This window comes from Nocardia nepalensis, from assembly GCF_048910785.1.
In the GTDB taxonomy this organism is placed as follows: Bacteria; Actinomycetota; Actinomycetes; order Mycobacteriales; family Mycobacteriaceae; genus Nocardia; species Nocardia nepalensis.
On record NZ_JBKBET010000028.1, the window covers coordinates 637,949 to 750,471 of the forward strand.

The window sequence follows — 112,523 nt, forward strand, 5'->3', positions numbered from 1 at the left end:
TCCGGCAACAGCAACGCATGTGTTGCCAGTAGCCGAATCACCTGCGGATACCAACGGCCACAAGGCGATCGAGCCCGCGGCCCAACCCGCTCAGGTTTCCGAACTCGCGATACTCCGCCTGATCGGCATCAAGGGCCGGGTGCAACCGAAGGCCGTCGCCGAGAGCTTCGATGTCCCCGAGGGCGAAGCATCCTCGCGCACTGACGATTTCGTGACGCGCGGGTTATGTGCCAGCACACCGGTCGGCATTCGCCTCACCCCGCAGGGTCGAGAGCAGTTGACCCAACTTCTGGAACACGAGCGCGCCGGTGTGGACCAGAATGTCATAGCGGCGGCCTACGATGAATTCTGCGAGTTCAATGCCGAGCTGAAGGAAGTCATCACGGCCTGGCAGATGAAGGATGCGAGTACGGTGAACGATCATTCCGACAACGCTTATGACGCAGCCGTTTTGGCGCGACTCACCACGCTGCACCATAACGTCGCACCCCTGGTCGAACGCATCGGCGCCATCGCGCCCCGGCTCGCGCCCTACACCGATCGCCTGTCTCGCGCCGCCGAGCGCATGAACGGTGGCGACCACAGCTGGGTGGCCCGGCCGATCATGGACAGTTATCACACGGTGTGGTTCGAATTGCACGAAGACCTCATCGGTCTGTGCGGACTGAGCCGCGCCGACGAGGCCGCCGCGGGCCGAGCCCACTAGCGCCATGTTCACCGATAACGACCAGCGGCGATGGGTGGAATTCGCCGAAATCGACAATGTCCGCGACCTCGGTGGGCTTCCGGTAATCGGCGGCGGCACAACCCGATTCGGCGTCGTCTACCGGTCCAGCACACCACAGCATCTCAGCGAGGACGACCTCGGGATACTCGTCGGCCCGATCGGCCTACGCACCCTGATCGACCTGCGCAATCCCGATGAGGTGCTGCGCGAGGGCTACGGCAGGCTGACCGGCAATGCGGCTGTGCGCATGGTCAATCTCCCGGTGCGCAAGTCGACCACCGTCGCCGCGACCCCGGCCGAACTCGTTCCGGATGGCACACAATACGACCTCGTCGCGCTCTACCGCGAACTCCTTTCCGGCAGTGGCGAATCCATCGTTGCCGCGGCTCGCATCATCGCCGACTCCGAACGCCATTCGGTCGTCTTCCATTGCGCCGCGGGCAAAGATCGCACCGGCGTCCTGGCGGCCATGGTGCTGGACGCGGTCGGCGTTCCCGCCGAGGCGATCGCCGCCGACTACGCGCTCACGGGTGAACGCCTGGAACGCATCCGCGAACGCCTGGACGCGCTGCCGTCCTATCACGGACTGCCACCGGTCCGCACCGGCATACTCGGGGTCGATCCCGACGTGATCATGCGATTCCTCGACGAATTGCACACCACGCAGGGCGGAGCGAGCGAATGGTTACGCACGCACGGCCTATCCGATGCGGAACTCGCCCAGCTCCGCACGGTTCTCGTGGATGCTGCCTAGTCCCGGCAGTGGAGACTGTTCACCCGGAATCGCCGCCAGCGGCCGGCTAGGGTCACCCTGATACCCGGCACATCCCAATGTCGCGGACCCCGCCTCGACGGAGCCTGCGCCCGGCATCATGAGCAGTATGGCAACGCGCGAAGTGGTGAAGGCGGGCGCGTTCACGAGAGTGTACGACCCCAGCGACGGTGAACCACACCCGTGGTACATCAACGACCACACCGTTGTTCGCGACGAATCGGGCCGCTGGCACCTGTTCGGCATCACCCACCCGGAACCGGCCGACCCGTTCCACGAAACCGAATTCGCGCACGCGACCGCGCCCGGGCTGCGCGGACCGTGGACCAAGCAGGCGAGCGCCCTGACCGTCGACCGCGACTACGGTGAGACGCATCTGTGGGCGCCGCACGTCATCGGCGTGGACGGCCGGTACTACATGTTCTACGCGGGCGGCGGCCCCGATCGGACCGGCGCCGCGATGAATCTGGCCACCTCGATGGACCTGTACCACTGGACCCGGAGCCGGGCCGGGCCCCTGTTCCGCGACGGCTACGACGCCAGGGATCCGATGGTGTTGCGTATCGGCGAGAAGTGGGTCATGTACTACTGCGCCACCAGCGCACCGCGCGGCGGTCACCATGTGGTCGCCTATCGCACCAGCGGCGATCTGCTGCACTGGGGCGATCGGCATATCGCCTATACGGACCCGAGCATCGGCACCGAGGCGGGCAATACCGAATCGCCGTTCGTGGTGCATCACGGCGGCTGGTGGTACCTGTTCATCGGCCCGCGTCCGAATTATGTCGGCACCGACGTGTTCCGCAGCGAAAACCCTTTCCGGTTCCGCATCGGCGACAAGGTCGGCCATATCGCCGCCCACGCCGCCGAACTCGTACAAGACGGTGACCATTGGTGGATCACCAGCGCGGGCTGGGCCCAGGGCGGCGTGCACTTGGCGCCGCTCACCTTCCCGACCCCGCGCAACATCACCGCGGCCGTCCCCCGCTGACCGCCCGCACCATATCGGCGACCAGCACCCTGGTCTGCTCGAAGGACGCACCGGACACCGCGGGTGCGCCCACCACCGAGCGCATGACCCCCAAACCCAGCAGCAGCGCACCGATCACTTCGGCGCGCAAGGCGGCATCGTCACCGTCGAGACGCGCGGTCATCTCCCGCAAATAGCCATCGCAGAGTTGGGCGCGTAACTGCCCGCGCACGGCCGCATGGCCCGAGGAGCGCAACATCGCCAGCACCGGATGTTCGCCGCCGAACGCGGGCCAGTCCTCGAAGACGACATCGCGCAGCAGGGCATCGACGATGGACACCACTGGTCGATGCGGATCGGCGGCAACGCCTTTCGGGATCTCGATGTACATGGCCTCGGCGTAGAGCTGCTCCTTGGAACCGAAGTAGCGGAACACCAGCGCCGGATCCACACCGACATCGCCGGCGATATCGCGGACGCCGGTTCGGTCGAATCCGTTGGTGGCGAATCGGATTCGGGCGGCATCCAATAGCGCGGATCTGGTGGCGGCGCGGTCGCGCCGACGGCCCGGCGCTGCGGTCTCGGTCATGGAGTCATCGTAAGTCACCAATTGTTGACTTGTCCGACAACTCCTTCCTAGCCTCGATGTCATCGGCCGATGCCTCAACCGAAAACGACTCGAGGAGAAGCGATTCGATGCGCACCTACGTGATAACCGGCGGGACCGACGGCATGGGCAAGGGTCTGGGTCTGCACTTCCTCGGCCGCGGCGACCGGGTGCTCGCGGTGGCCAGCGGCGCGGCTAAAGGCGCGCGATTCCTGAGCGAGGCCGCCGGACTGGGAGCCGCCGACCGCGCCGCCTTCGTACAGGCCGATCTCAGCACGCTCGCCGGGATGCGCAAGGTCCTCGCGGAGGTCGAGGCCGTCACCGACACCGTCGACGGGGTGGTATTCGGCGCACAGAACTTCCGCTCCGCCCGCCAGGAGACCGCCGACGGTTTCGAATACACCTTCGCCCTCGCTTACCTGAGCAGATATGTCATCGGGCACGGACTCTTCGACGCGCTCGAACGCGCCACCGCACCGGTCATCATGAATATCGGGGGCCCGGGCGGACTTCCCGGCACCATCGAATGGGACGACCTGCAGCTGCGCGACGGCTATCGCGGTATGCGCGCGGCAATGCAATCCTCGCGCTGCATCGACCTGCTCGGGGTGGCATTTCCGCAACGCCACCCGCAGGCACGCACGCGGTATGTGCTCTACAACCCGCTTATGGTGCGCACCGCCATGGCCGATCCGCTGCCCATGGCGCACCGCCTGCTCACCAAGGCGTGGCTGCTGGTCGCCGGGCAGCCGGTGCGCAAGGCCATCGTCCCCATCGCGGAGTTGATCGACCATCCGCCAACCGAACCGCTCGCCGCCTTCCGACGCCGCAGGCGACTCGCCCTGACGGGCACGGACTTCGACCCGGCGCGCGCCCGGCGCCTCGACGCGATCACCGCCGAGTTGGTCGACAGCCGGGTCACCGGTGCATAACGACCGCTGACCCACTCACCCGAAGCCGACCACCAACCAGCCCCTCCGGATGATAATCCCGGAGGGGGGCCTGCGCGTTGGGAGGCGGTCGGGATGGCGCGGATCGGGGTAATGAGCATTTCCGATGGGCGTGACTACGTGCACGCCGGCATCGCGGAGTTCATCGAATCAACGCAGGACCGGCTGGTCGCGGGGTTGCGGGCGGCCGGGCACGAGGTGGTCTGCGGCGCGGCGCCGATCAGTACGAACGCACTGGCCGGATCGGTGGCTCGGGAAGTGGCCGCCGCGAATGTGGATCTCACGGTGTTGCACTACGCGGTCTGGGCCTTCCCGCACTTCACGATGCTTGCCGCGGGCGCCACGCCCGGTCCGCTACTGCTGCTGTCCAATATCGATCCGGTGCAGCCCGGCATGGTCGGCATGCTGGCCGCGGGCGGGGCGCTGGATCAGATCGGCCGCGCGCACGCCCGGTTATGGGGCGATCCGTCCGATGCCGATCTGCTCGAGGCGATCGGCGTCCAGGCCACCGCGGCGGCGGCCGTATCCAGTCTGCGCGGCAGCACTTTCGGACGCTTCGGTGGTCGGCCGATGGGCATGAATACGGCGGTCGCCAATACCGACCAATGGCAGCGGCTGTTCGGCATCGATGTCGAGGAAATCGACCAGTGGGAGATCGTGCGCCGCGCCGAACTGGCCGATGCCGGGGAGGCGAAGGGTGCGCGAGAGTGGTTGGAGCACAATACCGCCGGCGTGCACTACGACGGTGTGAAGCTCACTCCGGACCTGCTCGAACGTCAGATCCGCTCGTATCTGGCCGTGCGCGAGCTGATCGCCGAATGGCGTCTGGACTTCTCCGGCATCAAGGGTCAGCCCGAGCTCCCAGTACTTCGCGACGATGGATATCACCGAGGCGTTCCTCAATGATCCCTACGATTGGAACGGCCCGAAGCAACCGCACGTGTGCGCGACCGAAGCCGATATGGACGGCGCGCTCACCATGCAGCTGCTCAAGCAGATCGCCCACACCCCAGTGCTTTTCGCCGATGTCCGGCACTACCACGCGGACCGCGATATCTGGGATCTGTGCAACTCCGGCCAGCACGCCACCTGGTTCGCCGCGCGCAGCCAGGATCCGAACGAAAACCTCGCCAAAGTGCATCTGTACCCGGAGGTGTTCTTCTTCCCGGCGGGCGGTGCCTCCGTGCACCATCTGGCCGCACCCGGCCGAATGACCCTGGCCCGTCTCACCCGCAAGGACGGCGACTATCGAATGCAATTGATGCTGGGTGATTTCGAAACCTACGACCAGGCGACAAACGACGCACTGATGAAGCAGTCCACCTGGGAGTGGCCACATGCCTTCGCCCGCTTGGACGCGCGTGCCGGGGATTTCCTGTCCCGCTTCGGCGCCAACCATATTCACGCCGTACCCGGCGATCATCGGGCACCGGTCCGAGCCGCCTGCGATCTCCTCGATATCACCGTCGACGAATTCACCCGATGACGAGCTCCACGAACAGGAGGGCCGAGCATGTTCATCGGAATTGACATCGGAACCTCCAGTTCCAAGGGCGTACTGGTCCGGCCGGACGGCACCATCGTCGCCAGATCCGATCGCACGCACGGTGTTTCGACACCACGACCAGGTTGGGTCGAACACGATGCTGAAGGTATTTGGTGGGCGGAGTTCCGAGAGATCGTCCGCGAACTGCTCGACGCGGCCGACGGCGCGCCCCTGGACGCACTCGGCGTATCCGGCATCGGCCCCTGTCTACTACCCGCCGACGCCGCCGGAAACCCCCTGCGCCCGGCCATCCTGTACGGCGTCGACACCAGGGCGACCGCCGAAATCGCCGAATTCAACCGGGAATTCGGTGCGGCGGCCGTGCTGGACCGCGGCGGCTCCCCGTTGACCAGCCAGGCCGTCGGCCCCAAATTGCGCTGGCTGGCCCGGCACGAGCCACAGGTCGCGGCCCGCACCGAAATGCTGCTGATGGCGAGTTCGTTTCTGGTGCACCGACTTACCGGCCGCTACGTGCTCGACCACCAATCGGCCAGCCAATGCGTCCCGATGTACGACCTGCGCCGACGCGATTGGGCGTCGGACTGGGCCGCCGTCGTCGCGCCGGGCCTGCGGTTGCCCGAATTGGCCTGGCCCACCGAGATTGTCGGCCAGGTGAGCCCGGCGGCCGCGTCGGTGACCGGACTGCCCGCCGGTCTCCCGGTCACCACCGGAACCATCGACGCCTGGGCCGAGGCCGCCAGCGTCGGCGTCCGCGCACCCGGCGACGCGATGATCATGTACGGCACCACCATGTTCCTCGTCCAAGTGCTCACCAATCCCCGGGCTCATCCGGGCCTGTGGCTGACCTGCGGAACCTGGCCGGGCACCTACACATCGGCGGCGGGCATGGCGACCTCGGGCGCGGTCACCGATTGGCTGCGCCGACTCGTCGGCGGCGACTTCACCGATCTGGTGACCGAGGCCGCCGAGGTCCCCGCAGGCAGTCGCGGCCTGCTCGCGCTGCCCTATTTCGCCGGCGAGCGCACACCGCTGTTCGATCCGGACGCCAGGGGCATTATCGCTGGTCTGACCCTCGGACACGGTCGCGCGGAGCTGTACCGGGCGGTGCTGGAGGGCATCGCCTACGGCGTGCGGCACAACCTGGAGGCGATGACCGCGGCGGGCGGGCAGGCGCGGCGGCCGGTCGCGGTCGGCGGCGGCACGAAGGGCGGACTCTGGACCCAGATCGTCACCGATGTGACCGGCCTGCCGCAGCAACTCCCGGCCGACACCGTCGGGGCCTGCCTCGGTGACGCCCTGCTCGCGGCGGTGGCCGTCGGTGTCGACACCGCGGGCTGGAATCCCGTCATCGGCGTGGTGGAGCCGGATCCGCAGCGCGGGGCGCTCTACGCCGCGTACTACCGGCGCTACCGCGAGATGTACGAATCCACCGTGCACATCGCGCATTTCCTCGCGGCGGAGCAGCACCGATCCGTTCATCTCCGGTAAGCCCCATGCCTATGCGAGGATGCAAGGTTGCAGACAGGACAGTTATCGCGAGGGATCTCGATGCCGACAATGACCTTGACCCGAAACAATTTCGACGCGACCGTCGCGAATAGTCATATCGTGCTGATCGATTGGGGTGCGCAATGGTGTGAGCCGTCGCGCCGATTCGCCGAGGTCTTCGCGGCCTCCTCGGATCTGCATCCCGAAATCGTCTACGGCATGGTCGATATCGACGCCGAGAAGCAACTGACGGAGATGGCGAAGGTCGAGGCGTATCCGACCCTCATGGCCTTCCGTGAGGGTCTGCTGGTGTATTCGGAGGCCGGGGCGCTGCCCGCCGACTCGATGGAGGAACTGGTGCAGCAGATCCTCTGGCTGGACATGGACCAGTTCCGGCGCGAGTTGGCCCAGCTCTCGGCCAGCGTGTCGGTCGGCGAACCCGAACAACCACAGACCGGCTTCACCTACCAGAAGCGCGCCGGCCACGCCGCGGCGACCGACCGATACGGCTGGCCGGGTCTGTGACCGCCCCGGGGTCGGACCTCTGGCGTCTCGACGCCACACGCACCCGCTCGATCAGTGCGGAGAATCCGACCGGCGCCCCCGGCGCGGGCGGCCGCGCGATCGACGGCACCGGCGCGCATGCGGCGCGGCTACTCGGCCCCGGCTGGAAGATCTCACCGTCGATTCACCTCGCCGCAGGCGAAACCACAACGCTCGCAGACATTTCCGGCCCCGGCGTACTTCGCCACTGCTGGCTCACCACCGACCGCACCGCACTGGGCCTACTCACCCTGCGCATGTACTGGGACGACGAGCCGGAGCCGTCGATCGATCTGCCGCTCGGCGATTTCTTCTGCAACGGCTGGGACGAACTGGCACTCGTGCGATCGGAGATGGTGGTCGTCGCCCCTGCGGGCGGCCTGAACAGCTACTGGCCCATGCCTTTTCGCGCGCACGCCCGGATCACGCTGCACAACGGCAGTGACCGTGGCGTTCCGGTCTACTACCAATTCACCTACAGCGAGGAAGACATACCCGAGGCTGCCGGATATCTGCACGCGCTGCGCCGCGCCAGCACACCACTGGGTGCGCCCGCCGTGCACACCATCCTCGACGCGGTGCCCGGACCCGGCCGGTATGTCGGCACCTACCTGGCCATCCGACCGGGCGCACCGGGCTGGTGGGGTGAGGGCGAGCTGAAGTTCTACCTCGACGGCGACACCACCCACCCGACGCTGTGCGGTACGGGCACCGAGGACTACTTCGGCGGCGCATGGAATTTCGATCTCGACGGCGCGTACCGGACCTATTCGACGCCCTATCTCGGCCTGCACCAGGTGCTGCCGCCCGATGAGATCTACCGGCCGCAGCAGCGATTCGGCATGTACCGCTGGCATATTCGCGATCCGATCTGCTTCCGGCAAGAGTTGCGCGTGACGATGCAGGCGCTCGGCTGGCGTGACGATGGCACGTACCTGCCGCTGGAAGATGCGGATATCGCGACGACGGCGCTGTGGTATCAGGGCCTATCGCGGGTCTAGGTCCTCGTCATCGGGGAGCTCCATGGCGAGTAGTTCGTCGGCGCGGTGCAGGGCATCGTCCATCGCCGATTCGATGCCGTCCATGACCGACAATCCGTCCAGCAGGCCGGACAGCTCGCGTCGGGTGGCTTCCAGTTCCGCGACCGCCGGATCGATGCGATACCAACCGACGCCGTCACGCCACCACGGGTTCTCGTCGATCCACGCCCACATGACATCACGCACCAGCCGGGCGTCGGGGGTGTAGATCTGGAAGGATTCGTCCGCCCCGTCCGCGCGGTGCTCGAGTTCGTAGACGCCGTCGGGGAGCAGGCGCGCCTGGATGTAGGCGTGCTCGCCGCGGCTGACGACGATCGCGGGGCAGTCGGGGTCGGGTGGTTCGTGCAGCAGGTCGTCCAGCAGGGGATCCGTCAGGGCGGGGAGTGTGGTTCCGTCGCCCGTGCGGACCTGCACGTCGGCGTGCCGTTCCGGGTCGTCGTTCACCGCGACAGTCTGCCTCATCCGGAAATCCGGGTTTCGGCGGGGCGAAATGCGACACCGCGACGGTGTTCGGGTGCAAGGTAGTGCTATGCGCGCGGTCGTGATCGAGACGCCAGGAAGGTTCGCTGTCCAGAACGTGCCGGATCCGACGCCCGGTCCCGGCGAGGTCGTGGTGCGGGTGGACGCGGTCGGGATCTGCGGTACCGATGTGCACATCGCCGACGGCGAGTTCCCGCCGACGCCCTATCCGATCGTGCCGGGTCACGAATTCGCCGGTTCGGTGGTGGCGCTGGGACCCGGCGCTGACGGTCGAATCGGCGATACCGTCGCGGTGGATCCGTCGTTGTTCTGCGGCGCGTGTCATTACTGTGCGATCGGGCGCGGAAATCTGTGCGAGCGGTGGGGTGCGATCGGCGATACCGTCGACGGCGCGATGGCCGAATACGTCGCGGTGCCCGCGGCCAATTGCTATCGGCTGCCCGAGGCCGTATCTGCCGCGCACGGTGCGCTCGTCGAGCCGTTGTCGTGTGCGGTGCACGCGTTCGACGTGCTGCCGCGCGCACTGGGCGCGCACTACCTGCTGTACGGCGCGGGCACCATGGGGTTGCTGATGCTGCAGCTCGCGCGGGTCGCCGGGGCCGCGTCGGTTTCGGTGGTCGATATCAATACCGCGCGACTCGAGGTTGCGCGCAAGCTCGGCGCGGATGCCACCGCCACCACCGCCGACGAATTGGACCGTCCGCAGGGCTGGGAAGTGGTCATCGACTGCACGGGTGCGATCGCCGCCATCGAGGACGGGTTCGGCCGGGTGCGCAGGGGCGGAGTGTTCCAGCAGTTCGGGGTCGCGCCGGGCGCCGCGACCGCGTCGATTTCGCCGTTTCGGATCTACAACGACGAGATCACCATCGTGGGTTCGATGGCGGTGCTGCACAGCTTCGGGCGCGCGGTCGAACTCATGGGCAAGGGCGTGATCGATGCGGACACCATGATCACCCACGGCTTCGGTTTGCCCGAATTCGCCGATGCGTTACAGACTTTCCGCGACGGCACCGGCCGCAAGATCCAGATACGGCCGGGTGCTATCTGATGGCCACGGTCGCCGGAGTCGATAGCTCTACCCAATCCTGCAAGGTCGTCCTCTGTGACGCGGATACCGGCGAGATCCTGGAGGAAGCGCGCGCCCCGCATCCGGAGGGCACCGAGGTTCCCGCCGAATCCTGGTGGCAGGCAATGTGTTCTGCTGGTCACGGATTACTCGATCGGGCCGATGCGGTGGCGGTGGCGGGTCAGCAACACGGGCTGGTGGCGCTGGGTGCCGACGGACGCCCGGTGCGGGATGCGTTGCTGTGGAACGATATCCGCTCCGCGGATGCGGCAGCGGAGTTGATCGCCGAACTCGGCGGCCCACAGGTGTGGGCCGATGCTGTCGGCAGTGTGCCACTGGCCGCCTTCACCGTCGCCAAGCTGCGCTGGCTGGCCGATCACGAGCCCGAGCATGCCGATCGGACGCACCGGGTGCTGCTGCCACACGACTACTTGACATGGCGGCTTCGGGGCGGGCCATCCGATCGCTCCGTCGAACCGACGACCGACCGGGGCGACGCCTCGGGCACCGGCTACTGGTCGCCCGCGACCGGGGCATATCACAAAGATATTCTCGCCCAGGCCTTCCGGGGTCGAACTCCGGAACTCCCCCGCGTCGCCGCACCGGCCGAGGCGGTCGGACGCACGCCAGCGGGCGCATTGGTCGCGGCGGGAACGGGTGACAATGCTGGTGCCGCACTCGGTTTGGGTATCGAAGACGGTGACGTCGTGATGTCACTCGGCACCAGCGGTACCGTCTATACCCGAGCCGCCGCGCCCAGCGCCGATGCCACCGGAGCCATTGCCGGATTCGCCGATGCGACAGGTGCTTTCCTGCCTCTGGTCTGCACGCTCAATGCCGCCCGCGTACTCGACTCCACCGCCGCTCTGCTCGGCGTCGGCCCGACTGCGCTGGAAACGCTTGCGCGCCAAGCACCTCCGGGCGCAGAGGGGGTTGTGTTACTGCCCTACTTATCCGGGGAACGCACCCCGAATCTGCCGCACACCACCGGTAGTCTGCACGGCCTGCGCCCGGAAACGCTGCGCCCCAGCCATATTGCCCGCGCGGCGTTCGAGGGCATGCTCTGCAATATGGCCGACGCCCTCGACCACCTGCGCGCCACCGGGATCCCGATCCAACGCATGCTGCTCATCGGCGGTGCGGCGCGCTCCGCCCTGGTCGCCGAACTCGCGGCGGAGATCATCGGGGTCACGGTTACGGTGCCCGAGCCGAATGAGTACGTCGCGCTCGGTGCCGCCCGGCAGGCGGCCTGGGCCCTCGCCCGCACCGCGCGGCCGCCGAGCTGGTCCGCACGCACCGTCGCCGAGGTTCGCGCACCCGGCGACGGCGGGGTGATCGGCCGGCGGATCCGGGCGCAGTACGAAAGCGCACGAGGGGCCCTCTACGCTCGATGAGTGGGCCGTCCAGCAGCGCCGAAGGAAACGCTGGTGGGCGGGTCTGCGATGTTGTAGTACAAGCAGTACCGCATGCCGTCGAGTGAGGATCGGCGGCACCGCACCCGGGGGGATAGTCATGGAATCCGCGCACCCACCGCGCCGTCGGCTCATCGTCTACGTCGCCGGTCTTTCCGAACCGCCGCACGCGGCCAAGGACCTGTTCAACAAGCTGCGGCACGAGCCGGGATACGGGCCGGACGATGCCATCTATTGGCAGTTTCCGGACCCGGTCACGCGGCTGAGCCGGGGCAGTCTGGCCGCCCGCTGCCGCGATCTCGCCGATCGCATCGACGCCTACTGGACCGGACCACGCCAGACCTCGGAGATCGTCCTCATCGGGCGCAGCATCGGCGGCGTCATGCTCCGCTACGCCTTCCTGCAGGCCCTGCGCGGTCTCGACGGTCCGCAACTGGCCTGGGCCGATGCGGTCACCCGGATCGTGCTGCTGGCCGCGCCGAACCGCGGCGTCGATCTCAACCGCGCGCCCTGGCCGTTCCGAGTTATGGCGAAGCCGCTGATCCCGCTGCTGCGAATGTTCACCGCACTCGAATTGCTCTGCGGCACACCGTTCATCACCAACCTGCGCATCCAATGGCTGCGCGAGATAGCCGATCTCGGCGGGAAGGCGCCGATCGTCGTGCAGTTGCGCGCCAAGAACGACTGGTCGGTGGACCACGAGGACAGCCGCGACCTGGAATCCCTGCCCACGGGCGTGCAGAAGCTGATGCCCAACGCGACGCACTCCGATATCGCGTGCACCGGACGCACGGTCCGCGAGGATTACACCGGGCAGCGCTACGACATTCTGCGCTGGGCCATCACCGAGGACGTCGGCTCCACCGAACCCAGCCCACTGTCCGAGCACGAGGCGTCCATCAAGTCGGTCGTGTTCGCACTGCACGGAATTCGGTCCGGCAATGGTGCCTGGCCGACCCAACTCGAGACCGAACTGCACGAGCTCGAGAAGGATGTGCTCGTGGTGACGCCGTCGTACGGGCGGCTCTCGGCCTACGACTTCGCACTGCCGTTCACCCGGCGTCGCAATCTGCGCTGGTTCGCCGATCAATACAGCTACTACTTGGCGCGGCATCCCGACATTCCGTTCCACTTCGTCGGGCACAGCAACGGCACCTACCTGTTCGGGCAATCGCTGAAGCAGATTCCGGCGCTGGAATTCCACAATGTCTTCCTGGCTGGCAGTGTGCTGCCCCGCGAATTCGACTGGGTGCGGTGCGCCGACAACGGGCAGATCCGCTCGCTGGTCAATGTGTGCGCGAGCGCCGATAAGCCGGTCGCCTGGCTGTGCAGCGCGCTGCGCGGGCTCGGCATGCGCGATGTAGGTGTCGGCGGATTCACCGGATTCGACTCGGTTCCGCCCGGCACGCTGCAGGTGCGCTACATCAAGGGCGGGCACGGCGCGGCCCTGGCGAACAAGCGGCTGCCCGGTGTCGTCGGCTACGTCCGCGACGGCGAGCCGCCTTGCGAAGCCGAGCACACCGGCCCCACCGAGTTCTTCGAGCTGATGTCACGTTCCGCGCCCATCACGACCTGGCTCGCGGGTGGGGCGCTACTCGGCCTGGGCTGGCTCGCCGTCGCCACGCTCGGCCCACTGGTCGGTCTCGGTGTGCTCGGCGGACTGCTCGCGGCGACCTATGCCGCACTGAAGGTCGCTTGATATGCGGAATGTGCGATGCGGTTCGAACTGCGGCAGCAGCGCTTTGGTCGACGTCATGATCACACGAACGGCCTCGACTGTGGCAATGGCGGTTTCGTTGACCCAGCACCTGCCACACAGCGGTGACTAGCAGTTTCGATGCCGCTATTGCGCTGCGGAAGAGGCGGTTTCGTGGACCGAGCGCCACAGATAGCCGTGGTCGGCGATGATCAGTATCGCGGTTACCAAGCGGCGGGTGCGTGTGTCGCCCAGCAGGTTCTCGGCCGTGAAGCGGACGGTGACGACGGTGCCGCTGTGGACGAGTTCGTCGATATCGGTGATCTCGATATCCAGCCCTGGCTGGGTATTGCGCGCCGACCACACCCCAGCCAACAGCGTGTCGCGATCCACGACCTGCCCAACCGTGGTCACCGCGGAGAACTGCTCATCCAATGCGTTCGCGAACCGATCGAACACCTTCGGCGGAGCATCCGAACCCATCCACTCGGCGAGGTCCGAGTGCAGCGCGCCGATCACGTTTGGTAGATGGGGATGTCCAGGCATAACAGCAATCTCGGTCTCAACAGGCCCAGTCGACCCTGCCGAAGATCATATCCAGCACCCCCGAGCCCTGGTCACCTCGGCGTCGACTATCGCGAGCTTCCAATGCGGCGCGCTCGCGCGCCGCATTCCTGGACCGAGCCGCCTCCGACTCCGCCCGAACTCGCGCTTGCTGGACGTCGATCATCGCTGGCGTGGCACTGCTGTTGGGCCCCAAGATCCCCCGCAATCTACTGCGACAGACCGTCCTCACTCCCCGCCGGATTAGCCTGTTCACCAGTGTCAACTCCGGTCCGAACGTGGCTCACGCACACATTCCGTGATCCGCGGCCGCTGCGTTCCGTCCGAGATGCGCTACTGGACAAGTGATCACGTGGAACTAGGGGCGGAGGCTTCTCGGCCGATGCCGCCACCAGTTCCACCTGATCGGCCGACCAACCCGCGGAAGCGAGTCGCGGTGAGCGAGGGGGCGATCCTGCGGGGCGAATCACGAGGTTCCGGTTGAGCGTAGTCGAATGGTGGCCGTCCAGGCGGTATCCGACCGCCGTATGACTACGCTCGGCGAGCGGCTGGAGTGGGCAGGGCGGCCGTCTATTTGGATGGGGTACTAGCCGCCACATGTACAACGGCGAAGCGGTATTTCAGGTCTCTTCGTGCGTTAAGAATCTCGCCAGCGTCCGCCAAGGCCATGGCCTGACACTTTCGTGCAACGGCCGAAGAGACCGACGGCTCCAACCCAGTGCGAGAGGTTGTCCCATGTCGATTCTGCGATTCACCGTCGTCGTGCTGCTCGCGGGAGTGGTGGCCGGGTGCTCGGGTCATGCCGATCGTGCCAGCGAATCCGCAACGAACGACCGCGTCGTCGACGGCGACACGTTGTGCGGGATGGTTTCGCAAGGCGACATGGAGGCCGCCATGGGCCTGAAGATCAAAGCCGTCGAGGCGAGGACCTATGACAAGGTTGCGCCGTTGGCCGCCTGCTCCTATTCGGCCGCATTCGATCTCACTTCCTCCGAATTGCCCGAGCACATCAACACCCGGTGGAACAAGCTTTACAACACGGATGTCGCAAGGGAATTCGATCGGGACTTCCGCGAGGAAGACGGTAGAGCTGTCGATTACCGCCGCGTCGAAAACCTCGGTGAGGCAGCGGCCTTCGGTCACGTCCCCTTCCTCAGCCACGATGTCAAGCTTGTGGTCGTCGGTATGGTGCGCGGCCTGCGCAGCGTCATCGAGATACAGGCACCGGAACGAATGACCACCGAGCAGTTGGCACCGCTCGCCCGAAAGATGCTGGACAGCCATGCGTAGTAGCCAGCGGACAGCGCCGAGTGACGCCTGATCCGATTCAACGGATAGGCACCACAACACCGCCCAACCGTCGAAGTCATCAGCCGAGGTAGTGCGAGACGACTCGGCCGTCGACAAACCTGATCACCCTCGTTCCGGCCGCGGTGGCCGGTCTGCCGAGTTCTCGAAGCAGGGCGATAAGAACGTCCATGGCCGCGTTCCAGTGGGCACCAGGGTCATCAGGGGGAACCCCACGCCTGTGTCGCCATAATGGATCAGGATTCCGAAGGCATTGGTGCCCAAAACTTGCACTATTTGTATGGAAGTCACCGTGTCGGCGTTCACGAAGTGGCCCGATCTGGTCTCGATGTACGTTCTGGCCGAACCGATTCCGTGCTCCACCGATCGATGGTGGCACACTGAGCAGCCGGTAGGGGCACGTCGATCAACGTTGGCAGCGACCGTGGTCAACTGAGATGCTCGAAGAAATATTTCTAATGCATCCGAGATCTCGGTGATCGGATCAGGTTGCGGTTCAGCTTGTTTCGGCGGCGAGGCCGGTGAGACGGGTGAGCGCGGCGAAGCCGTCGTCGGTGCCGGGCCAATGCTTGCGGACCGGTTCGAGCCCGGCGTGACGCACAACGCTGCGCAGCACAGCGGTGACGATAATGGCGTCGTCGGCGTAACCGATGACCGGCACCACGTCGGGGATCAGATCGACAGGTGAGGCGAGATAGACCAGCAGCAACCACAACCGCATCCGCACTCCCCGCGGCAGCGTGCGATCGGCGGCGAGGCGGCGGATCAGCCGCAAGATATCGGGCAGGATCCGCACGGCTTCGCGCAGCAGGCCGCCGCGCGGACGCGCGATCACCAGGGTCGCGACGAGAGCCAGCCATATCACCAGCAGCGCGGCGCCCAAGCCGAGCGCTAGGCCGACCAGCCAGTCGGTCATCGCTGCTCCACCGCCCGCGACCGTCGAATGGGTTCCGCGGCAACCGCATTCGGGGTGTCGTCGGCGAAGGCGGCCTCCTCGAACGCGGCCAAAGCGGCCGCAGCCTCCTCGACCTCGGCGCGAGCCGCCTGGCCGCCCGGCGCGGTGAAGTAGTCGCGGGCTTCGATCTTGGCAAGCCAGGACCGGAACCGAGTCAGGTCGGCCTCGGACTCCTCGACGTCGGCGTAGGTGGCATTCCCGGCCGCTAGTTCCCGGTCGAGTTCGGCCCGCAGTTCGGGCAACCGTTCCAGCAGTTCGGTGTATTCGAGGTCCCGGGCATCGTTGAACTCGCCGATCACCGCCAGCTCCTCCGCCGGATCGGTGAACGCCATCGACAACACCCGCGCCGAACCGCCCTGCTCACGCACCCGCGCGGCCAGCCGCCGCACCTCGCGCTGGACGGGCGGGCGGTCCGGCAGCAGACATACTGACTGCTGCAAATACAACGCCCCGAGCGACTTCAACTTGCGCCAGACCTGAACCCGCAGCGAGTTGGCCGAATTCGCCGTGGCGACGCTGACCAGCAACCAGCCAGCGGCATCGGTTTCATTCGTCACATCACTATGTTACGAGCTTTACATTCAGCTGGTCCAGAAGTTCCGTGCCGCCTTGACCTCCCAATTCACACACCGCCACAACCCAACCGCTCGTGCGGAACTGTGCACCATAGAACGCTTCGCCGACTGCCTTCACCGCTGGTTTCCCGAAACGAGCCCACAGCCATAGTGACCGTCAGGCGTCACCCGAGTCGTCCTCTATCATCGGCTCCGCCCACACGGCCGGAGCGAACTCCCAGCCCCAGGCGGCCGACTCGGATTCGCCCGTCGCCACGCCGATAGCGGTGGCGATCGCGTGCTGTCCAGGTGCTGAATAGAGAACTCGCCTGCGGACCCTCGGCGAAAAGTTGACGCGGTACTTCAACCCCTCGACGTCCACGACTCCACACTCATCGCCGGGCCCGTCCGCTGAACTCGACTCGACCGAGACGAGCCAGCCCTCTTTGCGCGCCTTCCAGATCCACACCTCGAAGGCACGTTGCTTGTTGTCCCCCCTCGATACGGCGGCGATGATCTGGATGGGGTCTGTCCGGTCGTCCACCTCGATCACTTTAGGGTGGAGCCGACCACTGCCCCTGACCGGTCGCCGTCAACGAGCGAGCCCGCGCATCCGCTCGTCGGCACTACCGCCCAAGACGCAGGAAGCCTTGCCCGGCAAGCGATCAGGGCGCAGCGGTTGCCGCGCGGCGCGACGCCGCGGCCGAGTCGCAGGGAACACGGCCGGCGGCCCGGCGAAGGACAACCGCGGGCGCCGATACCCATCTGCTGATAGTCGCTGCCCAATTGCGGTTTGCCCCAGCTCATTACGGGCAGGCGCTGTCCCTGACAACAGTCGGCGACTCGCCCTGGTTCATGCTCCACAAGCCCATCGCCGACGCCCTTGCGGGGACTCCGCGCGTTCCTCGCCCTAGCGGTGACGCGGTAGCGGAATCAAGGTTCTGTACGCGGCTGGCACGTTCGCCGCATTCAGCCGAGGAGAACGTGCTCCGCGGCCAAGAAATACGACGACCGCGGCAGGTCGATGAAGTTCGTCTCGTCCTGTGCGAGCCGGAGGTTGGCCTGCGCTCCTTCGGGTGAGGTCATCGAGTTCTGCAGCACCTCGCGCGACGGGAACCAGACCTCGACGAGCCCGTCATAAGCCTGCCCGACCTGGCCGCGCGACGTAGCGAGCAGAAGACCCAAGTCGACACTGTCCGTGTGGCTTTGGACGTAGCGGTACGCCCCGAGCTGCTGTACGAGCTGCGTGGCGAGTGGCCCATGCTGGTACAGCCAGTAGTGGTAGAAATCCTCGGGCGACAGGTCCGGCCGACGCCGCAGCGCGGCCACCATCTTGACGGCGGCACCCGGCGGCTCCGCAGCCGCCGGCTGAGCCCGCAACGCCGCAATGGCGCCGATCCCCGCAGCAGTCGCGCCGGCCGCGCCGACGAGGAAGCCGCGTCGCGAACTCGCCGCCATCGTGACGGTGTCGGGGTGTTCGGGTTTGTTCATGTCTGTCACTTGGTCCCTCGGGTGTCATTTCCGTATTGGTGACGAAATCATCAGATATGATCAAGAGTGATGTCAAGCACTTCTGATGAATCCATCAATTCCTGTCGCAAGCTCTCGGCCTCGCACTCCATGCGACGGGGGCTCGCGATCTGCGGACCTACACCTTCGTGCCGTTCACGAAATTCGTTCACCCGGGCGTCAACCACGACCATGCCGACCGCCGTTACCACGGCGCGCTCACCATCGGCGCGGGACAGCCGCGAGCACCTGCTCGAGATGCTGGCCGCGCCGACGGTCTCGGCAGCACTCGACGACCCGTCGCGTGTGCGCACGCCTACACGATCGACCGCACGATCATGGTGATACGAAACGGCCGCATCGCCGCGGCCGACCAGCGCTCGCTATGGCGCGCTCGTAACGCCCTGCGGCACTTCGGATTCGGCATCGTGTGCGAGTCGGCGTTCGAGTTCGGCACCTTCGATATCGAGATCGGGGACGTAGCGAGCGAACCAGCGCGGGTGATACCACATGCGATTGCCGACCAGAGCCATGACAGCGGGCACCAAGGTCAACCGGACGATAAAGGCGTCCAGGAGGACACCGACGGCGAGGGTGAAGGCTAGCGGCTTGACGATCGGATTGTCGACGGTGGTGAAGGCGACGAAGACCCCGAACATGATCAGCGCCGCGGCGGTCACCACCCGGGCCGAGTGGGCCACGCCGTTCTGCACCGAGGCGACGGCATCGGCGGTACGGGTGTGCTCCTCCTTGATCCGGGAGACGACGAAGATCTGATAGTCGCTGGACAGACCGAAGATGATGGCCAGCGTGATGATCGGCAGGAAGCTCAGCGTCTGCGCCTTGGTGACATGGAAAAGGCTTGCGCCCCAGCCCCATTGGAATACCGCCACCTGCGTGCCGAGGGATGCGAAGACCGACAGGATGAATCCGACGATCGACGACAGCGGTACCAGGATGGTCCGGAACGCGATGGTCAGCAAGACCATTGCCAGGCCGACGACGACCACGAGGAAGACCGGCAGCGCCTCGGCCAGCCGCTTGGAAGTGTCGATATTGGCGGCGGTGGTGCCACCGACGAGATATGTTGCCCCCGTGCCGTTTTCGATAACGTTGCGATCATCGCGCAGCCGGTTCACCAGATCGTTGGTAGCGCTGTCGGTGGGGCCGGTCTTGGGGATCACCTGAATCAGCACGAGCCCGTTCCCCGAGGCGGCTGGCTGGACGACGGCGACATCGGGTTCCTGCCGTAGCCGACCCATCAGCGTCTGCGCCGCGTCCGCCGCGGTGGCGTGCGACAGGTCGGCCACCACCAGTAGCGGCCCGTTGAATCCGGCTCCGAACGACCGGCTCACCAGATCGTAGGCCTTGCGCGCGGTGCTCGATTCCGATTGCGTTGCGCCGCTGGGCAGTCCGAGATCCATCCGCGCGGCCGGAATGGCCAATACGACGAGCACGGCGATGCCGAGCACCAGTAGCGGGATGCGGAACCGGGTGACGAATCGTCCCCAGGCGTGTCCGCAGGTGCGTTCGGGTTCGTAGGCGGCGATGCGCGCCACCTCCTCGGCCTTGCCCGGATGCAACGGCGGGGAAATGAATTTGGCGACCAGATCACCCGCGAATCCCAGCAGCGCGGGCAGCAGCGTGAGGGCGACGAGCATGGCCACCAGCACCGCGACCGCCGCGGTCAGTCCCATGATCGTGAGGAAGGGAATACCCGCGACCGTCAGTCCGCAGAGCGCAATGATCACTGTCACCGCCGCGAACACCACCGAACTGCCCGCAGTGCCGACCGCCAGTGGAATCGATTCCGCCGCAGTCATTCCCAATACGATCTGGTGCCGATGCCGGGACAGGATGAACAGCGCGTAGTCGATGCCGCAGGACAGACCCAGCATCAACGCCAGTGACGTCGCCGCGGACGGCACATCGACGAAGGCGGCGATACCCAGGATCCCGGTGAGCCCGATACCGACACCGATCAGCGCGGTGACAATCGGCAGGCCCGCGGCGACCACGGCGCCAAAGGTGATCAGCAGTATGACAAACGCCGCGATGATGCCGAGCGTCTCTGGAGTGTGCGGGATTTCGGCTGTGAAACCGGGGTACACCGCACCGGCGAACTCCACCTCGACACCCGCCTCGCGCGCAGGCGCCGCGACGCGATTCACCGCGTCGAGGGTGCTCTGCTCGACCTCCCCGGCCGACACCGAGAACTGCACACTGCCCAGCGCGACTCGCTGATCCGGTGAAACCGCCTGCGCCTGGAACGGATCCACGACCGCCGCGACCTGCGACAGCCCCTTCAAGCCGGACATCACCTGCTCGATATGGCCGTTCACCTGCTGGTCGGTCACCTTGGCCATGCCGGGCGTAGCGAACACGACCTGCATCTGCGCGCCGCTATAGGCGGGCAGCCGGTCCCGTAGCAACGACACAGCATCCTGCGATTCGGTGCCGGGGACGGTGAAGTTGTCGTTGGTCTTCCCGCCGGTGCCGGCGGCGAAAGCGATCGCGCCCGCCAAGAGCACAATCCACGCCACCAGTATCCACCAGCGACGACGTGCTACGAACTGCCCCAGAGCGAACAGGTATCGAGACATGCGGGTCCTCTCACCGAGACACCATCAGCGGATCAACGACATCAGTCGCGCATAACTCCGATACGATAGCACGCAAACTGACGATATCCTCATAACCGCCTCAAGCATCAGCTAACTCGGCGCCACGCCCAGCTCGCGCGTGTCCGACGAATACTCGGCGCGAACCGCGGGAGCGACACACACAGGGCCGATAGGCCCCGGCAGCTCCGCACAGTGCCATCCGGCCGACCCAGGAAATGCCGGGACTCCAGCCCGATATGACGCCGCGTCGAATTCGTTGACCGAAGACACGGGAGAGCTCCCGCACTACACCTCGATCCGAACCGCAGCCGGACTCCGGTCTTGCTCGGAGACAACCCGCACCATATTGTGATGAATCCATCATTTACGATGGATATATCAGTCCGTCGGCAGTTCGGCGGGGTTGGGAAAGGTGGACGGCCGGTGGGCCACTACAAGAGCAATGTGCGCGACCTCGAGTTCAACCTGTTCGAGGTACTGGGCCTGGACGCGATCCTGGCGTCCGGCGAGTACGGCGATCTCGATGGCGAGACCGCGCGGTCGATGCTGGCCGAGGCCGCCCGGCTGGCGGAAGGGCCGGTGGCGGCGACCTACGCTGAAGCCGATCGCACTCCCCCGGTCTTCGACCCGGGCACACATTCCGTGCGGCTGCCCGAGTCGTTCAAACGATCGGTGCGCGCCTGGTACGACGCCGACTGGTGGCGGGTGGGCAAACCGGACTCGATCGGCGGTGTCCCGGCTCCACGAATGCTGACCTGGGCGATCAGCGAATTCCTGCTGGGAGCCCAACCCGCGGCCTGGATGTATCTCACCGGTCCCAGCATGGCAGCGCATGTCCACCGCTCCGGCACCGAACTCCAGCGGAATTGGGCTGCGCTTGCCGTGCAACGCAATTGGGGTGCCAGCATGGTGCTCACCGAACCGGACGCCGGGTCCGACGTCGGCGCGGCGCGCACACGAGCGATTCCGCAACCCGACGGAACCTGGCACATCGAGGGCGTGAAACGGTTCATCACGTCGGCCGAGTCGGATGATCTGTTCGAGAACATCGTGCACCAGGTCCTGGCCCGACCAGTGGACGCCGGTCCGGGGACCAAGGGGCTGAGCCTGTTCCTGGTGCCGAAGTATCACTTCGACCCGGAGACCGGTGTCCCCGGCGAGCGGAACGGGGTGTTTGTCACCAACCTCGAGCACAAGATGGGCCTGAAGGCCTCTGCCACATGCGAACTGACCTTCGGCGGCCACGGCAGACCCGCCGTCGGATACCTGCTCGGCGAGGTGCACGAGGGCATCGCGCAAATGTTCCATGTCATCGAAGAAGCGCGAATGATGGTGGGCACCAAGGCGATTGCCACCTTGTCCAGCGGCTACCTCAATGCCCTCGACTACGCCAAAACGCGAGTCCAGGGCGCGGACCTCACTCGAATGGCCGACAAGGCCGCACCAAAGGTCACCATTACACACCACCCCGACGTTCGCCGCTCACTGATGCTGCAGAAGGCGTACGCGGAGGGCCTGCGTGCGGTCTACCTGTACACCGCCGTCCACCAGGATGCCGGTGCCGCCCAGCAGGTTTCCGGTATCGATGCCGAACTGGCACACCGCGTCAACGACTTGCTGCTGCCGATCGTCAAGGGCGTCGGCTCCGAGCGGGCCTACCAGTACCTGACCGAATCCTTGCAGACCTTCGGCGGCTCCGGCTTCCTGCAGGACTACCCGATCGAGCAGTACATCCGCGACGCCAAGATCGACTCGCTCTACGAGGGCACCACCGCCATCCAGGCGCAGGACTTCTTCTTCCGCAAGATCGCGCGCGACCGCGGCGTCGCCTTGGCCCACCTCGCCGGGAAGATCCGCGAAACAGTTGAGTCCGATGCCGATTCCGGAGGGCTCGAGGAGGAGAAGCTCCTGCTCGGCACCGCTCTCGACGACGTGCAGGACATGGTGGCCAACCTCACCCGGCACCTGCTCGCCGCCCAAGCAGAGCCCACCGAGCTGTACAAGATCGGCCTGGTATCGGTGCGCTTCCTGCTCGCATTCGGCGATCTGATGATCGCATGGCGACTTATCGTTTCCGCTGAAACAGCCCTCACCGCAATCGATTACAGCCCCACTGACCAGGACCGAGCCTTCTACCAGGGCAAGATCACCGCCGCATCCTACTTCGCGAGGACAGTCCTACCGAGACTCGGCACCGACCGGACCCTGATCTCCGATATCGACGCCACCATCATGGAACTCGACGAAGCGGCGTTCTAGCGCGACGCCTCGCACCTGGAATACCCGCGACGATCTGCGATGGATCCATTCGGCGTCAACGGATGACGTGTCGTCACGGGTTGGTAGGCACTGCGTCGTACCGGCACCAGCTGTCACGGCGATCGCGGCGGGGGCTCAGCGTCGGGACCCGAGTCCGTCGAGCACGATGCGCAGGTTTCGGGTCCACTGGTCCGGTGCGGCTTGCAGGCCGATGGTGCGCGGCTGCGTCGCGATTCCCGCGAGCGCGAAAGCGACGTCGCACCATGTGATGTCGTCGCGCATGGCCCCCGCCTGCTGTGCGCGGTCGACGAGGCGGCGCAGACTGTCCCCGAGTTCGGTGATGGTGTCGCCGAGATCGCAGGATCCCGCACCGCCCAAAGCGTCATTGACGCCGCAGCTTTCGGCACGCAGCCGGACGTAGACGGTGGCGAACTCGGTGAACCCCTGCCACGGATCCGGATCGGCGAGGGCGCGGTCGGCGGCAGCCCTGGCCTCGTCGAGGACCTCCTCTAGCACGGCCTCCAGCAGCGTGTCGAGGGAGCGGACGCGGCGGTAGAAGGTCCCCTTGCCGACACCGGCGCGCTGCGCGATCTCTCGAGCTGTGACGGTCACACCGGTGTCGGCGATCGCCGCGCGGGCGGCCGTGATGAGGCGTTCGAGGTTGCGGCGGGCGTCGGCTCGCGGGGTGCCGGACGCCTCGGACAACAGCCGGTCGACAACGCTCATGCAGGGAACCTTAGCAAAGTGGACCCAGACGGTCCGTTTATCTATGCTGCATAACCGGACCCGACGGGTCCGCTTACGAAAGGCGGTGTAGATGTCGGACAGGATTCGCGTAGGCGTCATAGGTGCGAGCCCGGAGCGGGGATGGGCTGCGCGGGCGCATATCCCGGCATTGCAGACATTGCCGGAATTCCAGCTCACCGCCGTGGGAACCACTCGGCGCGAGAGCGCCGAGCAAGCCGCGCGGTTATTCGGGGCCACATATGCGTTCAGCGATGCGCGGCGGTTGGTCGAGCATCCCGAGGTCGATCTGGTGGTGATCACGGTGAAGGTGCCGGCGCACGCGGAGTTGATCAGGATGGCGAACGCGGCGGGCAAGCATGTCTACTCGGAGTGGCCACTGACTCGGACGACCACCGATGCCGAGGAGTTGGTGCGGCTGTCGGTGAATTCGGACCGGCATCACGTTGTCGGGCTGCAGGCGCGGTTCTCGCCTGCCGTCGAGCACGCGCGCAGGCTCCTCGCGGAAGGCTATGTGGGGGAGGTGGTTTCGGCCACGGTGTACTCGGCGCGGGGAAAGGGAGCGGGTGGGCGGATTCCGGAGTGGGCGGCCTACACCCTCGATATCAGCAATGGCGCGGGCCTGTTGGAGGTCGCCGGTGGGCACACGCTCGACCCGCTCGAGTATCTGCTGGGCGATATCGCCGAGCTCTCCGCTGATCTCGCAATTCGCAATCCGCACAACATCATCGCGGAAACGCAGGAGCGCGTTCACGTCACCAGCCCTGATCACCTGCTGCTGAGCGGTGTAGCGGAAGGCGGTGCGGTGATCTCGGCGCATGTGCACGACGCGAAACTCACCGACGGTCGAACGCGCATCGAAATCTCTGGCACCGAAGGCGATCTCGCCGTTGTCTCCGAGGGGCCGTCCGGTCCGGGTGGAATTCAGATGAGCGATCTACGGCTGCTCGGCTCACGTGGTCCAGGGAATACTTGGCAGGACCTCACCGAACCGTGCGCGCAGTTCGCGGTGGACCTGCCCACGGAATCCCGCAATGTCGCTGCGCTCTACTCGCGACTGGCGGCGGATCTGCGTACCGGCGAGCGGACAGTCCCGAGTTTCGAAACCGGCCTGCGCATGCACCGTCTGCTCGACGCCATCCGCAGATCCGCCGAAACCGGAACGCGGGTCCAGACCGGCAGCAACCCGCTTCCCCGTTGACGCTGACGACACGCGCTCATCGGCAGAAGCCGGTGTACGGCGTGCGGGCCAGATGCACTGTCGGACAACCGGTCAGCAGCGTCCAGCCGAACGAATGCCACGCGGACAACGGGATGTTCGCTGGACCCCGCGACAAATTGGGCTGGGCCGGAAACTGTACAGCCGAAACCACATTCGGGCCGTTACTCACGGCCGGATGGCATGGACTGCCCAGAAGGCGTGGCGGCCCTGGACGTGGCGCTCGACACGCAGTTCGGTGAAGTGAGCCGTGCGGCATTGGTCGGCGAAGGACCGTGCCTGGGCGTCGGTCCAACCGTGGCTGGCCAAACCGCTGGCGTCGGCGCGCACGTCTCGCTCGACGGTCATGAACCGACCGCCGGGAACCAGTACGCGCCGAACCTCAGCAAGTCCGGTTGCGACGTCGGGCCAGTGATGGACCGTCGCAACGGCCCACGCTACCGTGGCCGTGCCGTCGGGCACCGGCAGATTCTCCGCGGTTCCCCGCACCCAACGAATCGTCCTCCCGCGAACGAAGATTCGGGCCAGCCGCAACATCGCCGATGACGGATCGACCCCGGTGACCCGAGCGCCGCGGCGCGCGGCCGCCCCGACCGCGCCGCCGGGGCCGCACCCGATGTCGACGACGCGGTCGGCCTCCGTCACCGAGGTCAGCTCGACCACCATGCGGGCGCGCCGGCGACCGGCGACGAGCATGACGAGCCCCATCGCCGACCCGATCGGTCCGGCAAAGCCGCGGTGGTGGGCGTGGTGATTGACTGCTGGAGCGAGTGGCGCGTTCATCGAGCATCCTTCTCGAAAGTGGTGGTCTCGCGGACAGCTTGCCGGTTCAAGTCGACTCGAGGTCAAATGGCGGTATGGACCTGATTCCGATCGGTCAGGCCGCGGCCAAACTGGGCATGACCACCTCAGCGCTGCGTTACTACGACGAGCGCGGTTTGGTGAGTCCCAGCGCACGCAGCGGCGGGAAGCGGATGTACGGCTCGGACCAGCTGCGTCGGTTGGCCTTCATCAAACTCGCTCAGAGCCTGGACCTGCCCCTTGATACCGCCGCCGCCGTTCTCGACGCGCCCGGTCCCGAGTGGCGCGATCTGCTCGACCGACAGATCGCCGAGCTCGACCGAATCATCGCCTTGGCCCGAACCGCCCAAACCTTTCTGGCCCAGGCCCGGGAATGCCCCACCGATCACCCCGCCCGGGAATGCCCCACGATGATCACCGCCCTCGATCAACTAATCGCAGGAACTCCGGTCACGCACCTTACCGGCGAAAACCGTTAGTAACCGCCGCCCCTACCCGAGCGAGTTGTGGTGTGGGACAGCCGATCAACAGCGACCGACCGAGCGCTTCCAGCGGCATGTGCGGCCGACGGCGGCCGGGCGAATGGGCGGGTCAGGACGCGACGGGGAGGTCGAGGCTGGCCAGTAGGTCGATTACGCGGCTGTTGAGGTCGTCGCGGATCGGTCGCACGTCGGCCACCGGCAGCCCGGCCGGGTCGTCCACGATCCAGTCTTCGTACCGGATGCCGGGCACCAACGGGCACACATCGCCGCACCCCATGGTGACGATGATGTCGGCGGCCAGGATGATCTCGTCGGTCCAGGTCTTGGGGAACTCGTGGGAGATGTCGATGCCCACCTCGGCCATGGCCGCGACCGCCGCCGGATTCAGTGCGCCGCTCGGCTCCGCCCCGCCGGACCAGCCCAGCGCCCGCCCCTGCGCGTACTGCTCGAAGAAGCCCAACGCCATCTGCGAGCGCCCGGCATTGAACGTGCAAAGGAACAGCACCACCGGGATCGCGTGCTCGATGCGGCCTTCCACTTTGGCCCGAGCGTGCAGCCGCTGTCGAGCGAAACGCTCGGCCAGCACAGGCAGATACAGGTCCAGCGACGCCCGCGCCCCGATCTCCTGGTAGGAGTCGTGTAGGAAGTGGTGAATCGTGTTGGCATCGAACAAGATCGCGAATTCGCGGTGCAGCCGCCGCTCGGCATGGGCGAGCGCCGTGGCGTGCACGTTATCGAGGAGTCGGTAGGCCGGGGTGATCTCGGCGTATCCGGCCCGGTTCGTCCGCTCGGGCGTATGCACGTTAGTCAGGGTGACACCGTCGTTCCTGCGCGGCAACCGAACTCGGGATGAACCGAATCGAACCCGCAGACCACAACCAGGCATACCACCGAGGACATCACCCGGTACGGCGCATGTCACGAAAACAGTTAGCGCAGCGAATATTTACCGATATCGCAGCGGACGACCCACCCAACTATCCTGCGCCGCAGCGGCTCTCGCCGGCTACAGCGCGGCCCGTGTGGTCAGTGCGGTAGGGGGCCTGCGATGCCGACCGACCGCGCCGCGGCATCGTCGCCACGATCCGTGCGGTCGCGCCGAGATGCATTGGCGGACATGGTTGTTCTTCTATTCTTCGGCGGCGGTCCGCAGGTCGGCCAGCCAGGCTTCCAGACCGGCGCCGAGGAAATGGGTGGAGGTCGGTACATCCGCTTCGACCTGCGCTCCGTACCAGTTCTCCTCGGTGCGCACGAGGACGCCGCCGTCCATCGGAGTGAAGGTCCAGACATGGGTGCCGCCATCGATGCGCATCCCGTCACCGATCGCCGGGCCGCTCCAGCGGATGCACCGGGCGGGTTGCAGCTGCTGGACGGTGGAGGTGATGGTCAGGGTGGTCGCGGGGGTGGTGGCGGTGGCGGGGGCGGGAGTGGTCCACCGGAACTGCGAACCAGCCTGTAGCGGCCCTGAATCCAGGCGCTGCATGCTGGTGACGGGCTGCTGCCAGGACGGCCAGCGTTCCACGTCGGTCTGCAGGTTCCAGACCGTGTCCAGTGGCGCCTTGATCAGAGCCTCGGTCCGGTAGTGAATCGGCGCGGCGGGATCGATGCCCTTGCCGTCGCAGGTCAGCGGTGCCGCGTCCGTGGGTCCGTCGGCGAGGGCCGGCGTGACGGTGGCGCCCAGGATTGCGGCGGTCAGCGCGATCCCGATCACGGCGGCCCGCCCGCGGGTGGTGCCGGTCTCGGCTTGCACCTTCGGTGTGCTGAAGGGGCGATTGTCGTTCATGGTTCTTCTCCTCGTTGACGCGATTAGTTAGCACATCTTCCGTTAGTTAGAACATATAACCCACGCGTCGTAAGACGCAAGAGCAAAAGTGATAACCTCTAACCGGAATCGGCGGCGGTGTACTGCCGGAAGGAGTCGTCCATGACGGAACCCGGTGCGAAGAGCCCGCGGGAACGCTATCGAGCGCAGATGCGGGCGGAGATCAAGCAGTGCGCCTGGGAGCAGATCGCTACCGCGGGTGCGTCCGCACTGTCGCTCAATGCGATCGCCAAACAGGTGGGTGTGAGCGGCCCCGCCCTGTACCGGTATTTCGCCAGCCGTGACGAGTTGATCACCGAACTCATTCGCGACGCCTACCGCAGCCTCGCCGACACCATGCGCGCGGCTCGAGACGCCGGCGCCGACGTGGCGGGTCTGGCCTACGCCCTACGGGAATGGGCCTTGGCCGACCCCCAGCGATACTTCCTCATCTACGGCACACCCATCCCCGGCTACTACGCCCCCGCCGACACCACCGAGATCTCGAACGAAATCATGACGATGCTGATCGAGGCATTCTCCGCGCTGTCCCCGGACAAGCCGACAACCCCGTTCGATGCCCACCTCGAACACCATCGCCGATGGGCCGCAGACCAGTCGCTCCCAGCCACAACCCTCCACCACGCCATATCCTTCTGGACCCGACTCCATGGCGTGCTCTCACTCGAACTCGCCGGCCACTTCACCGGAATGGAGTTCGACCCGGCCCTACTGTTCGCCGACGAGCTGAACACCCTCGGGACTCACTGACCACGACACCTCGATCGTCTTGATCGAACAGGGCGATGACCATCGAGTGCTGCCCCATGCCTCGATACCCTCGCCGGAGCGGCACAGATGCGGCATTCGCTCGGACGATACTCACTCTCGGATCGGTCTTCTTCCTGCTCGCACTCGCGGCCCCGCCGACATCGGTCTACCAGTACTGATGCCGTTTTCCGTCGGTGTCGGCGATGAAGATGACCGCATCGGCGCTGTCCAACTCTGCCGGGTTCAGCGGGAGGTGGCCCGGCACGATCGGTTCGCCCGCCCCGATCGACGGCGGAAGCGCGGCGCGCAGGGCCTGTGTCGGGAACAGGGCGCGGCGGGTCGTCGCCTCGGCCAACATGTGCTGGAGGGTGCCCGGATCGCTGTCGGGGCTGGCGTCGGTTGCCAGGAACACGTAGCGCTTTCCGAGGGTGAGCCCGACGAGCGCACCAGCGCTCCCCCAGCTCACCTCGTCCTCACCGACCGACATGTGGGTGCGTTGCAGGTGGGCGTTGTGTGCGAACACCAGGCTCGGCCCGCGTCGCCGCTCCTGCGCAATGATCGCGAGCAGGTTCTCCGCCATCATCTCGGCGCGCAGGCTGAGCAGGGTCGCGATGCGATCGGGCGCTGGACTGGCCATGGCCGCGTGATAGCGCAGCAGGCCCTGGGCGGTGCGCGCGTGCGCGACGGCGTGGGCGTAGCCGGTCGGGTCGGCGGGACGCAGGCCGGGTGCGGCGCGACGCAGCGTGCTGGCGAGATCGTCCGCGACGATGCGCAGAGCGCGAGCGCGGTCGGAGTCGCCGATGGACGCTGCCGGGTCGAACATGGCGGCCGGATTCGTCCAGTCCGTGTCCTCGCCGAGCAGCGTGTCGAGGTCGCGGACTGATTCGGGCCGCAGCGCCGCGGGCAGGTAGTCGATGACAAAGGACAGTGCGCGTCGGGGGCTCGGCGCGCCGGAGTACTCCACCGGCGCGTCGAAGCCATAGAAGTGAACGCGGTCCCGCGCCGCGCGGCCGGCATTATGCGCGCGGAGCCATTCGACGAGTTCGCGGTTGCCCGGCACGGCGCCGAACCCGTGGCTGAACCCGGTCGTAAGCACCATGTCGATCTCCGCCGTGGCCCCGTCCACGTAGTCGTCGACAATCGACGCGGCAAAGATATCGGTCTCCAGCACGATCGACCGGTACCCCCGTTCGACGAGGTGACCGAGGAATTCGTTGCGCAGCAACGGGAATGCCTCGATCCCGTGTGTCGGCTCGCCGAGGGCGAGCAGCGTCGGCGGCTCGGTGCGCGCGGCGAGCAGCTCGTCGAGGGCACGGCCCAGGCTTGCCGGGTCGTCGAGTTGGCGGCCGATCCCACGCAGTGATGCGGCAGTAGACATGTAACACCCCTTCCGGAAGGCACTACCCTCGACGATATCCTTGAAGAATCGAGTGATACTTCTGCGACTTCCACCTGGATTCGATAGATCAAAGCCTCAAACGGAGGTGCAAGCTGCGACCCATCGACCTCGCCCGCGAACACGGATTGTCCGCCCAGGCGATCCGCAACTACGACGACGCCGGCATCCTCCCGCCGACCGAGCGCAGCGAGACCGGTTACCGGCGCTATACGCCCCTGCACGCGCAGGCCCTGCGTGCCTTCCTCGCGTTGCGCGGCGGCCACGGGCACCAGCAGGGGATGGCGATCATGCGCGCGACGAACCGGGGCGATACCGAGTCCGCCTTCCGGCTCATCGACGCCGCGCACGTCGCGCTACTCGCCGAACGCAACACCCGCACCGAGGTCGCCGCCGCCCTCAGCAGCCTGTCCACTACGGCATCCGCCCCGGTCACCGGTCGACCGCTGACCGTAGGCGAACTCGCGCGCCGACTCGGCGTGCACCCCGCGACGCTGCGCACCTGGGAGAACGAGGGCATCCTGCACCCCGAACGCGACCGGGCAACGGGCTACCGCGAATACGGACCCGACTGCGTGCGCGACGCCGAGATCGCACGACAACTCCGCCGAGGCGGGTACCCGCTGCGCCAGGTCGCGCAGTTCATCGAATCGCTGCGCGAGGCGGGCGGGACGGACGCGTTGCGCGCCTTCCTCGACTCCTGGCAGGACCGGCTGACCATACGCAGCCGCAACCTTCTCGCCGGCGCGGCCCAACTCGACGCCTACCTCACGCTGCTCGATCAGGCGTAGCGAGGCGGATCACCGTGCGGGCTCCGAATCCTTGAATTACTCGTAGCCTGCCGGGCCCGCCGCGTGTCCGGCGGCCGTTCCGGACGTTCCGGCGAGCGCTGAACCGCAGAGGCGTTGCTGCGCAACGGAAATCGCTTTGAGCGCTTGCTACCGCAGTGGTCCTGCGACACCTGGATCGAACCCTCACCGACCACGAGGCCAGTCTGCTGCGCGAACGCATCTACGCCGCCGTCCATCAGCAGCGCCCACCAATGGGCGACAACCAGCTGACACCGCGGCGGCGAGATCGCTCTGATCTCCAGACGCGCGATGATCGGCGGCAGGTCGGGAAAACGCGCGCGGTTCGACGCTCGACCGGTACCGTTGTGCTGGCAGTGCGGCCTTCCGTTCGGGAGGGGTGTTGGCCAGGGTATTCATCAGTCACGCGAGCGCGGATCGCGAGTGGGCCAGTGAGATTCGCGGCTGGCTGGTCGTCGACGGGCACGAGGTCTTCCTCGATCTGCACCCGATCGATGGGTTGATCGTCGGCGAGGAGTGGGAGCGCGCGCTCTACTGGCGGTTGCGCTGGGCCGATGCGGTGGTTTGCGTTATCAGCCCGACCTATCTCCAATCGGTGTGGTGCGCGGCCGAAGTCGGCATCGCGAAGGCCAATGGCAGCAGGTTGCTTCCGGTCCGCGTCGCCGCCGATGTCACCCATCCGCTGCTGAAATCGCTGCAGCAGTCCGATGCCGCGGCGGATCCCGCGGTGGCGAGGGAGAAACTGGCCGCGGCGCTGCGCAGGCTCGATGTGGGCGGCGGCCTCGGCTGGTCCGACGACCGATCACCGTATCCGGGGCTGGATGCCTTCGACACCAAACGCCGCCGAGTGTTCTTCGGTCGCGCACGCGAGGCCGCGGACATCGCCGAGCTGTTGCGCAAACCGGCGACGCGTACCGAGACTGCGATACAGCTGGTTATCGGACCCTCGGGGTGCGGGAAATCCTCGCTGGTGCGCGCGGGCGTAATCCCGCTCATCGCCGAGGAACCGCTGTGGTTGCCACTCGAGCCGATGGTCCCGGGCACCGACCCGGTGGGCGCGCTGGCCCGATCACTCGCGGACGCCTGGCCGCGTGCGGGTCTGCAGCGGCCGCCGACCTCCCTACGAGAACGCTTGTCCGGCAATGGACTTCGAGACATCGCCGACGAGATCCTGATCGCCGAACAGGCGGGCGTCGAGTGCAAACTGCTGTTGGTGATCGACCAGTTCGAGGAGTTGCTGCGGCGCACCGCACCGCGGGAACGCGCCGAATTCGTCGACCTGCTCATCCCCGCTGTGGGCGGACCGATTCAGGTTCTCGCGACGCTGCGACCGGAATTCCTGGATCCGCTGGGAACCGATCCCGCCCTCTCGCGCCTGGCGACTCGGACGCACCCGCTGCGGCCGCTGCGGAAAGAGGCACTGCGCGAGGTCATCGAGGGACCGGCCAGGGTGGCCGGCTTGACCATCGAGGACGGTCTGGTCGACGCACTGCTCGCCGATACCGATAGCGGCGAGGCCCTGCCGCTGCTCGCCTTCACTCTGGAGCAGCTGTCGTATGGACTGCACCGCGGCGACCTGCTCTCTCATCGGCGCTATCGCGAAATCGGCGGTGTCCGAGGCGCATTGGAACGGCAGGCGGAGATCGCACTGACGCAGGCGCGGGCGGCGACCGGGCATTCGAGCGACGACATCATCGCGATGATGCTGCGCTTGGTCACCGTTGACGAACATGGTGTGCCGACACGTGACCGCGTCGCACGCGATGAATTGCCCGAATCGACGCGGAAGGTGTTCGACGCCTTCGTGACCCATCGGCTGCTGACCATCGCCGAGGAGGATGGGCACATCGTCATCTCGGCCGCACATGAGGCGTTCCCACGGAACTGGGCGCGGCTGCGGGATGCCATCGCGAAAAAGAGTGCCGCCCTGCGAGCGCGGCGTGCCGTGGAGGTCGCGGCCGCCGAATGGGAACAGGACAGGAAGAAGCCCAAACGTCTGTGGGAGCGCGATCGGCTCGCGGTGGCGATGAAGGACATCGGCGCCCGCCTGCGCTTGCTACCGCGACCACAACTGCGCCGGTGGCCGCCGCGGCTGCGGAAACTCGGCACGACCCGGGTCGAAATCAGCTCGCGGGCAAGGGAATTCCTCGAACGGAGCTATCGGCGGGACCGCTTTCGGCGCGGACGGGCGACGGCGGTGCTTTCCGCGCTGCTGTGTGCCGCGCTGGTGGCGGCCTTCGTCGCGATCGTGCAACAGCGGAACGCGGTGGCGCGGCAGCACACCGCGGTGGCGCGGCAATTGCTGGCACAGGCAGATCAAGTTCGCGGAGTCGACCCGAGGATGGCGATCCGGCTCGGTCTGGCGGCCGACCGCATCGACCCGAGCAATGAGACGCGGCAGTGGCTGATCAAAATGCTGTCCACGACCTGGTACGCGGGCACCATTGACGGGACTACGAAAAGTGTTCGCCGACTGGTCTTCTCGCCGGATGGGCGAACGATTGCGGTGCAGCATGACGGCGGGATTATCGAGCTGTGGAGATTGTCCGACGCAGGGCGAGCAGAGCGGCTGGGCGAACCGCTGACAGATATCCACGATTACTCGGGTATCGCTTTCACACCCGATGGCAAGACACTGCTCACGGGTGCGGCCCAAGACCTCAACGTCCGTGACGCGCGCTTGGGTCTCTCGGTCTCCGCCGAGCCGAACCACTATTCGGCCAACGTGGACGGCGTGATCCAGTGGGACATCACCAATCCGGCCCGGCCGCGCGCGAAAGCGCATGCAGTCCTGGATATTCGGGAAAACGTTCAGTTCGAGTTCGCACCGGCGACGATGTTGGCAATCAGTCATCAGTCCGAGGAGCCGACCCGGCTATGGGATCTCACCGATCCGGAGCGTCCGGTACCCACCGCGACGATACTGCCGCCTGAGGACGACGTCAGCAATGCCGAATTCTCGCCGGACGGAAGGCTTCTGGTGACCGGTGCCCGCAGTGCCACCACGGTATGGGACGTCTCCGACCGGCATTCGCCACGGCCGATCAGCCGACTGGCAATCGGGCCGGGGCTTGCCCAAGACATCGCATTCTCACCCGATGGCCGCCAGGTGGCGCTCTCGGCCTTTTCGAGAGGTCTCGCGCGCTGGGACATCACCGACCCGACGCAACCGCGCCCCGAACCGAGCGCCGGAACGAACACCAATTCCGGCTGGGCCAAGCTGGCATTCGCACCCTCGGGCAACGACCTTGCCATAGCGCCCGGCTCCAATATCGGTGTCGGACTATACGAATTCCGCAATGAGGCAGACACCGCTCGACTGCGAGCATGGCTGGTCGGCCAGTCCGCGCCGACGACAGCGATCGCATTCTCGGCGAACGGAATTCTCGCGATCGGCGGGCCGGACGGGCGAACGACCCTCTGGACGATCGACGCACACACTCAACCCCAGCCGATGGGAGAGCCGTTCTCGGCCGAAGTCGACCATGTTGCCAATCCGTGCGGCGTCGCGACGAGCGGCGACCTCATCGCGACAGGCGGCAAGAATGGGAAGGTCGACCTCTGGGAGACCGGACGGCTCGACGCACCGGTGCACACCGCATCCTTCGACACCGAGCACTTCGACTACCTCAATGACATTCGAATCGCCTGTATCGCACTGTCACCTGACGGCAAGACCTTGGCGACAGGCAGCCCGGATCGGACCGTATCCCTGTGGGATGTCGGCGATCACCGGCACCCGCGGCGCATCGGTGTTCCGCTGACCGGACTCGCCGGGATCGTGCGCAGCCTCGCGTTCTCACCCGACGGCAATCGGCTCGCCGCCGGCAGTGACCAGAACTCGCTGGTTTGGAGTATCGAGAATCCGGATGCGCCGAAGCGGCTCGGACGCGGCGTCCGCGAGGGACCTATGCAGCAGCTCTCCTTCACCGCTGACGGCCGTCTGCTCGGGATGGGTTGGGAACACAGGGTACTCACCTTCTGGGACATGACCGACTCCGACCGTCCGGTCGCGCTCGGCGGCATACCACTCGAGCGGAGCAAGGAGGTAGCGTATTCGCCGGTAACCGGAGTGCTGGTGGTCATCCAGAACGGCGCCGGGCAGTTCTGGGACGTCTCGGACCCGGCACACGCGAAGCCGGTCGGCAACGCCGTGCGATCGGACCTCCGGGGATTCCGAGCTCAATTCGACTCGACCGGAACGATTCTCGCCACCTTCGGCGACGAGCAGGTCCAGATGTGGATCGTCAGCGACCCGGCTCATCCGACGCAGATCGGTGAGCCCCGAGACGTAGGGGCGCGAGACATCATGGCGGCCACCTTCACCGCCGATTCGAACCAGCTCATCACCGGCCACGAGTACGGCAAGGTGGTTGTCTGGGATCTGCACCGACTGCACGAACTTCGTCGGCACCCCGCCGAAACCGGTTGCGAGACAGTGGGTTCAGGTCTCGACCCGGACAGCTGGCGCCAGTACATCCAAGAACTTCCCTACCGCGACACCTGCGGATGACGGCGGGCCGTCATCTCACGGGTGAAAGGCGAACCACCCGGCCGCTCACGGCATGGTCGGTGTAATAGATGGTGTCGGATGCGTCGACAGTGATACCCGCGAGTTCGCCGAGATCGGTGTACGGCAGCCGAATCGGCGTCGCCGCACCTGGCGCGAGCAGCCACACCGTGGCGGTCGTCTTCGAAGGTCTGCTGCCGTCCTCCGCGGGAGGTTCCCAGGCATTGTCCGCGAGCAACCGATTGCCACGATGGTCGAACGTGATCGCGTCGACGAATTTCAAGTCCGGAATCGGGGTCGACACCGCGGGCGCCGTTCCCGCGCGAAAGGTGAGCAGTGTCGGAATCGGGTCCGACACGTAAGCAACCACATCACCGGTATCGGACACCGCGATCGGTGGCCGGAGATGTTCGACGGTCGCCAGCACCTCGGCGGATTCGGAACCCGCGGGCAACTTCAGGATCCGGGAATTGTCGGGGTCGGTGGCGAATACGGTACCCACGCGATCGACCGCGACACCGGCTGCGACCGATTGTCCGGCGCGCGCGGGATCCTGGTCCCCCAAACCGGTGAACGGTAGGGCGACGGTTGACTTCCGATCCGCCGAGATCTTCAGTATTCGCGCGTTGCCGTAATCGCTGACGTACAACTCATTGCCCGGCCCGACCGCGACAGAATAGGCGGACTTCAGTCCTGGGATGGACAGACGCTGCGGTATGAAACGCCCGGCGGCCAGCCAATGAATGTACTCGGACTCCGCCACGTACACATCGCCGTTCCTACCCACGGCGATGCCCCTCGGCCCGAACACCAGCATCGGCAGGTCGATCTGCGTCTGCCACCCGGTGGCCTGCTCCGCGCGCGGCCTACTCGGCCACCATGTCCAAACGGCGACGACCACCGCAACCATCGCTACGACGCCGACCAGCCACCGAACGGAAAGTCGCGCCTTCATACGCCGATTATCCAGGCCACCACGCACCGCGTAACCCTTTGCGCCAGTTCGCCGCAACGCCGCGCATCGACGCCGCGCACGTGCTAATAGTGTGCTGTGCCGGAAGCGGAGCCGCAGGGTGGATCGGTGGACGAGAACGACCCGGTGTGGGTGCGGTTGAACGAACAGCTGCGCTGGTACAGCACGAAAGGCGCGCTGGCACAGCGCATGTACAAGCGGGTCAAATTCGGGCAGATCGTGGTCGGCGCCACCGTGCCGGTGGTCGCCGCGCTGTCCGCACCCGCCGGGCTGACCGCCTCGATCGCGGCCGTCGTGGTGGTCGCCGAGGGAGCACAGCAACTTTTCCAGTGGCACACGGATTGGCTGCGCTATCGCAGCACCGCCGAGGCCTTGAAGCGAGAGAAGTACCTCTTCCTGGCCAACAGCGGCCCCTACCGAACGTCGGACCGGCGGGCGGTACTGGCCGAACGCGTGGAAGTCGTTCTCGGGAACGAGAATACGGGCTGGCTCTCCGAGCACGAACGCGGCCAAGCACCGCCGCCGGCGGCCGCTGCTGAACGGTGAGTGCGCTCGCGACCGCTGCCCGCCAACTCGGGATCAACAGGTTCTCTTGTACCGGTGGCAAGTTCGGCGTCGACACGGTGCACGGGCGTCTGCAGCGGCGGCTCACACGGGGCCGACCGAGCCCGGCTTCCCGTAAGAAACGATGCTGTCACGGCTGACCTCCGGGGCGCGTGCTCGCCCCCTGGATGGGTATACCATCAGCCAGTTCCCGCGCTGCCGAGGGCCGCGACGGCCGGGAACACTCAGGCGCGCACGCGCCATGCGACAACCACAGATCGGCCGGATAGATGGAACAAGATCCCGACCTCGCCCAAGCGCGGGTCTTCCTGGAATTGCTCGCCGATCACGCCCGAGCACTCCATCGTGAAGCAGAATTCACACACCGCCACAACCCAACCGCCCGTGCGGAACTGGCCGCCGAATTGCGCACCATAGAACGCTTCGCCGACCGCCTCCACCGCCGGTTTCCCGAAACGAGCCCACGGCGATCCAAGTGACAAGGGTTGAAGCAACCCGGTGAACCGGGCTGGACACCGCCGCGCGCCGACGGTGAGTCGCGCACGCCGTTGACATCCCAATCGGCCTTACGCAGCAACCGCCGCAACCCGTCCGGCTCACGTCGCCGGCCTGCTCGGCCAACGTCCGCGCTCCAGATCGCCGTCGAGTCCACAGTGGACTCGACGGCGGTCTACTGTGCGCTCGGGAGGGATTGCGGCAGGCCGAATATGGGGAGGACAGTGTTCTCGAAGCGGGTCATGGCGCTGATTCGGTCGCCGGCGAGAGTGAGGACGAAGAGGCCGGATCCGTGGATGCCGGTGGCGGGGTGTCGGTAGACGCCGAATGCCGGCTGACCGTTGGCTCGCGTCGGCACCAATTCGAATCTCTGTGCCGAGCCGAAAATGAGCGCGAAGAAGCGGGCCACGATGTCTCGGCCCTGGTATTCCAGCGGTATCGGTGGCATCGACATGAAGACGTCGTCGGTCAACAGAGCCACCAAAGCGTCGATGTCGGCAGATTCGTAGGCGCTGACGAACTTCGCCACGATCGCGTCCTCGGCGGGTGAGTTGCTAGCAGGCGGCTGCTCCCGGACAGTAGTCACCGGCAGTCGGTGCTGCATTCCCGCACGCGCGCGTTTGAGGGCGCTTTTGACCGATTCGACGGTCGTGTCCAGCATGTCGGCTACTTCGTTCGCGTGGAATCCGAGGACGTCGCGCAGGATGAGGACGGCGAGCTGGCGAGGCGGCAAGATCTGCAGGGCGGTCACGAAGGCCAGGGAAATGGATTCGGTTTGCTCGTAGCGCGCCTCCGGACCGAGCGGCACACTGATCGCACCGTCCAATAGGGCGTCGGGATAGGGCTCGAGCCAGTGGATTTCGCCGAGTCCAGTGGGTTCCGGTAGTTCGATTCCCGGGATGTCCCACTGCTTTGCGGGACGTCGGCGAGCAGAGCGCAGCGCGTCGAGGCATCGGTTGGTGGCGATGCGGTAGAGCCAGGTGCGAAGTGAGGCGCGCCCGTCGAATCGTTCGAGACCTCGCCAAGCGGCGAGCATCGTGTCCTGGAGAGCGTCCTCGGCATCCTGAAACGATCCGAGCATCCGGTAGCAGTGCACCTGTAGCTCGCGACGGTGTGGCTCGGTCAGCGCTCGGAATGCCTCGCCGTCACCGGCCTGCGCCCTCGACATCAGGTCCGTTCGCGCCAACTCCACTCCCGCCACCTCATTCCTTGTGTGCAGTTCCATCGTGTATGGACGCCAGCCGAGGCGCGAACGGGGCGGTCGCGCAGCGCCTCCTTTTCCGATGCCGCGGCGTCTAGACCTGTGGTAGCCGACGACATTGTCAAAGGAGCACGGAAATGGGAAAGATCGTCATCAGCTCGAATGTCACACTCGATGGAGTGGTCCAGGATCCGGACGGCGCGGAAGGCTTCGAGCTGGGCGGCTGGTTCCACCAGTTCGTGGAGGGCAAGGACCTCGAAGGCTGGGCCGCCAACGAGACGGAGGAAGTGCTGGGTGCCGAGGCGCTGCTGCTGGGCAGGCGCAGCAGTGAGTGGTTCGCGTCGCGGATGCCGGATTTCGGAGTCCGTGTAAGCCGCGAGTGGGCCGACAGAATGAACAGCATCCCCAAGTACGTCGTGTCGTCGACTCTCGAACATCCGCAGTGGAGCAACACCACGGTCCTCAAAGGCGATGCGGTAAAGGAGATTTCGGAGCTGAAGCGGAAAGTGGACGGGGAAATCCTGGTCTACGGCAGCTATCAGCTCATGCGCACACTGATAGAACAGAACCTGGCCGATGAGCTGCGGCTGGTAGTTTTCCCGGTCGTGCTGGGCACCGGCCTGCGTATCTTCGACGAGACCAGCGACAAGAAGCCGCTGCACTTGGTCAACACCCGAAAGATGGGTGACGGCCTGGTGTTCTACACCTACGAATTCGTGCAAGGCTAACGGCTACGAAGTCGCGTTCGTCGGTGTTGAAGTAGCGTCCCCCGTTTCGACGGAATTCGGGCTTGGTGGGTCGTCGGGGTGGATGAGCCTTGCATCCGGTCACGGAGCCTCCGCGAAAGCCTGTTGGCGGACCACGGCGACCACTGCTACTTTTCTGAAGGCCGTGCGAGAGAACGAGGAGGTGGTACCCGTGAACGCAGTATCGATATGGGTGCTCCCCTCAGGGGTCACGGTCGGGCGATAGGTCGTCCGGGAGCGCCGCTCGAGCACTCCTGAAAGGCACGACCATGCAATTCAGTTCCGAACAGCGCCTCGACGACGGCGTCCTCGAACGCGAATTCACCCTCGGCGAGATCCCCGGCATCCTGTGGACGCCCGCATTCGCATCCGCACCGACACCGCTGATCCTGCTCGGCCAAGCCGGCGGCCCCGGCGGACTGCACAAGATGTACCCCCGGCTGGCGGCCCGGGCCCGGCATGCCGCGGCGGAGGGCTTCGCCGCGGCCACTATCGAGCTCCCGGGGAGCGGTGACCGGCCCCGTTCCGCCGCCGTCGAACAGGCCCGCGCCGACCTGCGCCGGGCGCTGGAGGCCGGCGAGCCGGTCGACGACGAGATCGTCGACCGGCTCGTCCTCCCGCTGGTCGAAAAGGCGGTCCCAGAATGGCGGGCCGCCCTGGACGCCCTGCTTTCGCTGCCCGAGATCGACGGCCCTGTCGGGTACTCGGGAGGGGTGATCGCCATCGGCCTCCGGCTGGCGGTGGTCGAACCGCGCATCTCGGCCGCCCTTCTGTTCGCCGGAAGTTTCGTGCCCCGCACCATGTTCGAAGAGGCCCGGCAGGTCACCATTCCGCTGCATGTCTTGCTGCAGTGGGATGACGAAGGAAACGACCGGCAGTCGGCCCTGGACCTGTTCGACGCCTTCGGCTCCAAGGAGAAGACGCTGCACGCCAATATGGGCGGACACACCGGCGTCCCGCAGTTCGAGGGGGACGACGGGAACCGGTTCTTCGCCCGGCACCTGAAGTAAGACCGGGCCGTCAGGCCGCCAGCAGACGGTAGGCGGCATCGGCCAGGATGCCGCTCACCGAGGACAAGTCCCGGCCCTCCTCGGCGGCATTGCCGATTTCCGGGTTGTTGTGACGTCTGCGCCTGGACAGAAGAGCACCTCGGTCGGTGCGAACGCGGGCCAAATCCCTTGGCCGCGAAGGCCGTCTGGTGACCATGATGGCGGGCATGAGCCTGATGTCGTATTGGCCCTTGGCCGGATTGCGGGTGCGGACACCGCGATTGGAGTTGCGGATGCCCGGATTGGCGGATCTGGGTGCGCTTGCCGGGCTGGCCGCTGATGGAGTGCATGATCCGGCGGTGCAGCCGTTCACGGCGGAGTGGACAGACGCGGAGCCGGACGAACGTGCACGGCGGGTGTTGCAGTGGCACTGGCGGTGCTGGGCCGAGTGGCGGACCGACGCGTGGACACTCAACTTCGTCGTGGTCCGAGACGGCGAGGTGGTCGGTACGCAGTCGATCGGTGCGAAGGACTTCGCGGTCTGCTCCGAGGTGAGCACCGGATCCTGGCTGGGCCGGTCCCACCACGGCCAAGGGATGGGAACCGAGATGCGGGCCGCGGTTCTGGAGTTGGCCTTCGCCTGGCTCGGGGCCGATTCAGCGGTATCGGGCGCGTTCGAAGACAACCCTGGGTCGTACGGGGTCTCATGCAAACTCGGGTACGAGCAGGACGGTGTCGAGGTGCACGCGGTACGGGGCAAGCCGGCGGTGCTGCGGCGGTTGCGGTTGACGCGCGCCCGATGGGATGCCCATCGCAGCGTGCCGGTGCAGGTGATCGGGCTGGCCGAATGCCTGCCGCTTTTCGGAGTCCGAACACAACCGTGACGACGCCATGCGGTGTCCGGCGCCTCCGGTGGGCCGGACAATCCGCACGGTTCGAGGTGGCCACCGCGCGTCCCCGAATATCAACGGGCAGAGGTGATCCCAGCTTATCGAGTAAGCGCCGGTTGGCCGCTGAGCGCGCCGTTGGAGCGCCCACGGTGCCACGGCCAGCAGACGAGACCAATTCCGGCTCCGAAAGCATCCCCTACTGCCGACGAGCGGATACATGGCCGGCACGCCGGATACTCTTCGGAGGATCTGTTGTCTGGTCGAAGGGGCTCGAGGTACTGGAATCATTTCGGCCGATGTCATTCTCGATCGAGACCGACCGCTTGTCACTGCGGCTACGAGGGGTCGAGGACGCAGAATGCAACCTTGCGCTGCTGGCGGAGCAAAAAGGCGGAACGACAGCCACTCTGGAAGATATCCGGGAAAGCCTTGTGCGGCAGCGGAGTCGGGCGGTAACCGATGGCATCGGCTTGTTGTCGGTTCGACGCAGAGCCGAAGGAGATCGGATCGGCTACTGCGGCTTGATCATTGGTCGCGGGAGCTTCGAGGAGCCGGAGATCGCCTACGAACTTCTGCCACGGGTGCACGGTCGGGGCTATGCGACCGAGGCGGCACAGGCGGTCCTCGAAGCGGCGTTGGCTACGGGTCGGCGTCGGATCTGGTCGACCGTTCGCGCCTGGAACAAGCCTTCGCTGCGTGTGCTGGAGAAAATTGGATTCGCTTGGGATCACAGCGTCATCGATGACAGAGGTGAGTTGATCTACATGGTTTGCGACGCGCGGTAATGCCGCACACCGGGCGGCAATCCACTCGGTCAGCCGGATCCACTGGCCGCTGTCGTCATTCGTGAACATCACCTCACCACCGATGCCAGGGCCGTCGAGGTTCGAGGCCAACCACGGCACGAGAGCGGCACCACGGAAATCCCGCTGAAAGCGCAACCGCCGGATGGACTCTACTGCTGCGGCAAGCCCCAGCAGGGGTAGTCGCGGCCGGCGTCGACAAGACCGATACTCTGCGGCGTCCGACAGATGACGTGCGGCTTGTGGCGATAATCCACCACCAGATGCAGCGTCGCAGCCTTTTCTCCGGTGAACGTCTGATGGCATTGGGAACAATGGCACACATTGTGCGCGCTCAATGGCCACCAGGAACGACATCCCCGGCATTTCACCGTCTCCGGCGATCTCGTCTTCATGATCACTCACCCACTCGCGCAACCCGGATGCGCTCCGTCATCAACACCTCGGTCGTACCCGCACCGAGCGGCGTCACACCTTCATCCTCGATCGCCGAAAACCATCCTGCCATGGCGCCGTCTCACCCGCTCAATCGCGTCCCGCTGACGCCCTGCCGTGCCCCGCCCAAATGTCATGACCGAATAGTGCCATCGGACAGCGACATTCGCGGCGCACATGGTTGGGCTGTGAGCAGGCTGAGCCGCAGCGAATCTCGTCTGCATGCCGCCGCGTCGTGGCCGATCCCCCGAATAGCGCGGGTATGTCACTACTAGTTAGGGCGCTTCGGGCGGGTTCATCCGTGTCGGTCTCAGCATGCGCCGCTCGCCGGCGTCGTCGGGCAACCGGCCCGCCTCAGCGAAACCGTGACGTCGATACAGCCGGATTGCGGCCCGGTTGTCGGCCTTGACAGACAAGCCGACTTCTCGGCAGTTCGCCCAGTACAGGACCGTGCTGACCGCTGCGTCTCCAACACCGCGACCGCGGGCGGCCGGTGCGACCCACATCGACACGAGTTCGACCGTGTCGGTGTCGGTGATGTAGGCACCGACCATGCCTGCCGGAATCCCACGCCACCACACGATTACATTGAACGGAACGTCGGTGAGCCGTGTGCGCCACCGCACTTCAGTGTCGCCCGGGCCACTCCATTCGGCCAGTGTCGAGCCGAACGCTGCTGGTGCGTCCGCCAATGCTTCCTGGCGGAGCCGACGCCACATCCGCCAGTCATCGGGCCGAAGCACCTGCACCTCTATCACACCGGCCCCCTCGTGCTGCCGTGTCTGCTTGGGCTGCTGCACATTTCGCGAATCAGCCGACAATACCCAGCACACGAACAGTGCGACTACCGAATATTGCGGTGGCATCGATGTCGGAGGTCGAGTAACCGGCTATTACCGCTCGTGCACACCGCCATTCATTCGGTCGGTTGCCACAGCTTTTCGACCGACCGACTGCTGCCGAGGGATTCACGCACGAAAATGGGTCTGTATTTCGATGTGGACACGATATCGAGAACTGTCATATCAGCTCACCGCGCCCAGCACACACTCGAACGGGCCCGAAGATCCAGTGATCACCTTTCATGCTTGGACACCTGTATAGGTTTGCTGACTCGAAAGGAATTGCGATATGAGCGCTCTGGGCACCCCACTCAAGAAGATAGTCGCCACCAGCGCGATCATCGGCGGGACCGGCATGGCATACATTGGCCAAGCTTCCGCCGCTACCGATCAGGAATGGGACAGCCTCGCCGCTTGTGAGTCGGGAGGTAATTGGAGTAGCAACACCGGCAACGGTTTTCAGGGCGGCCTGCAGTTCTCCCCGGGCACATGGGCTGCATATGGCGGTGCCGCATATGGGCAGACTGCCGACAAAGCCACCCGTGAGCAGCAGATCGCCGTCGCCGAGCAGGTACTCGCCGCTCAGGGCTGGGGCCCCTGGGCAGGTTGTTCGGCAGCGCTCGGGCTTTTCCGGTGAGGAAAATGTTGCCGCGATGATGGATCGGGATGGTCCGATCTGTGCTCGCGGAGCGGGGTTTGGTCGCATGGTCGTGGTGCGGAGCACGTTTGCGTCGGCCAGAATCGAGCGATGCTCGGGTGGGTGAGCGCTATTGGCGCGCAGGTACATACGAAGACGACCGCAGTGCGCGCGCGAATGGGCAAGCCCAACAGGACGGCGATCGGCCGCCGCGCGGTCCGGATCGGGTTGTTACCCGCGGTCTTGTCCGCGCTCGGCGGCGGGCTAGTCGTGGCCCTCGTCGCCTACGGATTCCTGAGACTGATCACCCCGACCAGCGATGCCAAGGCCGCGCCGATCGACATCACCCGCGTCTCGCTGACCGTCGTGGCCGGAGTCGGCGGCGTAGTCGCGCTGGTGATCGCCTACCGCCGCCAGCGTGACCTGGAGCACAACCGGTTCGTGGAACGCTTCGGCGCCGCCGCCGCGCAACTCGGCGCGACCGATGTCGCGGTCCGCATCGCCGGGGTCTATGCGATGGCCGGTGTCGCCGACGAATCCGATGGCGTGCGTCGCCAGCAGTGCATCGACGTCCTGTGCGGCTACCTGCGCCTGCCCTATGACCCCGACCACGGCAGCAGCGGCCGCACGAAACTCGTGACGATAAGTCCCCGTGTCGACCGCGGCCGGGATCGCGGCGAAATCCAAGAACACATCGAATATCGACACAATGACCGCGAAGTCCGCCGAACCATTATTCGTGTCATCGCCGATCACCTGAAACGAGAAGCCGAATACAACTGGTCGACAAGCACCTTCGACTTTCGCACCGCCCATCTCGAAAACGCCGATTTCACCCACATCACATTCACCGACGTCAGGTTCGAAGGCGCGACATTCACCGGCACTACCAGGTTCGCGGGCGCGACATTCACCGGCGCCGCCGGATTCGAGCACACGACATTCACCGGTCCCGTCTGGTTCGTCGGCGCGAGGTTCACCGGTCCAGCCTGGTTCGAGGGCGCGAGGTTCACCGGCCCCGCGGGGTTCAGGGACGTGCAGTTCTGCGCTACCACCGGATTCGAGCACACTACGTTCATCGACACGGCCGGATTCGAGCAGACAGCATTCACCGGTACGGCCGGGTTCACAGACGTAACATTCGGCGGCACCGCCAGATTCGACCACGCTACCTTCGCTCGCACCGCCAGATTCGAGCGCACAACTTTCGCTGGCACGACCGGATTCGAGCACACGGCATTCGCTGGCACGGCCGGGTTCGAGCGTGCAACGTTCACCGGAACGGCCGGGTTCGAGCACGCGATTTTCACCGGAACGGCCGGGTTCCGGGAGGTAACTTTCGCTGGCGTCGCCGGGTTCAGGGGTGCGGCGTTCACCAGCACCGCCAGGTTCGCGGGCGCGAGATTTTCCGGCTCCGCGGAGTTCCGGGACGCGAGGTTCTCCGGTCCCGCCGGGTTCCGGGACGCGATATTCACCAATGCCGCCAAGTTCGAGGAAGTGAACTTCTCCGGCCCCGCCGAGTTCGGCGGCGCCAGGTTCGCCGGCCCCACCTGGTTCGAACACGCGACGTTCACCGCCGACACCAACTTCTCGCCAACCGATTTCGGAACGGCAGAAGTCTCTTTCCGATCGCCTCGACAGTGGGGTCCACCCGCGCCGAAGTTCGATTGGGACGACAATCTCCCCGGCAAGCCGACCAACATAGAACCCCAAGACTGGCCACCCACACCCACCGAGGCGGCGCCACAACGGTGAACCGGCAGGATGCCGAGCGTCCAGCCGCGCACGCTCGGCCACCAGTCCGCAGATCTGTGGCGGTGTCTGCCGGGGCACCTCGTTGGTCTGCGGGCATGGTCGGAGCCGAGTCGGCGCTGCGCCGTCTGCCGCGTGAAATGGGAAAGCTGTTGCAACCGTGTTAGTTTCACGGCTCCGAACCGAGGTGGTACGGGTCGAGCCGGGCGGCGCCGCCGAAAGTGCTTCGCGCAACAGGATGGTTCGGCCTACGCAGATCCAGCGGCCTGTTTTGCGGCTCTCTCCAGTTCGGCTCGATGGTGCTGCCACCAGTTCGGGTCCCGGGTGGGCATGTTGTCGTTGTCGGCGAGCAGACCGGTTGTGCCGTCGATGAGTTCGCGGATGATGTCCGCGTGTCCGACGTGCCGGTTGGTTTCGGCGGCCACGTGCACCAGGATTCGGTGCAAATTGACGGTCCGCTGATCCTCCGACCACCATGGCACCGAGCCTTCAGCGGTGAGGTCGAGGCTGTCGATCGTGGCGTCGGCATGTGCCCAGGCCCGGCGGTAGAACTCGATGATGTCCGCACGCGATTCTTCGGCGGTGGCCCACATGTCGGCCGTGGGATCGGCCACGAAATCCTGTTCGGTGATGGGTTCGTCGTATGGGCGGGCGAAGGTGTCGCCGAAGTAGCCGAACTCGACGATACCGAGGTGTTTGACCAGGCCGAGCAGATTTGTGCCAGTGGGGGTCATGGGCCGACGCACGTCGTACTCGGACAGGCCGTCGAGTTTCCACAACATGGCTTCACGAGCGAAGCGTAGGTAGCGGTGCAGGTCCGCCTTGGGACCAGAGTCAGTCATGTCGAGCACTGTGCCAGGGGCGCCCGACATCCCCGACCGATTTTCGGACTCAGCCATCCGCTGCCCGTCCCGCCCCCCGACCCGGGTTCCATCGGTACCGAGAAGGTCAGGGGTTCGATTCCCCTCAGCTCCACCGGCTGATGAAGCCGCAGGTCATCGACCTGCGGCTTCCCTATTGTGTGGCATTGCGCGAACACATTGCGGTGGTTCAGCGTCACTTGTTCAGAGCCATCCAGGGTCTTCAAGGCCCGACACTCCGGGCAGCGAGGATAAATGCACGCTCATGCTGATGAGCGCTCGAGTACCGGTACAACGTGTCGACAAGCGTGCCAGCGTCGAACACCGTGTGTGGCCTCGTGGGCCTCCCTGATGCCGCTGGACGCTGCCAGATCGAACCGGTCAGCGCATGGGCGTGGTCGTTTCGCCGGTCTCGCAGTTTCTTGACGTCGGCTTCGATCTCGTTCCGCACGTCGGGTGGCGGATCAATCTGGTCGAGCAGCTACGAGATCTTGATGTGAAGTCCGCCGTGACTTGACGAACCAGGGTTGGCGAGGGTCGTGGCCTTCCATGCCCACCCGGCCGACGCCACGCACGGGACCGACGAACATAGGTGGCGTTTGGTTCAGCGTGTGGTGGCGGTCAGCACTCTACGTCCACATCAGTGGCATTCGCGGCGAAGGATACGTGCACGTGGTCGTAGTGATTTGCGGTTGGGCTCCCATTGTCTTCCATGTACGACCAGCCGTTGCCGTCGTTGTATCGCTGCTGCCAGATCACGTAGGTCACACCAAAACGCTGCTGATTGGCTAGCACGAATTCGGCGATCGCATCGCCGCGTGCGGAATCAGATGTCATCAAATCGACTGCCAGGCCGGCGCCGTGATCGTCGTTGCCACGGCCCAGAGCACCGCCGATGTCGGTGATCCCGAACATCTTTCCGAGCAAGTGGCCCACCTGCGCCACATGCGGTCGGGTGCCGGCGAGTTCGGTCGAACACAGGACGCGTAGGTGTTTGATGTATTCCTCCGCTGACGGCGGTAGTTGCTCGGCCGCAGCTGCTGGTGCCGGCCGTGCCGTCGACGGCGCGGCGGCAGGGGCTGCTTGGACCGCGGCATGCTGCGCGGTCGGGCTCGCCACCCACAGCACCACTGCGACAATGGCGGCGATGCCACACACAGCCACAACCACAGCTAGCGGAGTGCGCTTGCGGCCTACCGGACGTTTGCGGTGTTGACCAGGCATAATGTCGACTACTGGCTATCGTTGGGGACGCATCACCGATACATTACGAAATGATCTCGGAAATGTCACGCAGGCGTGATGCGTTTCGCAGTGTCCTTGATTGGGGGAGGTTATGTGGCGCAATCGAATTCCTGGGATGGAACGTTCGATGTCGCTCCAGCCGAGGTCACCGATGCTGGTCGTTATGTGCAGCTGACAGCTGAGGAGCTGGTGAACGGGCTCCGCTCCATCGACGCTGATGTCAGCAAGTTGCTGGAGAACTGGACCGGCACCTCCGCCATCACCGCCAACGAGGCGTTCACCAAGTGGGTGACCGGCGCCCAAGAGGTCGCCGAGGGCATCGAGACCATGCGCACCGCAGCCACGGCCGCGCGGGACCGCTACCAGGCCGCGATAACCACGAACCTGCAGATGCTCGGGCGCAGTTCGGGCAGTCAGTCGTGACGGTCCTCGACGTCTCGGCGCAAACCTATTACGACGCCGGCGACATCTGCGCCAAAGCCGCATCAGGATATTTAGAGGCGTTCAAGGCCGCGATGAGGTCTTTCGGCGACACCACCAACATGGCCGGCAGTGTCGGCGACGGAAAGACGTGAGCCGAGTCCTATATCGGGTCGTGGTCGGCAAGGGCGGTTTTTAGTTCGCGGAGGTCTTCATCGATTAAGTTCGCGTCCGCGGAGGTGACTTGTTCGAACAGCGCGGTCGCACGTTCGAGTTCACCCGGAGTGGCGGTAACGGTGCCGTTGGTGGCGAGGTTGTTCCAGACATCGCCGGAGTGTGACAGCTTGGTCGTGTCGCCATCAGGAATAGGAATGCCGACTTTCACGGCCAGGTCGAGGCCGTCGTCGACGAGTCCGCGGCCAGGTCCGGACGGCCCGCTGGTCTTGGCCGGGGGCATCACCGACGGCGCGTCCCTGCGCGCCGCACTGACCCTCGGCGTCGACCTCGCCTACCTGGGCACCCGATTCCTGGCAACCGCCGAAAGCCTGGCCGCTCCCGAGCACAAGCAGATGATCACCGCCACGACCCTCGACGACATCGTGCAAACCGCCGCCCTCACCGGTCTGCCCGCCAACATGCTCACCCCCTCCTTCCACAACCTCGGCCTCGATCCGGCCGTCCTGCACGACCCCGCTGCCGACCTGACCGAGATGTTCGCCCAGGTAGGAACGGTCAGCCCGTGGCGGAACCTCTACAGCGCCGGACACTCCGTCTCCGGCATCCACGACATCCCCACCGTGGCCCAACTCGTCGAACGACTGCACAAGGACTTCCACGACACGACCGAAATTCGTTGACGGTCAGCGATTGCCGAAGTCGAATGCGCGAATCTCGGCGATAGCACGCACTCGAGCCCACCGAAGCCAGCGCAACCTTCGTAGCACGGATCACCACGGGGACCGCCGATAAATCCGCCGGGCTACTGGCAAATCGGCGGATATTCGCAGCTCACGGCGGGTTCGCGTTGCTGTCTTTCAGCCCGGCGTCAAAGGCGGCAACGAACGATACCGCTTTAACTGTGGCGGCGTGAGATAAGCTGCTGTACAGCACTTTTCGGGCTGCTGAACAACCGATATGCGACATTATTGTGCGTTCCGCCGCTCAGGATGCCTCCGAGCCGGGCGGTTACAGGGCGAGCATGGCGGCAGCGACCTGGTTGGTCGCGGCGTGGCGCAGAGCGGTACCCATGTCGTCGAGGACGAGCAGTCGCGCCCCAGGGATTTCGGCGGCGAGGACCTCGCCGTTGCCGACCGGGAAGAACGGGTCGGCACGACCGTGCACCACGAGCGTGGGCACGTCGAGCTCACCGAGCCGGCCCCGCCAGCGCGGGGCGCAATCGATCCGGGAAAACACCATCCCGAGCTGGTTCGCCTGGTGCACCGCGGGATCGCTCGACGGCGTCCGGTCCCAGATCCGGGCCGCTGTCGCCCGCGCCTCCGCCGGATTGTTGCCCAGCGGCTCGGCCCCCGAGGCGGCGAACGCCGCGACAGCATCCCGGTCGGTCCAGTCCGGCCGTGGGCGGGAGAACAGTGCGCCCATGACCGCGAGGTCGTGGTCCGGCAGGTCCTCGTCGACCGGGCCCGGTGCCACCGGCCGAGTGCCGACGAGGGTCAGTGCGGAGAACACGTCCGGGTGGTCCAGCGCGGCAACCTGAGCGACCATCCCACCGACCCCGACTCCACCGAGATGCGCGGTCCCGGCACCGAGCACCTCGACCAGCGCGGCCGCGTCGGCGACGAGATCCCGCAGGCCGTAGGCCGGATTCTCCGGGTCCAGGGTCGTCGACGCGCCGGAGTCGCGCAGGTCGTAGCGGACCACGCGCCGCCCGCCCGACACGAGCCGCTCGCACAGCGCGTCGGGCCAGGACAACATCGTTGGGCCGCCGACCAGCAGGACCAGCGGGTCGTCCTCGCGGCCGAAGCTCTCGATGCCGAGATCCACACCGTTCGCCCGCACCGAGGTCATGCCCAATCGAAACGCTCTCGTCATGCCTGGACTCCTGTCTGTCGGTATACCCAGAGGTATCGACGACAGATTCACCCGAAAGTCATCGGTGCAGCCGAGATCGTGTCCACACTCCCGCAATCGCCCCGAACTCGGCAGTTGCTGACGTTGCGCGGTCCTTGTCGAGAAGCGTGTGGGAAGCCCGCGTGCGTCCGACAACTTGCATTCACCGACTTTTGGACGAATACCGCTTGTGGCGACACACGGAAGCCTCAACCTGCCGCCGCCACCGCCCTCCACGCCTTTCTGGCACGTGAGCGGGCCCGCGGAGTGGCGTATTCGATTCGCCGACGCGCCTCGGAGGCACTGATCCGCAGCAGATCACTCAATAGCTCCGCTGTGTCCCGGTAGCCGGTGTCGGCGGCGAGACCACGGCGCTCGGCTTCGGCGACGGCCGCGACCATGGCCGCACCCAACCGACGCTGGCGGCGTTCGGTTTCGACGAGGGTACGCAGCAAGTCGACATCGGCCAGTTCCGACCATCCTCGTGCCGGAGCGACCGGTGCCAATGCAGTCGAATGTGTGCTCACCCGAACTAGCCTACCTCATTCTCGAACATTTGTTCGATAATCGGCTTGGCTGGGCATGCCATGTTCGGGCACCACCCGACGCACGACCTGCGACAGCAGCCGTACTACGCCCGCCGTCGTCCTTGCGCATCCCTCGTGGCTATCCCGCGCTCGCGGAACTTGTTCGAAACGGTCACCGCATCGACACCTTGGTGCCGGCCAACCGGGCAAGAGACCCTGCCAGAAAGTTTGACGCGCTAGAGTTCGATCACATCGAATTTATATTCGATGCAGGGAACAAGGGGTAATCAGTGTGCGGCCGGGATTATTTAATCCATTTAATTTCCGCTGACGCCATCAATTGCATTCAGGGCCTCTACTACTTCGCCTTCGTAAAATCCTGTTCGATAGCGTGTTTCAAGCTCTCCCAGAGCTTCGAAAGCGGCTCTCAACAGCTTCGGATACACGGCCGCGATCGACTTGGGTAAGTATCTCACGATATCGCTCGGCGATTCGGGTTCTTCCTCGGCGACAGAGGAGCGGCCCGGCAACGTCGGATCGTTGATTTCCTCATCAAGGATAACGAGCTCGACCCGGGTAGGAGCTGTGATCTGAGATGGCACCGATCGGGCGAGTTGCTTCAGAAAATCGCCGTTCTTCGGATTCCATCCCAACTCGACCATCGGTTCTCGGGGCACATTAGCCAGCTCGAATGTTAGCTGCCGAATAACCCGGAAATTTTCTGCGCTGACGAGATGCTCTCGATAACGTCCGAGGTCCGGTGCTGACATCTTGTCCGGGTCCTTCCTGTTAATCCAAGTCATTGTCACAGAGCGCCTTCGCGTGCGAACGCGCGAGCGACAGCAGACTCGGCCGAACCGGCTGCTTCGTTGATGACCGCGTTCTTGTTTCGAACAATATGGCTGCACCATAGGGATAACCGGGTCGCTTCCGCTTGGACGATCTCGGGTTCTCCGTCGGGCGCCTTGGGCGATGGCTGCGGCCGATCAGGTTCTGCGTGAGATGAACATGATGTATTCGCAGGGAGCGTTCGTTCGGTTGGCGAAGCCGTGGTCTGCGTCGGCCTGGAAGAACAGGGAGTCGCCGGTGTTGAGAGTTTCGGTGATCCCGCCGATCGCGACGGTGAGGGTGCCTTCGAGGACCACGAGTTGTTTCTCGGTGCCCGGCGGATACGCGGGCAGCAGCCCGGTAGAGACCTGCGCGGGGAGGTAGTGGACGACCATCTCGGCTCCTCCCGCGCCCGGGGCCGCTGACACCATGTGCCGTTCGAAGCCGGTCTCCGGGTCACGGAAAATGGGGCGATCGTTCTTGCGCATGACAACGGCCACGCCAGACGCGGCAGCTCCTGCCCCACCGATCAGGTCCGAGAGTGACGCGTCGAGCGCGTGGGCGATCCTGGACGCGACGCCGATCGTCGGGCTCTTCTCACCGCGTTCGACCTTGGACAGCATCGCCCGGCTGACCGACGACTGTGTGGACAGCTGCTCCAGCGTCAGGCCCGCCTCCTCGCGGCGTCGCCGCACGTTACCGCCGAACGCGCCGGCCAGGTCGTCACCGTGCTGTGGTTCGGCCGTGTTTCCGTCTTGCTCGACCACCGTGCTCCTCGATCGATGGGTATCTTGCCGCCCACAGTGTATGTTTCTCCTAAAGAAGATAGAGTCTTCTATCGGAGACACGCGATATGCGCTCAACACGACGGAGGTTCCATGCGTTTGATCTCGAGTGGCCAGCACCATGCCACGTTCGAATTCGGTGACTTGCAGGTGATCTCGTTGCGAGACGGGTACATCGACATGCCGCCGACACGGCTGCGCGACGAGGATGGGCGCACGCTCGATGAGCTGCCAGCCGCCGTGCCGCTGGCCGGCGACAACTTGCGGCTGTCGGTCAACGCCTTCTTCGTCACCGACGGCACGCGGTCGGTTCTCATCGACACCGGCGCGTCCAATGTCTGGCACGACCCCACCATGGGATTGATCTACGACGCGCTCGACGAAGCGGGAATCGACCGCGCGCAGGTCACCGATGTGGCCATCACCCACAGGCACGAAGACCACGTGAGCGGCCTGATCGCGCCGGACGGTTCAGAGGCGTTCACCGAACTCGAGCGCGTGTGGATCGGCGCGGGCGACACCTCGGTGTTCGCGGGGCGGCTCGAGCCGATCCGCGACCGGGTCGTACCCGTGTCGGAGAAGGTCGCGATCAACGACTGGACCACCGCGATCCCGACACCGGGCCACACACCCGGTCACACCGTCTACGACATCAGGAGCGGCACCGGCCACCTTCTCGTCTGGGGCGACACCGTTCACGTTCCCACGCTCCAATTCGATCAGCCGAAGGTGTCCTGGGAGCTCGACGGCAACCAGTCCCAGGCCCGCGCCGCGCGAGCGGTCCTCCTCGAACAACTGGCCCAACCAGACCACTTCGTAGCCGGAGCCCACCTCGACTCACCCGGCATCGCCCGCGTAACCCCCTCCGGCGATGGTTATGCGCTGGAATACCTCGCACCACCGATCGGCTGATCGAGCCCGTCGGCTCCGGGCCGCGCTCGCAATGGCGGCAATTCGCACCGCCGCTTGACGGTCGATAGTTGCCTGCAGTAGCCACCGGTACCGATGAGTTTCGGTGTGGAGATTCGTCTCAGGTCATGGGGCGGGCTGTAGATCGGACGGTTTGGAGGAGGCTCTATGACGGATACCGAGGTGCGTAAGGCGATCGAGGCGGAGCGGGGTGAGTTGGCGGATCTGCTCGCGGGGCTGGATGGCGGGCAGTGGGATGCGCCGACGTTGTGCGCGGGGTGGCGGGTGCGGGAGGTCGTCGCGCATATGACCATGCCGTTTCGGCTTTCCACGCCGCGGTTCGCGCTCGAAATGCTCAGGGCGGGTGGGAATTTCAACAAGATGGCCGACAAGAGAGCGCGGGCCGACGCGGCCGTGCTGTCGGCCGAGGAATTGGTGGCCGCGGTGCGGGACAACGTGAATCATCCGTGGAAGCCGCCGGGGGGCGGATTCGCGGGTGCGCTCAGTCATGACGTCATTCACGGTATGGACATCACCGTGGCCTTGGGGCTGGACCGGGTGGTTCCGGCCGATCGGATGCGTCTGGTGCTCGGCGCACTCTCGCCGAGGAGCGTCAATTTCTTCGGCGTCGATCTGGACGGGATCGAGTTGCGGGCCGACGATCTCGATTTCACTTACGGCTCGGGATCGGTGCTCGCCGGCTCGGCGCAGGATCTGCTGCTGGTGTTGTGCGGGCGGAGGCTGCGCGCGGGCAGGCTGCGCGGCGACGCGGCCGAGCGATTTACCGAGGCCGGGTAGTTCGCAATGTGCCGGTGTCACCGTCGAGGCGACACCGGCACGTGACGGATCGGGCTCAGTGCTTGGTCAGCATCTTCGCTTTCAACGCATCGAGGGTCGCACCGTCGATGCCGAGCCCATCACTGAGGAACCGGTCGAACGAGCCGTAAGAGGTCTGAACCTGATCGAAGGCCGCATCCAGGAAGTCGCTCTGCACACCGAGAATCGGCTCCCACAGTGCGCGATCGGTCACCAGCCCCTGGGCGACCAGCGCATCCATCAGCGCCTTGTTCCCGGCCGCCAGGTTGTCGTTGGAATCCAGGAAGTCGTTGTAGATCTGCCCCTTCGGCACATCCAGCGCACTCATCAGGATCGCGGTCATCCAGCCGGTGCGGTCCTTGCCCGCCGTGCAGTGGTACAGCACCGCACCCTGCGCGGCCGCGATATCCTTGAACGCCTGCGCGAATTGGGCGCGTGCGGTCGGATTCGAGACGAACCAGGCGTAGTAGTCGCGCATGATCTGCGCGGCCTTGCCGTCGCCGAGCGCTTCCTGTTGCGCGGCCGGTCCGGCCTGGATCAGACGCGCCACCATGAGGTAGAAGTCGTTGGCGGGATCGTAGACCGGCTGCTCGGTGCGGCGAATGGATGCCGGGAGTTTATCCGGGTCGCGACCGGTTTCGGTGGGGCTGCGGAAGTCGATGACCTGAGTGATGTTGAGCGACACCAGCTTCTGCTGTTCGCTCGCGTCGAGTTTGGCCAGCGCGTCGGATCGGTAGACGACGCCGCTCGCGAGCTTGCTGCCGCCCTTGGCCGGATAACCGCCGATATCACGGGCATTCGGCGCATGCGCCAGCCCCATCGGCCGATCGGCCTGGCCCGGCGATTGCAGCACGGGCGCGGCCGGACCCGATAGCGCCGGGCCCGCCGATGCCGGACCCGCCAGCGTCGGGAGAACGCCGACGAGCACCACGGCGGCAGCCGCGAGAGTGCCGCGGAAAGCGCGCGAATTCTTCACGAGGGGTATTCCTTTCATCATGGGCCGCAAGTGGTCCGCGGCCCAAGCTCGAGTGCCGCTCAGTCGGCCAGCAGCGTGACCGTTCCCGCCGAACCGTCCACGCGCACGCGCTGTCCATCGGACAGGCTGGTGGTGGCGGTCTTGGTGTCGACGACACACGGAATGCCGAACTCGCGCGCGACGATCGCGGCATGCGATGCGGAGCCGCCGATATCGGTGATCACGGCGGCGGCATAGGCGAACATCGCGGTGTGCCCGGTATCGGTTACCGAGGCGACCAGAATGTCGCCGGGCTCGATATCGTCGTCCAGCGACAGCACCAGCTTCACGCGGCCCTCCACCACACCGGCGGATACGCCGATTCCGGTCAGGCTCTCGTCGGCGGCCAAGGCGGGGCCATCGGCGACCGGCTCCCATTGTCCGGCAATGACATCGGGCATCCGAATTCCTTGCAGCCGAAGGCGTTCGGCCCGCCTGCGGGCCACTTTGCCGGCCGCATCCGCCGGCAGGCAGAAGATTTCGTCCAGCGTCAGATAGCAGGCGTCATCGACTTCACGCAGCCGACCCGCGCTGATGAGCCGATCCGCCCGCTCGCGCACGGCAAGTCGCAAGCAGTGGGTGATCCGGACGACCCCGTCGCGCGCACGCTCGCGCGCCACGGTTGCTCCGGCGGCCATCCGGGCCGTACGACTCGGCGACGGATCCACGGGTTCCCGCTTGGGCGCGGGCATTTGCGCGGCGCGGGCGGCGGCACTCACCAAAAGTGCGGGCCGGTCCCCGAAGGTCGGATTGACCAGCTCGCATTCGCCGGGACCGCGGTGCCCGATCTTCGCCAGCTCCGCATCGAGCGCCGCCGCGAAGGCGGGCGACTTCGCGCGTGCCGCGGCGATGTCTCCGGCACGCGCCAACTCGGCGAGATCTGCGTCGGCACGGCACAATTCGGCCAGACGTTCGACCGCGAGCATGGGTTTGGCCGATTCCAAACGGTTCAGATCGATGGGGACCTCGCCCGCGCCCTTACCGCGCGCGTGGATAGCGGTGGCGGCGCCGGTCATCATCACGCCGATCGCCGCGGCCTGCCAAGCCTGGTGCAGGCGATCGCGCCAGAGCAGGGCGCGCACATGCAACTGTTCGTCGGTGAGTGAACGAATCTCGCTGGCGCTCAACGCTTCCGCGTGCGACGCGGCATTGATCAGCTCGGCCGTCTCACTGAAGCGGCGGGCGGTGGCGATGACGCGCGATGTCGCGCGCCCCGTCGCCAGGGTGCTGGCCAATCCGGTCGGCATCGGCGGCTTACCGTGCGGCTGCAGGGCGATCTCGGCCGGAATATTGCCGTACGCGTCGCGGCGGATGCTCTCCTCGTCCCAGCCCGGCATATTCTCGGCGGCCAGCACACCGATCGAGGCATTGATATAGATGTGGTGGCCGAGCACCGTGGTGACCCGACTCGTCCAGTGCTCCAATGCGATTCCGTCGAGCGCGATCATCTGGCCCATGGCCTCGTTGCTGAGGCGGATCGCACCGGCCTGTAGGTCGATGGTCAGCGGGGTCAGCGGGCCGGGCAGCGCCTCGGAGGTGTTGGTGGCGGTGTGCACCGGGTAGCGCTCGTCGACCCGATCGTCGAATTCACCCTCCAGTCCCTCGGGGGCGATATCGGCCAGCGGGTGGTTGTCCGAGGTGTTGGCGCGGGCGGGAATCACATGCGACGGCAATGGAATAGCGCCGCGACGGGTGCGGAAGCCACCGCCATCGGGCTTGCGGCCGATCATGCCGCGCACCAGATCGGCGATCACCTCGCGGGCCGTCCAGCCGCAGCGGAAACCCCATTTCTCCTGTACGACGGTCGGATCCAGCAGTGGCAGACGGCCGGACCAGCCGGGCACCCAGGACGAGTAGCGCACGCCCGCATCTCTCAGCATGCGGCGTACCTCGTCGGTGGTGACCACTCCGGAGGCCGCGAGGTCGACGATCTCCAGCCCGTCTTCGCCGCGACCGGGCGGTAGCGCGGTGGCGGCCAGTACCAGGAAGCGGTCCAGGTCGTCGCTGTGCAGCAGCTGGAATCCGGCGTCGGACTTCGAACCGAGGATCGGCTCCAAAGCGCGGCGGGTTTCGTGACCGATCCGGCGGCCCGCGATCGGCGCGGTGCGCACCAGTACGCCGTCCCCGCCCTGCAATGCGGCCATCGCCTCGGTCTCGGACGGGCGCGCCCAGCGCGCACCGGCGACCACCGGAACCACCATGCGCGCGCCGGCAGCGCGCGCGGCGGCCGCGATCTCGGCGATCCCGCGTCCGGCCAGATGCACGACGCTCGCGCAGCCGTCGATCGCTGACGCGGCGTCGCTGGGATCGCCGGCCGTGAACTCGACCCGCGGATCGATGTAGCGATGCCATTGGCGGTCCAGCCCGGCCACTTCGTGCCCGGCGGCCAACAGCATGCGCGCCACCGCGCGACCGCTCGGCTCGGTGATTCCGGTGACCAGGACCCGCATCGATTTCCTCTCCTCAGTGGCGCCGGAATAGGCAAACGTGACGCCGTTCACACACCATCGCGACTGCGGGACGCGGCGATCGGTTCCAGTCCCACTGACCGGGAGTACCCGGCTCGGCCACCGAGATCATCGATTCCGCTGGCCGATCGCGCGGCGGAACCCTCGAAGCCATGACGGTCCGCAATCCGGTCGCGCCGCGCGCGGCTGCCGAGGTCAACTCCTACGACATCGAGACCGACGTGTTGGTCGTCGGATACGGCTGTGCGGGGGCGTGCGCCGCGTTCGAGGCGGCGACCGTAGGAGCCGAGGTTATGGTGGTCGACCGGGCCGGTGGACCGGGCGGGGCGTCGGCGATGTCGGGCGGCGAGATCTACCTCGGCGGTGGTACGCCGATTCAGCAGGCGTGCGGATTCGACGACAGCCCCGAGCAGATGGCGGCGTTTCTGGTGGCCGCACTCGGGCCGGGTGCGGACGAGCAGAAGATCGTGCACTACAGCGAACACAGCGTTGCGCATTTTCAGTGGCTGGTCGATCGGGGTGTGCCGTTCAAGCCGAGTCTCTGGGATTCGCCCGCGTGGGTGCCGCCGACCGATGACGGGCTCATGTGGCTCGGCGAAAACAGTTGGCCCTTCACCGAACTCGCCACCCCCGCCCCGCGTGGCCACCGGCCTACCGCCAATGACTTCGGCGGCAAATTGCTGCTCGACTGTCTGGTTTCGGCGGCCGAATCCGTCGGCGTGACAGCGCAATACGACACCTACGTGACGAATCTGATTCTGGGCGAGGATGGTTCGGTCGTCGGTGTGGTCGCCCGTCGCTACGGCAGAGAAGTCACCATTCGAGCGCGCCGCGGATGTGTGCTCACCACAGGCGGTTTCGTCGACAACGACGATATGCTCGCCACCCACGCACCCCGGCTGCTCGGCCACACCAAGGTGAGCGCGGGCACCGATGACGGCAGCGGCATCCGGATCGCGCAGGCCGCGGGCGCCGCCGTCCGGCATATGTCGGCCGGTCAGGTCGGCGCCTCACTGATTCCCGGATTCGCCGCGCGCGGCATGATCGTCAACGACCGCGGCCAGCGCTTCGTCAACGAGGACACCTATCCCGGCCGCATCGGCCAGGCCGCGCTGTTCCGCCAGGATATGAACGTGTGGGTGGTGCTCGACGAACAGGGCTACGAGCAGGTGCCCGAACGCGAGCGCTGGGGTGTGCGCCCGACCCATGTCGCGGAGTCGATCGACGAACTCGACGAACTCGTCGGCCTCCCGCCGGGCGCACTCGCCGCCACCATCACCCGCTACAACGAATTCGCCTCGCACGGAACCGATCCCGACTTCCACAAGGCTCGGCGCTGGCTGCGCCCACTGACACCGCCGCTGGCCGCCATCGACGTCAAGGCAGGCGTCCGTCCCCCGTCCGAATCCGGCGACCGCCGCGGCACCGGGGCCTCCGTCTTCACCCTCGGCGGACTGCACACCACGCTCGACGGACACGTCCTCGACCTCGACGCAATCCCCATCCCCGGCCTCTTCGCGGCGGGCCGCGCCAGCTCCGGCCTGCACGGCGAGGGCTACATCAGCGGTACCTCGCTGGGCGACGGCACCTTCTTCGGCCGCAAAGCCGGCGCCGCCGCGGCCCGCAACGGACAGTGAATTCCGCGGAGTCGGCCAGTCGCGCGGCCTGCCGAGCAACCGCACGCGACTTCGACGCAGCCAGCTGCGAAGCCGTCCGCGAATCAGCGAGAAAGGCACCGAAATAAGGCGCGGCCGCCCCCGCTTCCCAGCGCTGGCAAGGTAATCACTTTGCACACGCGGTCATCTGCGGCAAACATGCAGAATCGCTGCTCTTCGGCGTGACGGTGCGGGAAGGTGAGACGGATGCGGCTGATCATGATCGACGATGACGCCGACGGCGGCGACGCCCTGGCAGAGGCGCTCGAACTGCATGGCCATCAGGTGGATCGCAAACACCGCGGCGCCGACCTGCTACTCGCCCACCACGGCTATCACGCCGTCATCCTCGCCCTCGACCTGCCGGATATGGATGGCCTGCAGGTGCTGCGCAAGCTGCGCGAGGTCAGCTCGGTGCCGGTGGTGATTCTCGCCGCACAGGCCGACGAGCGCTCGATCGTGCTCGGATTGCACAGCGGAGCCGACGATTACATTGTGAAGCCCGCGCGCGTCGCCGAGTTGGCAGCCCGGCTGGAGGCGGTGACGCGCCGGGTCGGCGTCGCCAGCGTCGCGCGGGGTAAGACGGTCGTCAGCGAGGACGTCCGGGTGGATCTGGCCGCGCGGCGAGTCGAGGTGGCCGGGCAACTCGTCCCGCTCACCCGGCTGGAGTTCGAGCTGTTGCGGGTACTGGTCGAGCGGCCGGGAATCGCGGTCAGCCGGGAACAATTGATGGATTGCGTCTGGGGCGATTCGCTGCTCGCGGTGTCGCGGAAACTGTATGTGCATATGGCCGCATTGCGCGCCAAACTGGACCGCCCCGAGTTGATCACGAATATCCGCGGCTACGGCTACCGGTGGGGCCCGGATCCCTACGAGACGGCCGCCGCGACGAAATTCCTGCGGGCTGTGTAGACAGCGGGACCTGACCTCCGGGTGTTCCGATCACCGGGACTGCTCCCCGACGCGCCGCCGCGGCGGCCATAGCGTCGGAATCATGGCGCCGTCCGGCGAATCCGAGGAACACAGGAGGAGACCCGCAATGAGGGCAGCATCGCGCAGCGATTCGGTGAGGGGTGGTGGCCGGGAGACGGGCGGGCCAAATAAGGTGCTCGATCGGGTTCGGGATCTGCTCCCGGCGATCCGGGAGCGAGCCGCGGAGACCGATCTGGCGCGGCGGGTTCCCGTGACGAGCATCCGGGAACTGACCGAGGCGGGGGTCTTCCGCATGCTGCAGCCCTCGCGCTTCGGCGGCGACGAGGCCTCGCCGGTCGCGTTCTACGAGGTCATTCGCGCGATCGCGTCGGCATGCCCGTCCACCGGCTGGGTGTCGTCGGTGCTCGGCGTGCACCCGTGGCAGCTCGCGCTGTTCCCGCTGCAGGCGCAGGAGGAGGTGTGGGGCGCGGATTCGGACACGCTGATCTCCTCGTCGTACTCGCCGACCGGTCGCCTCACCCCGGTCGAGGGCGGTTACGAGGTCAGCGGACGGTGGAGTTTCTCCTCCGGCTGCGATCACGCCGAGTGGGCGTTCCTCGGCGCACTGGCACCGGACGAGCACGGCAATCCCAAGGACTATCTGACAATCCTGGTGCCGCGCAACGACTATCAGATCGACGATGTCTGGCACGTGGTCGGCCTGTCCGGCACCGGCAGCAACGATATCGTCATCGACAAGGCCTTTGTGCCGCACCACCGCGCCTACAGCGCCACCGAACAATCGCAGCTGCGCGGCCCGGGACAGGAGGCCAATCCCGCTGCGCTGTACAAGATTCCGTTCGCCGGTGTCTTCTCCAACACCATCACCGCCCCCATTATCGGCGCCGCGCAGGGCGCGTATGAGGCGCATATCGAGCGGATGCGCGAACGGGTGCGGCTGTCCTACGGCGGGCAGAGGGTCGCCGAGGACGAATTCGCGCATGTGCGGGTCGCCCGCGCGGGCTCGGAGATCGACGCGGCCATCCTGCAGATGGAACACAATATCTCCGAGCAATTGCGTTATGCCGAAGCGGGCGAGGAGATTCCGTACGAAATCCGACTGCGCACCCGGCGGGACCAGGTGCGCGGCACCGAGCGCGCGATCCAGGCCATCGAATTGCTGTTCGACAACTCCGGTGGGCACTCGATCCGCAAACCCAATCCGATCGAACGCCATTGGCGTGACGCGCACGCGGGCAGTGTGCACGTGATCAACGATGTCGAGCGGGCCCTGGCCATGTTCGGCCGCGGTGAATTCGGGCTGCCGGTCGAAGATCGGATGGTCTGATGGATGCGGCGCAAACCAGTCGCCATATCACCGTCGACGGGCTGAAACTTCGCTACCACGAGGCGGGTTCGGGTCCGCCGCTGGTGCTGCTGCACGGATCCGGTCCCGGAGTGTCGGGATGGGCCAACTTCGGTGCGAACCTGCCCGTGCTCGCCGAACACTTCCGCTGCCTGATCCTGGACCAGCCCGGTTTCGGCGGGAGCGAGCGACCCGAGGTGTACGAGCGCAATTACCTGCGCATTGCCGCCGATGCGGTGGTCGGGCTGCTCGATCAACTCGAGTTGCCGAGCGTGCACCTGCTCGGCAACTCGATGGGCGGCGCGGTAGCGACGCTGGTGGCGCTCGAACACGGTAAGCGCATCGATCGACTGGTGCTCATGGCGCCCGGCGGCGTCGGTGTCAATGCTTTGGGACCCGAACCGTCCGAAGGGATTCGGCGGCTGCTCGACTTCACCGCCGAACCCACCCGGGAGCGGGTGCTGGCCTGGCTGCGAACCATGGTCTTCGACGAGGCCGTGCTCACCGACGAACTCGTCGACAACCGATTGGCCACGGCCGCGGATCCGGCCGCCATCGCGGCGATCCGCGATGCCTATACGACATTCGCGAATCCCGCCTTCGCGGAAGCGATTCCGCTGTGGGCGCGGCTGCGCGGGCTGCGCAATGAGGTGTTGATGCTGTGGGGTCGCGATGACCGGGTCACCCCGGCCGAGGGTGCGTTGCTGCCCTCGCGCCAGCTGCCCAACGCCGATCTGCGGCTGTTCGGGCGATGCGGGCACTGGGTGCAGATCGAACGCAAGGATGCGTTCGAGCGGGCGGTCATCGATTTCCTGACGTCAGGTCTATAGCGCCAGCGGAGCGGCGTGGGCGCTCTCGTATCCGATCTCGCGGCAATTCGCGAGATCGGTTCGCGGGTTCGGAGTTACAGTCGGGCCCGTGACGTGGACCGCACCCGAAATCACCAGAACCAAGCCGCCCCTGATCGCCGACGAACGGGCCATGCTGCAGTCCTGGCTGGACCTGCACCGTCGAACGCTGCTGTGGAAATGCACGGGGCTCGAGGCCGAGCAGTTGAAGCGTCGCTGCGTCGCACCGTCGACGCTTTCGCTACTCGGCCTGGTCCGCCATCTCGCCGAATGCGAGCGCGGTTGGTTCCGCATCGCAACCCGCGGTGAACCCCTCGAATACCTCTATTGCAGTGCGGACAACCCCAACGGCGACTTCGACGATATCGCCAATGCCGACGCCGCCGCGGATCTCGCGACGCTCCGGACCGAGATCGAGCTGGCCGACACCGCCATCGCCGATCTGCCGCTCGACCACGTCTTCGCTTATCGCGCCAAGGAATTCAGCCTGCGCTGGGTCTATGTGCACATGATCGAGGAATACGCGCGGCACAACGGCCACGCCGATTTCCTGCGCGAACGCATCGACGGCGCGACCGGCGACTGAGCCGCTTTCAGAGCTGGTTGCGGATGGCCCATCCGGCGATCTGCGTCCGCGACGTGAAGCCGAGCTTGGTGAGAATGTGGTCGACGTGGCTCTCCGCGGTGCGGATCGAGATCACCAGTTCGCTCGCGATGTTCTTATTGCTGTAGCCCGCCGCGATCAACCGCGCCACATCCCGCTCACGACGAGTGAGAACATCTGCCGCAACGGATTCCACCGGATGCGCGGCCGGATGTGGTTGGGCGCCGAGAGCATAGTCGACCGCCTCGTCGAGCCCCAGCGCCGCGCCCGCCTCGAACGCGGCGTCGAACTCCTTCTCGCCCATCGCATCACGCACTTGCAGGCGCACCTTGTCGCCGACGAATTCGGTCATCTCATGGGCGAGCCGCTGGGTGCTGCCGCGCCGCACCGTCGAGGCCGCACCCATCAGCCGTGCCGCACGGTTCAGGTCACCGTCGGCGGTCGCCACCCATGCCAGCCCGTCGAATCCGGAGGCCGTCCATACGCACCGGTCGAACAGGCTGAACAGCTCGACGGCCTTGCGTAGATCGTCGATCGCCTTGTCCTGCTGGCCTTTTCGCCAGTGGTTGGTTCCCACCGACCAATGGCCCAACCCGCCGAGCAGGTGCGAGCCGTACTCCTTCGTCTTGGCGAGGAATCGGTCCGCGATGGCGCCGGCGCGTTCGTCGTCGAGCACCAGCGCGCACACGTAGGCGAACGCCAGGCTCTCCATCTCGACTCCGTGGTGTGCGCAGGCTCTGGCCCGGTCCGAGGCGGCCTCGGCGATATCGAGTGCCCGCGTCGGATCGTCGTTGGCGAATGCCAGCAGCGCGGACAGCAGGGCATGTTCGACGAGCACGTCCTTGGCATCGAGTTCCGTCGCGATTTCCAGGCATTCACCGGCGAATCGGGTGGCCGTATCGGGATCGGACAGCATGGCGGCGATCACCGATGCGGCGGCCAGTGCCCGCGCTCGATCCTTCGTGTGGTCGAGATCCTTGTCCAAGGCCTCGAGGAGCCAGCGGTAGCCCTCCAGCAGGAATCGGTAGTGCTCCCAGAACGGCCGCAACTCCGTCGCGATTTCCAGTGCGCGATGGGCGCCTTCCGGATCGGCGAGCGAGAACTGCAGTGCCGCACGCATATTCGGATGTTCGCGGGTGACATCGCGGAACCAGGTGACATCCTCACTGCCCCAGTACGCGGTCCGTCCACGCTGCGCGACCCGATGGTAGTAGTCGCGATGGCGTAGTCGCACCGCCCGCTCACCGCCGTGCGCGACCAGCCGTGCCAAGGCGAACTGGCGCAGCGGCTCGAGCATCGTGTACCGGCCGGTGCCGTCGGCGTCCTGTCGATGGCCGAGGACGGACTTGTCGACCAACCCGGTCAGCGCGTCCAGCAATGCCTCCGGCGGATCGACCACGCAGACCGCCTCCGCGGCCTCGAGATCGAACCCGCCCGCGAAAACCGACAGCTGTTCCCATAGATGCTGTTCATCGGCTGTGCACAGGTCATAGCTCCACCGGATCGCGGCCTCGAGCGTTTGCTGACGCTCCGGCGCGGTGCGCAACCCGGTGGTGAGCAGCCGCATCGCATCGTCCAGGCGCGCCAGCACCTGATCCGGTGTGAAGATCCGCAGCCGCAATGCCGCCAGTTCCAGCGCCAGCGGAATGCCCTCGAGGCGACGGCAGATCGCCGCGAGCGCGCCGCGATTGGCCTCGGTGACCTGAAAGTCGGGGTTCGCGGCGGCGGCCCGATCGATCAGCAGGCGCAGCGCGTCGGTGTCGACCTGGGCCGGGCGATCCTCGTCCACCTCCGGCACCGCGAGCGGCGCCACCGGCATGACCTGCTCCCCCGAGACCCCGAGCGGCTCGCGGCTGGTCGCGAGAATCCGCACATCCGCGGTCGCCGGAATCACCCGGTCCACCAGCGCCGCGCACGCGTCGATCAAGTGCTCGCAGTTGTCCAGGATCAGCAGCAGACTCTTGTCCGCCAGATAGTCGGTCAGGCTCACGACCGGTGACCTGGTGTCATCGCGCAGACCCAAGGTCTGCGCGACGCTCAATGCCACCAGATCCCCGTCGTGCACATGCGCGACCTCGACGAACCACACACCGTCGGGAAAGGCGCGTCGCACCGCCTCCCCGACCCGCCGACTGAGCCGGGTCTTGCCGACCCCGCCCGGCCCGGTCAGGGTGAGCAGGCGGGTGCTGGACAGCAGCTTGCGCGCCGTGGCGACCTCGGCGCCACGACCCACGAAGCTCGTCACCTCAGCGGGGAGGTTCCCTATCTCGTGCCGCACCACGCTGCATACCTTTTCACGTGCCGACGACATCTCGGGCATTTTGACCGAGATGTCGTATTCGCATCGATCCCGCTAACCGGCCACCAGCGAATTCGCGGCGCGAACGACGGCGGCCAACGACGCGGCGAGCACCGAATCGCTGCGTCCACAAGCCCATCCGGTGTGCTCGCCGATGCGGTATTCCAGATACGTGATCGCGGTGCCGTTGTTTCCCGCGCCGATCGACTGCTGGGTCAGGCCGAGCACCTCGACCGGATGGCCGACCCGGGCCAACGCGGCGGTGAGCGCCTCCACCGGGCCGACACCGCGGTATTCGGTGACACCGCCGATGGTGAGCCTGACCTCGGTGAACGCGTCGGCCCCCGTACCGGTGGTCCGCCATTCCTCCAACCCTACCGACTCATTGGCGGTGTCCAGATACGTCGCCTCGAACAACTCGAGAAGTTCGGCGGCGGTGATCTCCAGACCGGTGTCGTCGGTCCGTGCCTGCACATGTCGCGCGAAGTCGATCTGCAGTCGGCGCGGCAGTTCCAGACCGTATTCGGTATGCAGCAGGTACGCGATACCACCCTTTCCGGATTGGGAGTTCACCCGGATCACCGCGTCGTAGCTGCGGCCGATATCCGCGGGATCGATCGGCAAATACGGGACATGCCAATCGAGTTCGCGTTCGGGGACACCGGTGGCGGCGGCGCGGTCACGGTGTTGGGCCATCCCTTTCTTGATCGCGTCCTGATGGGTGCCGGAGAACGCGGTGTGCACGAGATCGCCGACGTACGGATGTCTTTCGTGGATCGGCATGCGCGTGCAGTACTCGACGGTCCGGCGGATCTCGTCGATATCGGAGAAGTCGATCATCGGATCCACGCCCTGAGCATGCAGGTTCAGCGCCAGGGTGGCGATGTCGACATTGCCCGTGCGTTCCCCGTTGCCGAAGACGCAGCCCTCTACGCGCTGAGCTCCGGCAAGGACGGCCAGTTCCGCGCAGGCGATGCCGGTGCCGCGGTCGTTGTGCGGGTGCACGGACAGGATCACGCTGTCGCGCCGGGCCAGGTTCTTGTGCATGTATTCGATCTGGTCGGCGTACACGTTCGGCGTCGCAACCTCCACGGTGGCAGGCAGATTGAGGATCACCGGGCGTTGCGGGGTGGCGTCCCACAGCGTCGTCATGCGGTCACAGATGTCGAGTACGAAATCCGGCTCGGTCAGATTGAAGACCTCGGGCGAGAATTCGAATCGCACATTCGGCAGGTCACCGGCGAATTCGAGCACATCGCGGCCACCGGAGCCGATCAACTCACGCAGTTCGGCAGTGTCCTTGTCCAGCACTATATTTCGCCAGGTGGGCGCGGTGGCCGTGTACATATGGATGACGACCTCGTTGCGGATGCCGCGCACCGACGCCACCGTGCGCTCGATGAGATCGCGGCGGGCCGGGGTGAATACCACGATCGCGACATCCTCGGGTGCGATATCGGTCCGGGCGAGCAGCCGAACGAAATCGAAATCGGTCTGCGATGCGGAGGGATAGCCGACCTCGATCTCCTTGTAGCCCATGGCGACCAGCAGTTCGAAGAACCGCCGCTTGCGCGCCGGATCCATCGGTTCGGCCAGCGCTTGATTGCCGTCACGCAGATCGACCGGCACCCACAGTGGTGCTCGGTCGAGCCGGGCATCGGGCCAATCACGTTGAGTGAGCGGCACTTCCACGCGATGGTAGATATCGCGATAGCGATGCGAGGGCATCTGCGACCGCCGCTGTCTGTTCCAGGCCGGGGCGGCGTCGGCAATCGCGCCGGAGGGCGTGGCGATGGTGGGGAAAGTGGTCATGATTACTGCTTCCTGGTGCCGTCACGTATGGGTGACCGGCCACGACGAAGCCCCACGGCGGGCGGCCGGTCGTTAGGCCCCGCCGTGGCGGCTAAGCAGGAGCATGGTGCGCATGATTGCTAGACTATACACAACTCCTCAGACAAGTAGAGAGGTTCGGATGGTCTCGCAGGTACGGCGTCACCCCCTCGCGGCACAGGCGGCCGAACTACTGCTCACCCGCATCCGAGACGGAGAATGGCCACTGGGACATCGCCTTCCGGGCGAAACGACCCTGGCCGCACAGCTCGGCGTCGGCAGATCGACCCTGCGCGAGGCGATCCGCGAATTGGCGGGCAAGGGCGTTCTCGACAGTCGCCAGGGCGCCGGGGTTTTCGTCACCGCCCTAGATGTCACCGAGGACTGGGACGTCGTGCTGCGCCGCGCCACCATCGCCGCGGTCATCGAGGCCCGCATCGCCATCGAGGCCGAGGCCGCCGCTCTGGCCGCGCAGCGCCGCACCCCCGCCGACCTGCGCGCCATCCGCCGGGCGCTGGCCGCGCGGGAGGCGCACGGCGAACCGGTCGCCGACCATGTGGACGCCGATATGGCCTTCCACCGCGCCGTCATCGTCGCCGCACACAACGATGTGCTCACCCAACTGTTCGACACCTTCCTCCCCCGGATCCGGGTCGCCATGATCGACATGCTCAAGATCCGCCCGGTCCCCTCCGAACCCGCCGACCACGACGCGCACATTCGGCTCACCGATGCGATCGCGCACCGAAATCCCAGTGCCGCAGCCGAATTCAGCCGAACGCATCTGACCACCTTGAAGAACGCGTTCACCTGACCCGCCGCTCGATGGCGCTCACCGAACCGAACGGAGATCTCCCGTGCCCGAAATCCCAGTGCTGCAACTGACCGACGTCACCTTCCGCCGCCAAGGCAAACAGATCATCGACGGCATTTCGCTGACCGTCCGAGCGGGCGAACACTGGGCGCTGCTCGGCCCCAATGGCGCGGGCAAGAGCACCCTGCTCGGCTTCTGCGCCGCGGTCACCTTTCCGACCTCGGGCACCGTCGACATCCTCGGCAAGCGCATGGGCCGCGTCGACCTCGCCCCGCTGCGCCACGCGATCGGGCACGTGAATCCCCGCCATCCACTCCGCTATCCGCTGACCGTCCGGGAAGTCGTGCTCACCGGCATCACCGCCACCATCGACACCCCGATGCGCTGGACGCCGACGCCGGATGACCTGCGCCGCGCCGACGCCATGATCGATACCGTCGGGCTCAAAGGCAAGGCCGAGGAGATCTGGCCGACGCTTTCCCAGGGCGAACGCGGCCGGACCCTGATCGCCCGCGCGCTCATCGCCGAACCGCGCCTGCTGCTGTTCGACGAGCCGTCCACCGGTCTGGATGTGGCGGCGCGCGAGCAACTGCTCGAGACCATCGACGAACTCGGCGAAACCCATCCCGATGTCGCCTCGATTCTGGTCACCCATCATCTGGAAGAGCTGCCGAGCACGACGACCCACGCGCTGCTGATCGCCGATGGTCGAACCGTTGCCGCCGGTCCCGCCGTCGAGACGGTCACGACGGAGACCGTGAGCGCGGCCTTCGACCACCCGGTGGCGGTCCGCTACGACGACGGCCGCTGGACCGCGCGGGCCGCGGTGCGCGCCTGGCCCGCGTAGCACGCCGGTCGATCTGGCCCGCGGCACACACCGTCCGATCTGGCCCGCGGAGCGCCACGCACTACACGCGCCTCGGTGTGCGTCGGCTGCCGCAACCCCGCGCCCTTGCGGCCGTTCCGGTGCGCTCCGCGGCCGGTTCCGGAAGAATTTTCCGGGAGCATGTCGATTCGAGCCCATGCCGTTCGATGCGTTGAGTGAGGGTCGGACGAGCCGGCCACCGAACGAAGGATGGTCAGATGCGACACATGATGTTGATCCGAGTAGACCCGACGGATGCGCCGGTTCCCGACGAGGCGCTGATCGAGCAGGTCAACAAGGTGATCGAGGAGATGACCAAGGCCGGGGTGTTGCTGGACACCGCCGGTCTGCATCCGATCACCGAGGCCACCAAGATCACCCAGACCGGTGGCAAGCAGACCGTGCTCGATGGTCCGTTCACCGAATCGAAGGAGGTCGTCGGCGGGTACTGCCTCCTGCAGACGAAATCGAAGCAGGAGGCGGTGGAATGGAGCTCGCGATTCCTGAGCGTGCACGGACCGGAGTGGGATATCGAGGTGGAGCTTCGCCAGGTCGCCGAGGGGTGATCCGATAGATGAGCCGGTCGCCCGAGCAGATCCGAGACGCCGTCGAAACCGTGTGGCGGATGGAATGGCCGCGCCTGGTCGCCGGGCTGACCCGGATCATCGGTGATATCGACGCCGCCGAGGAACTCGCCCAGGACGCGCTGGTCGTGGCCCTGGAACAGTGGCCGCACGACGGTGTGCCGCCGAATCCGGGCGGCTGGCTCATGCTCACCGCGAAACATCGGGCGATCGATCGGGTGCGACGCGATCAGAACCTCGCGCGGAAGCTGACCCTGGTCGGTCATGAACTGCGGACCGGTCCGGAGCCCGAGGCGGCGGAGGACATCGAAGACGATCTGTTGCGCATGATCTTCACGGCGTGTCATCCGGTGCTGTCGCCACCAGCCCGGGTGGCATTGACGCTGCGTTTGCTCGGCGGATTGACCACCGAGGAGATCGCGCGCGCCTTTGTCGTATCGGAATCGACTGTCGCCCAACGCATTGTGCGCGCCAAGCGCACCATCGCGGCCAGACACGTCCCGTATGCGGTGCCGCACGGTGACGAGCTGGCCAGGCGCTTGGATTCGGTGCTGGAGGTCGTCTACCTGATCTTCAACGAAGGCTATTCGGCGACGGCGGGCGATGATTGGATCCGCGTCGAATTGTGTCAGGACGCATTGCGATTGGCGCGAATGCTGGCGAATCTGCTGCCCGACGAACCGGAGACCGACGGCCTGGCCGCACTGCTGGAATTACAGGCCTCGCGCTCGGCCGCGCGGATGGGCGCGACGAAGACCGTTGTCCTGCTGGCGGATCAGCAGCGTTCCCGATGGGATCCGCTGCTGATCCGACGTGGCTTCGCCGCACTCGGCCGCGCCCACGCGGCCAGCCGCGATCGCGGGCTACGGCCGGGCCGTTATGCGCTGCAAGCCGCGATCGCCGCCGTGCATGCCATGGCGCCGAGCGCCGAGGAGACCGATTGGCGGCGCATCGCGGGCCTGTACGCGGTGCTCGCCGAACGCTTTCCGTCACCGATCGTCGAACTGAATCGGGCCGTCGCGGTCAGCATGGTGCACGGGCCCGCCGCGGGTCTCGATCTCGTCGACGCGCTCGTCGCCACCGGTACGTTGGACAACTATCACCTGCTCCCGGCCGTACGCGGCGACCTGCTCGACCGGCTCGGTCGACAGGACGAGGCGCGCGCCGAATTCGCCCGTGCGGCGGAGCTGACCGGGAACAATGCCGAACAGGCGCTGCTACTGGATCGCATGGCTGGATGCGAATAGACATGCAGGATGCGGAAGTTCACCGGATGGTCCCCGCCTGCCTACCGGCTACCCCTCGGCGCGCGCCTCGGCCTCGGCCAGTTCCTTCAGCGTCAGCAGCTGCTTGCGCATCATCAGCACGTCGCCGAGCGCCAAAGCGCGGGCGATGATCCACGGTGCGCCGCAATGCATTCGGACCGTCAAGCGGGTGCCGGTCCCTTCCGGTCGCACGGCGTAGGTGACGCAGACCTTTCCGGACACCAGGGTGATATGGCGGCACAGCACGAACGAGACGAGCGTGAAAGCGGACATGAACCGCTGTCCCACTTCGAGTTCGGTGAGCGCCGGATCGCGCTGGCGCGGACTGCGCCTGCCGAAATTGTCCAGCAGGTCGTAACTGTATGGCGCGACCCGCAATTGACACAGCCAGCCGTAGACCACGCTCGGCGGCGCATCGATGCTGATGGCCCGATCCGCCTGCACCCCACCGGGTTGCACATCGTCACAGGGCAGCGGATGCTCGCGTTCGGCTTCGGTCGCGCCCCAGACCAGTCCCGGAATCATGCCGCGGCCGCGATTCGCCGGAGCATATCGCGCACCACGATCTTGTGAGCTCCGGTGCCGATCACCAACGCGCGGTAGATCTTTCCGTGCAGGCCCGGAAATTCGGCCCAGCTCCGTGCGCGCACCAGCGTCCGGCTCGGCCCTTGCTCATCGAGTTCGAAGACCAGCGTATAGCGCGCGAACCAGTGCCGTCCCCGAAGCGCCAGCCGACTCGGCTCCTCGGCCGCATCCAGCACGAAACCGGTCGGGGCCTTGGACGGATCGTTCGGATCCTTACAGATGACTTTCAGCAAGGCTTTCCACGCCCGATCGCGATTCGCGTCTACCGATCTGGCATGCTCATCTATGTAGGGCAATCGCTCCATATAGAAGGAACGTACTAGTACATGGCGCCACCCCGCAAGCACGACACCGACGTGATCCTCGACGCAGCGCGCACCCTCGTACTCACCGACGGTCCCCGCGCCGCCAGCGTAGCGGCGATCGCGGCGGCCAGCGGCGCGCCGGTCGGAACGCTCTATCACCGCTTCGGCAATCGCAACGGCGTGCTGACCGCGGCCTGGCTGCGCGCGCTCGAACGCTTCCAGGAACGCGTCAAGGCGGCCGCCGCCGACCCGGATCCGGTCGAGGCCGCAGTAGCAATGGCCGTGGCGAGCATCCACTTCGGGCGCGAATTACCTGACGACGCAAGGCTTTTACTGAACCTACGTCCCAGCGACCTACTCGACGGCGGACCGGACGCGGAGTTCCGCGCCCGCCTCGATCACATGAACGCCCCCCTCATCGACCACCTCCGCCGCATCGCCACCGCCCTCTTCGGCCGCGACGGCGACCGCGAAATCGACGCCATCAGCCGCGCGGTAGTAGACCTCCCCTACGCCGCCCTACGCCGCCACGCCCACTCCCCCACCCTCCCCACCTGGCTCGAAGCCGACCTAACCACCGCCGCCCGGGCCCTGCTCGAGTCCTACCGCCCCTGATACCGCAACGGCATTCGGGTGATTCTTCCGTTGGGGTTTGCGCTTCGACTCAGGTCGGCATCGCCGACCTGAGCCTCCGCGTGCTGGATATCCGGCAGAACCGGACTACGCGGTCACGGACTGACGGAAGAGCTGGTTGTCGGTGTCGTGGCGGGTGAATTGAATCAGCTGCGCCAGATTGTTCGTCGACCCGCCCTGCACGTCGAGTACCTTGCCGCTGTGCTTCGCCACGAACGCGAAATACCCCGGCTCGACCTGCACCATCTTGAACTTCTGGTTATCGCCGTTGTGCCACTGGTACTGGATTATCGGCGCCGAATCGTCCATCGACGCATCCTTGACGTCCAGCACTTTGAGACTGCTCTTGCAGATGATCCGGACGAAGCCATCGCCGAGCGGTTCGATATGCCAGCGCTGGTTGTCGCCGTCATGCCACTCGAACTGGATGATCGGCGCCAGATCGTCCATCGACCCGCCCTTTACGTCGAGCACCTTGCCGCTCTTCTTCACAATCAGCGGCTGGTAATCGGATTCCAGGTCAATGTCGGTTGGTGCGGCCAGCATGGTCGTCATCGTGAGAGTCCTTTCATTCGCGCGTAGCACGTCGGCTACGGTTTGGATGATTTCTCCCGCAACTTCCACTCCGGATCAGCGTGGCAAGTTCGCAAGCGCTTCCGCAGAAGGTGCACGTTTCGCGATGTGATTCGGACTTCCCTGCGTCAGTTCTACTTGCGGCCCCACCCGCTGTCCGTGATCCAGCCTAGCTCACTCATCAGACCCGCCGATATGCGATCGGCGAAGAATCCGTTTCGATCTTTTTCAACCGCCTGTCAACGTCGCAACGGCGACCGCAATGCATGACCGGCGCCGCGCAGCGAGGTCGAACAGCCCGAACCATTGGGAGACGCGACCTAGCGCGGCTTCACCCCTGTGGAATGCGCCAGAAACGACAGTGCCTCTGCCGGAAAGAGTTCGCGCGGAAGCACTCGAAGGCTCGACTGATCGGATACCGCCACGGTGTGCTCCTGGACCCGAATCCTCTTGATCCGACCGTAGGGGTAGGTCACCGACTCGACGGCAGTCGTCAACTCCAGACCGTCGCTCAGGTACCGGAGTTGCAGTACCGCACCAGGATTCGCATACCGCCGCACTCGGGGCGAGCCGCGCCGAACTTCCAGCAGCGACAACACCGCCAGGACCACCAGCACGCCCACGTAGCTCGCGATAGCCGTCACCGCCACGGCGAAACCGCTGGTCCAGGTGTAATACTGACCGGGCGAACCAGACCGCGAAATCAGATACCGGATGAGGCGGTAACCCGTGATGACGGCGGTGACACCCGCGGCGATCAGCCACACCTCGGGCCCGCGCCATTTCAGCGCCAGTTCGTCACGGGTAATCCGCACCGCGGTCTGCGGCCCGGCCGTGCAGCGCACGACCATCGCACCAGCCTGATCGCGATACATCGACGCTCGACCGGAATCCAACGCCAACCTCCCTGTCCGAGAGGCTGTACTTTACACTCGCACAACAGATTACGCCCAACATCCGATCCAGGATCGAGAGCGCGGGCTGCTCACCGGTGTCCCGGTATCGCGGTGCGTCGACCGTCGCGTCAGCGCACGAGCCAGACGAGGCGCGTCGGGTTGTCCTGCGTTCCGCGGTCGACGCTTCCGACGACCGAGTCGATGAACTCGAGAGCACGGATGCCAGCGGCTACGACGATCGCTTCACTCCCCGGCGACGAGTTCGGGGGTGAGTTCGTCGAGGGTGTCGATGACCTCGGCGGCCAGGGCGAGGGCGTCGGGTGCGGGTGGGTACTCCGGGCGCGGGGCCGCGATGACGCGCATTCCGGCTGCGTGCGCCGCGCGCAGACCATTGCTCGAATCCTCGACGGCCGCGCATTCGGTGGACTTGTGGCGCAGGAACGCGGCCGCCGCGACATACACATCGGGCGCGGGCTTGCCCCGATCGACCTCCTCGGTCGAGAAGGTGACACCGAAGAATTCGATCAGCCCGGTGCGGCCGAGCACGGTATTGATCAGGGTCCGCGGCGACGAGCTCGCGACCGCCAGCGGCCAATGCTCACTGATGCGCTGCACCGCCTCGACCGCGCCCGGCAGCAGCGGCACGGACTTCTCGTAGTGCTCGGCCATCCGTTCGATCACATCATTGGCCACGGTGTCCGGTGTCTCACCGACCCCGAGCTCACCACTGAGATAGTCCGACCACTCCCCCGTGCTCATCCCCATCAACCGCTGCTGTGTATCCGGTAGCCACCGCCCGCCCTTCTCCGCGACATAGCCGCGGCGCACCTGCTCCCACACCGGCTCCGAATCGATCAGAACGCCGTCCATATCAAACACAACTGCCGCAATGTGCATCCGGGACAAAGCCTTTCGCCAGCAACACCGATCAGGTGACGACCCGATGGCCAACCCATCGACCCGCCCCGCGGTGGGGGTTTTCGGAAGACCTGATGAAGAACGTGTACCCACACTAGGCCAGCTCATCCCCCGCTCGCACCCTGCCGTCATATCGCCGGACCAGAACCCGCCCAACCACGCCCCATTCCCCCGCCCGCACACCCGATGCCGAGCGTCACGCACCCTCGCCCGCTCAGATCACCACCTCATGCCGATCCGCCCGATGCGACCGCCGGTACTCACTCGGCGAAATCCCCACCTCCCGGCCGAAATGCGCACGCAAATTGGCCGCACTCCCCAACCCGCACCGCGCCGCGACCACATCGACCGGCAAGTCGGTGCCCTCGAGGAATTCCCTTGCGCGGATGAGCCTTTGGGTCAACAACCACTGTAAAGGCGTGCCACCGAGTTCGGCGTGGAAGCGGCGGGCCATGGTGCGTTCGCTCATGCTGGCGTGTTTGGCGAGATCGGCGACCGTCAACGGTTGTTCGAGGTGGTTCAGCGCCCACTGGAGTGTCGCGGCGAGGCCGGAATCGCTCGAGCAGGCGGGTACCGGGGATTCGAGATATTGCGCTTGGCCGCCTGCCCGGTGCGGCGGCACCACCAGGTTCCGCGCGGCCGCGTTGGCGGCCTGCGAGCCGAGATCCTTGCGGATGAGGTGGATGCACAGATCCATCCCCGCCATGGTGCCCGCGCTGGTGCAGATCTGGCCGTCGTCGATATAGAGCACCGTCGGGTCGACATCGATATCGGGATAGCGCTCGATCAGTGCGGGCACATGCTTCCAGTGTGTGGCGGCGCGACGGCCTTCGAGCAATCCGGCGGCGGCGAGGATGAACGCGCCCGAGCACAGTGACACGATCCGCGCGCCGCGCTCGTAGGCGGCCCGCACCGCCTCGATCAGGTCGGCGGGCGGGTCTTCGCGCACATCTGGGGTGGAGGGGACGATCACCGTATCGGCCGCGATCAGGTCGTCGTAGTCGTGGTCGGTCAATGCCACGAACGGGTCCCGCAGCGTGGCATGGCGGGTGTCGCGCGGACCGCACAGCTTGAACTCGTACCACCGCGACCCGTCGACGCCCGGCGGCGGTTCGAAGAACACCTGATATGGAATCGCCACCTCGAACAGCGGCTGACCGGGCGCGACGGCGACGGCCAAGGTTCCTGGACCCGGCGCTTTCGTCTGCATGGCAGTAATCTAGCGCATGTTGGCATTCCTGACACTCGTCCCATGAATCGCCGCCGCACATAGTCGATTTCATGCAAACGATCACCGCGGACCAAACGCGGCCCGAAGCGAAAACACCGATCGAATCACCGAATCCCCGTCGCTGGCGCGTGCTCGCGGTCGCATCCATCGCCCAATATCTGGCCATCCTCGACCTGCTCGTGGTCACCGTCGCCTTTCCGACGCTGCAATCCTCCTTCGGCAACGCCTCGGTCGGCGCGGTCTCCTGGGTGCTCAACGCCTACACGATCGTGATGGCGGCACTGCTGGTCCCGGCAGGACGCCTCGCCGACGACACCAGCCGCAAGCGCGGTTTCCTCGGGGGCATCGCCCTGTTCGGGTTGGCCTCCATCGCCTGCGGGCTGGCGCCGAATCTGGCCGCGCTCATAGCCGCCCGGGTGGTCCAGGCCATTGCCGCGGCGATCCTGATCCCGACCGGACTCGGACTCGTGCTGCCGTCCTTCGCCAAACGCGAACATCCGACCGTCATGGGCATCTGGACCGCCATCGCGGCCGCCGGCGCGAGCAGCGGTCCGGTGCTGGGCGGCCTGCTCCTACAGGCCGGGTGGCGCTGGATCTTCTTCCTGAATGTGCCGTTCACCGTGGCGGCCTTCCTCTTCGGACTGCGCGTGCTGCCCGATATCCGCCAGCAAGCCCACCGCCGACTCGACATGCTCGGCGCCGCAATGATTCTCGGCACCACCGCCGCGTTCACCACGGCGTTCGTGCAGGCATCGGACTGGGGATACACCTCCGCCGCCACGCTGGCCTGCCTGCTCGCCGCAATACTGCTGACCGCGCTGTTCGCCGCGCACATGCGCCGCCATCCGGATCCGGTGGTGAGCCCGGTCGTCTTGCGGCACAAGATTTTCCGCATCGCCACCCTGGGAGTCTTCTGCTACTACCTGGCGTTCGCGGCCCTGCTCCTCGAGGCCACTATGTTCCTCACCGAACACTGGCACTACTCGGTCCTGCGGGCCGCCATGGCGGTCGCGCCGATCCCGCTCAGTTGCCTTGTGCTGTCGCCCTTTTCGGGCCGTTTCGTCAACCGGTTCGGCGCGCGCACTTCGGCCGCACTCGGCGGCGCCACCATCGCGATCGGTTCGGGATGGTGGGCACTCACCGCGGGCGCGACAACCGACTACGCCGTCATGTTCCTCCCCGGCGCCATCCTCGCGGGCGCGAGCACCGCACTGCTGCAGCCGCCGCTGTTCGGCGCCTCGGCCCTGCTGCCCGCCGATCAGATCTCCCTGGCGTCCGGCACCCTCATGATGGCCCGCCAAACCAGTTCCGCCCTCGGCGTCGCCATCGTCACCGCCATCCTCGGCCGCACCGCGCATCCGGACCTGGCCGACTTCCGGGCCGGGTGGCTGTACATGGTGGCGGTCGGCGCACTGGCCACCGCGGCGGGCATCGCCTACCGGCCCGGCCACACAGGCCAGCACCAGCCATAAAGATCCGCTCGATGGGCCCATCGCGTGAGCCCGCCGCGAGCATTCGGCGGGCAACCGATAACGTGTTCTATATGAGCGAACAGCAGGTCGGCAACTCGCTGCCGAGCGAGCAGCACCATGAGGGCGGGTTCCGGCCGATGTCGGAGCTGATCAACGCACAGCTGGACGAGCTCGATATATCACGCGGCGGGCCGCACTACGGCGCGTTCGTCGAGCAGGTGCGCAGCCTGATGGACCGAGCCCGGCTGGCCTGCCCGTCCGATGAGCTGGCACTGGAGACGATCGGCATCCTCAAACAGCTCAACGACAAGCTGGACGCCGCGATCGTCGACGAGTGGTCCGCGCCGACCTGGACCAGGGTCGACCTGCCGTCCCGGGGCAATCTCACGCTGCCGCCGTTCGTCGTCGACAAGGCGGGCAAGGACGGCGTCGACGCCCGCATCACCTTCCGCACCTTCCACCTGGGCGGCAATAACGCCGCCCATGGCGGACAGGTGGCGGTCGGCTTCGACGATCTGCTCGGCATGGCCGCGGCGGTGCACGCGGGCGCGGTGACCCGCACCGCATCGCTCACCGTCGACTACCGGTCCATCACCCCGCTCGATACCGAACTGAAGTTGCATGCCTGGGCCGAGCGGCAGGAGGGTCGCAAGGTTTACGTGCGGGCCACCCTGCACGACGGCGATCGGCTCTGCGCCGAGGCGAACGGCCTGTTCATCGTGCTCAAACCCGGGCAGCCGTGAGTCGGTAGTTCGCCGGGTCCGGTCGGCGCGCCATCAAGGCGCGGTGCCGGGCCGGAGTCCATGGCCACAGTTCCGGAACGCCGTCCTTGCCGAGATACCAGCTCTGACAGCCGGTCGCCCATACCGTATTCGGCATCGCCGCACGTAGTTCCGCGTAGTAGCTGCTGGTCGCCTCGACGGTCGGCTGAACCGTGTCGAATTCACCGGCGCGCCAACGCCGGATCCAGCCGAGGATGTGCTCGGCCTGAGTCTCCGCGATCAGCGTCAGCGGGTAATTGCCGACCGGACTGTGCGGGCCGATCAGCAGGAACATATTCGGAAAGCCCGGCATCGCAACGGTTTCGAAGGCGCGCGGCCCGTCCGCCCATACCTGATCCAGTGTGCGCCCGTCGGTTCCGGTGATACCCATGGGCCGCATGAACGCATGCGCGTCGAATCCCGTTGCCAGCACCAGCACATCGAGTTCGTGCAGCCGCCCGTCCGCGGTGACGATGCCGCGCGGCTCGGCATGATCTATCGCATCGGTGACGATCTCGACACCGTCGCGCTGCACGGCGCGATAGAAGTCGCCCGACACCACGAGTCGCTTGCACATCGGCTGGTAGTCCGGTGTCAGCGCGGCGCGCAGGGCCGGATCGCGCACCGAGCGCAGGTTCGCCCGGCACATCCGGCCGACCAGCGCACGCTTGAATCCGGGCTTGGTGACGGCGTCGACGAGAAATTCGAAAATATGCCGCGTCACCGCGTAGCTGAACTCGTCGAGCACCGGGAATCTGCAATGCGCGGCAATGGTGAGCCGGGAGTATCGGCGATTCCGCAGCGGCAGGATCCACTGCGGTGTGCGCTGGAACATGCTCAGGTGCGCGACATTCCCGGCGAGTGCCGTCACGATCTGCACACCGGTGGATCCGGTGCCGAGCACGCCGACGCGCTTGCCCGCCAGGTCGACATCGTGATCCCACCGCGCCGAATGGAATACCGCCCCCGCGAAATCGCCGAGACCGCTGATATCCGGCGTGCGCGGATGATGCAGGATGCCGGTCGCGCAGAGCACGAAATCGAACCGCTCCGATGCGCCATCCGCGGTCGTCACTTCCCAACGCGCACCGTCGAATTCGGCCCGGACCACCTCGGTGCCGAACCGGGTACGACTCGCCAGCCCGCAATCGTGGGCGACACGGGCGAAGTAGTCGCGGATCTCCGCGCCCGGCGAGAGGAAATGCGACCACCGCGGGTTCTTGGCGAAGCTGAACTGATAGAAGCGCGAGGGCACATCGCAGGTCAACCCCGGATAGGTATTCTCCCGCCAAGTCCCGCCGAACCGATCGGCCTTCTCGAACACGGTGAAGTCCTCGACGCCGTCGCGCCGCAGCATGGCCGCCATGCAGATGCCCGACATCCCGGCCCCGATTATGGCGACCCGCGGGTCCCGCCGTTGCGTTCCGACCATACCTAGACGCTATGACGCGACGCAGGCCGACGGAATGCATCGGCCCGACATTTTTCGCCACGGTTCCCACCGCACTGACGGACCAAGATCAGGTGGAACTGATGGCGGCGTCTTCTCGACCGATGCCGCCGTAGTTTCCACCTGATCTTGATCGCCCCTAGTTGGGGGGGAAGTGGTTGTTGCGGTAGTCGGCGAAGCGGGTGTTGACCTGGGGTGTGGTTAGGCCGAAGTCCTCCAGGGTGTAGTGATGCGCGGGGCGGGCGGCGCCGGAGGTGCTTTCCGAGTGCAGCTGGGTCATCGCGGCTTCGGCTGCGGGGGTCAGCGACAGGTCGAAATGGCGGTAGATCGACGCTACGGTGCCGATCGGGTCGGCGACGAAGTCGTCGTAGTACACATCGCAGAACTGGGCGGCGTTGTACCGCTTGCGATCGGCGAGGAATTTATCCGCTCCCCTGGCCCATAGATCCAATTGCGTCGCACCGACGACCGGACCACGGAACTTCTCCGACCACCCCGCCGAGGCCTGCTCATTGAGACTGCAGACCGAGGCGATGATCGTGCGCGGATCCCGATGCATCTGGATAACCAGCGCATCCGGGTACACCTCGAAGATCGCGTCCAGCGCGAACAGGTGGCTCGGGTTCTTCAGCACCCACCGGCGTTCGGCATCCGGCATGCCGATCAGCTGCAGGTTCCGCCGATGCCTGCGATAGGCATCGGTCCAATCCTGCTCGCGCAGCCACTCGGAGTATCCGGGCAGATAGCCCAGGCACTCGTAGGACACCGACATCGCCGATTGCCGCAGCAGCTGCCAGCACTCCTCCACCTGGTCCGCCGAAATATGGTGCACGCCCATGAATTCCGGATGTTCCACATGATGCTTTTCGAATGCGGCCTCGATCCGCTGATACACCGGATTCGACGCCCAGGTCTCGCGCGGCGGCCGCGGCTGCGGCATCTCGGTCAGCCACATCTCCAGGCCCTGATGCGCCGGATCCGCGTTGAGCAGTCGATGCACCGCCGTCGTACCCGAGCGCGGCAGCCCGGTCACGAAGATCGGGCGCTCGATCCGCACCTGCGCATGTTCCGGAAAGCGTTGCCACGCGGCCTCACTGAGCAGCCGCGCGATCAGCGCCCCGCGCAGGAACGCCCGATTGACCTTATTGCCGAAGGGCGTCAGCTCGGCGTCCTTGGCATAGGACTCGAGCAGCACTTGCAGGCCCTCGCGGTAGCCGTCGTCGCCGAAATCGCTCAATCCGACGACCTTGGTCGCCGAGGCGTGTAGATCGTCGATGGTGCCGACGTCGTCTCTGCCGATCACAGTCATCTCCTAGTGGTGGTATTCGCCGCCGTTGACATCCAGGCACGCGCCGGTGATCGCCCGCGCCAGCGGCGAGGCGAAAAAGACCACGGCGTCGGCGATCTCATCGGGTTCGGGCAACTTGCGCAGGTCGATGGTCGCGGCGGTCTCGGCGTACACCTCTTCGGGCGTTATCCCCCGCTGCTTCGCCAAATAGTTGAAGTACCACTTCAAGTTGTCGGCCCAGATATAGCCGGGCGCAACGGAATTCACCCGGATACCCTTCGGCCCGAGTTCGGTGGCCAGGCTCTGCGCCAGTGCGAGCAGACTCGCCTTGGCCATCTTGTAGGGCCCGAAGGTGCGCCGCGAATGGCGCAACACCGCCGAATTGATCATCACGACCGAGCCCTTCGACTCGGTGAGCGCGGGTACGAACAGTCGCGTCAATCGCAGTGCGGCAAGCACATTGGTCTCGAATCCAGCGCGCACGTCATCGAGGTCGACATCGGCCAGATCGGTGATCGGCGGAATCGCGAAGGCGTTGTTCACCAGAGTGTCGACCCGTCCGAACGCACTCTGCGCCGTCTCGACCAGATTCGCCACCGCGGCCTCGTCATTGATATCGGTCGGCACCGCCACCGCGCGCCTGCCGAGTTCGGTGATCTCCTTGGCCACCTCGGTCAGCCGCGATTCGGTGCGGGAGGCAAGCACCACATCCGCCCCGGCGCGCGCACTCTGCACCGCGATGGCCCGGCCCAGCCCCGGACCGACTCCGGAGACCACAACGACCTTGTCCTGCAACAACATCAGCCCAGCATCCTTTCCGCCACGGCGACCTGACGCGCCGCGATTCGAGCCCGCCATTCCTCGGGCGTGACCCGAGCCTCCTGGTAGTACGGCAGCCGCTCGGGCAATTCGGCGACCGAGACCACCTCCACCGTCGGCCCGTCCTCGGGCTTCAAATCCCGCGACAGCTGCTGCCAGCGGAACTGCAGGTACCCGCGCGCATGCCCGGTGCGCTCGATCCAGTTGGTCAGTCCGGGGTCGCGCTCGCTGATCACGAGCCGGATCATCCCGTCCGGATCCACCCGCGCCTGGTCGGCGGTGAGGCTGGTCTGGTGGTTGATGTAGTCCAGCGACAGGTACCACATGCTGCCGAGTTGGAACCCCTGGTACGGCGCGTCCGATTTCGGCACCGTCAGGATCATCGCCTGATCGTCGTCGAGTTCGTAGTGGCCCACGGAGGAGAACTGGGTGGTGAGCCCGCCCGGGGTCGAGCGCGGTTCGGTCATCGTGTTGACCGGCAGATTCAGATAGAACCACTTCGGGAACGCCAGGAAGGTATTCAGCCGCGAGACCAGCATTTTCCCCGCGATGTCATACCGCTTGGTCATCAGGTCCTTGGTCAGCGGCGGCGGGGCGTCGCCGATCGTGTCCACCCGCTGAATGCGAATCGTGCCCGCCTTCTCGGTGGCCCAGTCGCTGTATACCTCGCGCACCACGAGCATGGCCGAGTCGGATGCGAGATGGACGTAGCCGGGGCGCGCCTCGCCGGGGCCGAGACGGAGTTCGTAGGACCCGTCGGCCGCGATATCGAGGGCGCGGGCATCGAAGGCGGTCTCGCTGTCGGGTACATCCACCGGAGAGTAGTTGCCGTTGAGCACCTGGAAGCTGAGGTCACGGGTGCTGCCGCGCGTTCCGGTCACCACATACTCGGCGTCGGGGCGCAGATACGAGTGGAAGTAGAGGGTGTCCGGGTTGTCCAGACCCATCTTCGTATATGGCCCGGTGGACATGACGAAGAACGGAAAGTCCCGCTCGAAGGCCCACGCCATCTGGATGGAGGCGCGAATACTGCCCGCGAGGTAGTCGTAGCCCTCGACGAGGTCCTGTTCGGTTCGAATATGCGGTGCGCCGGTGATGATCTGCTCGGCGGCGGCGATGGCTTCCGCGAACGGCTGTGTCAGCAAGAGGCTTCTCCGACCCTTTCGAGCGACCTGCAAGCAGTCGCTACAGTATGTTCCAAATATGTACCGCTCTGGTACATTTCGATACGAGAAAGATTAGAACGTGTTCTAGGAGATGTCCATGGTTGCCCGCAGATCCGCGCCCACCGCCCGGGTGGTCCAAGTGCTGGATTTCTTCGTCGAACAGCGCGGAAAGCGCTTCGGCCTGTCCGAAATCGCCCGCGAACTCGACCTGGCCAAGCCGACCTGCCTGGGCATCCTCACCGAATTGACCGCGGGCGGCTATCTGGTGCGCGACGCGAACACCCCTACCTACGGCCTCGGACCTGCGCTTATCGCCGCAGGCCGGATCGCACAGGACAGCTTCGCGATCTCCGCCATCGCCCGCGCCGAACTCGAGAAACTCACCGCGCTCTATCGCACCACCTGCACGGCCTCCGCCATCGTCGGCGAGCAGATCATGGTGCTGGAAAGCACCGGTCCCGGCCTGGTCAAGGTGGGTGCGGCCTACCATTTCGCGCCGCCGGTCGGGCTGATGTACGTGCTGTGGGATACCGACGCCGCCTTCGACGCCTGGCTGGGCAAACCGCCGACCGTGCCGCTGCAGCAGGACGAGGCCCGGTTGCGCCAGGTCGTCGCGGAGTGTCGCGAGCGCGGCTACCTGGTCGAAAGCCTGACCGCGGCGGGTCGGCGGTTGTACGCTCTGCTGGCCGGGGTCGCCGCCCGCGACCTGCCCAATGAGGTGCGCGAACTCGTCGGCGAGCTGGTGACCAGCCTCGGGGAGCGGGTCTATCTCGGCACCGATCTGCGACCACGCAAGGAACACCCGGTCAGCCTGCTCGCGGCGCCGACTTACGGCGGCGACGGCAGGCAGAACATGGTGCTCACCATGTATGTCGGGGCCTCCATCACCGGCGCCGAGATCGACCGTCGCGGAACGGCACTCGTGGCCGCCGCAGATCGGGTGACCGCGGAATCGGGGGGTCGCAAGCCGGATTCCGGCCATTGACCAACTGCCGAAACGTGTTCTAGTTTTGTGGCGTGAGCCAGTACGCAAAGTCGACGGCGAGCACCTACGAGCTGCCTCATCTGGACGCGCTCGAGGCCGAGTCGGCACATATCTTCCGCGAAGTCGCCGCGACCTTCGAACGGCCCGTGCTGCTGTTCTCCGGCGGCAAGGATTCGGTGGTCATGCTGCACCTCGCGGCCAAGGCCTTCTGGCCGGCGCCGCTGCCGTTCCCGGTGCTGCACATAAACACCGGACACAATTTCGACGAGGTCATCGAATTCCGCGACCGCACGGTGCAACGGCTCGGCCTGCGGCTCGTGGTCGCCAGCGTGCAGGACGATATCGATGCGGGCCGGGTGAAGGAGGAGACCGGGCCGCGCGCCTCCCGAAACCGTTTGCAGACAGCCACTTTGCTGCGATCGATCCGCGAGGGCGGATACGACGCGATCTTCGGCGGCGCGCGGCGCGACGAGGAGAAGGCGCGCGCCAAGGAGCGGATATTCAGCTTCCGCGACGAATACGGGCAGTGGGATCCGCGCAATCAGCGACCGGAACTGTGGAGCCTCTACAACGGGCGGCACAGCAAGGGCGAGCACATCCGGGTGTTCCCGCTGTCGAACTGGACCGAGCTCGATATCTGGCACTACATTGCCGCCGAGGGCATCGAACTGCCGCCGCTGTATTACGCACATCGCCGACCGGTCGTGCAGCGCGACGGAATGCTGTTGGCGCACACTAGATTTCTCGAATTGCTCGATGGCGAGCAGCCGTATGACTGCACGGTGCGATTCCGCACGGTCGGCGATGCGACCTGCACCGGATGTGTCGAGTCGACCGCGACCACCCCGGAGGAGGTGGTCGCGGAGGTCGCCGCCACCCGCGTCACCGAGCGTGGTGCGACCCGCGCCGATGACCGTATTTCTGAGGCTGGCATGGAAGATCGTAAACGCGAAGGGTACTTCTGATGACGACCACCACCCTATTGCGCCTGGCCACCGCGGGCAGTGTCGACGACGGTAAATCGACGCTGATCGGCCGCCTGCTGTTCGACTCCAAGACGATCTTCACCGACCAACTCGCCGCCGTGGAGCGGACCAGCCGGGCGCGCGGTGACGACTATCCGGATCTGGCACTGCTCACCGACGGCCTGCGCGCCGAGCGCGAACAGGGCATCACCATCGACGTGGCGCATCGCTACTTCGCCACGCCCCGGCGCAAATTCATCATCGCCGACACCCCCGGCCACATCCAGTACACGCGCAATATGGTCACCGGCGCCTCCACCGCCGATCTCGCACTGATCCTGGTGGACGCGCGCAAGGGCATCGTGGAACAGACGCGCCGCCATGCCTTCCTGGCCAGTCTGCTCGGCATTCCGCACCTGGTGCTGTGCGTGAACAAGATGGATCTGGCCGGGTGGTCGCAGGACCGGTTCGAGGAGATCAAGGAGGAATTCGTCGGCTTCGCGACCAAACTCGACGTCGCCGATCTGACCTTCATTCCGATGTCGGCGCTGCACGGGGACAATATCGTGCACCGCGGCGCGAGCATGCCGTGGTACGAGGGCTCGCCCCTGCTGCACCACCTGGAGGAGGTGCACATCGCCTCGGACCGCAATCTGATCGACGCACGCTTCCCCGTGCAGTACGTAACCCGCAGGCATGCCGAGGATTTCCGTGGTTACGCGGGCACTGTATGCGGTGGCGTGTTCAAGCCGGGCGATGAAGTCGCCGTGCTGCCTTCGGGATTCACCACCACGGTCGAGGCCATCTGGGGTCCGGGCGGTACGCCGGTCGCGGAAGCGTTTCCACCGCAAGCCGTTACGATCCAGCTCGCCGACCATCTCGATGTGTCCCGCGGCGATCTCATCTGCCGCCCGGCCAACCGGCCGCACGTCGGACGCGATCTGGACGCGATGGTGTGTTGGTTCGCCGAGGATTCCGAACTCACTCCTGGCGCGACCTACGCGATCCGGCACACCACCCGCACCGCCACCGCCGAGGTCCGCACGCTGGACTACCGGCTCGACGTCAATACCCTGCACCGCGATGAGAACGCGGATTCGTTGTCGCTCAACGAGATCGGGCGCATCCAGTTGCGCACCCGGCAGCCACTGCTGTTCGATCCCTACCGGCGCAATCGCACCACGGGCAGCTTCATCCTCGTCGACGAGGCCACCAACAACACCGTCGCCGCGGGCATGATCACCGGCCCCACGCTGCCATCGTCGCGCGTCGTATGGCACGCCACCGCTGTCGGCCGCGACGAGCGCCCGACCTCCGGCCTGACGGTATGGTTGACCGGTCTATCGGGCTCCGGAAAGTCCTCTGTCGCAGTCGAACTGGAACGTCGCCTGGTTGCGGCGGGCCGCCCCGCCTTCCTGCTCGACGGCGACAATCTGCGCCATGGCCTGAATGCCGACCTCGGCTTCGGCGCCGCCGACCGCGTCGAAAATATCCGTCGCGTGGGCGAAGTGGCCCGACTATTCGCCGAAGCCGGTGTCGTGGCAGTGGTTTCGCTCATCAGTCCCTACGCCGCCGACCGCAACAGGGTCCGCGCCGTGCACGGCGCGGCTGGCATCCCGTTCGTCGAGGTCTTCGTGGACACACCCCTCGAAATCTGCGAGGCCCGCGATCCCAAGGGCATGTACGCCAAGGCGCGTGCCGGTGAAATCCGCGGCTTCACCGGCATCGACGACCCCTACGAGGCCCCCACCGGAGCCGAACTCGTCCTACGTCCCGAGGACGGCGACCCGGCGGCCATGGCGGCGGCCATCCTCGCGAAGCTGGCGGATCTGGACTGAGCAGACTGCTCAGGTATTCGCGCGCAATGCGGCACCGAACCAGGTGAACACCGGCCCCAGGCTGGGCGGGACCGGCCAGCCGTTGATGACCGCGAGCAGTTGCCAATAGCGTTCGGCGCGTGGATCGCCCGCGACGTCGAGCCGGGTCAGCAGCCAGATCCGCAGCTCGGCGTCGTCGGGGCGGGCGAAGGTCGACGCATAGGCCGCCAGCAGCTCGTCGACAATGGGTTTCGCCGCAACGGAATCCGGCGCAATGCCCGACGCGACGGCTTGACCGACGCGGTCACCGACGAGTTCGGTCAGCTCGTGGTGCAGGCCGGTGGCGTCGCCCTCGGCGCGCTGCGCGGCCTGGTATTCGGCCATGCGGCGCACCGCCGCGCGGAAGTCCGGGTCTCGGGTGAGCTCGGCGAGTTCCACCCAGGCGTGCACCTGGGCGGGTTCCGGATCGTCGGGCAGCTCCGGCATGGCCGAGCGGATCAGGTCGACGAACTCCGGGTTCGCGTCGACGCCGCCGAAGGTGTCCTCGACGAAATCGGCAATGAGACGACGCTTTTCGGCATCGGAGAGTTCGATGAGTTTGTGCATGAGTTCCATCTCCTCGGGGGTCGGACCCCGCTCGGCGATCGCTCGTAACACCGTGCGCCGCAACCGAAGTGTGCTGATCTGGAATTCCAGCGCCTCGGCATGGGCCGCCGCGACCTCGGGCACCGACCGCGTGCGTTCGAGCACCTGCCGGACGGCGGGCAGGTCGATGCCGAGTTCGCGCAGGGTGCGCACCAGTTGCAGGCGGGCGAGCGCATCGTCGTCGTAGAGCCGATAACCGGCGGGACTGTGGGTGGTCGGCGGCACGACACCCGAGTCGGCGTAGAACCGGATCGTCTTGACCGAGAGACCGGTCAGTTCGGCCATGGTGCCGATCGAGTAGAGCGTGTCGTCGTCCATGCCCCTACTCTCCGGTCTCCCCCTAGTGGAGACGCAAGCGGAATCAGTCGACGGCGGGTCGTGCGGTGCACGGACCGCGCACGAGCCCCGGTCAGGTGGCGGTGCGGATCAGGGTCAGTAGGGCGTCGGCGGTTCGGGCGCAGAAGGTGTCGGCGTCGTCCGTGCCGTGGGTGAGCCCGCGCACCAGGGTGCGGGCGACGAGGATTTCGAAAACCAGGTCGGCCGTCGCCGTCGCGTCGGCGTCCGCGGGCATGACCGAGCGGATGCGGGCCGTCAGCGCCTGGCGGGCCGGTAGGTCGGCGCGGTCGTGCAGGGCACGGTAGCGGTCCGGGTCGCGGTGGTAGGCCGAGATGAGGCCGGGAATCGCGGCGCGGGTGGAGGGTTCGGCGATGCGACCGAGGAAGACGCGGACCCATGCGATGAGGTCGGCGTGCAGATCATTGGTTTCGGCTGGTAGCCACAGGTTTTCGGAGCCGAATACGGCGTCCTCGATCAGCGCCTCCTTACCGGCCCAGCGCCGGTAGATGGGCGCGGTCCCGACATTGGCGCGCCGGGCGACGGCGGCGATCGAGGTGTCCTGATAGCCGACCTCGGCGAGCAGTTCCCTGGTCGCATCGAGGACGGCCCGATCGATCTGCGCATCGCGTGGCCGCCCGGCGGCGGACCTCGGGCTCGCGGCATCGGTGGACGTCATAGGGCGGAGCGTACCTCGCCGGAATCGGCGGAAACAATTACGTTGCGATGTACAACGTATTACATTCATGGCTACCCCGATGAAGGAGTCCGAATGCTCGTACCCGAAGACGAAATGCTGTCCCATCAACTCGCGACGACGTTCGATCACGTCGACCAGAGCGACCTGCGCTGGACCGAACGCGTGGTGATGTACGGCTTCGACAAGTCCGGCGAGATCAGCGTGATGACCGGTCTGGCCCGATTCCCCAACCGCAATGTCATGGACGCGTATGCCATGGTGACCGTCGGCGGCAAACAAGCCAAGGTGGTGCGCCTGTCGACCGAATACAACCATCGCGCGCGGACTCTCGGCGCATGGGACGTCGGCCCGTACACCTATGAGGTGACCCAACCGCTGCTCGGCACCCGAGCCACACTCGCGGACAACGAACACGGCCTGAGTCTGCGGCTGGACTTCCACGGAACGTTCCCCGCCTATGAGCAGACACCGGCCTTCCACCGTTCCCGCGGCCGGGTGCGCGAGGACGCGCGGCGGTACTACCAGAACGGCACCGTCACCGGCTGGATCGAGATCGACGGTAGGCGCATCGATATCGACCCCGATCAATGGTGGTTCGGCCGCGATCACTCGTGGGGTGTGCGGCACGGTCCCGGCGGCGGGAGCCTCGACGAGGGGCCCGGCCTGCAACCCACCGAGGTTCCCGACGGCGTGTTGTACTACATGGGCATCTTCCAATTCGACGATGAGCTGGTGCATTTCGCGCAGCGCGAGACCAGCACTGGTACGCGTTGGCAATTCGAGGGCGAGGTGCTGTATCCGATCGCGACCGGACGTGATTCGACGCCGATCATCGATGTCGAGCACGATCTGACCTTCGAACCGGACCTGCGCGTCGCCTCCGGGGGCACCTTCACCGTGCACCGCGCCGACCGCGCGTCATCGGTGCTCGAGGTGCGCCCGAGCTGCCGCTTCTGGCCCGGCTTCGCGGGTTACAACGAGTACCGCGGCTATGCGTCGGGCATGTGGCGAGGCACGTCGTTCAGCGACGGATTCACCGTCGACATCACCGATCTCGACCAGGTCCGGCCGATCAGCCTGCTCAGCGAGACGCTGTGCGAGGTGCGCTCGGGCGACAAGATCGGGCACGGACTGCTGGAGATGGTGTTCATGGGCAGCTACCCGCGCTACGGCTACACCGGCTGGTGAGGTATATGAGCGCCACGCGACTCACCCCGGACGAGCTACCCGCGCATGTGGAACCCCTTGTTCGCCAGCATATTCCGCGAGCCGAGCGGGCAACCATAACGAGCTGGAAGCGCGCCGACCAGGGCTTCGCCTCGGACACCTATCTTTTCGACGTCGAAGGTCTGAATGCCGAACCGGGCCATGCCGGTTTCGTCTTCCGCCGACCGCCCGAGGTCGCCTTGTTCCCCGACTACGACCTGCGCAGACAGTTCCTGGTGATGAAACGCCTTGCCGGAACGGATATCCCGGTCCCCACGGTGCGTTGGATCGAGACCGGCCCTGATCCACTCGGCACCCCGCACTTCGTCATGGACCGCATCGACGGTGGCCGCACGCCCAGCGATGTCCCGACCTATCACGAGTCGGGAATGTACTTCGAGGCGACACCCGAAGAGCGGGCGGCGATTTGGTGGTCCTGTGTCGACACCATGACACGGGTCCACCAACTGGATCCGGCAGCACTTCGCCTGGACTTCCTGCGCATGCCTCGATTCGGTGCCGAACCGGTCGAACAGGCGGTCAACTACCTGGATTGGGCGGTGCACTGGGCCAACCCCACCCCGTCACCGATCTTCGAGCGGTCGCTGACCTGGCTGCGCGACAATCGCTACCGACCCGAACATGTCACGCTGTGCTGGGGCGACAGCCGCCTGTCGAACATCCTCTACGGCGAGGACCTGTCCGTACTCGGTGTCCTCGACTGGGAGATCGCCTATCTCGGCGATCACGAGGCCGACCTCGCGTGGCTACTCCTGACGGACTGGCTGTGCAGCGACTTCCAGGGCCGGGCGCGCCTGCCCGGCACGCCGACCCGCGACGAAACCATCGCCGGATACGAGGCCCGCACGGGCTGGCCGGTGCGCAACCTGCGTTTCAACGAAATCCTCTGCGCGGTACTACTTTCCGTGCCCCTGCTGCGCATGTCCAGCCACCTCGGCATGGGCGATCTCTCCCAGGTCTGCGCCGCTCGCCTGGACCAACTGCTCACCGAAGGGGGCTGAACCCCCGATAATGGTCCGACTATGACGGACTCCCTGCTCCACCAGCGCTTCCCCGAACTGGTCGGCACACTGCCGTTCGCGCGACTCGGTATCGCGCCGACACCGGTCCGCCCGCTGGACCTCGGCACCAAGAGCACCGTGTGGTGCAAGGACGAGAGCGGTTACGGCTCCGGCGGCTGGGGCGGCAATAAGATCCGCAAGCTGGAGTGGCTGTTACCGGAGGCGCGGCGGCGCGGCGCCCGCACCATCTTCACCATCGGCGGCACCGGTACCAACTGGGGTCTGGCCACGGCGCTCTACGGCCGGGACTTCGGTATCGACACCGCACTGGCGCTGGTCGACCAACCAGTGGACGACCACGTCCGCGCGCAGCTGCGGCGACTGGAGAACTCCGGCGCCACCCTGCATTTCACGCACAGCAAGCTGCGCACCATCCTCGCCGCACCGTGGCTGTTGCTGCGGCACATGCACGGCCGCACACCGCCGTACCTGCTGCCCGTCGGCGGCTCCTCGCCGATCGGTGCCCTCGGCTACGTCGAGGCCGCATTGGAACTGGCCGCGCAGATAGCCGCGGGCGAGCTACCCGAACCCTCGCATTTGGTGACCGCCGTCGGATCCGGTGGCACCGCGGCGGGTTCGGCCCTCGGCCTGCGGCTGGCCGGATTGCGCACCCGCGTCGTCGGCGTCGTGGTCAACGACTCGCTCCCGCTCGACGCGCGGCACATCGTCGAGCTGGCGAATCGAGCCGAGGCGGTCCTGCGTGCACGCGGCGCGGAATTCACCTCGCCGGGTCTGCGTCCCGACGACGTGACGATTGTGCGCGACTGGCTCGGTCCGGGCTACGGCCATGAAACCCCGGCCGCCGTCGCGGCGAAGAAGCTCGCCGCGACCAATGGGCTGGAACTGGAAACCGTTTACACCGCGAAGGCCTTGGCCGGACTCCTGGATATGGATATCCGCGGCGACTTCGGCGACGGCCCGGTGCTGTTCCTCAATACCTACGGGCCGCGCTGATCCGGGTCCAGCCCCAGAATCACGGCCAGCACCGCACGCAACCGCTCCACATCGCCCCGAATGCCCGTCACGGCATCCTGATAGAGGAACGCCTCGATGAGCCGGACCAGCGCGTACGCGAAGGTCTGGGTGTCGACCCGGTTCTGGTACCCCTCCTCGATCGCGACATCGAGTATCTCGGCGACCACCCCGACCACCTTCGGCTGCACCGGACCATCGCTGGTGGTGATGATGCGGCCCGCGGTGGCCTGTTCGGTAGCGATGAAATACCGATACGCCTCGCTGCGCGTCATCCATCGCGCCACCCGGTCCAGCAGGGCGAGCACGCGCGGCGCACCCGTACCGTCGACCCGCGCGCGCGCCGCCACGACCATCCGCTCGAATTCCGACACCATGACCGCGCCGAGCAGACCGTCCCGCGAGCCGAACCAGCGGTAGATGGTCGCCCGCGATAGTCCCAGCTCCGCCGCGATCGCCTGCACGTCGACCCGCTCGGAGGCCAGGAACTGGGCGCTCGCCGCGGCCAGCACCTGGTCCTGGGAGGCGGCGGCAGGGCGGCCGACGGGTCGGGCGGCACCGGAGGTTGTGGTCATCCCAGCCCTGGGATCGATTCGCGACACATGCGTAGTAACGTACCAAATCGACCCGGACGAGCAGCAGGCCCGTCTGGGCCAGTGTTCCGCCACCGCGAGAGGATGTGCCCGTGCGCTCGACCTTGATCTCCCGCAGGGACCTGGACTTCCTGCTCTACGAATGGCTGCGGGTCGAGGAGTTGACGACGCTGCCCCGGTTCGGCGAACACTCCCGGGAAACCTTCGACGGCTTCCTGGACCTCTGCGAGGATCTGGCCACCCAGCAGTTCGCGCCGCACAATAAGCGCAACGACAGCAATGAGCCGACCTTCGACGGCGAGCGGGTCACCATCATCCCGGAGGTCAAGGCCGCCATCGAGGCCTTCAGCAAGGCGAATCTCATCGGCGCCGCGATGGACGAGGAGATCGGCGGGCTGCAGTTGCCCGCCACCCTGGAGGCGGCGGGGTTCTGCTGGTTCCAGGCGGCCAATGTCGGCACCGCGGGCTACCTCTTCCTGACCGTCGGCAATGCCAATCTCCTTGCCGCACACGGCACTGCGGAGCAGATCGACCGCTTCGTCAAGCCCATGGTCGAGGGCAGATTCACCGGGACGATGTGCCTGTCCGAGCCGCAGGCAGGTTCGTCGCTGGCCGATATCGTCACCCGCGCCGAGCCGCAGACCGACGGCACCTATCGGCTGTTCGGCTCGAAAATGTGGATCTCCGGCGGTGATCACGAGCTCACCGACAATATCGTGCACCTGGTACTGGCCAAGATTCCCGGCGGACCGGCCGGCACCAAGGGCATCTCCCTGTTCGTCGTGCCGAAATTCCTGGTGGCCGAGGACGGTTCGCTCGGCCCGCGCAACGATGTGGTGCTGGCCGGGTTGAACCACAAGATGGGGTACCGCGGCACGACCAATACGGTGCTGAATTTCGGTGAGGGCAAGCACACCCCGGACGGCGCGGCGGGTGCGGTGGGTTATCTGGTCGGCGAACCCCATCGCGGCCTGTCCTACATGTTCCACATGATGAACGAGGCGCGACTCGGCGTCGGCCTCGGCGCAACGGCCTTGGGCTACACCGGATATCTGAAATCGCTCGACTACGCCCGCGAACGCCGCCAGGGCCGCGCGGTCACCGCCAAGGATCCGTCCACACCGCAGGTGCCGATCATCGAACACACGGACGTGCGGCGAATGCTGTTGGCGCAGAAGGCTTATGTCGAGGGCGCACTCGGCCTGCTGCTCTACTGCAACCGGCTCGTCGATCTGGAACGCACCACCGAGGATCCGGCCGCGAAGCGCGACCACACCCTGCTGCTGGAAATCCTCACCGGGGTGGCCAAAAGCTGGCCCTCCCAATGGTGTCTCGAGGCCAATAACCTCGCCATCCAGGTGCACGGCGGCTACGGCTACACGCGCGAATACGATGTCGAACAGCACTACCGCGATAACCGCCTGAACCCCATCCACGAAGGCACCCACGGCATCCAAGGTCTAGATCTATTGGGCCGCAAGGTGATCCAGCACGACGGCGCCAGCCTGCGGCTACTGGCCGCACAGATCGAGCGGACCGTGCTCGCGGCTACCGAGGCGGGCGGCGAGTGGACCGAATTCGGCGGTCAACTCGACGCGGTATGGCAGCGTCTGCTCACCGTCACCGGCTGGATGTTCGGCTCCGGTGATATCGCCGCCGCGATGGCGAATTCGAGTATCTACCTGGAGGCATTCGGCCACGTGGTGGTCGCCTGGATCTGGCTCGAGCAGGCGCTGGCCGCGCACGGCAAGGCGGGCGACTTCTACGACGGCAAGCGCGCGGCGGCCCGCTACTTCTTCCGCTACGAATTGCCCAAGACCGCACCGCAATTGGATCTGCTGGAGCTGATGGACCGAACCACGCTGGATATGCGCGACGCTTGGTTCTGATCTGCTCAGTGCGCTTGATCGGACTGCATAGTGGCGAGTTCGTGCGGGTCGTGCGCACAGAACAAGCTCACCGCATCGCCGTGCTCGGCGCGCAGTGACCGCAGGTGCGCCAGGCTCTCCTTGCGCACCTGCGGCTGAGAATCGTTTATCCAGTGGTAGAGCGGCCACATCGGCGGCACCGCATGTCCGGGTGTCAGCTGATCGCGGTGGAAGTAGGTATCCCCGCAGTGCAGCAACCACCGATCCCCTTGTCGCACAGCGATTCCGGTGTGTCCACGGGTATGTCCGGGCAAGGGGATCAATAGGATGTCGTCGGTGAGCGGAATGGCCGTGAGTCCGAACCAGGATTCCCCATCGGCCCGATGCTTCACCCACCGCGGCCCGTGCGCCCACTGCGGCTGCCGATACCGCATTTTGTCGAAGAAGACCGGATGCGTGGCCGCATGCCATTCCGCTTCCAGCACATGCACTTGCGCGTCGGGAAAGTCGCCGAGCCCGCCCGCGTGGTCGAGATCGAGATGCGTCACCGCGATCCGCCGGACATCCTCGGGCCGATAGCCGAGCCGCCGTACCTGCTGCACCGCGGTCCCTTCCCAGGTCAGTCGCGCCCCCAGCAGTGTCTTCATGCCGAACCCGAGCCGCCGCGGATTCGCCACATCGGCGGTCCCGAATCCGGTGTCCACCAGCGTCAGTCCGTCGCTGCCCTCGACGAGCAGGCAGTGCCCGACAATCGATCCGAGGACCAACCCGCCGCTACCCATCAATGTCCGCCCGCCGAACGGGCACATCGTCGCGCAGTCGAGATGATGCACAGTCATCGCCGCAACCTCCCCGCCGTCATTGCCAGGTCCGCCGAGCGTACCGCCCGGCGCGGCCGCAGCCGCCGGGTTCGCGCGAACGACCCGCGCTCAGATAACCAGTGGTCGGCGCCCGGGTCGGGTCCTACGCCAGACCACCGCGAGGAATACGACGAGGCCGAGCAGCGGCAGGGTGCCGATCGTCCAGCTCAGTGGCAGCGGCGGTCCGGGCTGGTCGAGGACTGTCACATTGCCGAGGGTTCCTTCGCCATGGCCGAGCGGACCGTCCATCACGAAGGTGAAGGTGTAGGTGCCAGGGGCATCGAAGGCCTTGACGTCCAGGCCCCAGGAGTCGCGCTTGCGGGGATGGCGGACCAGCGGCGTGGCGCGGCGGCCCGGTTTGACCGCGGGTCCGGCCAACTTCAGCGTCCCGGACTTCTCGGCGATGCCGCCATCGGGCATGAAGGTGAAGTCCAGCGATTTCATCGCGCGGATGGGCCAAGTGGAGAACCCGACGGTGACGCCGTACGGACCCACCTGGACACGTTCGGTGTGCACGATATCGACCGGTGCGTAGGCGGATGCGGGGGCGATCGCGATCAGGGACAGGGTGATCACCGTCAGCACTGTGACGGCGAGTCTGCGAAGTACCGGCCCACCCGCCACCCGGCCACCACCCCTCATCGAATCGCTATGCGATGCCGTACTCATTGCGCCTGCCCCACCGCGGGCAGCATGGTGGTGAACCGGCCGCCCAGGAATCCGGCGAGCAAGCCCAGCGGAATGCCGAGCAGCGTGACCGTCACGATCTCGCCGACTGCGATGTGCGACATGGCGTGGGTGAAGGCCAGCTGGAGCGGAAACGTCACGCCGACGATCACACCGGTCACCACACCGGCCACCAATACGATCTTCCTGGCATCGAAACCGCGGGTACGGGCCAGCCAGAACAGCGCCTCGACGGCGGCGGCCGCGACGATCAGGAACATCGGCATCATGACCGGCAGATCCGGCGGCCGCCCCGTGAGACCGTCGCGCAGCGGCAGACCGATCGCCGACGCATAGGTTTCCGCAGCCCACGGCGAGAACCACCACAGCAGCGCCTGCATGACGCCGAGCGCGGCGGCGATGGCGACCGCGCCGCCCGGACGAGCCAGCAGCGCCGCGCCGAGGATGAGCAGCATCGGTCCGAACAGGACCGTGCCGAAGATGGTCGGGCTGGCGGGGAGGTTCAGGTTGTTCAGGGCGTTGGTGGGGATCGGCGCGAAGGTGATCAGGATCGGAATCGCGAGGACAAGGCCGATCCGGCCCCAGCGGTGGTCGCGGTGGGCCGCGAAGACGATGATGCTGCCGATCATGGTGAGCGAGATCGAGAGGAACAGTGCGACGTGCGACGGGGTGTTGAGGACCGCGTCGAAGCCGTAGATCGAATGCCATTCCAGGTCGAGCAGGCCGTACAACAGGAACAATGCGGCGCCCGCACCGGCGATCATATAGCCGAGCGGTGCGGTGAGGTTACTGCCGAAGACTCGGATGGGGGTGCCGCCCAACGGGGGTACCTGCCGACCGGCACGTTGGGCGGCGGTGGCGATGAGCACCATGGCCAGGCTGGCGAATCCGGATATCGCGCTGCCGGAGTACAGGAACAGGTGCGGCAGGGTGAAGAAGGTGTCCGGTCCGACTTCGTTGTGCCACTGGATATCCCAGCTGAGGCCGACCAGAGTGACCGCGGTGCCGAGTAATACGCCCCAGGAGCCGACGCGGGCCGCGGTGCTGTCATCGGAGGCGGTGATGTTCGGTCCGGCGTCGGCTGCGATCGCCTCGGGTGGTGCCGGCGTGCTCATAGCGGTCCTCATCTCTCGTGCTCCGACGGTTCTTCGGTGATCTGCGAATGTTTTCAGCCGCCGACCCAGAGCGGCACCGTGAGTTCGTCGACGCCGTCGTGCTCGTCGATCGACAGGCGAAGCTCCCACGGGCCGGTCATCATCAGTGGCACCGCGGCGGCGTGAAAGTGTCCCGGCTCGGCGGCCACCACCATGATCGGTTGTCCCGCATAGCCCATGAGCGGCTGGCTCGCTTGAATCCGCACTGCGGCATGGCCTTTCGTGGCACCGGCACGGTCGGTGACAGTGATATCGATGTCGGTGCTGCCGATTCGAAGGTTATCGATGGTGACCGTGACGAGATGGTGTGGAGTACCGGATTTCAGCACGAGTGCACCGGATGGTCTCGGCCAGACCAGCCAGGCGATCGCGGCGATCACGACGACGAGCACTGCTCCCCCGGCAAGGAGCACACGGCGATCGGTTGTCCTGATGGCGGATTCGGGTGCGCTCATCGTTGTGCTCCCGCCGCGACATCGAGGACAAGCGGGACGGTGAGCACGGTGTAGTGCCTTGCGACCTGGATCCAGAGTCGATACCGGCCCGCGAGCGGGAAGGTGTATGTGAAGGGAACGTCGGGTCCATACGCGGCGACCGTCTCGTCGGGTGCGCTCTCGCCGTTGACGGGTGGCATCAGCATGGTTCCCCGGCTCGCGGCGGGCTCGGTCATATCCATACCCGGCATATCCATGTCGGGCATGGCCTGCATCGATGTCGCGCCCATCGAGTGCGCGTGTCCCCAGATGGGCGAGTTCTGCACTGCCGCAGCGATATCCGCATCGGCCGGCAATGGCCCTGCCATGATCATGTGCCCGACCATGCCGAGCCACGGTTGCAGGTCGGCGGTGTCGCCGAATTCGGCGGTAATGGTGGTCGGCGCTCCGGCGACCGCAGTCGTCGTCCTGATGGTGACCGGATTTCCATCGATGACGATCGACGCGCTCTTGTCACCGGAACCGAGATGCACCGGTGCGCTGGCGGATTGCGGTGCCGCATCACCGGGCAGGACCGTGAAACCGCCTGCCGCGCGGACCATCTGAACGCCACCACCGCGCCGCGCCAACTCCGCGGACAGCGCGTATCGCCCGGCCTCCGGTGCGGCCAGGTGGACCTGATAGCGACCAGGTCCGATCCGGATCGGATGCAGATGCGACAGCTGCCCGGTCGGCCCGACCAGCAGCAAATGCATCAGCGCACTGTCGTGGACGAGCAGATCATCGACCGGTGCACCGGTGGCCGCATCGATCAGCGCCAAGTCGAGATCGGCTGGCCGCCCGGCATTTACGGGTCCACCCGCGACAGTGAGCAGGACCGGCGGCCGCGAGAAGTCCGATATCAATGGCTGATTCAGGGCATAGGGATCGGTGACATTGTCCACCGTGGGATCGAGTTGACCGCCAGGTTGTGGAGGCAGTGGCAGCGACGACGAGAGCAATGCGGCGGTCACCGAAACCGCGATCCCTGCCACCATCCCGGCGGCCGGGAGCAGTGCCCACCCGCTGCGCCGAGCGCGAATCGCGATCACCAGGGCGACGGGCAGCAGTACGCCCGCCATCAGAAATCCGGCATAGACCAGGCGCTCGGGCGGGGAGGTCACCTGCGCGGGCACGATGAACGGAATCCGCGCCACCCGCGCACCGTCGCCGACGGCCAACTCCCACGGCCCGGCCCGATCCATGGGCACGGTGGCCGAATACATTCCGGATGTATCGCCGAGTTCGACAACCGCCTGCGCGGTGGGCGCACCCGGAGCGGGCACTGACGAGCCCGTCGTCACACCCGTCGGAGTCGCCGCGAGGGTGAGCCGCCCGGCGGCGGTGCCGGCATGGGTGACCACATCCACCCGCAACGGCCCCGGCACACTGGTCACCCGGCGCAATACGATCGTGAGCTCCCGATCACCGAGGGACTGGGCCACCGAAACATCAGCGCCCGAGGCAGCCGAATCCGCGCACGCCGACCCCATCCCGACCGACACCAACAACGCACACACCCCCGCCACCAGCAAAGCGCGACAGCGAACAACACCGGCGACAACAGCCACGCCCGCCATGATAGGGACGCGCCCCCACGAGAACATCACCCCCAGCGGGGATTTCGCCTCCCCCGCGGGAGTGATGCCGCACTGGGCGACCATCCGGATTGTCCCCGAGCTCGCCGCGGTGCTGTCGGCGAATGGACCGCCAACGAGAAGCGGGCGGGGTTGCGTGGTATCGACGCGATCGTGGCCGGACTGCGTCCGGAGCCCGCCCTCCCGGCACAGGCGAGCGCGGAGATCGAGGCGTGGTTGCGTATCCCCTGGCCGACCGGTCATTCGAATCTGCGTGATCGAAACTCGCTGGCCGTGAACAGGGTGGCGCAATTGCCGCTCCGGGCGCCATCTGCCCAGGTCAGGGCCGGTCGTGGGCGGCGGAATAACATCCCCTGATTTGCGCGGCCCGCCGGACGGGTTTCGCGAGCCCGCGCGCCAACTATCGTCGCTGTCCATGCAGGTCAGCGAGAGAAAGGTGGCGGAGGTGGGAGCCGAGGCGACGCCCGTGCGACGGTTGCGGGCCGACCAGGCGCGCCGGATAGCCGACGTGCTGCGTCATCAGATCCATGCGGGGGCGTTCGATGAAATGCTGCCGAGTGAACAGCAGCTCGTCGCGGAATACGACGCGTCCCGCAACACCGTGCGGGACGCGCTCGCGCTGCTCAAGGACGAAGGGTTGATCGATCGGGTGCCGAAGGTGGGCACCCGCGTCGCGCGACGCAAATACGATCACGGGCTGGACGCGCTGCTCGGGCTGCAGGAGACGCTGAAGGGCCACGGCACGGTGCGCAACGAGGTGCGCGCGGCGATGCATATCACCGCGCCGCCCGCCGTCGCGCGCAAGCTGGGGCTGAATCCCGGTGAGCGCGTGGTGTATATCGAGCGACTGCGTTATCTCGCGGATCTACCGCTGAGCCTGGATCTGACCTATCTCGCCCCCGATATCGGCACCGAGGTCCTCGGTCACGATCTCGAGACCAACGACATCTTCGTGCTCATCGAACAGATCAGCGGCGGGCCGCTGGGCTCGGCCGACCTTGCGCTGGAAGCGATTACCGCGGACGCGCACACCGCCGCCACCCTGGAGGCACCCGAGGGTGCGGCGCTGCTGATGCTCGAACGGCTGACCCGTCTCGACGACGGCCGACCGGTGGATCTGGAGTACATCCGGATGCGCGGGGATCGAATCACCATGCGCGGCAGTCTGATCCGCAGCACATCCGAATGGAAGGTCATCTGATGGCACTGGCGAACCAACGCACCGACATCCCGGTGACCATCGATGAATCCCGCTGCATTCAGGGCTGCACACTGTGCGTGGAGATCTGCCCGCTCGACTCGCTGGCCATCAACCCGGACAACGGCAAGGCCTTCATGCACGTGGACGAGTGCTGGTACTGCGGCCCGTGCGCGGCCCGGTGTCCCACCGGCGCCGTCACCGTCAATATGCCCTATCTGCTGCGCTGAACGATCCGGAAGTCCCATGAAGAAACGCCTCGCGCCCCTGCTCCTCGCCCTCGCAATCGCCGCGGCGGGCTGCTCCCTACAGAGTTCGGACAACACCCCCGCCGGAACCGTCAAGGTCGTCATCGGCTACCAGTCCAAGACCATCAATACCGTCACCGCGGGCACCCTGCTGAAGGCCCAGGGCTATCTGGAGCAGCGGCTGCAGAAGATCACCGACAGCGGCGGCGCCAAGTATCAGGTGGAGTGGCAGGACTACGACACCGGCGCGCCGATCACCGCGCAGATGCTCGCCGAGAAGATCGATATCGGGTCGATGGGCGATTATCCGTTGCTGATCAACGGATCTCGCACCCAGTCCAATGAGCGAGCGAAGACCGCGCTGGTATCGGTGACCGGATACAACCCGAAGGGTGCGCTCAATATGGTTGTGGTGCCGCAGGATTCGACGGCAACCGCGATCGGCGAACTAGCCGGACAGAAGATTTCGGCCAGTGTCGGCTCGGCCGGGCACGGGACCTTGGTTCAGGCGCTCTCACGTGCGGGCGTCGATCCGGCCAAGGGCGTCGAGGTGCTCAACCAGCAGCCGCAGATCGGGGCAACCGCACTGGAATCACATCAGGTCGGCGCGCTCGCGCAATTCGTGGCCTGGCCCGGGCTGCTGGTCTTCCAGAACAAGGCGAAATTGCTCTACGACGGCGCGGAACTGGGTGTGCCCACCTTCCACGGCGTGGTCGCGCGGCGCTCCTACACCGCTGATCATCCCGAGGTGCTGCAGGCCTTCCTCGCCGCCCAGCTCGATGCTACGAAGTTCTCGAGCGACAAGCCTTTCGAGGCAGCCAAAATCGTCGCCGACGGTTCCGGATTGCCACAGGAGGTCGTTTACCTCTACAACGGGCCCGGCGGAACATCTTTCGACACCACGCTCAAGCCCGGACTGATCGCTGCGTTCAAAGCCGATGTGCAGTACCTGAAGTCGATCGGCGACTTCGCCGAACTCGATATCGATAAGTTCGTCGATCCCGCCCCGCTGCGCAAGTCCTTCGCCGACAACGGAATAGGCGACTACGACCAGGCGGTGGCGACCACTGCCAACCCGAGCCGCGTCACCGGTACCGACCCGATCTGCGCGCGTCCGGTGAGCAACACCGCCCAGGCCGGTGAGCTGTGGATCGATGGCACACAACAACCGCAGCCCGCCGCGGATCCGACCTGCTTGCTGCGCGCGGTCCAGGCAGCCAAGGCACAGGGCAAGGTGATCCGCGCCGCCTATGTGCCCGATGCCGAACTCGGCACGCGCTGGTTCGCCGATAAGGCGGTGTGGTTGCGCGATGGCGACAGCTTCCTGCCGTTCACGACACCCGCTGCCGCGCAACGGTATCGGCAAACGCATCCGGCCGCGGTGGCGATCTCCTACGACCAGGCTGTCACGGAAGTCCGATCATGACAGCGGCGCTGGTCGGCCCCGCCGCGGCCGACGACGCGGAAACCGCCGAGGCCCGTGGGACTTCCGCGTGGCGCACTCGGGTGCTCCAGGTGACGTCGGTGGCGGCCGCGGTCGGACTGTGGCAGCTGCTCACCGCCAACAATGTGCGGTGGTGGCTGCGTTTCGACACGCTGCCGACGGTCACCGAGATCATCCGCGAATTCGGCAAGCAGCTGCAATCGGACCAGTTCTATGTCGATGTCGCGCAATCGCTGATCCGGATTCTCACCGGATTCGGCCTCGCGGCCGTGGTCGGCGTGGTCGCGGGCATCGCCCTCGGCCGCTCCGGGCTCTTCGCCGCCGTGTTCGGGCCACTCACCGAATTGGCGCGGCCGATCCCGGCCATCGCGCTGGTGCCGGTGGCGATCCTGATGTTCCCGAGCGACGAATCCGGAATCGTCTTCATCACGTTCATGGCATCGGTGTTCCCGGTGCTGGTCAGCACCCGACACGCGGTGCGGGCGCTGCCGACCATCTGGGAGGACGCACTGCGCACACTGGGCGCATCCCGCACCGATGTCCTGGTGCGGGTGGCGTTTCCGGGCATTCTGCCCGGCGTCTTCAGCGGTCTGTCGGTGGGCATGGGCGTGGCGTGGATCTGCCTGATCTCGGCGGAGATGATCTCCGGGCGGCTCGGCATCGGCTACCGGACCTGGCAGGCCTACACCATCGTCGATTATCCGGCGGTGTTCGTCGGCATGATCACCATCGGCGTCCTAGGCTTCGGCACCTCCGGAATCGTGGAACTGGCCGGACGCCGGATCACCCGCTGGCTGCCGAGGGAGGTCACCGAATGACCACGACAACCACCCCCACGACCGCGACCACAACCGGAATGCGATTGAGCCTGAACGGAATTCGCATCGCCTACGGCGGCAAGACGGTGCTCGAAAACCTCGAGCTGACCATCACACCCGGCGAAATCCTGGTCGTGGTCGGCAAATCCGGCTGCGGCAAGTCGACGCTGCTGCGCGCGATCGCCGGACTGCGCAAGCCGGACCGGGGCGTGATCCGCGCCGACGGCGTTGCGGTGGCCGGCCCCTCCGCCGACCGCGCCCTGATCTTCCAGGACGATGCGCTGCTGCCCTGGCGCACGGCGCGCCAGAACATCGAGCTCGCACTGCAATTGCGCAAAGTACCGCGCACCGAACGCAAGGCGACCGCCCGGCATTGGATGGACGAGGTCGGGCTCACCGGCTACGCCGACTATCTCCCGCGCGATCTCTCCGGCGGTATGCGCCAGCGAGTTCAGTTGGCGCGCAGCCTCGCCGGATCGCCGCGCGCGGTGCTGATGGACGAACCGTTCGGCGCACTCGACACCCAGACCCGGGCGACCATGCAGCGCTTGCTGATCGACACCTGGCGTGCCCATCCGACCACCATCGTCTTCGTCACCCACGACCTGGACGAGGCCCTGCTGCTCGGCGACCGCATCGCGGTGCTCGGTAACGGCGCGCTGCACAGCCTTATCGACGTACCCGAGCCGCGTGCGTCGGTCGACCGCCGGTCCGTGAAGGCCGAAATCTTGGAGAAGCTGTGAACATTCCCGAGCTATCCGATCGGATCCGGCTCGACTGCGATGTGCTCGTCATCGGCGGCGGCACCGCCGGAACCATGGCCGCGCTGACCGCCGCCGAGGCGGGCGCCGATGTGCTGTTGCTGGAGAAGGCGCATGTGCGGCACTCCGGCGCACTCGCCATGGGCATGGACGGTGTGAACAATGCGGTGATTCCCGGCAAGGCCGAGCCGCAGGACTACGTCGCCGAGATCACCAGGGCCAATGACGGAATCGTCAACCAGCGCACCATCTACCAGACCGCCACCCGCGGCTTCGCCATGGTGCAGCGACTCGAACGCTACGGCGTGAAGTTCGAGAAGGACGAGTACGGCGAGTACGCGGTGCGCCGGGTGCACCGGTCGGGGTCCTATGTGCTGCCGATGCCCGAGGGCAAGGATGTGAAGAAGGCGCTGTATCGCGTACTGCGCCAACGCAAAATGCGCGAGAAGATCCGCATCGAGAACCGGCTCATGCCGGTAAGGGTGCTCACCGACGCCGGTCGCGCGGTCGGAGCCGCCGCATTGCATACGCGCACCGGCGAATTCGTGGCGGTAGGCGCGAAGGCGGTGATCCTGGCGACCGGGCCGTCAGGCCGATTGGGGCTGCCCGCATCGGGTTATCTCTACGGCACCTACGAGAACCCGACCAACGCAGGCGACGGATATTCGATGGCCTATCACGCGGGCGCGGAGCTCAGCGGCATCGAATGCTTCCAGATCAATCCGCTCATCAAGGATTACAACGGTCCGGCCTGCGCCTATGTGGCCAATCCGTTCGGCGGGTACCAGGTGAACGCGCACGGCGAACGCTTCGTCGACTCCGACTACTGGTCCGGGCAGATGATGTCGGAAGTCAAGCGCGAGATCGAATCCGCTCGCGGGCCAATCTATCTCAAGGTGTCGCACCTGCCCGACGAGACCCTGTCCGCACTCGAAGGCATTCTGCACACCACCGAACGCCCGACCCGTGGCACCTTCCACGCCAATCGCGGGCACGACTACCGCACTCACGATATCGAAATGCATATCTCCGAAATCGGTTTGTGCGGTGGACATTCCGCATCCGGTGTTTGGGTCGACGAACATGCCCGCACCACGGTGCCCGGGCTGTATGCGGCAGGTGATCTGGCCTGTGTACCGCACAACTACATGATCGGAGCATTCGTCTTCGGTGATCTGGCGGGTGGGCATGCCGCATCAACATTGTCCGAAGTCGATGCGCCCGTCGAACTTCCGGAATCCCAGCTGGCCGAGGCACACGAGCTGATCTACCGACCGCTGCGACAGCCGGACGGCCCGCCACAGCCCCAGGTCGAATACAAGCTGCGCCGATTCGTGAACGACTATGTGGCGCCACCGAAGACGGCCGCGAAACTCTCGATCGCGGTCGAGACCTTCGAGCGGATGCGTGGTGAGATCGCCGAAATCGGCGCCCGCACACCGCATGAGCTCATGCGCGCGGTCGAGGTGTCGTTCATCCGCGACTGCGCCGAAATGGCGGCACGCAGCTCGCTGACCCGCACCGAATCCCGCTGGGGCCTGTACCACGAACGCGCGGATCTGCCGGAGCGCGATGACAACGAGTGGCGCTATCACCTGAACCTGCGCAAGGACTCCGACGGCGCGATGCAATTCCTGAAGCGCCCGGTGGCGCCGTATCTGGTTCCGGTGCCCGGACTCGACGACCTGCCCTCGGCCGATTCGACCGTCGTCCCCGTTCAGCAGCCCGAACTCATAGGCGGCCGCGCACCGGCAGACGCACCGCGCACCATCCGCACCACGACGAGACCGCCGTCACCCCGGCTCGTCACCCTGCTCGCCCTGGATTCGCCTACAGTGCAGGATCTTTCGACCTACCTTACCGATGCCGACGCGGGCGTTCGTGTGGCCGCACTGTCCGTACTGACCGAAAACACACCCGAGGGATTCGCACCGATTCTCGTCGGCGCACTGGATGATGCCGCGGCATCGGTCCGCGCGGCCGCCGCGGCGAGTCTGCGCGAACTCGTTGAGGTGCTGCCCGATGTGGCGGGCCTCGCCGACCGGATCGACTCCCCCGACCCGGTCGTCCGCGCCACCGTTGTCGATCTGCTGCGCGCCCGGCGATCCGGATCGGCAGCGCAATTCACCGCGGCGCTGAATGATTCGGATCACCGGGTGCGCATCGAAGCGGTGCGGGCGCTGGTTTCCCTCGATGACCGGCGGGCCGTCTCGTCCGCGGCCGACGATGAGAACCGTGAAGTCCGCATCGCCGTCGCGCACGGACTATCGGCGATCGGCGGCCACGGCGCGGACACCGCACGGGACCTCGCTCAGGACCCGGATCCGCTGGTACGCGCCGCCGCCCTGGCTGCCTTCGCGAATCTCGTTGTCGTACAAGACGATGCGAAACTTCTCGCGGACGCACTCGGACACTCCGCATGGCAGGTCCGGGTCGGCGCGGCCCGGGGCCTCGCGGGTGCCGACCCCGATTTCGCGGTCACCCCACTCTCCGACGCCTTGCACGATCCGCACCTCGACGTGCGCAAGGCGGCGGTACTGTCGCTGACCACCTGGCCGCACAGTGGGTCCGCACACGACGCACTGAAGCTGGCCACCGACGACACCGACGCGGATGTGCGCGCCTACGCTCGCCGTGCGCTCACTCCGGCTGCTCGCCGAGCGTAGTGATGCGGTGTGGCCGACCACCATTCGACTACGCTCGCCGGAACTCCCGCGGCTCGATACGGCCGAAGCTATTTGGACGCGGCACTAGGGGCGCGTAGGTCGGCGAACCCCGTGTGCATCGATCGAATCGGTTTATGCGCAGCGGAATTGGAAGCTGGCAACCGGTGTCGTGCCCGGGGTCACGTTGACCTGAACGTAGGCGATGCTCGCCAGCTCACAGCCGGATGGGACGGAGGTGACCTGCGCCTGGTAGCACCCGCTCGGGAAGGTTTGCGTCACGGTTCCGTCGCGGCCGGTCGTGACGGTAGCCAACACCGGTCCGGCGGCGCATGTGGTGATGCCGACCGCGACGCCCGTGACCGCCAGTTGATCGGTGCCGGTGGTCGCCTGCACCTTCAGCGCACCATCGCCGGGCGCCTGAGCACCGGCCGCCCCAACGGGCAGCACCGCAACCAGTGCGGCACCGAGTACGGACGTGACGAGCAGCATGTTGCGCAAGCGGGTCTCCTTCGGCGGGTGGTGGCGAATCAGGGTGATCGGCCACCAGCCACCGTATTCCAAACCGACCGGCACGGCCACGACCCGGAGCCGCCAGTCGTCCATCACTCGGTCGGGCCCAGGGATCAGACGGGATCCGCGATAACAACCACGCCGCTGGCCGCATCCACCAATGAAACCGTCCGCGCGGCAGCATCATCCACGTGCACTCGCGGATCAGCGGGCGGCTCGGCCTCGTAATATGTTCCCGGGCCATAGAATTGGCCGTACTTCACGACCACACCGCCGATATCGAGCACGGCGGCCTCGTGCGCCTGGACAACCGCGCCGCGGCCGGCGGGCGGATCCCACGCGATGCTCTGGGCGAGAAAGCGTTTCGCGCCCGCTGCCTGTGCGGCGGCGATCAGATTGCGGGTGCCTTCCTCGCGGATGCGCGCATTCGCACCGGCGAGTTCCGGCAGCAGCGCGGCATCGTCGGGGAGATCGGTGAGCTGGTGCATCACCAGTTCGGGGCCAAAGGCTACGACCGCCGCGGTAAGCGCGTCGAGGTCGTACACATCGCAGACGACCGGTTCCGCACCGGCGGCGCGCACCTGATCGGCCTTGGCCGCCGACCGCGTCATCCCCGCCACCTCATGTCCGGCCTCGATCAACAAGGGCAACAACCGGGTTCCGATAACGCCGGTCGCACCGGCCAAAAAGATCCGCACCCGTCCACCCTAGTTCCCGGATTCCATGTGGTGGGAGCACGATGTAGCTGGTCTTATGCTCTAGAGCCAGTGGCGTCGCGGAAGATGGAGGATCCATGTCGGATCGGGAAGTGCTGACCTGGGAATTGTTCGGGACGGCGAGCCGCCAGCTCGCGACCGAGATCGCCAAGGACGGGTTCGAACCGGATCTGATCCTCTCCATCGCGCGCGGCGGCCTGTTCGTCGCCGGTGCTCTCGGCTACGCCCTGGACGTGAAGAACCTGCACGTGATGAACGTGGAGTTCTACACCGGCATCGATCAGCGCCTCGACCTGCCCGTCATGCTGCCGCCGGTCCCGCAGGCGGTCGACCTGGCCGGTGCGACGGTCCTGATCGCCGACGACGTGGCCGACACCGGCGCCACACTCGAGCTCGTGCGCGACTTCTGCGTCGACCACGTCGCCGAGGTCCGCTGTGCGGTCATCTACCAGAAGCCGCGTTCCAAGGTCGACTGCGAATACGTCTGGCGACGCACCGACCGCTGGATCAACTTCCCCTGGTCCACCGAACCACCGGTCGTCGATCGAAAAGCCCGCATCCCAGAGGCCTGACCCGGCACACACTTCGGCGCGCCCGGGCATCCAGGCGGGGCGCCGACGGTGTTCGAATACTTGCCGGCTCGCTCGGCCGTCGCGGCGTCGAGACGCGCGCCGAGCGCATTGACCCGGTCGCGAAGTTCGATCAAGTCCCGTTATAGCCCCCGCCCCCGATTCGCGAGATCCTCGGCTGCGAGCCGGTGTTCGACGCACCTCCGACGCCTCCGCCTTCACCCACGCCTTCATCCGCTGGACCGGAACCACCACGGGCCGCTTCGCCCGCACCTCACGCCGGGTCTGAGAGGCTATTTCGCCGATCGGCGAATGTGAAGCACACCACTCGAGCCGATATTGACATGCTGCCAACAACATCGCAAGCTATTGGCACAACGCCAATAGTTGCGCTGTCACCGGCACACGCGGGTTCGGCGGCCACCCCTGCACCTGCGGCGCGGTCCGCCGACACCCGTCGACCACTTCGAGGAAGTCATGACCGAGGCATATATCTACGAAGCGATCCGGACCCCGCGCGGTCGCGGCAAGAAGACCGGCGCGTTGCACGGCGTCAAGCCGATCGACCTGGTCGTCGGCCTGATCGACGAGCTGCGGGCCCGCCACGCCGGCCTGGATCCGCGGACGATCGATGACGTCGTGCTGGGCGTGGTCTCCCCCGTCGGCGATCAGGGCGGCGATATCGCGAAAACCGCGGCGCTGGCGGCGGGGCTGCCGGATACCGTGGCCGGGGTGCAGCTCAACCGGTTCTGCGCGTCCGGGCTCGAGGCGGTCAATACCGCCGCGCAGAAGGTGCGTTCGGGCTGGGATCAGCTGGTGATCGCCGGTGGCGTCGAGTCCATGTCTCGGCTGCCGCTCGGCTCCGACGGCGGTGCCTGGCCCATGGACCCGGCGACCAATTACCAGACCTACTTCGTTCCGCAGGGCGTGAGCGCGGATCTGATCGCGACGATCGAGGGGTTCTCGCGCGAAGACGTCGACGCCTACGCGGTGCGGTCGCAGCAGCGGGCCGCGGCGGCGTGGGCGGGTGGCTACTTCGCGAAGTCGGTGGTGCCGGTGCGCGATATCAACGGTGCGGTGATCCTCGACCACGACGAGTTCATGCGACCGGACACCACGGTGGAAAGCCTTGCGGGACTGTCGCCTTCGTTCGCCGCCATGGGCGAGATGGGCGGCTTCGACGCGGTCGCGCTGCAGCGCTATCACTGGGTGGAGAAGATCGACCACGTGCACCACGCGGGCAATTCCTCGGGCATCGTGGACGGTTCGGCGCTGGTGCTCATCGGCACCGAGGAGGCCGGTCGCCGGGCCGGGATGACCCCGCGCGCCCGCATCGTGGCCGGTGCCGTCAGCGGCGCAGACAGCACCATCATGCTCACCGGACCCGTCCCGGCGACCGAAAAGGCGCTCGCCATAGCGGGATTGACCGTCGACGACATCGACTTGTTCGAGCTCAACGAGGCGTTCGCGTCGGTCGTGCTGAATTACCAGAAGAAGCTGGGCATTCCGGACGAGAAGATCAACGTCAACGGCGGCTCCATCGCCATGGGCCACCCGCTCGGCGCGACCGGCGCCATGATCACCGGGACCATGGTCGACGAGCTGGAACGCCGCGGCGCCGAGCGCGCGCTGATCACGCTGTGCGTCGGCGGCGGCATGGGTATCGCCACCATCATCGAGCGCGTCTGACCGGCCGGGAATAAAGGAAAATCAATGAGCGAGAACATGATTGCCTGGGAACTCGGCGCGGACCGGGTGCTGGTGCTGACCATCGACGACCCCAGCCAGGCCACCAACACCATGACCGAGGCGTTCGCCCGGGATCTGACCGCCACTGTCGACCGGCTCGAAGCCGAGCGCGACAGCTACGACGGCGTCATCCTCACCTCCGGCAAGGACACCTTCTTCGCCGGCGGCGATCTCAACCTGCTGATGAACGCCGGACCGCAGGACGCACCGGCCATCGCCTCGGGCCTGGACACCTACAAGGCCGCGTTCCGCCGGCTGGAGACAATCAGCAAGCCGGTGGTCGCCGCCATCAACGGCACCGCGCTCGGCGGCGGATTCGAAGTGGCGCTGGCCTGTCACCGCCGAATCGCCTTGGACGCCAAGGGTTCCCTGCTCGGTCTGCCCGAGGTCACGCTCGGCGTGCTGCCGGGTGCGGGCGGTGTGACCCGCACCGTGCGGCTGCTCGGCATCACCAACGCCGTGCTCAACGTGGTGGGTCAGGGTCAGCGTATGAAGCCCGCGAAGGCGTTGCAGGTCGGCATCATTCACGAGGTCGCCGCGACCCGCGAGGAGATGTTCGACTCCGCCCGCGCCTGGATCAAGGCCAACCCGGAGGCCGCGCAGCCGTGGGATGTGAAGGGCTACAAGATTCCCGGCGGCACCCCGGCCACACCCGCGCTCGCGGCCAACCTGCCCGCCTTCCCCGCGAATATCCGCAAGCAGCTCAAGGGCGCGCCCATGCCCGCGCCGATCGCCGTGCTGGCCACAGCGGTCGAGGGTGCGCAGGTCGACATCGACACCGCCTTCCGGATCGAGACCCGCTACTGCGCCAACCTGATCTGCGGCCAGGTCTCGACCAACATGATCAAGGCGTTCTTCTTCGACCTGAACAGCATCAACAAGGGCGGCAGCCGGCCCGCGGGCCACCCGGTCCGCAAGCCCGAGAAGGTACTCGTGCTCGGCGCGGGCATGATGGGCGCCGGCATCGCCTACGTGCAGGCCCAAGCCGGTATGCAGGTCGTGCTCAAAGATGTCACCCTCGAGGCCGCCGAACGCGGCAAGGACTACTCGCGCAAACTGCTCGACAAGGCGCTGGCCAAGGGCAGGATCTCCCAGGAGAAGCGGGACGAAGTGCTCGCGCGCATTCACCCGGCCGCCGATCCGGCCGACGCCGCGGGCTGTGACTTCGTGGTGGAGGCCGTCTTCGAGGACCCGAGCCTGAAGAAGAAGGTCTTCGCCGAGATCGAGAACATCGTCGACTCCGATGCGCTACTCGGTTCCAACACCTCCACCCTGCCCATCACCGATCTGGCCACCGGCGTGCAGCGGCCCAAAGACTTCATCGGCCTGCACTTCTTCTCCCCCGTGGACAAGATGCCCCTCGTCGAGATCATCGTCGGCGAGCAGACCAGCGACGAAGCCATCGCCCGCGCAATCGATTACACACTCGCCATCAAGAAGACGCCGATCGTCGTCAACGACAGCCGGGGCTTCTTCACCAGCCGCGTCATCGGCCAGTTCATGGACGAGGCGCAGTCGCTGGTGGCCGAGGGCGTGCACCCGGCCACCGTCGAACAGGCCGCCACCCAGGCCGGCTACCCCGTCGGCGCGCTCGCGCTCACCGACGAGATCAACATGAAGCTGGCGCAGAAGATCCGGCGCAGCCTGCGCGAGAACTTCCTCGCCGAAGGCCGCCGCTGGGTCGACTCCAAGGCCTACGACCTCATCGACGCCATGGTCGACGATTACCAGCGCCCCGGCCGGCTCGAGGGCCGCGGTTTCTACGAATACGACGAGACCGGCAAGAAGCTCGGCATCTGGCCGGGTCTGATCGAGAAGTACACCACCGAAGACCACGGCATCTCATTCATCGACATGCAGGAACGGATGCTGTTCGCCGAGGCTCTGGACACCGTGCGCTGCTTCGACGAGGGCGTGCTGCGCACCGTGCCCGACGCCAATATCGGCTCCATCTTCGGCATCGGTTTCCCGGCCTGGACGGGCGGCGTGATCCAGTACATCAACCAGTACGACGGCGGCTCGGCCGGTTTCGTCGCCCGCGCCGACGAACTGCGCGCCGCCTACGGCGACCGGTTCGAGGTCCCGGAATCGCTGCGCGCCAAGGCCGCAGCGGGCGAGGCCTACTGACCCACACCGCTGACCCGGTGTGCCACCGACCTCGTCGCCCGCTCACCGTGACGCCAGCCGGTGCGTCCTCTCCCCCAAAGACGCACCGGCCCGGTGGTCTCGGCATGCGGCTGCGCACAGCTCGAAAGAAGATGCGATGAGCCCAATCCTGAACGAGAAGGTGTGCACCCGGTCTTCGGTGGACACCCGAACGGCTCGCCTACGCCACCGCCGACAGCAGATCTTGGCCACCGCCGCAGAGATATTCGCCAACCGCGGCTACCACGCCACGGCCATGGACGAGATCGCCCACGCGGCCTACATGAGCAAACCTGTTCTGTACCAGCACTTCCCGAGCAAGCTCGACCTCTACCTGGCGGTCCTGCAAACCCGCCTCGACACCCTCGTGCCCGCCATTCAGACCGCCTCCACTCTCACCGGCAACCGCCGGGCACGTCTGTCCGCGATCGCGCAAACCTATTTCGACTTCGCCGACTCCGACCCGGCAGGTTTCCACCTCGTCTTCGAATCCCCGGTCGCCACCGAACCATCGGTGGAATACCGACTGGCGCGAGCTACCACCCACTGCGTCGACGCGATACGCGACGCGATCGCGCCCGCTGGGACGAACACCCACGAACACCACATCTCGACGATCGCCACCGGTCTAGTGGGGATGCTGCGATTTACCGCGGCGTCCTGGCTCGACGCACATCGCCCTGTACCGAAACCCGACGCCGTCGCCATCGCTACCGACCTGTGCTGGGGCGGCCTGTCCCAGGTCCCGCTCCAACAGCCCTGAACGATTGGTAGCAGCAGCCGGCAAGACC

Annotated in this window: 110 protein-coding genes and 1 pseudogene (1 of these 111 cut by a window edge); 60 read left to right on the forward strand and 51 right to left on the reverse strand. The window is 66.2% G+C overall.

Translation table 11 applies throughout. The features are described from left to right. The 3 genes from ACHQ4I_RS23690 to ACHQ4I_RS23700 all read left to right on the forward strand — a co-directional run. On the forward strand, positions 1-706 hold the final stretch of the coding sequence (locus ACHQ4I_RS23690) for a pyruvate, phosphate dikinase (RefSeq protein WP_420773989.1). It extends 1,544 nt beyond the left edge of the window; only the last 706 of its 2,250 coding nucleotides appear in the window; the start codon falls outside the window, past its left edge; the stop codon is at positions 704-706. Between the two features lie 4 nt (positions 707-710). Beyond that, positions 711-1,481: a tyrosine-protein phosphatase gene (locus ACHQ4I_RS23695; RefSeq protein ID WP_420773990.1), complete on the forward strand. Its 771-nt coding sequence runs from the start codon at positions 711-713 to the stop codon at positions 1,479-1,481. Positions 1,482-1,608: 127 nt separating this feature from the next. Continuing rightward, complete coding sequence (locus ACHQ4I_RS23700; RefSeq protein ID WP_420773991.1) at positions 1,609-2,490, forward strand: family 43 glycosylhydrolase; 882 nt, start codon at positions 1,609-1,611, stop codon at positions 2,488-2,490. Here the strand turns inward: ACHQ4I_RS23700 and ACHQ4I_RS23705 are convergent. Continuing rightward, entirely contained in the window at positions 2,468-3,058 is a 591-nt protein-coding gene (locus ACHQ4I_RS23705) for a TetR/AcrR family transcriptional regulator (protein ID WP_420773992.1), read from the reverse strand. The two genes, ACHQ4I_RS23700 and ACHQ4I_RS23705, sit on opposite strands and share 23 nt — an antisense overlap. A 107-nt stretch (positions 3,059-3,165) precedes the next feature. On the opposite strand from ACHQ4I_RS23705, the gene ACHQ4I_RS23710 reads away from it, so the two are divergent. The 6 genes from ACHQ4I_RS23710 to ACHQ4I_RS23735 all read left to right on the forward strand — a co-directional run bounded on the left by ACHQ4I_RS23710 (position 3,166) and on the right by ACHQ4I_RS23735 (position 8,565). After that, entirely contained in the window at positions 3,166-4,008 is an 843-nt protein-coding gene (locus tag ACHQ4I_RS23710; RefSeq protein WP_420773993.1) for an SDR family NAD(P)-dependent oxidoreductase, read from the forward strand. Positions 4,009-4,101: 93 nt separating this feature from the next. Next, positions 4,102-4,932 (forward strand): L-fucose/L-arabinose isomerase family protein, encoded by an 831-nt coding sequence (locus tag ACHQ4I_RS23715; protein ID WP_476445403.1) that lies wholly within the window; start codon positions 4,102-4,104, stop codon positions 4,930-4,932. Beyond that, positions 4,904-5,512: a hypothetical protein gene (locus ACHQ4I_RS23720; protein WP_420773995.1), complete on the forward strand. Its 609-nt coding sequence runs from the start codon at positions 4,904-4,906 to the stop codon at positions 5,510-5,512. Before ACHQ4I_RS23715 ends, ACHQ4I_RS23720 begins: the two co-directional genes overlap by 29 nt. Before the next feature lie 27 nt (positions 5,513-5,539). Continuing rightward, positions 5,540-7,021: an FGGY-family carbohydrate kinase gene (locus ACHQ4I_RS23725; RefSeq protein ID WP_420773996.1), complete on the forward strand. Its 1,482-nt coding sequence runs from the start codon at positions 5,540-5,542 to the stop codon at positions 7,019-7,021. 69 nt (positions 7,022-7,090) lie between these two features. Next, a complete protein-coding gene (locus ACHQ4I_RS23730) occupies positions 7,091-7,546 on the forward strand; it encodes a thioredoxin family protein (RefSeq protein ID WP_420773997.1) in 456 nt (151 codons plus the stop codon). After that, a complete protein-coding gene (locus tag ACHQ4I_RS23735) occupies positions 7,543-8,565 on the forward strand; it encodes a glycoside hydrolase family 172 protein (RefSeq protein WP_420773998.1) in 1,023 nt (340 codons plus the stop codon). The genes ACHQ4I_RS23730 and ACHQ4I_RS23735 overlap by 4 nt, the downstream gene beginning before the upstream one ends. Here ACHQ4I_RS23735 and ACHQ4I_RS23740 read toward each other — a convergent pair. After that, entirely contained in the window at positions 8,551-9,066 is a 516-nt protein-coding gene (locus tag ACHQ4I_RS23740) for a hypothetical protein (protein ID WP_420773999.1), read from the reverse strand. The two genes, ACHQ4I_RS23735 and ACHQ4I_RS23740, sit on opposite strands and share 15 nt — an antisense overlap. Before the next feature lie 67 nt (positions 9,067-9,133). Between ACHQ4I_RS23740 and ACHQ4I_RS23745 the strand changes: the two genes are divergently transcribed. The 3 genes from ACHQ4I_RS23745 to ACHQ4I_RS23755 all read left to right on the forward strand — a co-directional run bounded on the left by ACHQ4I_RS23745 (position 9,134) and on the right by ACHQ4I_RS23755 (position 13,261). After that, entirely contained in the window at positions 9,134-10,132 is a 999-nt protein-coding gene (locus ACHQ4I_RS23745; RefSeq protein WP_420774000.1) for a zinc-dependent alcohol dehydrogenase family protein, read from the forward strand. Beyond that, positions 10,132-11,544, forward strand: a complete 1,413-nt coding sequence (xylB, locus tag ACHQ4I_RS23750; protein WP_420774001.1) for a xylulokinase — start codon at positions 10,132-10,134, stop codon at positions 11,542-11,544. Before ACHQ4I_RS23745 ends, xylB begins: the two co-directional genes overlap by 1 nt. Positions 11,545-11,662: 118 nt before the next feature. After that, positions 11,663-13,261 (forward strand): esterase/lipase family protein, encoded by a 1,599-nt coding sequence (locus tag ACHQ4I_RS23755; protein WP_420774002.1) that lies wholly within the window; start codon positions 11,663-11,665, stop codon positions 13,259-13,261. A gap of 144 nt (positions 13,262-13,405) precedes the next feature. Here the strand turns inward: ACHQ4I_RS23755 and ACHQ4I_RS23760 are convergent, their stop codons facing one another. Then, positions 13,406-13,804: a hypothetical protein gene (locus ACHQ4I_RS23760; protein WP_420774003.1), complete on the reverse strand. Its 399-nt coding sequence runs from the start codon at positions 13,802-13,804 to the stop codon at positions 13,406-13,408. Positions 13,805-14,557: 753 nt separating this feature from the next. Here ACHQ4I_RS23760 and ACHQ4I_RS23765 point away from each other — a divergent pair. Beyond that, entirely contained in the window at positions 14,558-15,112 is a 555-nt protein-coding gene (locus ACHQ4I_RS23765; protein WP_420774004.1) for a hypothetical protein, read from the forward strand. Positions 15,113-15,626: 514 nt separating this feature from the next. Here the strand turns inward: ACHQ4I_RS23765 and ACHQ4I_RS23770 are convergent. The 6 genes from ACHQ4I_RS23770 to ACHQ4I_RS23795 form a co-directional block, all read right to left on the reverse strand. Continuing rightward, a complete protein-coding gene (locus ACHQ4I_RS23770) occupies positions 15,627-16,046 on the reverse strand; it encodes a YkvA family protein (protein WP_420774005.1) in 420 nt (139 codons plus the stop codon). Continuing rightward, entirely contained in the window at positions 16,043-16,642 is a 600-nt protein-coding gene (locus tag ACHQ4I_RS23775) for a Chromate resistance protein ChrB (RefSeq protein WP_420774006.1), read from the reverse strand. The genes ACHQ4I_RS23770 and ACHQ4I_RS23775 overlap by 4 nt, the downstream gene beginning before the upstream one ends. A 175-nt stretch (positions 16,643-16,817) precedes the next feature. After that, complete coding sequence (locus ACHQ4I_RS23780) at positions 16,818-17,183, reverse strand: hypothetical protein (RefSeq protein ID WP_420774007.1); 366 nt, start codon at positions 17,181-17,183, stop codon at positions 16,818-16,820. Positions 17,184-17,608: 425 nt separating this feature from the next. Then, the gene (locus ACHQ4I_RS23785) at positions 17,609-18,130 is read right to left on the reverse strand and encodes an EthD domain-containing protein (protein WP_420774008.1); all 522 of its coding nucleotides are present in this window, start codon (positions 18,128-18,130) and stop codon (positions 17,609-17,611) included. 50 nt (positions 18,131-18,180) lie between these two features. Further along, on the reverse strand, positions 18,181-18,462 hold the full coding sequence (locus tag ACHQ4I_RS23790; protein WP_420774009.1) for a hypothetical protein: 282 nt from the start codon (positions 18,460-18,462) through the stop codon (positions 18,181-18,183). Between the two features lie 69 nt (positions 18,463-18,531). Beyond that, complete coding sequence (locus ACHQ4I_RS23795; protein ID WP_420774010.1) at positions 18,532-20,751, reverse strand: MMPL family transporter; 2,220 nt, start codon at positions 20,749-20,751, stop codon at positions 18,532-18,534. A gap of 444 nt (positions 20,752-21,195) precedes the next feature. Between ACHQ4I_RS23795 and ACHQ4I_RS23800 the strand changes: the two genes are divergently transcribed. Further along, positions 21,196-23,031, forward strand: coding sequence for an acyl-CoA dehydrogenase (locus ACHQ4I_RS23800; RefSeq protein WP_420774011.1), 1,836 nt, complete (start codon positions 21,196-21,198; stop codon positions 23,029-23,031). 135 nt (positions 23,032-23,166) lie between these two features. On the opposite strand, the gene ACHQ4I_RS23805 is transcribed toward ACHQ4I_RS23800, so the two are convergent. After that, positions 23,167-23,757 carry a TetR/AcrR family transcriptional regulator gene (locus ACHQ4I_RS23805; RefSeq protein WP_420774012.1) on the reverse strand — a complete coding sequence of 197 codons (591 nt, stop codon included), beginning with the start codon at positions 23,755-23,757 and terminating at the stop codon, positions 23,167-23,169. Positions 23,758-23,848: 91 nt separating this feature from the next. Between ACHQ4I_RS23805 and ACHQ4I_RS23810 the strand changes: the two genes are divergently transcribed. Beyond that, the gene (locus tag ACHQ4I_RS23810) at positions 23,849-24,976 is read left to right on the forward strand and encodes a Gfo/Idh/MocA family protein (RefSeq protein WP_420774013.1); all 1,128 of its coding nucleotides are present in this window, start codon (positions 23,849-23,851) and stop codon (positions 24,974-24,976) included. Positions 24,977-25,162: 186 nt separating this feature from the next. On the opposite strand, the gene ACHQ4I_RS23815 is transcribed toward ACHQ4I_RS23810, so the two are convergent. Continuing rightward, positions 25,163-25,777 (reverse strand): class I SAM-dependent methyltransferase, encoded by a 615-nt coding sequence (locus ACHQ4I_RS23815; protein WP_420774014.1) that lies wholly within the window; start codon positions 25,775-25,777, stop codon positions 25,163-25,165. A 74-nt stretch (positions 25,778-25,851) separates the two neighbouring features. Here ACHQ4I_RS23815 and ACHQ4I_RS23820 point away from each other — a divergent pair, with 74 nt between their 5' ends. Next, entirely contained in the window at positions 25,852-26,274 is a 423-nt protein-coding gene (locus ACHQ4I_RS23820; RefSeq protein WP_420774015.1) for a MerR family transcriptional regulator, read from the forward strand. A 112-nt stretch (positions 26,275-26,386) separates the two neighbouring features. Here the strand turns inward: ACHQ4I_RS23820 and ACHQ4I_RS23825 are convergent, their stop codons facing one another. Further along, on the reverse strand, positions 26,387-27,037 hold the full coding sequence (locus ACHQ4I_RS23825; protein WP_420774191.1) for an arsenate reductase ArsC: 651 nt from the start codon (positions 27,035-27,037) through the stop codon (positions 26,387-26,389). Between the two features lie 369 nt (positions 27,038-27,406). Next, a complete protein-coding gene (locus tag ACHQ4I_RS23830; RefSeq protein WP_420774016.1) occupies positions 27,407-28,060 on the reverse strand; it encodes an SRPBCC family protein in 654 nt (217 codons plus the stop codon). A gap of 141 nt (positions 28,061-28,201) precedes the next feature. On the opposite strand from ACHQ4I_RS23830, the gene ACHQ4I_RS23835 reads away from it, so the two are divergent. Further along, the gene (locus ACHQ4I_RS23835; RefSeq protein ID WP_420774017.1) at positions 28,202-28,849 is read left to right on the forward strand and encodes a TetR/AcrR family transcriptional regulator; all 648 of its coding nucleotides are present in this window, start codon (positions 28,202-28,204) and stop codon (positions 28,847-28,849) included. 166 nt (positions 28,850-29,015) lie between these two features. Here ACHQ4I_RS23835 and ACHQ4I_RS23840 read toward each other — a convergent pair whose 3' ends face one another. After that, on the reverse strand, positions 29,016-30,227 hold the full coding sequence (locus tag ACHQ4I_RS23840) for an erythromycin esterase family protein (protein WP_420774018.1): 1,212 nt from the start codon (positions 30,225-30,227) through the stop codon (positions 29,016-29,018). A gap of 113 nt (positions 30,228-30,340) precedes the next feature. Between ACHQ4I_RS23840 and ACHQ4I_RS23845 the strand changes: the two genes are divergently transcribed. After that, positions 30,341-31,036, forward strand: coding sequence for a TioE family transcriptional regulator (locus ACHQ4I_RS23845; protein WP_420774192.1), 696 nt, complete (start codon positions 30,341-30,343; stop codon positions 31,034-31,036). Between the two features lie 400 nt (positions 31,037-31,436). After that, on the forward strand, positions 31,437-35,567 hold the full coding sequence (locus tag ACHQ4I_RS23850) for an nSTAND1 domain-containing NTPase (protein ID WP_420774019.1): 4,131 nt from the start codon (positions 31,437-31,439) through the stop codon (positions 35,565-35,567). 10 nt (positions 35,568-35,577) lie between these two features. Here ACHQ4I_RS23850 and ACHQ4I_RS23855 read toward each other — a convergent pair whose 3' ends face one another. Further along, entirely contained in the window at positions 35,578-36,519 is a 942-nt protein-coding gene (locus tag ACHQ4I_RS23855; protein ID WP_420774020.1) for an NHL repeat-containing protein, read from the reverse strand. 126 nt (positions 36,520-36,645) lie between these two features. On the opposite strand from ACHQ4I_RS23855, the gene ACHQ4I_RS23860 reads away from it, so the two are divergent. Then, a complete protein-coding gene (locus tag ACHQ4I_RS23860) occupies positions 36,646-37,083 on the forward strand; it encodes a DUF4231 domain-containing protein (RefSeq protein WP_420774021.1) in 438 nt (145 codons plus the stop codon). Between the two features lie 242 nt (positions 37,084-37,325). On the opposite strand, the gene ACHQ4I_RS23865 is transcribed toward ACHQ4I_RS23860, so the two are convergent. Beyond that, complete coding sequence (locus tag ACHQ4I_RS23865; RefSeq protein WP_420774022.1) at positions 37,326-37,541, reverse strand: hypothetical protein; 216 nt, start codon at positions 37,539-37,541, stop codon at positions 37,326-37,328. Between the two features lie 230 nt (positions 37,542-37,771). After that, positions 37,772-38,764 (reverse strand): sigma-70 family RNA polymerase sigma factor, encoded by a 993-nt coding sequence (locus ACHQ4I_RS23870; RefSeq protein WP_420774193.1) that lies wholly within the window; start codon positions 38,762-38,764, stop codon positions 37,772-37,774. Between the two features lie 170 nt (positions 38,765-38,934). Here ACHQ4I_RS23870 and ACHQ4I_RS23875 point away from each other — a divergent pair, with 170 nt between their 5' ends. After that, positions 38,935-39,525 carry a dihydrofolate reductase family protein gene (locus tag ACHQ4I_RS23875; RefSeq protein WP_420774023.1) on the forward strand — a complete coding sequence of 197 codons (591 nt, stop codon included), beginning with the start codon at positions 38,935-38,937 and terminating at the stop codon, positions 39,523-39,525. A 287-nt stretch (positions 39,526-39,812) separates the two neighbouring features. After that, positions 39,813-40,553, forward strand: a complete 741-nt coding sequence (locus ACHQ4I_RS23880) for an alpha/beta hydrolase (protein WP_420774024.1) — start codon at positions 39,813-39,815, stop codon at positions 40,551-40,553. Positions 40,554-40,563: 10 nt separating this feature from the next. Here ACHQ4I_RS23880 and ACHQ4I_RS23885 read toward each other — a convergent pair whose 3' ends face one another. Further along, entirely contained in the window at positions 40,564-40,761 is a 198-nt protein-coding gene (locus ACHQ4I_RS23885; protein WP_420774025.1) for a hypothetical protein, read from the reverse strand. Here ACHQ4I_RS23885 and ACHQ4I_RS23890 point away from each other — a divergent pair. Beyond that, entirely contained in the window at positions 40,760-41,416 is a 657-nt protein-coding gene (locus ACHQ4I_RS23890) for a GNAT family N-acetyltransferase (protein ID WP_420774026.1), read from the forward strand. The two genes, ACHQ4I_RS23885 and ACHQ4I_RS23890, sit on opposite strands and share 2 nt — an antisense overlap. 302 nt (positions 41,417-41,718) lie before the next feature. Next, positions 41,719-42,207 (forward strand): GNAT family N-acetyltransferase, encoded by a 489-nt coding sequence (locus ACHQ4I_RS23895; RefSeq protein ID WP_420774027.1) that lies wholly within the window; start codon positions 41,719-41,721, stop codon positions 42,205-42,207. A gap of 170 nt (positions 42,208-42,377) precedes the next feature. Here the strand turns inward: ACHQ4I_RS23895 and ACHQ4I_RS23900 are convergent, their stop codons facing one another. Together ACHQ4I_RS23900 and ACHQ4I_RS23905 are read right to left on the reverse strand one after the other, a co-directional pair. Next, a complete protein-coding gene (locus ACHQ4I_RS23900) occupies positions 42,378-42,620 on the reverse strand; it encodes an FDXHR family putative zinc-binding protein (protein ID WP_420774028.1) in 243 nt (80 codons plus the stop codon). 315 nt (positions 42,621-42,935) lie between these two features. Continuing rightward, on the reverse strand, positions 42,936-43,460 hold the full coding sequence (locus tag ACHQ4I_RS23905; protein ID WP_420774029.1) for a GNAT family N-acetyltransferase: 525 nt from the start codon (positions 43,458-43,460) through the stop codon (positions 42,936-42,938). Positions 43,461-43,791: 331 nt separating this feature from the next. Here ACHQ4I_RS23905 and ACHQ4I_RS23910 point away from each other — a divergent pair. Continuing rightward, positions 43,792-44,130 (forward strand): annotated as a pseudogene (locus ACHQ4I_RS23910) (transglycosylase family protein); the annotation flags it as partial. Positions 44,131-44,262: 132 nt separating this feature from the next. Then, positions 44,263-45,894, forward strand: a complete 1,632-nt coding sequence (locus ACHQ4I_RS23915) for a pentapeptide repeat-containing protein (protein ID WP_420774030.1) — start codon at positions 44,263-44,265, stop codon at positions 45,892-45,894. A 245-nt stretch (positions 45,895-46,139) separates the two neighbouring features. Here ACHQ4I_RS23915 and ACHQ4I_RS23920 read toward each other — a convergent pair whose 3' ends face one another. Both ACHQ4I_RS23920 and ACHQ4I_RS23925 read right to left on the reverse strand, forming a co-directional pair. Further along, the gene (locus tag ACHQ4I_RS23920) at positions 46,140-46,733 is read right to left on the reverse strand and encodes a DinB family protein (protein WP_420774031.1); all 594 of its coding nucleotides are present in this window, start codon (positions 46,731-46,733) and stop codon (positions 46,140-46,142) included. Between the two features lie 639 nt (positions 46,734-47,372). Next, complete coding sequence (locus tag ACHQ4I_RS23925; RefSeq protein WP_476445404.1) at positions 47,373-47,879, reverse strand: VldE C-terminal domain-containing protein; 507 nt, start codon at positions 47,877-47,879, stop codon at positions 47,373-47,375. Positions 47,880-48,089: 210 nt separating this feature from the next. Between ACHQ4I_RS23925 and ACHQ4I_RS23930 the strand changes: the two genes are divergently transcribed. Together ACHQ4I_RS23930 and ACHQ4I_RS23935 are read left to right on the forward strand one after the other, a co-directional pair. Further along, the gene (locus ACHQ4I_RS23930) at positions 48,090-48,419 is read left to right on the forward strand and encodes a WXG100 family type VII secretion target (RefSeq protein ID WP_420774033.1); all 330 of its coding nucleotides are present in this window, start codon (positions 48,090-48,092) and stop codon (positions 48,417-48,419) included. Continuing rightward, positions 48,416-48,571, forward strand: a complete 156-nt coding sequence (locus tag ACHQ4I_RS23935) for a hypothetical protein (RefSeq protein ID WP_420774034.1) — start codon at positions 48,416-48,418, stop codon at positions 48,569-48,571. The genes ACHQ4I_RS23930 and ACHQ4I_RS23935 overlap by 4 nt, the downstream gene beginning before the upstream one ends. 8 nt (positions 48,572-48,579) lie before the next feature. Here the strand turns inward: ACHQ4I_RS23935 and ACHQ4I_RS23940 are convergent, their stop codons facing one another. Continuing rightward, the gene (locus tag ACHQ4I_RS23940) at positions 48,580-48,801 is read right to left on the reverse strand and encodes a hypothetical protein (protein ID WP_420774035.1); all 222 of its coding nucleotides are present in this window, start codon (positions 48,799-48,801) and stop codon (positions 48,580-48,582) included. Between ACHQ4I_RS23940 and ACHQ4I_RS23945 the strand changes: the two genes are divergently transcribed. Beyond that, positions 48,788-49,273 (forward strand): NAD(P)H-dependent flavin oxidoreductase, encoded by a 486-nt coding sequence (locus ACHQ4I_RS23945; protein ID WP_420774036.1) that lies wholly within the window; start codon positions 48,788-48,790, stop codon positions 49,271-49,273. The genes ACHQ4I_RS23940 and ACHQ4I_RS23945 overlap by 14 nt on opposite strands. A gap of 328 nt (positions 49,274-49,601) precedes the next feature. On the opposite strand, the gene ACHQ4I_RS23950 is transcribed toward ACHQ4I_RS23945, so the two are convergent. From ACHQ4I_RS23950 to ACHQ4I_RS23965, 4 genes are all read right to left on the reverse strand, one after another. Next, complete coding sequence (locus ACHQ4I_RS23950) at positions 49,602-50,441, reverse strand: alpha/beta fold hydrolase (protein WP_420774194.1); 840 nt, start codon at positions 50,439-50,441, stop codon at positions 49,602-49,604. 251 nt (positions 50,442-50,692) lie between these two features. Then, entirely contained in the window at positions 50,693-51,010 is a 318-nt protein-coding gene (locus tag ACHQ4I_RS23955; protein ID WP_420774037.1) for a DUF222 domain-containing protein, read from the reverse strand. Positions 51,011-51,327: 317 nt separating this feature from the next. Further along, positions 51,328-51,780, reverse strand: coding sequence for a hypothetical protein (locus tag ACHQ4I_RS23960; protein ID WP_420774038.1), 453 nt, complete (start codon positions 51,778-51,780; stop codon positions 51,328-51,330). A 216-nt stretch (positions 51,781-51,996) separates the two neighbouring features. After that, on the reverse strand, positions 51,997-52,605 hold the full coding sequence (locus tag ACHQ4I_RS23965; RefSeq protein WP_420774039.1) for a helix-turn-helix domain-containing protein: 609 nt from the start codon (positions 52,603-52,605) through the stop codon (positions 51,997-51,999). A gap of 15 nt (positions 52,606-52,620) precedes the next feature. Here ACHQ4I_RS23965 and ACHQ4I_RS23970 point away from each other — a divergent pair, with 15 nt between their 5' ends. Next, on the forward strand, positions 52,621-53,535 hold the full coding sequence (locus ACHQ4I_RS23970) for an MBL fold metallo-hydrolase (protein WP_420774040.1): 915 nt from the start codon (positions 52,621-52,623) through the stop codon (positions 53,533-53,535). A gap of 165 nt (positions 53,536-53,700) precedes the next feature. Then, the gene (locus tag ACHQ4I_RS23975; protein ID WP_420774041.1) at positions 53,701-54,330 is read left to right on the forward strand and encodes a maleylpyruvate isomerase family mycothiol-dependent enzyme; all 630 of its coding nucleotides are present in this window, start codon (positions 53,701-53,703) and stop codon (positions 54,328-54,330) included. Positions 54,331-54,385: 55 nt separating this feature from the next. Here ACHQ4I_RS23975 and ACHQ4I_RS23980 read toward each other — a convergent pair whose 3' ends face one another. Further along, positions 54,386-55,324, reverse strand: a complete 939-nt coding sequence (locus ACHQ4I_RS23980) for a tyrosine-protein phosphatase (RefSeq protein WP_420774042.1) — start codon at positions 55,322-55,324, stop codon at positions 54,386-54,388. 59 nt (positions 55,325-55,383) lie between these two features. Further along, a complete protein-coding gene (locus ACHQ4I_RS23985) occupies positions 55,384-57,813 on the reverse strand; it encodes a PEP-utilizing enzyme (protein WP_420774043.1) in 2,430 nt (809 codons plus the stop codon). A gap of 170 nt (positions 57,814-57,983) precedes the next feature. Here ACHQ4I_RS23985 and ACHQ4I_RS23990 point away from each other — a divergent pair, with 170 nt between their 5' ends. From ACHQ4I_RS23990 to ACHQ4I_RS24010, 5 genes are all read left to right on the forward strand, one after another. Continuing rightward, positions 57,984-59,468, forward strand: a complete 1,485-nt coding sequence (locus ACHQ4I_RS23990) for an FAD-dependent oxidoreductase (protein WP_420774044.1) — start codon at positions 57,984-57,986, stop codon at positions 59,466-59,468. 225 nt (positions 59,469-59,693) lie between these two features. After that, positions 59,694-60,398 (forward strand): response regulator transcription factor, encoded by a 705-nt coding sequence (locus ACHQ4I_RS23995; RefSeq protein WP_420774045.1) that lies wholly within the window; start codon positions 59,694-59,696, stop codon positions 60,396-60,398. Positions 60,399-60,525: 127 nt separating this feature from the next. Next, positions 60,526-61,746 carry a 3-hydroxy-9,10-secoandrosta-1,3,5(10)-triene-9,17-dione monooxygenase oxygenase subunit gene (hsaA, locus tag ACHQ4I_RS24000; RefSeq protein WP_420774046.1) on the forward strand — a complete coding sequence of 407 codons (1,221 nt, stop codon included), beginning with the start codon at positions 60,526-60,528 and terminating at the stop codon, positions 61,744-61,746. Continuing rightward, entirely contained in the window at positions 61,746-62,594 is an 849-nt protein-coding gene (locus ACHQ4I_RS24005; protein ID WP_420774047.1) for an alpha/beta fold hydrolase, read from the forward strand. The genes hsaA and ACHQ4I_RS24005 overlap by 1 nt, the downstream gene beginning before the upstream one ends. An 88-nt stretch (positions 62,595-62,682) precedes the next feature. Continuing rightward, positions 62,683-63,198 carry a DinB family protein gene (locus tag ACHQ4I_RS24010; RefSeq protein WP_420774048.1) on the forward strand — a complete coding sequence of 172 codons (516 nt, stop codon included), beginning with the start codon at positions 62,683-62,685 and terminating at the stop codon, positions 63,196-63,198. Between the two features lie 7 nt (positions 63,199-63,205). Here ACHQ4I_RS24010 and ACHQ4I_RS24015 read toward each other — a convergent pair whose 3' ends face one another. Together ACHQ4I_RS24015 and ACHQ4I_RS24020 are read right to left on the reverse strand one after the other, a co-directional pair. Then, positions 63,206-65,527 carry an ATP-binding protein gene (locus tag ACHQ4I_RS24015; RefSeq protein WP_420774049.1) on the reverse strand — a complete coding sequence of 774 codons (2,322 nt, stop codon included), beginning with the start codon at positions 65,525-65,527 and terminating at the stop codon, positions 63,206-63,208. 42 nt (positions 65,528-65,569) lie between these two features. Beyond that, entirely contained in the window at positions 65,570-67,327 is a 1,758-nt protein-coding gene (locus ACHQ4I_RS24020; protein ID WP_420774050.1) for a 2-isopropylmalate synthase, read from the reverse strand. Between the two features lie 160 nt (positions 67,328-67,487). Here ACHQ4I_RS24020 and ACHQ4I_RS24025 point away from each other — a divergent pair, with 160 nt between their 5' ends. From ACHQ4I_RS24025 to ACHQ4I_RS24040, 4 genes are all read left to right on the forward strand, one after another. Continuing rightward, complete coding sequence (locus ACHQ4I_RS24025) at positions 67,488-68,159, forward strand: FadR/GntR family transcriptional regulator (RefSeq protein WP_420774051.1); 672 nt, start codon at positions 67,488-67,490, stop codon at positions 68,157-68,159. 43 nt (positions 68,160-68,202) lie between these two features. Next, a complete protein-coding gene (locus ACHQ4I_RS24030) occupies positions 68,203-69,006 on the forward strand; it encodes an ABC transporter ATP-binding protein (protein ID WP_420774052.1) in 804 nt (267 codons plus the stop codon). A 236-nt stretch (positions 69,007-69,242) separates the two neighbouring features. Beyond that, complete coding sequence (locus tag ACHQ4I_RS24035) at positions 69,243-69,590, forward strand: YciI family protein (RefSeq protein ID WP_420774053.1); 348 nt, start codon at positions 69,243-69,245, stop codon at positions 69,588-69,590. An 8-nt stretch (positions 69,591-69,598) separates the two neighbouring features. Next, the gene (locus ACHQ4I_RS24040; protein ID WP_420774054.1) at positions 69,599-70,855 is read left to right on the forward strand and encodes an RNA polymerase sigma factor; all 1,257 of its coding nucleotides are present in this window, start codon (positions 69,599-69,601) and stop codon (positions 70,853-70,855) included. Positions 70,856-70,903: 48 nt separating this feature from the next. Here ACHQ4I_RS24040 and ACHQ4I_RS24045 read toward each other — a convergent pair whose 3' ends face one another. After that, positions 70,904-71,398 carry a hypothetical protein gene (locus ACHQ4I_RS24045; protein ID WP_420774055.1) on the reverse strand — a complete coding sequence of 165 codons (495 nt, stop codon included), beginning with the start codon at positions 71,396-71,398 and terminating at the stop codon, positions 70,904-70,906. Next, complete coding sequence (locus tag ACHQ4I_RS24050; protein WP_420774056.1) at positions 71,395-71,763, reverse strand: hypothetical protein; 369 nt, start codon at positions 71,761-71,763, stop codon at positions 71,395-71,397. The genes ACHQ4I_RS24045 and ACHQ4I_RS24050 overlap by 4 nt, the downstream gene beginning before the upstream one ends. 21 nt (positions 71,764-71,784) lie before the next feature. On the opposite strand from ACHQ4I_RS24050, the gene ACHQ4I_RS24055 reads away from it, so the two are divergent. Then, positions 71,785-72,378, forward strand: a complete 594-nt coding sequence (locus ACHQ4I_RS24055; RefSeq protein ID WP_420774057.1) for a TetR/AcrR family transcriptional regulator — start codon at positions 71,785-71,787, stop codon at positions 72,376-72,378. 105 nt (positions 72,379-72,483) lie between these two features. On the opposite strand, the gene ACHQ4I_RS24060 is transcribed toward ACHQ4I_RS24055, so the two are convergent. The 4 genes from ACHQ4I_RS24060 to ACHQ4I_RS24075 all read right to left on the reverse strand — a co-directional run bounded on the left by ACHQ4I_RS24060 (position 72,484) and on the right by ACHQ4I_RS24075 (position 75,993). Then, complete coding sequence (locus tag ACHQ4I_RS24060) at positions 72,484-72,951, reverse strand: RICIN domain-containing protein (RefSeq protein WP_420774058.1); 468 nt, start codon at positions 72,949-72,951, stop codon at positions 72,484-72,486. Positions 72,952-73,289: 338 nt separating this feature from the next. Further along, entirely contained in the window at positions 73,290-73,865 is a 576-nt protein-coding gene (locus ACHQ4I_RS24065) for a hypothetical protein (RefSeq protein WP_420774059.1), read from the reverse strand. 243 nt (positions 73,866-74,108) lie between these two features. Continuing rightward, complete coding sequence (locus tag ACHQ4I_RS24070; RefSeq protein WP_420774060.1) at positions 74,109-74,762, reverse strand: HAD family hydrolase; 654 nt, start codon at positions 74,760-74,762, stop codon at positions 74,109-74,111. A 235-nt stretch (positions 74,763-74,997) separates the two neighbouring features. Then, complete coding sequence (locus tag ACHQ4I_RS24075) at positions 74,998-75,993, reverse strand: GlxA family transcriptional regulator (RefSeq protein ID WP_420774061.1); 996 nt, start codon at positions 75,991-75,993, stop codon at positions 74,998-75,000. A 71-nt stretch (positions 75,994-76,064) separates the two neighbouring features. Here ACHQ4I_RS24075 and ACHQ4I_RS24080 point away from each other — a divergent pair, with 71 nt between their 5' ends. Both ACHQ4I_RS24080 and ACHQ4I_RS24085 read left to right on the forward strand, forming a co-directional pair. Continuing rightward, entirely contained in the window at positions 76,065-77,486 is a 1,422-nt protein-coding gene (locus tag ACHQ4I_RS24080) for an MFS transporter (RefSeq protein ID WP_420774062.1), read from the forward strand. Between the two features lie 71 nt (positions 77,487-77,557). After that, complete coding sequence (locus ACHQ4I_RS24085; RefSeq protein ID WP_420774063.1) at positions 77,558-78,229, forward strand: PaaI family thioesterase; 672 nt, start codon at positions 77,558-77,560, stop codon at positions 78,227-78,229. Here ACHQ4I_RS24085 and ACHQ4I_RS24090 read toward each other — a convergent pair. The 4 genes from ACHQ4I_RS24090 to ACHQ4I_RS24105 all read right to left on the reverse strand — a co-directional run bounded on the left by ACHQ4I_RS24090 (position 78,210) and on the right by ACHQ4I_RS24105 (position 82,949). Further along, on the reverse strand, positions 78,210-79,679 hold the full coding sequence (locus ACHQ4I_RS24090; protein ID WP_420774064.1) for a flavin-containing monooxygenase: 1,470 nt from the start codon (positions 79,677-79,679) through the stop codon (positions 78,210-78,212). The two genes, ACHQ4I_RS24085 and ACHQ4I_RS24090, sit on opposite strands and share 20 nt — an antisense overlap. A 157-nt stretch (positions 79,680-79,836) precedes the next feature. After that, positions 79,837-81,000 (reverse strand): sulfotransferase family protein, encoded by a 1,164-nt coding sequence (locus ACHQ4I_RS24095; RefSeq protein WP_420774065.1) that lies wholly within the window; start codon positions 80,998-81,000, stop codon positions 79,837-79,839. 9 nt (positions 81,001-81,009) lie between these two features. After that, positions 81,010-81,786: an SDR family oxidoreductase gene (locus tag ACHQ4I_RS24100; RefSeq protein WP_420774066.1), complete on the reverse strand. Its 777-nt coding sequence runs from the start codon at positions 81,784-81,786 to the stop codon at positions 81,010-81,012. Then, positions 81,786-82,949 carry a hypothetical protein gene (locus ACHQ4I_RS24105; protein WP_420774067.1) on the reverse strand — a complete coding sequence of 388 codons (1,164 nt, stop codon included), beginning with the start codon at positions 82,947-82,949 and terminating at the stop codon, positions 81,786-81,788. The genes ACHQ4I_RS24100 and ACHQ4I_RS24105 overlap by 1 nt, the downstream gene beginning before the upstream one ends. Positions 82,950-83,067: 118 nt before the next feature. Here ACHQ4I_RS24105 and ACHQ4I_RS24110 point away from each other — a divergent pair, with 118 nt between their 5' ends. The 3 genes from ACHQ4I_RS24110 to cysC are packed head-to-tail and all read left to right on the forward strand — an operon-like array spanning position 83,068 to position 86,758. After that, on the forward strand, positions 83,068-83,955 hold the full coding sequence (locus tag ACHQ4I_RS24110) for a helix-turn-helix domain-containing protein (RefSeq protein ID WP_420774068.1): 888 nt from the start codon (positions 83,068-83,070) through the stop codon (positions 83,953-83,955). Positions 83,956-83,987: 32 nt separating this feature from the next. Then, the gene (gene cysD / locus ACHQ4I_RS24115; RefSeq protein ID WP_420774069.1) at positions 83,988-84,920 is read left to right on the forward strand and encodes a sulfate adenylyltransferase subunit CysD; all 933 of its coding nucleotides are present in this window, start codon (positions 83,988-83,990) and stop codon (positions 84,918-84,920) included. Next, positions 84,920-86,758 (forward strand): adenylyl-sulfate kinase, encoded by a 1,839-nt coding sequence (gene cysC, locus ACHQ4I_RS24120; RefSeq protein WP_420774070.1) that lies wholly within the window; start codon positions 84,920-84,922, stop codon positions 86,756-86,758. The genes cysD and cysC overlap by 1 nt, the downstream gene beginning before the upstream one ends. A gap of 9 nt (positions 86,759-86,767) precedes the next feature. Here cysC and ACHQ4I_RS24125 read toward each other — a convergent pair whose 3' ends face one another. After that, a complete protein-coding gene (locus ACHQ4I_RS24125; protein WP_420774071.1) occupies positions 86,768-87,700 on the reverse strand; it encodes a MerR family transcriptional regulator in 933 nt (310 codons plus the stop codon). 91 nt (positions 87,701-87,791) lie between these two features. After that, positions 87,792-88,394, reverse strand: a complete 603-nt coding sequence (locus ACHQ4I_RS24130; protein WP_420774072.1) for a TetR/AcrR family transcriptional regulator — start codon at positions 88,392-88,394, stop codon at positions 87,792-87,794. Positions 88,395-88,487: 93 nt separating this feature from the next. On the opposite strand from ACHQ4I_RS24130, the gene ACHQ4I_RS24135 reads away from it, so the two are divergent. The 3 genes from ACHQ4I_RS24135 to ACHQ4I_RS24145 are packed head-to-tail and all read left to right on the forward strand — an operon-like array spanning position 88,488 to position 91,657. Beyond that, positions 88,488-89,603 carry an Rv3169 family protein gene (locus tag ACHQ4I_RS24135; protein ID WP_420774073.1) on the forward strand — a complete coding sequence of 372 codons (1,116 nt, stop codon included), beginning with the start codon at positions 88,488-88,490 and terminating at the stop codon, positions 89,601-89,603. Positions 89,604-89,608: 5 nt separating this feature from the next. Beyond that, complete coding sequence (locus tag ACHQ4I_RS24140) at positions 89,609-90,643, forward strand: phosphotransferase family protein (protein ID WP_420774074.1); 1,035 nt, start codon at positions 89,609-89,611, stop codon at positions 90,641-90,643. Positions 90,644-90,664: 21 nt separating this feature from the next. After that, on the forward strand, positions 90,665-91,657 hold the full coding sequence (locus ACHQ4I_RS24145) for a 1-aminocyclopropane-1-carboxylate deaminase/D-cysteine desulfhydrase (RefSeq protein WP_420774075.1): 993 nt from the start codon (positions 90,665-90,667) through the stop codon (positions 91,655-91,657). On the opposite strand, the gene ACHQ4I_RS24150 is transcribed toward ACHQ4I_RS24145, so the two are convergent. Continuing rightward, entirely contained in the window at positions 91,642-92,250 is a 609-nt protein-coding gene (locus ACHQ4I_RS24150) for a TetR/AcrR family transcriptional regulator (protein WP_420774076.1), read from the reverse strand. The two genes, ACHQ4I_RS24145 and ACHQ4I_RS24150, sit on opposite strands and share 16 nt — an antisense overlap. A 110-nt stretch (positions 92,251-92,360) precedes the next feature. On the opposite strand from ACHQ4I_RS24150, the gene ACHQ4I_RS24155 reads away from it, so the two are divergent. After that, complete coding sequence (locus ACHQ4I_RS24155; protein ID WP_420774077.1) at positions 92,361-94,157, forward strand: acyl-CoA dehydrogenase; 1,797 nt, start codon at positions 92,361-92,363, stop codon at positions 94,155-94,157. Between the two features lie 5 nt (positions 94,158-94,162). Here ACHQ4I_RS24155 and ACHQ4I_RS24160 read toward each other — a convergent pair whose 3' ends face one another. From ACHQ4I_RS24160 to ACHQ4I_RS24180, 5 genes are all read right to left on the reverse strand, one after another. After that, a complete protein-coding gene (locus ACHQ4I_RS24160; RefSeq protein WP_420774078.1) occupies positions 94,163-94,975 on the reverse strand; it encodes an MBL fold metallo-hydrolase in 813 nt (270 codons plus the stop codon). A gap of 90 nt (positions 94,976-95,065) precedes the next feature. Next, entirely contained in the window at positions 95,066-95,638 is a 573-nt protein-coding gene (locus ACHQ4I_RS24165) for a hypothetical protein (RefSeq protein ID WP_420774195.1), read from the reverse strand. Positions 95,639-95,661: 23 nt separating this feature from the next. Beyond that, a complete protein-coding gene (locus ACHQ4I_RS24170) occupies positions 95,662-96,798 on the reverse strand; it encodes a hypothetical protein (RefSeq protein WP_420774079.1) in 1,137 nt (378 codons plus the stop codon). Between the two features lie 53 nt (positions 96,799-96,851). Next, positions 96,852-97,292: a FixH family protein gene (locus ACHQ4I_RS24175; protein WP_420774080.1), complete on the reverse strand. Its 441-nt coding sequence runs from the start codon at positions 97,290-97,292 to the stop codon at positions 96,852-96,854. Beyond that, a complete protein-coding gene (locus ACHQ4I_RS24180) occupies positions 97,289-98,881 on the reverse strand; it encodes a hypothetical protein (protein ID WP_420774081.1) in 1,593 nt (530 codons plus the stop codon). Before ACHQ4I_RS24180 ends, ACHQ4I_RS24175 begins: the two co-directional genes overlap by 4 nt. Before the next feature lie 442 nt (positions 98,882-99,323). On the opposite strand from ACHQ4I_RS24180, the gene ACHQ4I_RS24185 reads away from it, so the two are divergent. Genes ACHQ4I_RS24185 through ACHQ4I_RS24210 form a run of 6 tightly spaced genes read left to right on the forward strand, consistent with a single transcriptional unit; the run spans position 99,324 to position 106,043 of the window. After that, positions 99,324-100,109 carry a GntR family transcriptional regulator gene (locus ACHQ4I_RS24185; RefSeq protein ID WP_420774082.1) on the forward strand — a complete coding sequence of 262 codons (786 nt, stop codon included), beginning with the start codon at positions 99,324-99,326 and terminating at the stop codon, positions 100,107-100,109. Further along, positions 100,109-100,336 carry a 4Fe-4S dicluster domain-containing protein gene (locus tag ACHQ4I_RS24190; RefSeq protein ID WP_420774083.1) on the forward strand — a complete coding sequence of 76 codons (228 nt, stop codon included), beginning with the start codon at positions 100,109-100,111 and terminating at the stop codon, positions 100,334-100,336. Before ACHQ4I_RS24185 ends, ACHQ4I_RS24190 begins: the two co-directional genes overlap by 1 nt. A 16-nt stretch (positions 100,337-100,352) precedes the next feature. After that, positions 100,353-101,780, forward strand: coding sequence for an ABC transporter substrate-binding protein (locus ACHQ4I_RS24195; RefSeq protein ID WP_420774084.1), 1,428 nt, complete (start codon positions 100,353-100,355; stop codon positions 101,778-101,780). Beyond that, positions 101,777-102,616 carry an ABC transporter permease gene (locus ACHQ4I_RS24200; RefSeq protein ID WP_420774085.1) on the forward strand — a complete coding sequence of 280 codons (840 nt, stop codon included), beginning with the start codon at positions 101,777-101,779 and terminating at the stop codon, positions 102,614-102,616. Before ACHQ4I_RS24195 ends, ACHQ4I_RS24200 begins: the two co-directional genes overlap by 4 nt. Positions 102,617-102,654: 38 nt before the next feature. After that, a complete protein-coding gene (locus ACHQ4I_RS24205; RefSeq protein ID WP_420774196.1) occupies positions 102,655-103,359 on the forward strand; it encodes an ABC transporter ATP-binding protein in 705 nt (234 codons plus the stop codon). Next, positions 103,356-106,043: a fumarate reductase/succinate dehydrogenase flavoprotein subunit gene (locus ACHQ4I_RS24210; RefSeq protein ID WP_420774086.1), complete on the forward strand. Its 2,688-nt coding sequence runs from the start codon at positions 103,356-103,358 to the stop codon at positions 106,041-106,043. The genes ACHQ4I_RS24205 and ACHQ4I_RS24210 overlap by 4 nt, the downstream gene beginning before the upstream one ends. Before the next feature lie 132 nt (positions 106,044-106,175). On the opposite strand, the gene ACHQ4I_RS24215 is transcribed toward ACHQ4I_RS24210, so the two are convergent. Then, entirely contained in the window at positions 106,176-106,646 is a 471-nt protein-coding gene (locus tag ACHQ4I_RS24215) for a hypothetical protein (RefSeq protein WP_420774087.1), read from the reverse strand. A gap of 20 nt (positions 106,647-106,666) precedes the next feature. After that, entirely contained in the window at positions 106,667-107,251 is a 585-nt protein-coding gene (locus ACHQ4I_RS24220) for an NAD(P)H-binding protein (RefSeq protein WP_420774088.1), read from the reverse strand. A gap of 95 nt (positions 107,252-107,346) precedes the next feature. Here ACHQ4I_RS24220 and ACHQ4I_RS24225 point away from each other — a divergent pair, with 95 nt between their 5' ends. The 4 genes from ACHQ4I_RS24225 (at position 107,347) to ACHQ4I_RS24240 (ending at position 112,495) form a co-directional block, all read left to right on the forward strand. Further along, entirely contained in the window at positions 107,347-107,841 is a 495-nt protein-coding gene (locus tag ACHQ4I_RS24225) for a phosphoribosyltransferase (RefSeq protein WP_420774089.1), read from the forward strand. Between the two features lie 474 nt (positions 107,842-108,315). Next, positions 108,316-109,527, forward strand: a complete 1,212-nt coding sequence (locus tag ACHQ4I_RS24230; protein ID WP_420774090.1) for an acetyl-CoA C-acetyltransferase — start codon at positions 108,316-108,318, stop codon at positions 109,525-109,527. A 24-nt stretch (positions 109,528-109,551) separates the two neighbouring features. Further along, a complete protein-coding gene (locus ACHQ4I_RS24235; RefSeq protein WP_420774091.1) occupies positions 109,552-111,714 on the forward strand; it encodes a 3-hydroxyacyl-CoA dehydrogenase NAD-binding domain-containing protein in 2,163 nt (720 codons plus the stop codon). A gap of 136 nt (positions 111,715-111,850) precedes the next feature. Further along, on the forward strand, positions 111,851-112,495 hold the full coding sequence (locus ACHQ4I_RS24240) for a TetR/AcrR family transcriptional regulator (protein ID WP_420774092.1): 645 nt from the start codon (positions 111,851-111,853) through the stop codon (positions 112,493-112,495). Positions 112,496-112,523: the final 28 nt, after the last annotated feature.

What these genes read in the sequence shown, in the direction of transcription:
- ACHQ4I_RS24055 (WP_420774057.1), top strand. Translation starts at nt 71,785, where the DNA reads ATGGCGCCACCCCGCAAGCACGACACCGACGTGATCCTCGACGCAGCG.
- ACHQ4I_RS24085 (WP_420774063.1), top strand. Translation starts at nt 77,558, where the DNA reads ATGAGCGAACAGCAGGTCGGCAACTCGCTGCCGAGCGAGCAGCACCAT.
- ACHQ4I_RS24110 (WP_420774068.1), top strand. Translation starts at nt 83,068, where the DNA reads ATGGTTGCCCGCAGATCCGCGCCCACCGCCCGGGTGGTCCAAGTGCTG.
- ACHQ4I_RS23820 (WP_420774015.1), top strand. Translation starts at nt 25,852, where the DNA reads ATGGACCTGATTCCGATCGGTCAGGCCGCGGCCAAACTGGGCATGACC.
- ACHQ4I_RS24205 (WP_420774196.1), top strand. Translation starts at nt 102,655, where the DNA reads ATGCGATTGAGCCTGAACGGAATTCGCATCGCCTACGGCGGCAAGACG.
- ACHQ4I_RS23730 (WP_420773997.1), top strand. Translation starts at nt 7,091, where the DNA reads ATGACCTTGACCCGAAACAATTTCGACGCGACCGTCGCGAATAGTCAT.
- ACHQ4I_RS23885 (WP_420774025.1), bottom strand. Translation starts at nt 40,761, where the DNA reads ATGCCCGCCATCATGGTCACCAGACGGCCTTCGCGGCCAAGGGATTTG.
- ACHQ4I_RS23945 (WP_420774036.1), top strand. Translation starts at nt 48,788, where the DNA reads ATGCCGACTTTCACGGCCAGGTCGAGGCCGTCGTCGACGAGTCCGCGG.
- ACHQ4I_RS24075 (WP_420774061.1), bottom strand. Translation starts at nt 75,993, where the DNA reads ATGCAGACGAAAGCGCCGGGTCCAGGAACCTTGGCCGTCGCCGTCGCG.
- ACHQ4I_RS23765 (WP_420774004.1), top strand. Translation starts at nt 14,558, where the DNA reads ATGTCGATTCTGCGATTCACCGTCGTCGTGCTGCTCGCGGGAGTGGTG.
- ACHQ4I_RS24005 (WP_420774047.1), top strand. Translation starts at nt 61,746, where the DNA reads ATGGATGCGGCGCAAACCAGTCGCCATATCACCGTCGACGGGCTGAAA.
- ACHQ4I_RS24225 (WP_420774089.1), top strand. Translation starts at nt 107,347, where the DNA reads ATGTCGGATCGGGAAGTGCTGACCTGGGAATTGTTCGGGACGGCGAGC.
- ACHQ4I_RS23745 (WP_420774000.1), top strand. Translation starts at nt 9,134, where the DNA reads ATGCGCGCGGTCGTGATCGAGACGCCAGGAAGGTTCGCTGTCCAGAAC.
- ACHQ4I_RS23870 (WP_420774193.1), bottom strand. Translation starts at nt 38,764, where the DNA reads ATGTCGAGGGCGCAGGCCGGTGACGGCGAGGCATTCCGAGCGCTGACC.
- ACHQ4I_RS23700 (WP_420773991.1), top strand. Translation starts at nt 1,609, where the DNA reads ATGGCAACGCGCGAAGTGGTGAAGGCGGGCGCGTTCACGAGAGTGTAC.
- ACHQ4I_RS23900 (WP_420774028.1), bottom strand. Translation starts at nt 42,620, where the DNA reads ATGAAGACGAGATCGCCGGAGACGGTGAAATGCCGGGGATGTCGTTCC.
- ACHQ4I_RS23970 (WP_420774040.1), top strand. Translation starts at nt 52,621, where the DNA reads ATGGGTATCTTGCCGCCCACAGTGTATGTTTCTCCTAAAGAAGATAGA.
- ACHQ4I_RS24045 (WP_420774055.1), bottom strand. Translation starts at nt 71,398, where the DNA reads ATGATTCCGGGACTGGTCTGGGGCGCGACCGAAGCCGAACGCGAGCAT.
- ACHQ4I_RS23705 (WP_420773992.1), bottom strand. Translation starts at nt 3,058, where the DNA reads ATGACCGAGACCGCAGCGCCGGGCCGTCGGCGCGACCGCGCCGCCACC.
- ACHQ4I_RS24185 (WP_420774082.1), top strand. Translation starts at nt 99,324, where the DNA reads ATGCAGGTCAGCGAGAGAAAGGTGGCGGAGGTGGGAGCCGAGGCGACG.
- ACHQ4I_RS23890 (WP_420774026.1), top strand. Translation starts at nt 40,760, where the DNA reads ATGAGCCTGATGTCGTATTGGCCCTTGGCCGGATTGCGGGTGCGGACA.
- ACHQ4I_RS24195 (WP_420774084.1), top strand. Translation starts at nt 100,353, where the DNA reads ATGAAGAAACGCCTCGCGCCCCTGCTCCTCGCCCTCGCAATCGCCGCG.
- ACHQ4I_RS24175 (WP_420774080.1), bottom strand. Translation starts at nt 97,292, where the DNA reads ATGAGCGCACCCGAATCCGCCATCAGGACAACCGATCGCCGTGTGCTC.
- ACHQ4I_RS24080 (WP_420774062.1), top strand. Translation starts at nt 76,065, where the DNA reads ATGCAAACGATCACCGCGGACCAAACGCGGCCCGAAGCGAAAACACCG.
- ACHQ4I_RS24135 (WP_420774073.1), top strand. Translation starts at nt 88,488, where the DNA reads ATGCTCGTACCCGAAGACGAAATGCTGTCCCATCAACTCGCGACGACG.
- ACHQ4I_RS24170 (WP_420774079.1), bottom strand. Translation starts at nt 96,798, where the DNA reads ATGAGCACGCCGGCACCACCCGAGGCGATCGCAGCCGACGCCGGACCG.
- ACHQ4I_RS24145 (WP_420774075.1), top strand. Translation starts at nt 90,665, where the DNA reads ATGACGGACTCCCTGCTCCACCAGCGCTTCCCCGAACTGGTCGGCACA.
- ACHQ4I_RS24140 (WP_420774074.1), top strand. Translation starts at nt 89,609, where the DNA reads ATGAGCGCCACGCGACTCACCCCGGACGAGCTACCCGCGCATGTGGAA.
- ACHQ4I_RS23880 (WP_420774024.1), top strand. Translation starts at nt 39,813, where the DNA reads ATGCAATTCAGTTCCGAACAGCGCCTCGACGACGGCGTCCTCGAACGC.
- xylB (WP_420774001.1), top strand. Translation starts at nt 10,132, where the DNA reads ATGGCCACGGTCGCCGGAGTCGATAGCTCTACCCAATCCTGCAAGGTC.
- ACHQ4I_RS23960 (WP_420774038.1), bottom strand. Translation starts at nt 51,780, where the DNA reads ATGTCAGCACCGGACCTCGGACGTTATCGAGAGCATCTCGTCAGCGCA.
- ACHQ4I_RS23755 (WP_420774002.1), top strand. Translation starts at nt 11,663, where the DNA reads ATGGAATCCGCGCACCCACCGCGCCGTCGGCTCATCGTCTACGTCGCC.
- ACHQ4I_RS24125 (WP_420774071.1), bottom strand. Translation starts at nt 87,700, where the DNA reads ATGGACGACGACACGCTCTACTCGATCGGCACCATGGCCGAACTGACC.
- ACHQ4I_RS23740 (WP_420773999.1), bottom strand. Translation starts at nt 9,066, where the DNA reads ATGAGGCAGACTGTCGCGGTGAACGACGACCCGGAACGGCACGCCGAC.
- ACHQ4I_RS23835 (WP_420774017.1), top strand. Translation starts at nt 28,202, where the DNA reads ATGACGGAACCCGGTGCGAAGAGCCCGCGGGAACGCTATCGAGCGCAG.
- ACHQ4I_RS23985 (WP_420774043.1), bottom strand. Translation starts at nt 57,813, where the DNA reads ATGCGGGTCCTGGTCACCGGAATCACCGAGCCGAGCGGTCGCGCGGTG.
- ACHQ4I_RS24165 (WP_420774195.1), bottom strand. Translation starts at nt 95,638, where the DNA reads ATGAGGGGTGGTGGCCGGGTGGCGGGTGGGCCGGTACTTCGCAGACTC.
- ACHQ4I_RS24200 (WP_420774085.1), top strand. Translation starts at nt 101,777, where the DNA reads ATGACAGCGGCGCTGGTCGGCCCCGCCGCGGCCGACGACGCGGAAACC.
- ACHQ4I_RS24020 (WP_420774050.1), bottom strand. Translation starts at nt 67,327, where the DNA reads ATGACCACTTTCCCCACCATCGCCACGCCCTCCGGCGCGATTGCCGAC.
- ACHQ4I_RS23810 (WP_420774013.1), top strand. Translation starts at nt 23,849, where the DNA reads ATGTCGGACAGGATTCGCGTAGGCGTCATAGGTGCGAGCCCGGAGCGG.
- ACHQ4I_RS23975 (WP_420774041.1), top strand. Translation starts at nt 53,701, where the DNA reads ATGACGGATACCGAGGTGCGTAAGGCGATCGAGGCGGAGCGGGGTGAG.
- ACHQ4I_RS24035 (WP_420774053.1), top strand. Translation starts at nt 69,243, where the DNA reads ATGCGACACATGATGTTGATCCGAGTAGACCCGACGGATGCGCCGGTT.
- ACHQ4I_RS24235 (WP_420774091.1), top strand. Translation starts at nt 109,552, where the DNA reads ATGAGCGAGAACATGATTGCCTGGGAACTCGGCGCGGACCGGGTGCTG.
- ACHQ4I_RS23875 (WP_420774023.1), top strand. Translation starts at nt 38,935, where the DNA reads ATGGGAAAGATCGTCATCAGCTCGAATGTCACACTCGATGGAGTGGTC.
- ACHQ4I_RS23995 (WP_420774045.1), top strand. Translation starts at nt 59,694, where the DNA reads ATGCGGCTGATCATGATCGACGATGACGCCGACGGCGGCGACGCCCTG.
- ACHQ4I_RS23830 (WP_420774016.1), bottom strand. Translation starts at nt 28,060, where the DNA reads ATGAACGACAATCGCCCCTTCAGCACACCGAAGGTGCAAGCCGAGACC.
- ACHQ4I_RS24015 (WP_420774049.1), bottom strand. Translation starts at nt 65,527, where the DNA reads ATGTCGTCGGCACGTGAAAAGGTATGCAGCGTGGTGCGGCACGAGATA.
- ACHQ4I_RS23725 (WP_420773996.1), top strand. Translation starts at nt 5,540, where the DNA reads ATGTTCATCGGAATTGACATCGGAACCTCCAGTTCCAAGGGCGTACTG.
- ACHQ4I_RS23710 (WP_420773993.1), top strand. Translation starts at nt 3,166, where the DNA reads ATGCGCACCTACGTGATAACCGGCGGGACCGACGGCATGGGCAAGGGT.
- ACHQ4I_RS24060 (WP_420774058.1), bottom strand. Translation starts at nt 72,951, where the DNA reads ATGACGACCATGCTGGCCGCACCAACCGACATTGACCTGGAATCCGAT.
- ACHQ4I_RS23785 (WP_420774008.1), bottom strand. Translation starts at nt 18,130, where the DNA reads ATGAACAAACCCGAACACCCCGACACCGTCACGATGGCGGCGAGTTCG.
- ACHQ4I_RS23770 (WP_420774005.1), bottom strand. Translation starts at nt 16,046, where the DNA reads ATGACCGACTGGCTGGTCGGCCTAGCGCTCGGCTTGGGCGCCGCGCTG.
- ACHQ4I_RS23895 (WP_420774027.1), top strand. Translation starts at nt 41,719, where the DNA reads ATGTCATTCTCGATCGAGACCGACCGCTTGTCACTGCGGCTACGAGGG.
- ACHQ4I_RS23815 (WP_420774014.1), bottom strand. Translation starts at nt 25,777, where the DNA reads ATGAACGCGCCACTCGCTCCAGCAGTCAATCACCACGCCCACCACCGC.
- ACHQ4I_RS24215 (WP_420774087.1), bottom strand. Translation starts at nt 106,646, where the DNA reads ATGGACGACTGGCGGCTCCGGGTCGTGGCCGTGCCGGTCGGTTTGGAA.
- ACHQ4I_RS23805 (WP_420774012.1), bottom strand. Translation starts at nt 23,757, where the DNA reads ATGAGCGTTGTCGACCGGCTGTTGTCCGAGGCGTCCGGCACCCCGCGA.
- ACHQ4I_RS24090 (WP_420774064.1), bottom strand. Translation starts at nt 79,679, where the DNA reads ATGGTCGGAACGCAACGGCGGGACCCGCGGGTCGCCATAATCGGGGCC.
- cysC (WP_420774070.1), top strand. Translation starts at nt 84,920, where the DNA reads ATGACGACCACCACCCTATTGCGCCTGGCCACCGCGGGCAGTGTCGAC.
- ACHQ4I_RS24230 (WP_420774090.1), top strand. Translation starts at nt 108,316, where the DNA reads ATGACCGAGGCATATATCTACGAAGCGATCCGGACCCCGCGCGGTCGC.
- ACHQ4I_RS23840 (WP_420774018.1), bottom strand. Translation starts at nt 30,227, where the DNA reads ATGTCTACTGCCGCATCACTGCGTGGGATCGGCCGCCAACTCGACGAC.
- ACHQ4I_RS23760 (WP_420774003.1), bottom strand. Translation starts at nt 13,804, where the DNA reads ATGCCTGGACATCCCCATCTACCAAACGTGATCGGCGCGCTGCACTCG.
- ACHQ4I_RS24240 (WP_420774092.1), top strand. Translation starts at nt 111,851, where the DNA reads ATGAGCCCAATCCTGAACGAGAAGGTGTGCACCCGGTCTTCGGTGGAC.
- ACHQ4I_RS23795 (WP_420774010.1), bottom strand. Translation starts at nt 20,751, where the DNA reads ATGTCTCGATACCTGTTCGCTCTGGGGCAGTTCGTAGCACGTCGTCGC.
- ACHQ4I_RS24050 (WP_420774056.1), bottom strand. Translation starts at nt 71,763, where the DNA reads ATGGAGCGATTGCCCTACATAGATGAGCATGCCAGATCGGTAGACGCG.
- ACHQ4I_RS24100 (WP_420774066.1), bottom strand. Translation starts at nt 81,786, where the DNA reads ATGTTGTTGCAGGACAAGGTCGTTGTGGTCTCCGGAGTCGGTCCGGGG.
- ACHQ4I_RS24160 (WP_420774078.1), bottom strand. Translation starts at nt 94,975, where the DNA reads ATGACTGTGCATCATCTCGACTGCGCGACGATGTGCCCGTTCGGCGGG.
- ACHQ4I_RS23920 (WP_420774031.1), bottom strand. Translation starts at nt 46,733, where the DNA reads ATGACTGACTCTGGTCCCAAGGCGGACCTGCACCGCTACCTACGCTTC.
- ACHQ4I_RS23990 (WP_420774044.1), top strand. Translation starts at nt 57,984, where the DNA reads ATGACGGTCCGCAATCCGGTCGCGCCGCGCGCGGCTGCCGAGGTCAAC.
- ACHQ4I_RS24190 (WP_420774083.1), top strand. Translation starts at nt 100,109, where the DNA reads ATGGCACTGGCGAACCAACGCACCGACATCCCGGTGACCATCGATGAA.
- ACHQ4I_RS24040 (WP_420774054.1), top strand. Translation starts at nt 69,599, where the DNA reads ATGAGCCGGTCGCCCGAGCAGATCCGAGACGCCGTCGAAACCGTGTGG.
- hsaA (WP_420774046.1), top strand. Translation starts at nt 60,526, where the DNA reads ATGAGGGCAGCATCGCGCAGCGATTCGGTGAGGGGTGGTGGCCGGGAG.
- ACHQ4I_RS23695 (WP_420773990.1), top strand. Translation starts at nt 711, where the DNA reads ATGTTCACCGATAACGACCAGCGGCGATGGGTGGAATTCGCCGAAATC.
- ACHQ4I_RS23855 (WP_420774020.1), bottom strand. Translation starts at nt 36,519, where the DNA reads ATGAAGGCGCGACTTTCCGTTCGGTGGCTGGTCGGCGTCGTAGCGATG.
- ACHQ4I_RS23715 (WP_476445403.1), top strand. Translation starts at nt 4,102, where the DNA reads ATGGCGCGGATCGGGGTAATGAGCATTTCCGATGGGCGTGACTACGTG.
- ACHQ4I_RS23950 (WP_420774194.1), bottom strand. Translation starts at nt 50,441, where the DNA reads ATGACCTCGGTGCGGGCGAACGGTGTGGATCTCGGCATCGAGAGCTTC.
- ACHQ4I_RS24070 (WP_420774060.1), bottom strand. Translation starts at nt 74,762, where the DNA reads ATGCACATTGCGGCAGTTGTGTTTGATATGGACGGCGTTCTGATCGAT.
- ACHQ4I_RS24150 (WP_420774076.1), bottom strand. Translation starts at nt 92,250, where the DNA reads ATGACCACAACCTCCGGTGCCGCCCGACCCGTCGGCCGCCCTGCCGCC.
- ACHQ4I_RS24130 (WP_420774072.1), bottom strand. Translation starts at nt 88,394, where the DNA reads ATGACGTCCACCGATGCCGCGAGCCCGAGGTCCGCCGCCGGGCGGCCA.
- ACHQ4I_RS23720 (WP_420773995.1), top strand. Translation starts at nt 4,904, where the DNA reads ATGGATATCACCGAGGCGTTCCTCAATGATCCCTACGATTGGAACGGC.
- ACHQ4I_RS24025 (WP_420774051.1), top strand. Translation starts at nt 67,488, where the DNA reads ATGGTCTCGCAGGTACGGCGTCACCCCCTCGCGGCACAGGCGGCCGAA.